Below are 113,814 nucleotides of genomic sequence, written 5' to 3' on the forward strand. Positions count from 1 at the left end.
CGTCGAACACCAGGTCGGCGTCTACCGGCATGCCCCGCTTGAAGCCAAACGACTCAACTAAAAACGCCGTACCCGGCTCGGGTTGGTTGAGCAGGCGCAGCTTGATCGAATCGCGAAGCTGGTAAAGGTTGAGGTTGGTGGTATCGATCTTCAGGTCGGCAAGGTCGGCAATCGGCCCGAGCATATCGCTCTCGACCCGAATGGCTTCGGCCAGCGAGCGATTGGCGTTGGTCAGTGGGTGACGCCGGCGCGTTTCGGAGAAGCGCTTGAGCAGGGTGTCTTCGTCAGCGTCCAGGTACAGCACATCGCACTGGATGTGCCGTGCGCGGGCATCCTCGAGCAGCTCGGGGAAGCGTGACAGATGGCCTGGCAGGTTGCGCGCATCAATCGAGACGGCAACCTTGGGCTGCATCAGCTCGGTATTGATCAACGCGTTTTCAGCCAGCTGCGGCAGCAACCCGGCGGGCAGGTTGTCGATGCAGTAGAAGCCATTGTCTTCCAGCACGGCAAGTGCAGTGCTCTTGCCGGAGCCAGAGCGGCCGCTGACGATGATCAGGCGCATGCTCAGCTCCCGTTTTGCACGTCCAGGACGACCTGGTACAAGGCCTTGTTGTCTCTCGCAGCGCGCAGACGCTTACGCACATCTTCGCGATCGAGCATGCTGGCAATCTGGCGCAACAGCTCAAGGTGAGCATCGGTGGCAGCTTCGGGCACCAGCAGGACGAACAGCAGGTCCACGGGGGCGCCATCGATGGCGTCGAAATCGATTGGATGATCCAGGTGGAGCAGGGCGCTGACCGGATTGGCGCAGCCTTTGAGGCGGCAGTGCGGAATGGCGATGCCATTGCCGAACCCGGTGGAGCCCAGTTTTTCGCGGGCGATCAGCTTCTCGAAGACTTCTTGCTGGTCGAGCTCGCTGACTTCGCTGGCTACGACCTTGGCGATTTCTTCGAGGGCGCGTTTCTTACTGCTGACGCCCGGCACGTTCACCAGGGAACGGCCGGGGGTCAGGATGGTTTCAAGTCGGATCATGGATGAGGGGGATCAGCGAGCAGCTGCACCTTGCAGGAGACTTTGCTGTTTTTCCTTGTGTTTTTTCAGTTGGCGGTCGAGCTTGTCAGCCAAATTGTCGATGGCTGCATACATGTCTAGATCTTCGGCATTGGCAACCACTTCGCCGCCCGGAATCTGCAGAGTCGCTTCGATCTTCTGCTGCAGTTTCTCGACTTTCATGATCACCGTAACGTTGGTGATCTTGTCAAAGTGCCCTGCGAGTCTCTTCAGCTTCTGCTCGACGTAGTCGCGCAGTGGTGGGGTTACTTCTACATGGTGTCCACTGATGTTGACTTGCATACAGCTTCTCCTTTGTTGCCCGTGCATAAAGAGGCAGGTCTTGCACCTGCCACAAAAACGCTGTGGCACATCCCGGGGCTACATCAGTCGCTTGCGTTCACTCGACGGTGCTATGCCGAGCGACTCGCGGTACTTGGCGACGGTGCGACGGGCTACCTGGATGCCTTGTGCCTCCAGTAAACCAGCGATCTTGCTGTCACTCAATGGCTTTTTCTGATTTTCCGCTGCAACCAGTTTCTTGATGATCGCGCGGATCGCCGTGGACGAGCATTCACCGCCTTCGGAGGTGCTGACGTGGCTCGAGAAAAAGTATTTCAACTCAAAGATGCCACGCGGAGTGTGCATGTACTTCTGGGTGGTGACGCGGGAGATGGTCGACTCATGCATGCCCACTGCTTCGGCGATGTCATGCAGCACCAACGGTTTCATCGCCTCGTCGCCGTACTCGAGAAAATCGCGCTGGTGCTCGACGATCTGCGTGGCGACCTTCATCAAGGTCTCGTTGCGGCTCTGCAGGCTCTTGATGAACCAGCGCGCTTCCTGCAACTGGTTGCGCATGAAGGTGTTGTCGGCGCTGGTATCGGCGCGGCGGACAAAGCCTGCATATTGCGGGTTGACCCGCAGGCGCGGCATGGCCTCCTGGTTCAGCTCGACCAGCCAGCGGTCGGTGTCCTTGCGCACGATCACGTCAGGCACCACGTACTCCGGCTCGCTCGACTCGATCTGCGAACCAGGCCGCGGATTGAGGCTCTGCACCAGCTCGATGACCTGCCGCAGCTCGTCTTCCTTGAGCTTCATACGGCGCATCAGCTGGCTGTAGTCGCGGCTGCCGAGCATATCGATGAAGTCGCTGACCAGGCGCTTGGCCTCGGTCAACCAAAGCGTATTGGCCGGCAACTGACGCAGCTGCAGCAGCAGGCACTCGCCCAGGTTGCGTGCGGCAACGCCGGCGGGTTCGAACTGTTGAATACGGTGCAGCACGGCCTCGACTTCATCGAGCTCTATGTCTAGCTCCGGGTCAAAGCCTGCGCAGATTTCTTCGAGGGTGTCTTCCAGATAGCCTTGCTGGTTGATGCTGTCGATCAGCGTTACTGCAATCAGGCGATCGGTATCGGACATCGGCGCCAGGTTCAGTTGCCACAGCAAGTGGCTTTGCAGGCTCTCGCCAGCAGAGGTGCGGGTGGTGAAGTCCCACTCGTCATCGTCGTTGCTGGGCAGGCTGCTGGCGCTGGTCTGGTAGACATCTTCCCAGGCGGTGTCGACCGGTAGTTCGTTGGGAATGCGCTCGTTCCAGTCGCCTTCTTCAAGGTTCTGACTGGCGGCGCTGCCTTCCTGCAGGCTGCCATCCTGAAAACCGCTGTCCTGGAAGCTGTTCTCCAGGTTTTCGGCGCTTGGCTTGCTTTCGGCACTGTCGGCCAGCGGGTCGCTGTTGTCGAAGTCTTCGCCGTCTTCCTGGCGTTCGAGCATCGGGTTGGATTCCAGCGCTTCCTGAATTTCCTGTTGGAGGTCCAGGGTCGAGAGCTGAAGCAGACGAATGGCCTGTTGCAACTGCGGGGTCATCGTCAGTTGCTGGCCCATTTTTAGGACGAGCGATGGTTTCATAGCTTGGGCTTAATACCTTGTCCGCCGGCGCATCTGCGCCATCCACTACACGAAGGGCGCCGCGGCGCCAATTTCAAGCAAGTTATATGCCTTAATTTGTAGCGTTTGCCTAGAGCACTGTAACACTTAAGCTGTTTTAGCTTGCTGCTGCCAGTGCCCAGGCAAGGGCCTCAGAGCCGGAACTCGTGGCCCAGGTAGACTTCCTTGACCAGATCGTTGGCCAGAATGGTCTCGGCATCGCCTTCGGCGATCAGTTGACCATCGTTGACGATGTAGGCTGTCTCACAGATATCCAGCGTCTCGCGGACGTTGTGGTCGGTGATCAGCACACCGATACCCTTGGCCTTGAGGTGATGAATGATCTGCTTGATGTCACCTACCGAGATCGGGTCGACGCCAGCGAACGGTTCATCCAGCAGAATGAACTTGGGTGCGGTGGCCAGGGCGCGGGCAATCTCGACACGGCGGCGTTCGCCACCGGAAAGGCTCATGCCGAGGTTGTCGCGGATGTGGCTGATATGGAATTCCTGCAGCAGGCTTTCCAGCTCCTTGCGACGGCCGTCACGGTCGAGTTCCTTGCGCGTTTCGAGGATCGCCATGATGTTGTCGGCAACCGACAGCTTGCGGAAAATCGACGCTTCCTGCGGCAGGTAGCCAATCCCGGCACGGGCGCGGCCGTGCATGGGTTGGTGGCTGACGTCATTGTTGTCGATCAGCACGCGGCCCTGATCGGCCTGAACCAGGCCGACGATCATGTAGAAGCAGGTGGTCTTGCCGGCACCGTTGGGGCCGAGCAAGCCGACGATCTGGCCGCTGTCGATCGACAGGCTGACGTCGCGAACCACCTGGCGGCCCTTGTAGCTCTTGGCCAGATGCTGGGCTTTGAGAGTCGCCATTTACTCGGCCTTCTTCTTCGGCTGGATCACCATGTCGATGCGCGGACGCTTGGTCGTGGCGGCGCCACCGGCATTGCCTGCGGTTGCGACCTGCGACTTGGTGTTGTAGACGATCTTCTCGCCTTCGGTGGTGTTGCTTTCATTCTCGACCTTGGCGCGGTCGGTCAGAATCACCGTGTCTTTTTGCGCCTGGTATTGAATCGTCACGGCCCAGCCTTTCATCTTGTCGGGCTTGGCGGCATCCTGCTGTTGCTCGAAGTAGGCCAGGTTGCCCACCGAAGTCACCACGTCGATGTCGCCATTGGCGGCACGGGTCATGGTCACGGTGTTGCCTTTGATCATCATCGAACCTTGGGTGATGATCACGTCGCCGCGGTAGGTAGCTACGCCTTGTTTGTCATCCAGGTGAGCGTCGTCGGCCTGGATACGAATTGGCTGGTCACGATCGTTCGGCAGGGCCAAGGCGCTCGCGCTTCCCAGTGCTGCGCTCAGGCTGAGCAAAAAAGGGAGGGTTTTAACGAGCCTCATACTGTCCTCTTACGTTGGACAGCAGGTCCATCCTGCCGTCTTTCAAATACGCTTTCATGCCAACGCCGGTGGTGGTGCCGCCGGCGCCGTCGATTCTAACGGCTTGCTCGGTCTGCGCATATTGCTTCTGCGGGAACACCGTCATGCGCGTGCTGGTAATGATGGTTTCGCGTTGTTTTTCGTCGGTGCGAGCAACCCGTACCTTGTCGATCAGCTCGACCTCGGTGCCATCCGGGTTGACCTCGGCACGCACGCTCTGGACATGCCAGGGATACGCGGTGCCGCGATACATGTGCAGGTCTGGCGTGGTCAGCAGTGTGACTTCGCTGGCCTTGAGGTGCTCGACCTTGTCGGCGGTCATTTCATATTGCATCTTGCCGTCAGGCAAGAACTGCACGCTGTGGGCATTGATCGCATAGTAGTCGATGGCGCTTTCGTCGACCTGGGCCTGTGGCTTGTCGAGGAAGCTCTCTGGGCTGACGTTCCAGTAGCCGACCGCTACCAGCAGGGCAGCGATCAGCCCCAGCAGCGCGATGTTTTTAGCTTTTTTGCTGAACATGTGCGGCCTTACAGGTAGTTGGCGTTGGCAGCGTCCAGGGTACCCTGGGCCTGCATGATCAGTTCACAGAACTCGCGGGCAGCACCTTCGCCGCCGCGGGCCTGGGTTACCCCGTGGGCGTTCTGGCGGACGAACACGGCAGCATTGGCTACGGCCATGCCCAGGCCGACCCGGCGAATCACTGGCAGGTCGGGCAGGTCGTCGCCCAGGTAGGCGACCTGCTCATAGCTTAGGCCCAGTTCAGCGAGCAGGCCGTCCAGAACCACCAGTTTATCCTCGCGGCCCTGAAACAGGTGCGGGATGCCGAGGTTCTTCGCCCGACGCTCGACCACCGGGGTCTTGCGCCCGCTGATGATTGCCGTGGTCACACCCGAGGCCATGAGCATCTTGATGCCCTGGCCGTCGAGGGTGTTGAAGGTCTTGAATTCGCTGCCGTCTTCAAGGAAGTAAAGGCGGCCGTCGGTGAGCACACCGTCGACGTCGAAAACGGCCAGCTTGATGGCTTTGCCGCGTTGCAGGATGTCTTCGCTCATGGCATCTCCGTTCATCACATGACTCCGGCGCGGAGCAGGTCGTGCATGTTCAGCGCGCCGGTCGGGCGATCGTGCTGATCGACCACGACGAGGGCGCCGATCTTGTGGTCTTCCATGATCTTCAAGGCTTCAGCGGCGAGCATCTCGGCGCGGGCAGTCTTGCCGTGCACGGTCATCACCTCATCGATCAGGGTGGTGTGTACATCGATATTGCGGTCCAGGCTGCGGCGCAGGTCGCCGTCAGTGAACACGCCAGCCAGGGTACCGTCGTTTTCCAGCACGACGGTCATGCCCAAACCTTTACGGGACATTTCCAGCAGCGCTTCCTTGAGCAGGGTGCCACGTCGCACCTGCGGCAGCTCGTCGCCCGAGTGCATGACGTTTTCGACCTTGAGCAGCAAACGTCGGCCAAGGGCGCCGCCGGGGTGCGAGAAGGCGAAATCCTCGGCCGAGAAGCCGCGGGCCTCAAGCAGGGCGATCGCGAGGGCGTCGCCGAGCACCAGCGCTGTGGTGGTCGAGGAAGTTGGTGCCAGGTTCAGCGGGCAGGCTTCCTGCGCCACGCGCGCATCGAGGTTGGCCTCGGCCGCTTGCGCCAGCTGTGAATCGGGGTTGCCGGTGAGGCTGATCAGCTGAATGCCAAGGCGCTTGATCAATGGCAGCAGGGTAACGATCTCGGCAGTGCTGCCGGAGTTGGACAGCGCCAGGATCACGTCATCACGGGTGATCATGCCCATGTCACCGTGGCTGGCTTCGGCCGGATGGACAAAAAATGACGGCGTACCGGTACTGGCCAGGGTCGCCGCGATCTTGTTGCCGATATGCCCGGACTTGCCCATGCCAACCACGACCACACGGCCTTTGCTGGCCAGAATCAGTTCGCAGGCCTTGACGAAATTGTCGTCGATACGCGGCAACAGGCCCTCAACAGCCTCGAGTTCCAGGCGCAAAGTGCGCTGGGCAGATTGGATCAGCTCGCTGGATTGGCTCATGTCGAAAAGCAATGCCTGATGAAAAGGCGCCGATTATAGCCGCAATGTGCGAAAGGCTCATCACTGGATTGTCATAAGCCTGCCGCAGCCGCCTGTCATTCGCCTGAATGACGCTGCGATAGCCTTGGGGCGGGCTCGCCTGCGGTGCTATAGTTCGCCGCTGATTCGGCCCGGGTGGGGCGTGTGTGCCTTCACGATGAGGGCAGGCGTCCATTGGACGAGGCTGTATTGCAAGGAGTCTAGATGAGTGTGGATAGCGCCTACGCGGTCGAGTTGAAGGGGGTTACCTTCAAGCGCGGTTCGCGCAGCATTTTCAGTAATGTCGACATCCGCATTCCGCGCGGAAAGGTCACTGGCATCATGGGGCCATCGGGGTGCGGCAAGACCACCCTGTTGCGCCTGATGGGCGCCCAGCTGCGCCCCGCCAGCGGCGAAGTGTGGGTGGCCGGGCAGAATTTGCCGACGCTGTCGCGCAGTGATCTGTTCGATGCACGCAAGCAGATGGGCGTGCTGTTTCAGAGCGGTGCATTGTTCACCGACCTCGATGTGTTCGAGAACGTTGCCTTCCCGCTGCGGGTGCACACCGAGCTGTCGGAAGAGATGATCCGCGACATCGTCCTGATGAAACTGCAGGCCGTTGGCCTGCGCGGCGCCATCGACCTGATGCCCGACGAACTCTCCGGCGGCATGAAGCGGCGGGTGGCGTTGGCGCGGGCAATTGCCCTGGACCCGCAGATTCTCATGTACGACGAGCCATTCGTCGGCCAGGATCCTATCGCGATGGGTGTTCTGGTGCGTTTGATCCGTCTGCTCAACGATGCCCTTGGCATTACCAGTATCGTCGTGTCGCACGACCTGGCGGAAACCGCGAGCATCGCCGACTACATCTACGTAGTGGGTGATGGCCAGGTGCTGGGTCAGGGCACTCCGGACGAGCTGATGGGCTCGGACAATCCGCGCATCCGCCAATTCATGAAGGGCGATCCGGACGGACCGGTACCTTTCCATTTTCCTGCGCCTGACTACCGCGCCGATCTGCTGGGGACGCGTTGATGCGCCGAAGATCCTTACTTGAACGCGTACGCCTGCTCGGTCGCTCGGCCATCGATGTAGTGGCAGTACTGGGTCGTTCGTGCCTGTTCCTGGGCCATGCCCTGGTCGGCCGGAGCGGGCTTGGCGGTGGCTTCCAGCTGCTGGTCAAGCAGCTTTATTCAGTCGGCGTGCTGTCGCTGGCGATCATTGTCGTCTCCGGCATGTTCATCGGCATGGTGCTGGCCCTGCAGGGCTACAGCATCCTCACCAAATACGGCTCCGAGCAAGCGGTCGGGCAGATGGTTGCTCTGACGCTGTTGCGCGAACTCGGCCCGGTCGTCACTGCGCTGCTGTTTGCCGGTCGCGCCGGCTCTGCGCTGACTGCCGAAATCGGCAACATGAAGTCGACCGAGCAGTTGTCGAGCCTGGAAATGATCGGCGTCGACCCACTCAAGTACATCGTTGCACCGCGGCTGTGGGCCGGCTTCATTTCGCTGCCGCTGCTGGCGCTGATGTTCAGCGTGGTGGGCATCTGGGGTGGCTCGTGGGTGGCAGTCGACTGGCTGGGTGTCTACGAAGGTTCGTTCTGGGCCAACATGCAGAACAGTGTTTCATTCACCGATGACGTGCTCAACGGCCTGGTCAAAAGCCTGGTGTTTGCCTTCGTCGTGACCTGGATTGCCGTTTTCCAGGGGTATGACTGTGAGCCCACTTCAGAGGGGATCAGCCGTGCCACCACCAAGACCGTGGTCTATGCCTCGTTGGCAGTGCTGGGTCTGGACTTTATTCTGACCGCCTTGATGTTTGGAGATTTCTGATGCAAAACCGCACCCTGGAAATCGGTGTCGGCCTGTTCCTCCTGGCCGGGATCCTGGCGTTGCTGCTGCTGGCCCTGCGTGTCAGCGGGCTGTCGGCCAGCCCGACCAGCGATACCTATAAAGTTTACGCGTACTTCGACAATATCGCCGGTTTGACGGTCAGAGCTAAAGTGACCATGGCCGGTGTGACCATCGGCAAGGTCACGGCCATCGATCTGGATCGCGATTCCTACACCGGTCGGGTCACGCTGCAGCTGGACAAGAACGTCGATAATCTGCCGGTCGACTCCACTGCATCGATCCTGACCGCCGGGTTGCTCGGCGAGAAGTACATCGGTATCAGCGTGGGTGGTGAGGATCAGGTGCTCAAAGATGACAGCACCATCCATGACACCCAGTCTGCCCTGGTACTGGAAGATCTGATTGGCAAGTTCCTGCTCAATACCGTTGGCAAAGAACCGAAAGAAGCCAACCCAGCTAATTAAGGAGTTTCCATGATCTCGATCCTGCGACGCGGTTTGCTGGTCCTGCTGGCGGCTTTCCCCCTGCTGACCACCGCTGCACCTGGGCAAACCGCCCGAGAAGTGATTCAGACCACTACCGATCAGTTGCTCAGCGACCTCAAGGCCAACAAGCAGCAATACAAGGCTGACCCGCAGGCGTTCTACGATGCTCTCAACAGCAACCTCGGCCCGGTGGTCGACGCTGATGGCATCTCCAAGAGCATCATGACCGTCAAGTATTCGCGCAAGGCCACGCCTGCGCAGATGCAGCGCTTCCAGGAGAACTTCAAGCGCAGCTTGATGCAGTTCTATGGCAATGCCTTGCTCGAGTACAACAACCAGGGCATCACCCTCGACCCTGCCAAGGGCGATGAAGGTGACCGCACCAGCGTGGGCATGAAGGTCACTGGTACCAATGGTTCGATTTACCCGGTGCAATACACCATGGTCAAACTGGATGGCGAGTGGAAGGTGCGTAACGTCATCGTCAACGGCATCAACATAGGCAAGCTGTTCCGTGACCAGTTCGCCGACGCCATGTCGCGCAATGGCAACGACCTGGACAAGACCATCGACGGCTGGGCAGGTGAAGTGGCCAAGGCCAAGCAAACCGCCGACAGTTCGCCGGAGAAGGCAGTCAAATGAGTGAAACCAGCGTAAGCATGGCCGAGCCGGGCGTGCTGCGTCTGGCCGGCGTGCTGGACTTTCGCACCGGCCCCGCCCTGCGCAAGCAGGGCAAGGCACTGATTGCCGCCTGTGGTGAGCAGCAGGTAATGCTGGACTGCTCGGCGGTGGTCAAGTCGAGCAGTGTCGGCTTGTCGTTACTGCTGGCGTTCATGCGTGATGCGCAGGCCGCAGGCAAGTCCTGGGCACTGCGTGGCATGCCTGAGGACATGCGTGAAATCGCCGAGGTCTATGACCTCGACGAAGTGTTGGCGGGCTGATTGCCCGGCAAGGTGAAAAGGCCCCTCGGTCAGCGAGCCCATTGATGGGCTTCGCAGGCGAGGGGCTTTTTTGTATGATGGCCGACCCGCGCGCACAGGGCGCCGATTGAGGTTGAGCATGCAGGCCGTAGAAGTTAAGAGCTTCCTTGAAGCGAAATTGCCCGGAACCCGGGTCGAAGTTGAAGGCGAAGGCTGCAACTTCCAGTTGAACGTGATCAGCGACGAGCTGGCGGGGCAGAGCCCGGTAAAGCGTCAACAGGCGATCTATGCTCACCTGAATCCGTGGATTGCCGATGGCAGTATCCACGCGGTAACCATGAAATTTTTCAGCAGCGCAGCCTGGGCTGAGCGCACCTGAGCCAACTTGGCGGCGAGATCCTAATGGACAAACTGATTATTACTGGCGGCCCTCGTCTCGATGGCGAGATCCGCATTTCCGGGGCAAAGAACGCTGCCCTGCCGATCCTTGCAGCAACGCTGCTGTGCGATGGTCCAGTGACCGTCGGCAACCTGCCGCACCTGCACGACATCACCACCATGATCGAGCTGTTCGGGCGCATGGGCATCGAGCCTGTGATCGACGAGAAGCTGGCAGTCGAAATCGATCCGCGTGCAATCAAGACACTGGTTGCGCCGTACGAGCTGGTCAAGACCATGCGCGCCTCGATTCTGGTACTGGGGCCGATGGTTGCCCGCTTCGGCGAGGCTGAAGTTGCCCTGCCTGGCGGTTGCGCGATCGGTTCGCGTCCGGTTGACCTGCACATCCGCGGCCTGGAGGCCATGGGTGCAAAAATTGAAGTCGAAGGCGGCTACATCAAGGCCAAGGCGCCTGAAGGCGGCCTGCGCGGTGCGCACTTCTTCTTCGACACGGTGAGCGTGACCGGCACCGAAAACATCATGATGGCTGCTGCTCTGGCCCGCGGCCGCAGCGTTCTGCAGAACGCCGCACGCGAACCGGAAGTGGTCGACCTGGCCAACTTCCTGATCGCCATGGGTGCCAACGTCCAGGGCGCGGGCACCGACACCATCACCATCGATGGCGTCGAGCGTCTGCACTCGGCCCACTACCGGGTCATGCCTGACCGTATCGAAACCGGCACCTACCTGGTGGCGGCTGCCGTCACTGGCGGTCGGGTCAAGGTCAAGGACACCGATCCGACCATCCTTGAAGCAGTCCTCGAGAAGCTCAAGGAAGCCGGCGCCGATATCACCACCGGCGAAGACTGGATCGAGCTGAACATGCACGGCAAGCGGCCCAAAGCCGTCAACCTGCGCACCGCTCCGTATCCGGCGTTCCCGACCGACATGCAGGCGCAGTTCATCTCGCTCAACGCCATTGCCGAAGGCACTGGAGCAGTGATCGAGACGATCTTCGAAAACCGCTTCATGCATGTTTACGAAATGCACCGCATGGGCGCGCACATCCAGGTCGAAGGCAACACTGCCATCGTTACCGGGGTCAAGACCCTCAAGGGCGCGCCAGTGATGGCCACCGACCTGCGTGCCTCGGCGAGCCTGGTGTTGTCGGCTCTGGTTGCCGAGGGCGACACCTTGATCGATCGCATCTACCACATCGACCGTGGTTACGAGTGCATCGAAGAGAAGCTGCAAATGCTCGGCGCGAAGATCCGCCGCGTACCGGGCTAACCTGCCCAGGCGCATGGACGCGCCAACGAATTCAATGCAGCCGGGCTTTGCTCCCGGCTGCTGTAGCCGCTTAAGGACCGACGTTTGCCATGTTGACCATCGCGCTATCCAAAGGCCGCATTCTCGACGATACCCTGCCGTTGCTGGCCGAAGCCGGTATCGTGCCCACCGAGAACCCGGACAAGAGCCGCAAGCTGATCATCCCCACGACTCAGGATGACGTGCGCCTGCTGATCGTGCGCGCCACCGACGTGCCGACCTATGTCGAGCATGGGGCGGCCGACCTCGGTGTGGCTGGCAAGGACGTGCTCATGGAGTACGGCGGCCAGGGCCTGTATGAGCCGCTGGACCTGCAGATCGCCTGCTGCAAGCTGATGACCGCCGGTGTTGTCGGCGCACCCGAGCCTAAGGGCCGTCTGCGTGTGGCCACCAAGTTCGTCAATGTTGCCAAGCGTTACTATGCCGAACAGGGCCGTCAGGTCGACATCATCAAGCTGTACGGCTCGATGGAGCTGGCGCCGCTGATCAACCTCGCCGACAAGATCATCGACGTGGTCGACACCGGCAATACCCTGCGTGCCAACGGCCTCGAGCCGCAAGAGCTGATCGCCATGGTCAGCTCGCGTCTGGTAGTGAACAAGGCTTCGATGAAGATGCAGCATGCGCGCATCCAGAGCCTGATCGACACCCTGCGCCAAGCGGTCGAGTCGCGACACCGCGGTTGACTCCTGCGCACGACCTTCGCTGTCGTGCCCGTCTATCCGCGCCATAGCCAATTTTCTCAGGTGCCCGCGCGGATCGACTGGTAGCCTAGGGCGCCTGAGCATTCGCTACTATTCGAGGCCCTCGCCATGACCGTGTCCACTGCAATTGCCCGTCTCAACGCCGCTGATCCGGATTTCGCCCGACATCTGGATCATCTGCTGAGCTGGGAGAGTGTGTCCGATGACGCGGTCAACCAGCGCGTGCTCGACATCATCAAAGCCGTCCGTGAGCGCGGTGATGCCGCCTTGGTCGAGTTCACCCAGCGTTTCGATGGCGTGCAGGCGACCTCCATTAACGATCTGATTCTTGACCGTGCCCGGCTGGAGCTTGCGCTTACGCGGATTACCGCGAGCCAGCGTGAAGCCCTGGAAAAAGCTGCCGAGCGCGTGCGCAGCTACCACCAGCGGCAGAAGCAGGATTCCTGGCAGTACACCGAAGCCGACGGCACCGTGCTTGGCCAGAAGGTCACGCCACTGGACCGCGCTGGCTTGTACGTTCCCGGCGGCAAAGCGTCCTATCCGTCGTCGGTGTTGATGAACGCGATTCCGGCCAAGGTTGCCGGTGTTGGCGAAGTAGTCATGGTGGTGCCGACGCCGCGTGGCGAGCTCAACGAGCTGGTGCTCGCGGCGGCCTGCATCGCTGGGGTTGACCGGGTGTTCACGGTCGGCGGCGCTCAGGCCGTGGCTGCGCTTGCCTACGGTACCGAGAGCGTGCCGCAGGTCGACAAGATCGTCGGCCCGGGCAATATCTATGTGGCCACCGCCAAGCGCCATGTGTTCGGTCAGGTCGGCATCGACATGATCGCCGGCCCGTCGGAAATCCTGGTGGTCTGCGACGGCCAGACTGATCCGGACTGGATCGCCATGGACCTGTTCTCCCAGGCCGAGCACGATGAAGATGCCCAGGCCATTCTGGTCAGCCCGGATGCGGAGTTTCTGGATCGGGTGGCGGCCAGTATCGACAAACTGATGCCGACCCTGGAGCGCGCCGAGATCATCGAAAAGTCGATCAATGGCCGTGGTGCACTGATCCACGTGCGCGACATGCAGCAGGCCATCGAAGTGGCCAACCGGATTGCTCCGGAGCACCTTGAACTGTCGGTTGCCGACCCGCAGGCCTGGCTGCCGCAGATCCGCCACGCCGGTGCGATCTTCATGGGCCGCCACACCAGCGAGGCGCTGGGCGATTACTGCGCAGGCCCCAACCACGTCCTGCCAACCTCCGGCACCGCGCGCTTCTCGTCGCCGTTGGGCGTGTATGACTTCCAGAAGCGCTCGTCGATCATCTTCTGTTCCGAGCAGGGCGCTTCCGAGCTCGGCCACACCGCATCGGTGCTGGCCCGTGGCGAATCGCTGACGGCCCACGCCCGCAGCGCCGAATACCGTATCCGCACCACTGCCGAGGGCAACTGAACATGAGTCGATTCTGGAGCCCATTCGTCAAGGACCTGGTGCCTTACGTACCCGGCGAGCAGCCCAAGCTGACCCGCCTGATCAAGCTCAACACCAATGAAAACCCCTATGGCCCGTCGCCCAAGGCGCTGGAGGCCATGCGTGGGGAGCTGAACGACAACCTGCGGCTGTACCCGGACCCTAACAGTGACCGGCTCAAGCAGGCCGTGGCCGAGTATTACGGTGTGAGCAGCGGCCAGGTGTTTGTCGGCAATGGCTCGGACGAGGTGCTTGCGCACATTTTCCATGGCCTGTTCCAGCACGGCGCGCCGCTGCTGTTCCCTGATGTGAGCTACAGCTTCTATCCGGTGTACTGCGGTCTGTACGGCATTGCGTTCGAGCAGATCGCCCTGGACGAGCAGTTCCAGATCCGCGTCGAAGATTATGCCAAGCCCAACGGCGGCATCATCTTCCCCAACCCGAACGCGCCTACGGGCTGCCTGTTGGCGCTGGAGGCGATCGAGCAGTTGCTGCAGGCCAACCCTGACTCGGTGGTGGTGGTAGACGAAGCCTACATCGACTTCGGCGGCCAGACGGCGATCAGCCTGGTCGACCGTTACGACAACCTGCTGGTCACCCAGACCTTGTCCAAGTCGCGCTCGCTGGCCGGCCTGCGGGTAGGCTTGGCGGTGGGCCACCCGGACCTGATCGATGCGCTGGAGCGGATCAAGAACAGCTTCAACTCCTATCCGCTCGACCGCATGGCGATCGTCGGCGCCGCGGTAGCGTTCGAGGACCGCGAGTACTTCAACGAGACCTGTCGCCAGGTCATCGACAGCCGCGAGGCCTTGGTCGCGCAGCTGCAGGCCAAGGGTTTCGAGGTGCTGCCGTCAGCGGCCAACTTCATCTTTGCCCGCCACCCGCAGCACGACGCTGCCGAGCTTGCGGCGCGCCTGCGCGAGCAAGGGGTGATCGTGCGTCACTTCAAACAAGCGCGAGTTGCCCAGTTCCTGCGCATCACCATCGGTACGCCGCAGATGAACCAGGCGCTGGTCGATGCCTTGGGCTGAGTAAGCCAGGCGGCCCGGCCCTCACTTGCGAGGGCCGGCTTTGCTCATCGGACTTGATGACGATCGCCAACAGCAACAGCGTCAGTACCACCAGCCCGATGACGATACCCATGGCTATGTGGTTACGCATTCACGTTCAGCCCTGTAAAAAAGCGCTACAGCCTCCCAAAGCCGCACCGCAGCCGCAACTGACAAAAATGCCAAGTGGCGGCAGGCCAGCTTTCAGTTACAATCCGATAATTCGTAGGATGATTGGTTGAGTTGGCTGCGGCATGGGAAATGAACTGATCAAGCGTTCGCTGGTGGAGCTGGCGGTCGAGCAGTTGCGCCGGCGGATCGTCGAGGGCAGTTGGAAAGTAGGTGAGCGCCTGCCGACCGAGCCAGAGCTGGCCGCCGAGCTCGGCATCAGCCGCAATACCGTACGCGAGGCCATGCGCGTGCTTGCTTTCAGCGGTCTGGTCGAAGTCCGCCAGGGTGATGGCAGCTACCTGCGTACCGCGCAGGATCCGCTCCACGCGATACAGGCCATGGCCCGCTGCACGCCCGAACAGGCGCGCGAGACCCGCCACATTCTCGAGGCTGAAGCGATTGGTCTGGCAGCCCTGCGGCGCACCGAGCAGGACCTGCTGGAGCTGCGCGCAGCCCTTGCCGGCAGCGCCGAGCACTATCACGCCGACCTCGATACCTATGTGCACTGCGATCTGCTGTTCCACCAGCGCCTGGTCGATGCCGCGCACAACCCTGCCTTGAGCGAGCTGTACCGATACTTCTCCGGTGTCGTGGCCGCTGCCCTGGAACGCAACATGAGCGCGCTGCCGCGCTGCCAGGCGGTGTTCGATCTGCACGGAGAGATTCTCGATGCGGTTGAACAACGCGATCCGGAACGGGCCAAGCGTCTGTGCCGGGCCCTTATCGAATCCTGACTGCGAGACCATCATGGCTGACCAACTGACCCGCTCTGCGCCTGTGCGTGAGACCGAACTGGATGAACTGCTGATCGATGCCGAGGCCGATGACGAACAGGTGCAACAGCAGCCGCCAGCCATTCACCGGCCCTGGCTGTTGCTGCTGGGGCTGGTGCTGGTTGCGCTGAACCTGCGGCCGGCCCTGTCGAGCATGGCGCCAGTGCTCGGCCAGGTTGCCGAGAGCCTGGGCTTGAGTGCTGCGCAATCGGGCCTGCTGACGACCTTGCCGGTGCTGTGCCTGGGTTTGTTTGCGCCACTGGCGCCGTTGCTGGCACGCCGCTTCGGCAGTGAGCGGGTGGTATTGGGCATTCTCTTCACGTTGGCCCTGGGGATTGTCCTGCGCAGTACGTTCGGCGCGACCGGAGTATTTCTCGGCAGCCTGCTGGCGGGGGCGAGTATCGGCGTCATTGGCGTGCTCTTGCCCGGTATCGTCAAGCGCGACTTTCCCAAGCATGCCGGGACTTTGACCGGTGTCTACACCATGGCCTTGTGCCTGGGTGCAGCGCTGGCCGCTGGCGCCACCGTTCCGCTGAGCCACGCCCTGGGCGACAGCTGGTCGCTCGGCCTGGGCTTCTGGATGCTGCCGGCGCTGCTGGCGATGCTGGTGTGGTTGCCGCAGGCGAAGCAGCGGCATGCCGGGCACAAGGTCGCTTATCGCGTGCGTGGCCTGTGGCGTGACCCGCTGGCGTGGCAAGTGACGCTGTACATGGGCTTGCAGTCGTCGCTGGCGTATATCGTGTTTGGCTGGCTGCCGTCGATTCTGATCGGCCGTGGCCTGAGCCCCACCGAAGCAGGGCTGGTGTTGTCCGGTTCGGTCATCGTGCAGCTGATCAGCGCGCTGAGTGCGCCGTGGCTGGCGACCCGCGGCAAGGATCAGCGGCTGGCGATTGTGCTGGTCATGCTGGTAACACTGGTGGGTTTGTTTGGCTGCTTGTACGCGCCGTTGGGCGGGCTGTGGGGCTGGGCGGTGTTGCTTGGGCTGGGGCAGGGCGGCACTTTCGCCCTGGCGCTGACCCTGATCGTGCTGCGCTCCAAAGATGCCCACGTGGCCGCCAATCTGTCGAGCATGGCTCAAGGCGTCGGTTACACCCTGGCGTCGATGGGACCCTTTGCCGTTGGTGTGGTGCATGATCTGACGGGCGGCTGGGCTGCCTTGGGGTGGATCTTTGCCGTGATCGGTGGCGGTGCCATCCTGTTTGGCCTCAAGGCCGGCCGGGCGCTGCATGTACAGGTGACCTGTGAGCGTATCCAAGGCTGAGCAGGGCCTGGCATTCACCTGGCAAATGAGCGTGGCAATCCTTGGCGTCTGGCTTTATCGTGCCGCTGTTGACCCGGACCATGGATGCCACGCATGAGCGACACCTCACACGCCCTGATTACCCGCTTCTACCAGGCGTTCCAGCGCCTGGATGCCGAGGCCATGATCGCCTGTTACAGCGCGGACATCGTCTTCACTGACCCGGTCTTCGGTACTTTGCGCGGTCAGGAGGCGGGCGCCATGTGGCGCATGCTCACCTCGCGCGCGCAAGACTTCAGCCTGACCTTCGATCAAGTGCGTGGCGAGCCAGGCGGCGCCAGCGCGCATTGGGTGGCAACCTATCTGTTCAGCCAGACCGGGCGTACCGTGATCAACGATATCCGCGCACGGTTCGTGATCGAGGACGGTCTGATCACCGAGCACCATGACAACTTCGACTTGTGGCGCTGGTCGCGCCAGGCATTGGGCATGCCTGGCGTGCTGCTGGGTTGGACGCCGCTGCTGCAGAACAAGGTGCGTCAGCAAGCGCGCAAGGGCTTGCAGGCGTTTAACCGAGCCCGTTGAGCTGGTCTAGTCTGCACCAACCGCCTGTTCCTACGGGGGACTCGGCCTTATCCCACGCTGCGACGATCACCTCGTTCCACGGAAACGACAGCGTTGCGGCGAAGATTTTCTTGGACATGATGAAGCCCCGTTGATGTGGGCTCATCAAGCTAATGCCGGGCAGGAGCAAAGTCGTGAGTGAACAAGTTCCGCCTCTGGCGGAAAAACCCTGGTACGTATACCTGGTGCGCGCGCTGAATGGCTCGCTGTACTGCGGTATAAGTGATGATCCGCAGCGCCGCTTCAAGGTGCACCAGCAGGGGCGTGGTGCGCGCTATTTCAAGACCAGCCCGGCGCAGGCGCTGGTCTATGTCGAAGCCTGGCCAGACCGCTCCGAGGCTTTGCGTCAGGAGCGGCTGGTGAAGAAGCTGCGCAAGTCGGCCAAGGAAGCCTTGGTCGCGTCCTGGTCTGGTTTTACTCAGCCCGACGCTTGAGCTGATCGATCAGCTGGGTTGGCAGGCCCTTGATGATCAAAGTGCCGGCTTCTTCGTCATACTCCACTTTTGACCCGAGCAAGTGCGCCTCGAAGCTGATCGACAAGCCTTCGGCACGGCCGGTGAAACGGCGGAACTGGTTCAGTGTGCGTTTATCCGCCGGGATCTCTGGCGACAGGCCGTAGTCCTTGTTGCGGATGTGATCGTAGAACGCCTTGGGCCGCTCTTCGTCGATCAAGCTGGAGAGCTCTTCAAGGCCGACCGGCTCGCCCATCTTGGTCTGGCTGGTGGCGTAGTCGACAAGGGTCTGGGTCTTCTCGCGCGCGGACTCTTCCGGCAGGTCTTCGCTCTCGACGAAATCACTGAAGGCCTTGAGCAGAGTGCGCGTTTCGCCGGGACCGTCGACGCCTTCCTGGCAGCCGATGAAGTCGCGGAAATACTCCGAGACCTTCTTGCCGTTCTTGCCCTTGATGAACGAGATGTACTGTTTGGAATTGAGGTTGTTCTTCCACTCCGACAGGTTGATCCGTGCGGCCAGGTGCAACTGCCCCAGGTCCAGGTGGCGCGAGGGCGTTACGTCGAGCTCGGCGTTCACGGCCACGCCGTCACTGTGGTGCAGCAGGGCAATCGCCAGGTACTCGGTCATGCCTTGCTGGTAATGGGCGAACAGCACGTGGCCGCCGGTGGAGAGGTTGGACTCTTCCATCAGCTTTTGCAGGTGCTCGACGGCGGTGCGACTGAAGGCGGTAAAGCCTTGCTCGTCGTTCAGGTACTGCTTGAGCCAGCCACTGAACGGGTAGGCACCGGACTCACCATGGAAGAAACCCCAGGCCTTGCCCTGCTTGGCGTTGTAGTTGTCGTTGAGGTCGGCCAGGAGGTTTTCGATGGCATCCGATGCAGCCAGCTCGTTATCCCGTGCGTGGAGCACGGCGGGGCTGCCATCGGGCTTCTTGTCAATCAGGTGGACGATGCAATGACGGATAGGCATGGAAAATCTCGGCAGTAGCTGGAGCGCGGTTTGCGAGTACTCGCGGGGCGCTGGGCAAAGTGGCTAAGTTTAACCCAGACCACCAGTGATGCAGTGGCCAGAAGTTGGCGCAAATAGCGGTTGCTGGTTTTTTGCTCAATTTTTGCCGATTTATGTGAAAAGCCCCGAATTAGCTGCATTAAATCGGCCTCGACAGCGGATATTTATCCAGTCCTGTGGTACTTTTCGCGGTCTTGCGCTGCATCAATGGCGCATCGCTGGCAGATCACTTGCGTTATGTCGAACCAAACGCCGATTTGTGTATCTACATACGCAATTGGCGCGGCCCGCCGGAATTACCGGGCTGGCCCGATACCGACGTAGCATGCTGCATAACCTCTGAATTTTTTAGGGAAGGAACACCACCATGGCATTGACCAAAGACCAACTGATTGCCGACATCGCCGAAGCAATCGACGCGCCAAAAACCACCGCTCGTAACGCCCTGGAGCAACTTGGCCAGATCGTTGCCGACCAACTGGAAAACGGCGCCGAAATCACTCTGCCAGGCATCGGCAAGCTGAAAGTCTCGGAGCGTCCTGCCCGTACCGGCCGCAACCCTTCGACTGGCGCTGCCATCGAAATCGCTGCCAAGAAAGTCGTCAAGTTCGTACCTGCGAAAGTGCTGACCGACGCCGTCAACAAGTAATTGTCGACGCTTGGATAAACCGCGCCCGGCTTGCCGGGCGCGGTTTTTTTACGCCTGCGATTTGCCCTGGCGCTGCGCATGCCAGGCTTTGCGCGCAGCTGCGTCGTGGAAGCTCCAGGCAACCACGCGGCTCTGTTTCTGCCCTTGGCCCATTGCCAGCGTCTGTACTGCTACGGCGCCAGCCTTTTTCAGTGCGGCTTCGATCACCGGCAGGTTACCCGCCTTGGACACCAGGCTGGTGAACCACAGCACCTGCGGCGCGCAGGCGACGCTCTCGCTGATCAGCTGGCTGACGAAGCGGATTTCGCCGCCTTCACACCACAGCTCATTGTTTTGCCCGCCGAAGTTCAACACCGGCAGCTTGCGCTTGGGGTCTTGCTTGCCGAGGTTTTTCCATTTGCGCTGGCTGCCACGGGTAGCCTCGTCGCGCGAGCTGTGGAAGGGTGGGTTGCTCAGCGTCACATCGAAGCGCTCGTCGGGCTGTAGCAGGCCGCCGAAGATGTGCTTGCTGTTGCTTTGCTGGCGCAGGGCAACGACCTTATGGAGGCCATTGGCCTGCACAATGGCCTTGGCCGAAGCAAGCGCCACAGGGTCGATATCGGAGCCGAGGAAGCTCCAGCGGTAGTCGCTGTGGCCGAGCAGGGGATAGATGCAATTGGCGCCGACGCCGATGTCCAGCGCGCGCACCTGAGGGCCGCGGGGGATTTCACCGCCGTTATCGGCAGCCAGCAGATCGGCGAGGACGTGCAGGTAATCGGCGCGGCCAGGGATCGGCGGGCACAAGTAGTCGGCCGGAATATCCCAGTGCTGGATGCCGTACTGTGCCTTGAGCAGGGCGCGGTTGAACACGCGCACGGCTTCGGGGTTGGCAAAGTCGATGCTGGGGTTGCCGTAGGGGTTGGTGATAGTGAAACGGGCCAGATCGGGGTGGGCCTTGATCAGGGCGGGAAAGTCGTAGCGGCCTTGGTGGCGGTTTCTCGGGTGCAGGGTGGGTTTTTCGGTCATGGTCGGATCCGGTGTTGCAAGCCTTGGGGCTGCTCTGCAGCCCTTTCGCGACACAAGGCCGCTCCTACAGTAACCGCGTCAGTCTAGGTGAACGCGGTCGGTGTAGGAGCGGCCTTGTGTCGCGAAACGAGGGCAAAGCCCTCGCCGCTCAGGTCAGCAATGTCGAGTTACAGCGCTGCAATCCGCGCATGCTGCTCGGTAAAGTTGGCCAGTGCCTGTTCGGCTTCGGCCAGCTTGGCGCGTTCCTTGTCGATCACCGCAGGCGGTGCCTTGTCGACAAAGGCAGCATTCGACAGCTTGCCGCCGACGCGCTGGACTTCGCCCTGCAGACGCTGGATTTCCTTGTTCAGGCGCGCCAGCTCGGCATCCTTGTCGATCAGCCCTGCCATTGGCACCAGCACCTGCAGATCACCCACCAGTGCAGTCGCCGACAGCGGCGCTTCGTCGGCTTCACCGAGCACGGTGAACGACTCGACCTTTGCCAGCTTCTTCAGCAATGGTTCGTTTTCCTGCAGGCGGCGCTGGTCTTCGGCGCCGGCGTTCTTGAGGAACAGCGGCAGCGGTTTGCCCGGGCCGATGTTCATCTCGGCGCGGATGTTGCGCAGGCCGTTCATCAGCTGTTGCAGCCATTCGATATCGCCTTCGGCAACGGTATCGATACGGCTCTCGTTGGCCACCGGCCACGGTTGCAGCATGATCGTCTTGCCGCTGACGCCGGCCAGCGGCGCGATGCGCTGCCAGATCTCTTCGGTGATGAAGGGCATGAACGGATGCGCCAGGCGCAGTGCCACTTCAAGTACCCGCACCAGCGTGCGACGCGTGCCACGGGCGCGCTCGATCGGGGCGTTTTCGTCCCACAGGACCGGCTTGGATAGCTCCAGGTACCAGTCGCAATACTGGTTCCAGATGAACTCGTAGAGCGCCTGGCTGGCCAGGTCGAAGCGGAACTGCTCCAGCTGACGGGTCACTTCGGCTTCGGTGCGCTGCAGCTGCGAGATGATCCAGCGATCAGCCAGCGACAGCTCGTAGGCTTCGCCGTTCTGGCCGCAGTCTTCGCCCTTGTCCAGCACATAGCGCGCGGCGTTCCAGATCTTGTTGCAGAAGTTGCGATAGCCTTCGACGCGGCCCATGTCGAACTTGATGTCGCGACCGGTCGACGCCAGCGAGCAGAAGGTGAAGCGCAAGGCATCGGTGCCGTAGCTGGCGATGCCTTCCGGGAACTCGGCCTTGGTCTGCTTGGCGATCTTCTCGGCAAGTTTTGGCTGCATCATGCCGCTGGTGCGTTTTTCCAGCAGGGCATCGAGGGTGATACCGTCGACGATGTCCAGCGGGTCAAGCACGTTGCCCTTGGACTTGGACATCTTCTGGCCTTGGCCATCACGCACCAGGCCGTGCACATAGACGGTCTTGAACGGTACCTGCGGGGTGCCGTCCTCGTTCTTCACCAGGTGCATGGTCAGCATGATCATCCGGGCAACCCAGAAGAAGATGATGTCGAAACCGGTGACCAGCACGTCGGTGGAGTGGAATTTCTTCAGGAACTCGGTTTGCTCTGGCCAGCCGAGAGTGGAGAAGGTCCACAGCCCCGAGCTGAACCAGGTATCCAGCACGTCGTCGTCCTGACGCAGTACCACGTCGCTGCCCAGCTGATGCTTGGCGCGGACTTCGGCTTCGTTGCGGCCAACGTAGACCTGGCCGGCTTCGTCGTACCAGGCCGGGATGCGGTGGCCCCACCACAGCTGACGGCTGATGCACCAGTCCTGGATGTCGCGCATCCACGAGAAGTACATGTTTTCGTACTGCTTGGGCACGAACTGGATACGGCCGTCTTCAACGGCAGCAATCGCAGGCTCGGCCAGCGGCTTGGTCGACACGTACCACTGGTCGGTCAGCCACGGCTCGATGATGGTCCCGGAACGGTCGCCCTTGGGCACCTTCAGGGCGTGGTCATCGACGCTGACCAGCAAGCCCTGGGCATCCAGGTCGGCAACCATCTGCTTGCGCGCGACAAAGCGGTCGAGGCCGGCGTACTGCGCAGGCAGGCTGGTGTCGAGCTGCTCGTTGAGGCTGCCGTCGAGGTTGAACGCCTGGGCGTTGGCCAGCACCAGCGCATTCTTGTCGAAGATGTTCAGTAGCGGCAGGTTGTGACGCTTGCCGACTTCATAGTCGTTGAAGTCGTGGGCCGGGGTGATCTTCACGCAGCCGGTGCCGAACTCGGGATCGCAGTAGTCGTCGGCGATGATCGGGATAAGACGCCCGACCAGCGGCAGTTTGACGAACTTGCCGATCAGCGCCTGATAGCGCTCGTCGTTCGGGTTGACCGCCACCGCCGCGTCACCCAGCAGGGTTTCCGGGCGAGTGGTGGCGACTACCAGGTAGTCCTTGCCATCAGCGGTGGTGGCGCCATCGGCCAGCGGGTAGCGCAGGTTCCACAGGTGGCCCTTCTCGTCGTGGTTTTCCACTTCAAGGTCGGAGATTGCCGTGTGCAGCTTGGTGTCCCAGTTGACCAGGCGCTTGCCGCGGTAGATCAGGCCGTCTTCATGCAGACGCACGAAGGCTTCCTTGACCGCATCGGACAAGCCGTCATCCATGGTGAAGCGCTCGCGGCTCCAGTCGACCGACGAGCCCAGACGGCGGATCTGCCGGCTGATGTTGCCGCCGGACTGTTCCTTCCATTCCCAGACCTTGTCGAGGAACTGTTCGCGGCCCAGATCGTGGCGGCTCTGGCCTTTGGCCTCGAGCTGACGCTCTACCAGCATCTGCGTGGCGATACCGGCGTGGTCGGTGCCCGGCTGCCACAGGGTGTCGCGACCCTGCATGCGGCGGAAGCGGATCAGGGCATCCATGATCGCGTTGTTGAAACCATGGCCCATGTGCAGGCTGCCGGTCACGTTTGGCGGCGGGATCATGATGGTGTAGGACTCGCCTGCACCTTGTGGGGCGAAGTAGTTCTCGGACTCCCAGGTGTTGTACCAGGAAGTTTCAATGGCGTGCGGCTGGTAGGTCTTATCCATGCGCGGCGGGACCCTTAGGCATTAATTCGGGAAAGCCGAGCAGTATAACGGAGCGGCTGGTTGCACGCGACAGGCGCCTGATTCGATCGCAGCGAGCGCTGCGTGCAGACTTCGCCAGCCGCCGCTACGCGGCACTGCGGGCTGTGCGGTTATTCGGGGCGCTTGAGCAGACGCTCCATGCGGGCATCGAGGCGGCGCTTGATTTCGGTCTCGATGTGCGGGGTGTAGTCGTTGATGACGTCCTGCATGATCAACTGCGCGGCAGCACGCAGCTCGGCGTCCAGCCGCAGCAAGGTGTCCTGGCGGCGCGCCTGGGCAGCGTCGTCGTCCTCGGCTTCGATTTCGGCCACGGGCGTCGGCGCATGGTTGCCTTGCGGCTCGTCGAGCACCAGCGGGATTTGCTCGACGGTATCGGTCAGCAGCGGCGGTTGCAGGTTGTCGTCGCCCAGCAGCACCCGAATCGACTCGAGATCATCCAGCAGGTGGGCGGAGGTAGGCAGAGAAGAAGGCTTGTCCATCGTCGTTAAAGTCGCTGTAGGCGGTGATTGTGCAGAGCATAGCCCTGTTCCCGGTAGAAACGGAACCGTTCTCGGGCCGCCTCGCGAATCGCTGGCGCCTCGACGACGATTTCCGCTACACGCTGGAAGTTGCCGACAAAGCCTGGCACTTCGCCGCCAAGGTTGATCAGCAGGTCGGCATGGCTGCCGGCATCGTTGCCCAGGCCCAGCACCACCACGGCGTTGGCATCGACCTCGGCCAGGTCGTGGGGCACGAAGGCTTCGCCTTTGAACTGCCACAGGCGTTGGTCGAGCTGAGCGCGCTGGTCGGCATCCTCGCAATGCAGGTACACCCGATGGCCCAGCCGCCAGGCTTTCTCGCACAGCTTGCAGGCAAAATCCAACCGCGCGTCGAGGGCGTCGGTAGGCAGCACATAGAAGTCTACTTGGCTCATGATTCAGTCCGTTGGCGGCAGCCCCTGCGGGCTGCCGCCGTGCCCGGTCAGGCGTTGGCGCGGTCGAGCAGATACTGGGTCAGCATCGGCACCGGGCGGCCAGTGGCGCCCTTGTCCTTGCCGCCGCTGATCCAGGCGGTGCCGGCGATGTCCAGGTGGGCCCAGTTGTAGGCCTTGGCAAAGCGCGACAGGAAGCAGGCAGCGGTGATGGTGCCGGCCTTTGGCCCGCCGATGTTGGCGATGTCGGCGAACGGGCTGTCGAGCTGCTCCTGATACTCATCGAACAGTGGCAGCTGCCAGGCGCGGTCGTCGGCGCGCTTGCCGGCGTCCAACAGTTGCCCGAGCAGTTCGTCGTTGTTGCCGAGCATGCCGGTGGTGTGGCTGCCTAGAGCGACGATGCAGGCGCCGGTGAGGGTGGCGATGTCGATCACCGCCTGCGGCTTGAAGCGCTCGGCGTAGGTCAGGGCGTCACACAGCACCAGACGGCCTTCGGCGTCGGTGTTGAGGATTTCGACGGTTTGCCCGCTCATGGTGGTGACGATGTCGCCCGGGCGAGTGGCATTGCCGCTCGGCATGTTCTCGGCACAGGCGAGGATGCACACCAGGTTGATCGGCAGCTTCAGTTCAAGCACGGCGCGCAGGGTGCCGAACACGCTGGCGGCGCCGCACATGTCGTACTTCATTTCATCCATGCCGGCGCCCGGCTTGAGGCTGATGCCGCCGGTGTCGAAGGTGATGCCTTTACCGACCAGAACGTAGGGTTTTTCGCTTTTTTTGCCGCCCTGGTACTGCATGACGATCAAGCGTGGCGGCTGCTCGCTGCCCTGGCCGACCGCATAGAAGGCACCCATGCCCAGTTCTTTGATTTTTTTCTCGTCGAACACTTCGACCTTGAGGCCCTTGTGCGTCTTGCCCAGCTCCTTGGCCTGTTCAGCCAGGAACACCGGGTGGCACAGGTTAGGCGGCAGGTTGCCGAGGTCGCGCGTGAAGGCCATGCCGCTGGCAATCGCGGTAGCGTGCTGCACGGCGCGTTCGACTTCGGCCAAGCCAGCCTTGTCGGCCAGCAGGGTAATTTTCTTCAGGGCGCGCGGCTCGGCTTTCTGGCTCTTGAAGCGGTCGAACACGTACTCGCCATCGAGCAGGCTTTCAGCCAGCAGGCGGTATTTGCCGTAATGACCTTCGCGGCCAGTGATGGCGATATCGTCCAGCGCCAGTACGGCATCGCTGCCACCGAGGTTTTTCAGCACGCCGGCGACAGCGCTGGCCAGCTTGCGCCAGCTGCGGTCGCCAAGGTCATCCTTGCCGCTGCCGACCAGCAGCACGCGCTCGGCCTTCAAGCCGGCCAGACCGTGCAGAAGCAGGGTCTGGCCCGGCTTGCCGGCCAGGTCGCCGCGCTTGAGCACGGCGCTGATGGCGCCGTTGCTGGCTTCGTCGACAGCCTTGGCGATTTCACCGAGCTTGCGCCCTTCGCCAACGGCCAGTACCAAAGTGGCGGTTTTCACCGATGCAGCAGCTACGCTCTTTACAACCAGTTCCATGTACGGGTCCCCGAATGGTCAGTCAGATAGCGCATGGGCTTTTGTCAGCCCTGGATACGCTCGATGCGAGCCTGGCCGCGTACTCGCGTGCCAGCAGGAAAGCTGCCAGTTTGAGCCTCGCGCAAGCGTGCTGACAACCCCGATGTCTGCGCTGATGCGTAGCCAAGTGACAGGCGAGGGCAATCACAGGATAATGCGCGCACTTTACATGGAGGTTCGCCCCTGGCGAACCGGCATTGGTCTTGGCTGTCTGAAGCCATTGTTTGGCGTCCGCCCCTGACAACCCAGGAGTGTCTGGTTTGATCGTCTTTCGTTATTTGTCCCGCGAGGTCCTGCTGACCTTGAGCGCCGTCAGCGCTGTGCTGCTGGTGATCATCATGAGCGGGCGTTTCATCAAATACCTGGCGCAGGCCGCACAGGGGGTTCTTGACCCGAGCGTGCTGTTCCTGATCATGGGCTTCCGGCTGCCGGGTTTCCTGCAGTTGATCCTGCCATTGGGGCTGTTCCTGGGTATCTTGCTGGCTTATGGCCGGCTGTACCTGGAAAGCGAAATGACCGTGCTGTCTGCCACCGGCATGAGCCAGCAGCGTCTGCTCGCCATGACCTTGGCACCGGCTGCGCTGGTGGCACTGCTGGTGGCCTGGCTGAGCCTGAGCCTGGCCCCGCAGGGCGTCGCGCAGGTGCAGCAGATCATCTCTCAGCAGGATGCGCTGACCGAGTTCGATACCTTGGTGCCTGGGCGTTTCCAGACCTTGCGTGACGGCTCGCGGGTGACCTACACCGAGCAACTGTCGGACGACCGCGTCAACCTCAGTGGCGTGTTCATCTCCGAGAAGCGCTTCAATCAGGACAAGACCAAGGACCGCGCGCCTTCGGTGCTGGTGGCTGAAAAGGGCCACCAGGAAGTACAGGCCGACGGCAACCGCTACCTGGTGCTGGAAAACGGCTATCGCTACGACGGTAACCCCGGCCAGGCCGATTACCGCGCGATCAAGTACGACACCTATGGCGTATTGCTGCCCAAGCCTGAGGTCAGCGAAGAAGTCACCGAGCGTGAAGCCATCCCGACTTCCGAGCTGTTCGGCCAGACGGGCCTGCGTGAGCGCGCCGAGCTGCAGTGGCGCTTGTCGCTGCCGCTGCTGGTATTCATCGTGACCCTGATGGCGGTGCCGCTGTCGCGGGTCAACCCACGCCAAGGGCGCTTCCTCAAACTGTTGCCGGCGATTCTTCTCTACATGGCTTACCTGACAATGCTGATTTCCGTACGCGGCGCCCTCGAGAAGGGCAAGCTGCCAATGGCCCTGGGCATGTGGTGGGTGCACGGGTTGTTCCTGCTCATCGGCCTGGGCCTGATGTACTGGGAACCGATGCGTCTGAAACAGGCTGCACGGCGCGCGGAGGTGACCCGTGGCCAAGCTTGATCGTTATATCGGCATGAGCGTGCTGGTGGCCATTCTGGCGGTCCTCGGCATCATTCTCGGGCTGGCTTCGCTGTTTGCCTTCATCGATGAGATGGGTGACCTGAGCGACACCTACAGCGTGCTCGACGCCAGTTACTTCGTGTTACTGACCGCGCCGCGGCGGCTATACGAGATGCTGCCGATGGCGGCCTTGATCGGCTGCCTGATCGGTCTTGGCAGCCTGGCCAGCAGCAGCGAGCTGACCATCATGCGTGCGGCGGGCGTGTCCATCGGGCGCATCGTCTGGGCAGTGATGAAACCGATGCTGGTACTGATGCTGGTTGGTCTGTTGATCGGCGAATACATCGCGCCGGTGACGGAGAACAAGGGGCAGGCCGAGCGGTCGCTTGCTCAGGGTGGCGGTGAGGCGCAGAGCTCCAAGCGCGGTATGTGGCACCGGCAGGGTGATGAGTATGTGCACATCAACTCGGTGCAGCCCAATGGCTTGTTGTTGGGTGTGACCCGTTATCGCTTTGATGCCGAGCGCAAGATCATCACCTCGAGCTTTGCTCGTCGTGCTACCTACAGCACTGATCATTGGCAGCTGAATGACGTCACTACTACGCACTTCCGCGGGGATCACACTGAGGTGATCAAGGCGCCGGAAGAGCGTTGGGATGTGTCGGTTACGCCTGAGCTGCTCAATACCGTGGTGTTGGCGCCTGAGTCGCTGTCGATTACCGGGTTGTGGGATTACATCCATTACCTGGCTGATCAGGGGCTGAACAATGCGCGTTACTGGTTGGCGTTCTGGGGCAAGGTGTTGCAACCGGTGGTGACGGCGGCGCTGGTGTTGATGGCGATCTCGTTTATCTTTGGGCCGTTGCGGTCGGTGACCTTGGGGCAACGGGTGTTTACCGGTGTGCTGGTTGGGTTTACCTTCAAGATTGCTCAGGATTTGCTGGGGCCTTCTAGTCAGGTGTTTGGCTTCCCGCCGTTGTTGGCGGTGCTGTTGCCGGCTGGTATTTGTGCGTTGGCTGGGGTTTGGTTACTGCGTCGGGCTGGGTGATCTGGCTGGGATGTGGGAATGTGAGCTTATGCGGCTTTTTTGGTGGCTGATCGGGCCCCTTTCGCCTTTACGGCGAGTTACTTTTTTGGCAAACGCCCCAAAAACGTAACCAAAAAAGGGCTTGGCTCCACATCCGGCCCCTTCGCTGCGCTGCGGGGTTCCCTCGCTCCGGTCTTGCTCCCGGGAGGACCGCGCTGTACGGCCCATCCTGGGCCGCAGCGCTTGCCGGCCATCCATGGCCGGCACCTCCCTTCGCAAGACCTGCGCTCGGCCTCCTGAGTCGCCGGTGGATCAAGATCAAAAGCAGATCAAGATCAAGATCAAGATCAAGGGCACGCCTCGCTACGCTGGCGCAGAGCGTGAGTGGCGTGGCTGCTATGTTTTCAACGGCCCAGAATCACTTCTTTTGCTTTGGCACCCTCACGAGTTCCGTCTGCGAATAGATGTCATGCCAGCCGCGTTTGCGTTTGTCGAACAATGCCCAGACAAAGCCCAGACCCAGGCACAGCCACGACGCAATCGACACGACAAAACGCAACAGCGCCTGCCACAGGCTGATGGCGCTGCCGTCGGGGTTCTGTACGCGTACGCCCCATACTTGCATGCCCAGAGTCTGGCCGCCGTGGGTCCAGAATTTGGCGAAGAAACCGAACAGCGCGAACAGCAGCACCGTCGACAGCAGCGGGTCGCCATCCAGCGCGCCGGCGTCGGTGAGGGTGCGCATGCGGTCCTGGCCAATGATCGACATCTGGATCAGCTTGTACGCCCCGGCGGTGACGATCAGCAGTGCCGTGCACAGCAGGAAGTCGTAGAACATCGCCGCCAGTCGGCGCCCGAGGCCGGCGGGTGGGAACTCGCCTTGGGGGTGCAGGGTGTGCTTAGGCATGCAGGCAACTCGTCAGGCCAAAAGCGCATTCTATGAAATTGCAGGCGTAAAAAAGCCCCCGCAGGTCAATGCGGGGGCTTTTTTATATCAGTTGTCAGGCGATTACTTGCACTTCATCAGCTTGCAGGCCTTTTTGCCCCTGAGTTGCCACGAAGCTGACCTTCTGGCCTTCTTTCAAGGTCTTGAAGCCGTCGCCCTGGATTGCGCGAAAGTGCACGAACAAGTCCGCGCCGCTTTCCGGGGTGATGAAGCCGTAACCTTTTTCATCGTTGAACCATTTGACGGTACCGTTCTGACGCTGAGCCATTGTCTTGTTTCCCATGAATCTTCTAGAGGGTGATAACCGCGCACTGCTGTTGCAGGCAGTCGGCAAAATTACGCTGTAGTGCAGGAAACCAAGCGTCGTCGAACGGGTTGTAGCGGACCGCGGCTACTGGCCCAAGTCACGATCAATTGCGACCCATGCAAACACAGTGGGCTGAATGTACGCCAACTTTTGCGACCATGACAAGCCCTCGCATAGCACCCACCAAGAGGATCTCGGGCGCACTGTTCAATAGTGCTCCAGATACCATGGCGCCTGGGCTGGCGCCATTTTCAAAAGGTTATCGAACAGGTTCGAAATCGAATAAGCAGGCCGGCTTAGCCGCGGTAGTAACGTGGCGCAACGAAAGGCATCTTGCTGACTTTCAATGGCACGTTCTTACCCCGCACTACCGCACTCAGGGGAGTGTCGAGTGCGGTGTGGGCGAGATCGACGTAGCCCATCGCAAGCGGTGCTCCCAGGGTCGGACCGAAGCCGCCGCTGCAGACCTTGCCGACTACCTTGCCTGAGGCATCGACAATCTCGGCGCCCTCACGCACCGGAGTCCGTTCCTGCGGCAGCAAACCGACCCGTTTACGCGCCACGCCCTGGTGCTGCTGGGCGAAGATCTGCTCGGCACCGGGGAAGCCACCGGCACGTTCGCCGTCGGCGCGGCGTACCTTGGATATGGCCCAGAGCAGGCTGGCCTCGATCGGTGTGGTCGCGCTATCCATGTCATGCCCATACAGGCACAGGCCGGCTTCCAGGCGCAGCGAGTCCCGCGCGCCAAGGCCGATGGCCTGCACTTCAGGCTCTTGCAGCAGGCGCCGGGCCAGCAGCTCTGCACCTTCGGCCGGTACCGAAATCTCGTAACCATCTTCGCCGGTGTAACCCGAGCGGCTGACGTAGCAGTCCAGACCGAGCAACTTGACTGCACGGAACTGCATGAAGGTCATGCTCGCCACCTCTGGCGCCAGGCGCGCCAGCACCGTTGCTGCGGCCGGGCCTTGCAGGGCCAGGAGCGCACGCTCGGTAAACAGCGGCTGGATCTCGCACTGGCCTTCGAGGTGTTGGCGCAGGTGCGCCAGGTCCTGCTCCTTGCAGGCAGCATTGACCACCAGCAGCAACTCATCGTTGCCCAGGTTAGCCACCATCAAGTCATCCAGAATGCCGCCAGCGTCGTTGGTGAACATCGCATAACGCTGCATGCCGACTGGTAGGTCGATGATGTCGACCGGTACCAGGGTTTCCAGCGCCTGCGCCGCAGCGCTGCCGCTGAGGCGGATCTGGCCCATGTGCGAGACGTCGAACAAACCGGCCTGGGCGCGGGTGTGCTGGTGTTCCTTGAGCACGCCGAGCGGGTACTGCACCGGCATGTCATAACCGGCGAACGGCACCATGCGCGCGCCCAGTTCCAGGTGCAGCGCGTGCAGCGGGGTCTTGTGCAGCTGTACTTCGGACATCGGTGACTCCTTGAGAGTGGTTCAGATCAACATTCGATGATGTTGACGGCCAGACCGCCGCGGGCGGTCTCCTTGTATTTGCTTTTCATGTCGGCGCCGGTCTGGCGCATGGTGCGGATCACCTTGTCGAGCGAGACGAAGTGCTGGCCATCGCCGCGCAAGGCCATGCGCACAGCATTGATCGCCTTGACCGAGCCCATCGCGTTGCGCTCGATGCACGGCACCTGGACCAGCCCGCCAATCGGGTCGCAGGTCAGCCCGAGGTTGTGCTCCATGCCGATTTCGGCGGCGTTCTCGACTTGCTGGGCAGTGCCGCCCATGACCTCGCACAGCGCCCCGGCAGCCATCGAACAGGCTACGCCGACCTCGCCCTGACAGCCGACTTCGGCGCCGGAAATCGACGCGTTTTCCTTGTACAGAATGCCGATCGCTGCGGCGGTCAGCAGGAACCGCACCACGCCGTCCTCGTTGGCACCGGGCACAAAGCGCATGTAGTAGTGCAGCACGGCCGGGATGATCCCGGCGGCACCGTTGGTGGGCGCGGTGACCACGCGCCCGCCGTTGGCGTTTTCTTCGTTGACCGCCAGTGCATACAGGTTGACCCAGTCGAGCACTGACAAGGCATCGCGCAGGCTGGCTTCCGGGTGCTGGCTGAGCTGACGGTATAGCGCCGCCGCACGGCGTTTGACCTTGAGTCCTCCAGGCAGGATGCCTTCGTGCTGGCAGCCGGCAGTGACGCAGTCCTGCATGACCTGCCAGATCCGCAGCAGGCCGTCCCGGGTTTCCTGTTCCGGTCGCCAGGCCGCTTCGTTGGCCAGCATCACCTGGCTGAACGAAAGCTGCTGCGCGCTGCAATGGGCAAGCAACTGTTTGCCGGTGGTGAACGGGTAGGCCAGGACGGTGCGGTCTTCGACGATGCGGTCGTGCCCGGCCGCTTCTTCATCGACCACGAAGCCGCCGCCAACCGAGTAATACTCGCGGCTGCGCAACTGCAAACCGGCCTCGTCGAAGGCGCGAAAGATCATGCCGTTGGGGTGATAGTCGAGCGGCTTGCGGATCATCGCCAGGTGCTGCTTTTCGTTGAAGGCGATTTCGTGCTCACCGAGCAGGCACAGCCGGCCACTGCTGCGAATAGCCTGCAGACGCGGGGCGATGCTGTCGGTATCGACGCTGTCGGGCTGGGCGCCTTCAAGGCCGAGCAACACCGCCTTGTCGCTGCCGTGGCCCTTGCCGGTGGCACCGAGCGAGCCATACAGCTCGGCCTTGACGCTGGTCGTCTGGCTCAGCAGGCCGTCGCGGCGCAGGCCTTCGGCGAAGCGCGCGGCCGCGCGCATCGGCCCAACCGTGTGTGAGCTGGAGGGGCCGATGCCAATTTTGAACAGGTCGAACACGCTCAGGGACATGGATTGCTCCTCGGAACAGGCCTGGCTGCCGGGTGCGCCCGCCTCCAGTGGAGGCGGGCGAGGCGGCTATCAGACGTCCTGATAGCTCTCGATCGACGGGCAGGCGCAGATCAGGTTGCGATCACCAAACACGTTGTCGACCCGACCCACTGGCGGCCAGTACTTGGCTTCTACCAGGCTTGGCAGCGGGTACACCGCCTGCTCGCGGCTGTAGCCGTGGGCCCATTCACCGACCAGCTCGGCGGCGGTGTGCGGGGCGTTCTTCAGCGGGTTGTCATCCTTGTCCAGGTAGCCGTTTTCGACGGCGCGGATCTCTTCGCGAATCTTGATCATGGCATCGCAGAAGCGGTCCAGTTCTTCCCGCGATTCACTTTCGGTCGGCTCGATCATCAACGTGCCGGCCACCGGGAACGACATGGTCGGGGCGTGGAAGCCGTAGTCGATCAGGCGCTTGGCCACGTCATCGACGCTGATGCCGCTGCTGTCCTTGAGCGGGCGCAGGTCAAGAATGCACTCGTGCGCCACCAGGCCATTGCTGCCGGTGTACAACACAGGATAGTGCTCTTCCAGGCGGCGGGCGATGTAGTTGGCGTTGAGGATGGCCATTTGCGAGGCGCGGGTCAGGCCAGCGCCACCCATCATGCGGATGTACATCCAGGTGATCGGCAGGATGCTGGCGCTGCCGAACGGCGCGGCGCAGACCGCACCGGTGGTGTTTTCCAGCGCGGCGTGGCCGGGCAGGAACGGCGCCAGGTGTGACTTGACGCCGATCGGGCCGACGCCCGGGCCGCCACCGCCGTGGGGGATGCAGAAGGTCTTGTGCAGGTTCAGGTGCGAGACGTCGCCACCGAACTTGCCCGGCGCGCACAGGCCGACCATGGCGTTCATGTTGGCGCCGTCGATGTACACCTGGCCGCCGTTGTCATGGATGATCGCGCAGATTTCGCCGATGGCTTCCTCGAACACGCCATGGGTGGACGGGTAGGTGATCATGATCGCTGCCAGCTGCTCGCGGTGCTCGACGGCCTTGGCGCGCAGGTCGGCGATGTCGACGTTGCCGCGTGCATCGCAGGCGGTCACTACCACACGCATACCCGCCATGTGCGCGGTAGCCGGGTTGGTGCCGTGTGCCGACGACGGGATCAGGCAGATATTGCGGTGCGCGTCACCACGGCTGCGGTGGTAGGCACGGATCGCCAGCAAGCCGGCGTACTCGCCCTGGGAGCCGGCGTTGGGTTGCAGCGACACCGCGTCATAGCCGGTGGCAGCACAGAGCATCGCCTCCAGCTCGTTGGTCATCTGCAGGTAGCCCTGACTTTGCTCGGCGGGGGCGAACGGGTGCAGGTTGCCGAATTCGGCCCAGGTTACCGGGATCATTTCGCTGGCGGCGTTGAGCTTCATGGTGCAGGAGCCCAGCGGGATCATGCTGCGGTCCAGCGCCAGGTCCTTGTCGGCCAGCTTGCGCAGGTAGCGCATCAGCTCGGTTTCGCTGTGGTAGCGGTTGAACACCGGGTGTTCGAGGATCGCCGACTGCCGACGCAGCGCTGCTGGCAGGCGAGACTCATCGGCCGCAGCCAGGGCGGCGAAGTCAGGCAGCGACTGCTCGCCGGCAAATAGCTGCCAGAGCGCTTCGACGTCAGCCTGGGTGCTGGTTTCATCAAGCGACAGGCCCAGTTGCTCGGCGTCGATCTGGCGCAGGTTGATGCGCTGCTCGCGGGCCTTTTGGTGCAGGGCGGCGGTGGTTGCGCCGGTGGCCAGGGTCAGCGTGTCGAAATACGCCTGGGTCTGCAGGGTGACGCCCAGTTGCTGCAGGCCAGCGGCGAGAATTGCGGTGAGCGCGTGAGTACGCTCGGCGATGCGCTTGAGGCCGGCCGGGCCGTGGTAAACGGCATACATGCCGGCGATGTTGGCCAGCAGGACCTGCGCGGTGCAGATGTTGCTGGTGGCCTTCTCGCGGCGGATATGTTGCTCGCGGGTCTGCATGGCCAGGCGCAGGGCGGTCTTGCCGAAGCGGTCGATCGACACGCCGACCAGGCGGCCTGGCATATCGCGTTTGAATGCATCGCGGGTGGCGAAGTAGGCCGCATGCGGGCCGCCGAAGCCCAGGGGGACGCCGAAGCGCTGCGCGCTGCCGATGGCCACGTCGGCTTCAAATTCACCGGGTGGGGTCAGCAAGGTCAGCGCCAGCAGGTCAGCGGCCACCGCGACCAGGGCGTTGCCGGCGTGCAGGCGCTGGACCAGTTCGCGGTAGTCGAACACATCGCCATTGCTGGCCGGGTATTGCAGCAGCGCGCCGAAGAAGCGGCTGGTGTCATCCAGTGTGCGCTCGTCACCGATCACCACTTCGATGCCCAACGGCTCGGCACGGGTGCGCAGCACGTCGAGGGTCTGCGGGTGGCAATGCTGCGAAGCGAAGAAGCTGTGGCTGGCCTTGTTTTTCGACAGACGCTTGCAGAAGGTCATGGCTTCGGCGGCGGCGGTGGCTTCGTCGAGCAGCGAGGCGTTGGCGATCGGCAGTCCGGTCAGGTCACTGATCATGGTCTGGAAGTTCAGCAGGGCTTCCAGGCGGCCTTGGGAGATCTCTGGCTGGTAAGGCGTGTAGGCGGTGTACCAGGCCGGGTTTTCCAGCAGGTTGCGCAGGATCGGGGCAGGCGTGTGGGTGTTGTAGTAGCCCTGGCCGATCAGGCTTTTGAACAGCTGGTTCTTGCCAGCGATGGCTTTCAGCGCGGCAAGCGCCTCGGCTTCACTCTGGCCGTCGCTGCTGCCGAGCACACTGGTGCCCTTGATGCTGTCGGGGATCACCGCGGCGCTCATGGCGTCGAGGCTGTCAAAACCCAACTTGGCGAGCATGCTCTGCTCGTCAGCGGTGCGCGGGCCGATATGGCGGGCGATGAATTCGTTGGCAGTGCCGAGGTTACTGGTCATGGTCGGTCCTCAAGCGTCAGCGTTGGCTTTGATCAGGCGGTCGTAGGCATCCTGGTCAAGCAGTTTAGCCACGGCGTCGGCATCGGCCGGCTGGAAGCGGAAAAACCAGCCTGCGCCCAACGGGTCTTCGTTGACCAGTTCAGGGTTGTCAGCCAGTTGCTGATTGACCTCGAGCACTTCACCGGTCAGTGGCATGTACACGCCACTGGCGGCTTTCACTGATTCCACGGTGGAGGCTTCTGCGCCTTGCTCGTAGTGCTGCAGCTCAGGCAGTTGCACGTACACCACGTCACCCAAGGCGTTCTGGGCAAAGGCGGTGATGCCTACGGTGACGCTGCCGTCGGCTTCGCTGCGCAGCCATTCGTGATCTTCAGTGAAACGCAATTCGCTCATGGGGATTCCTCAAGGAAACAGGGCGTTGGCGCGGTCTTCCGCGCTCTTGGGTTGAGGATTGGTTAGCAATAACGTTGCCAATTGAAGAATATTCAATAAATTCAATGACTTGTCTTTATTTCTGGCTAATTGTTGGCAGATATTGGAATGATTTCGATACGGGCGGGGTGGGGTAGAAATGCTTAGAGGTATCAAACCCTTGCATATGTGGTGCTTCGGCATGGTGGAACGTATTCGATACGGTGTGTTGAAATCGATACGGTGGCGTTTGGAAAGGGGCCGCTTTGCGGCCCTTCGCGGGTGAACCCGCTCCTACAGGGTTTTGCAGCGCAGTCCAATCTGTGGAAGCGGGTTCACCCGCGAAGGCCCGCAGAGCGGCCCGGATGTGGCAGGTGTAAGCCTTGATACGGGTCCATCCGGTATTTGCAGGTGGAGCGTGGCCAAAAAAAAGGCGCCCAGAAGGGCGCCAAAAGATCCACCTTTACCAAAGGAGCGCTTGGCTACTCAAGGTGAATGGGTACAACTTGCGGTATTACAGGATCGACAACGGGTATTCGATTATCAGGCGAACTTCATCCAGGTCCGATTCAAAGGCGGTAGCGCGGGTGTTGGCCTGGCGCATGCGCACTGACAAGTCCTTGGCCGGGCCCGCCTGCACCACGTACTTGACCTCGATGTTGCGCTCCCAGCGTTTCTGCTCGGTGAGCGGGTCGCCGTTGCTGTCAGTACGCAGGTAGAAGCGGTTGGCGTTGCTGTAGTCCGCGCCGCTACCACGGGCATAACGGGTCATGAACGACAGCCCGGGGATCCCATAGCTGGCCATGTCCAGGTCGTAGCGCAGCATCCATGAGCGCTCTTTCGGCGAGTTGAAATCGCTGTACTGGATCGAGTTGTCGACAAAGATCGAATCCGACTGGCGCAGGTAATCGAAATCGTCGTCGCCGTTGTTGCGCTGGTGTGACAGGGCCAACGTATGCGCGCCAAATTGAACGCCTACTTTGGCGCTCCAGATGTTGTTGTTGAATTCGCCCAGGCGCTGTTTGCCTTGATCGACAGCCTTGTAGTAATTGGCACCGCCGATCAACGCCAATTGATCGCTCAACGGATAATTCAGGCTGATGCCGGTGTAGTACTGATTCCACACGTCTTTCAACTGACTGGCATAGGCGCTGACACTGATGGTGTCGTTGACCTGGTAATCACCGCCGCCGTAGCCGATCCACGGTGAGTCCACTGCGCCGCCGTAGAACGTGACGAAGCTGTCATTGAGGTCGCTGGAGACCGGCTGGCTCATTGCATGCAGGCGGCCACCTTGCACGGTCAGGCCATCGATGCTGGTGTTCTCGACGGTGACGCCACGAAAACTCTCTGGCAGCAGCCGCGAATCGCCGGCAGCCACCACTGGCGTCGACGGGAACACATCACCGACTCTGACCGTGGTGTCGAACAGGCGCACCTTGGCCGCAGCGCCGAGTTTGCTGTACTCATCGCGGGCCTCGCCATTGCTGGCGACAGGCAGGATGTCGAAGGAGCTGCGGCCGCCGTTGCGCCCGTCGCCGGTGTCGAGCTTCAGCCCGAGCATGGCAAAGGCGTCGATACCGAAGCCGACTGTACCTTGGGTGAAGCCGGAACTGAAACGGCTGATGATCGCGTGGGCCCAGGCCTCGGAGTAGCCGTTGGTATTGCCCTTGCCGCTGTTGTAAGTGGGCGCTGCCGCGCTGCGATCATCCCGATTGAAATAGAAGTTGCGGTTGAGGACGGTCAGGCTACTGCCTTCGATAAAACCTTCGGCTTGGTCAGCAGCGTTAGCCGAAACTGCATAAGTTGCCGATAACGCGGAACTTGCCGCTACACACAGCGCTAGTTTGACATTCATCCAGAGCTCCCCTGATACGGCAGTTTTTATTAGTGTGCCAATGGCTGTTTTTATGAAATCTGCCTCGGCGGCGCAGGGATATTTGCGCTGGATATATCGTTGCAGTCAGAAGATAACGGCAGGGTAATCCGATCATTACAATTTGGTCATTTGCCTGTTGCCCGACCACGTCAACGGGACGCGCTGGAAAGTTACGCCGCATTCACTTCCTTGCAAAATTGTAATGTTGCCGCCACCGCGCTGATAGCTGCCGTTCATTAGCGTGCCTGCACTTGATTCAACAGGGCTTGGCGGCGGCCGCAGGGTGCTTGCCAGGTTTCAGTGAAATGTGTGCAGAGGACCCTTACCGTGCCCCGGTTCAACCGTTCCACCTTGATCAGCAAGCCAGCCTGGGCGTGCCGGCTGCTGGCTGTCTGCGCGCTGATCGGCGCCGGCCTGCCCGCGCCGGCACTGGCCCAGGGCCTGAGTTTGACCCAGGCCCTGGCCCAGGCCATGGCGGCCAACCCGCAGTTGGCAGCTGCCCGCCAGGAAATCGGCATCGCTCAAGGTGCGCGTGACCAGGCTGGGGTCATGCCCAACCCTGAGCTGTCTTACGAGGTTGAAGACACTGACCGCAACAGCAGCACGACCACGGTCACGCTCAGCCAGGCGCTGGAGCTGGGTGGCAAGCGTGGTGCGCGCATCGAAGCTGCCAGCTACGGCCAGAGCGTCGCCCAGCTGGAGCTGGCGCGTCAGGTCAACAGCCTGCGCGCCGATGTTGTAGAGGCCTTTCATGCCGCGCTGCGCGCGCAGGTCGGGGTCGATCTGGCGCGCCAGTCGCAGCAGCTCGGCGAACGCGGCCTGAAGGTTGTCGATGGCCGGGTGCGGGCGGGCAAGTCGTCGCCGGTCGAGGCGACCCGCGCCCAGGTCGAGCTGGCCGAAGCGCGCCTGCAGTTGCGCCGTGCTGAAACCGAACAGGCCATGGCTTACCAGAACCTGGCCCTGATCAGCGGCAGCGCCACTGCCGATGTTCAGCGGCTGGATGCGCCGAGCCTGTCGCCTGGCTTGCCGCCATCCTCCGTCGACCTGCTGGCCCGGCTCGAGCAGACCGCCGAGATGCGCCATGCGCTTGCCGTGATCGACCAGAGCGATGCCGCGCTTGGCTCGGAAAAGGCCCTGCGCGTGCCCAACCTCACCGTCAGTGTCGGCAGCCAATACGACCGCACCGTGCGCGAGCGGGTCAACGTGGTCGGCCTGTCGATGCCGTTGCCGCTGTTCGATCGCAACCAGGGCAACGTGCTCTCGGCGGCGCGGCGCGCCGATCAGGCGCGCGACCAACGCAACGCGGTCGAGCAGCGGCTGCGCAGTGAAACCCAGACCGCGCTGCTGCAATGGACCCGCGCAATGCACGAGGTCGAGACCTACGAGCAGACCATCCTACCGGCAGCCCAGCAGGCGCTCGACAGCGCCACGCGCGGTTTCGAAATGGGCAAGTTCGGCTTTATCGAAGTGCTCGATGCCCAGCGCACCTTGATCACCGCACGCGGCCAGTACCTCGACTCGCTGGGCGCCGCCAGTGCTGCCCGGGCGCAAGTGGAACGGATCTACGGCGACCTTGATGGTGCCGTTGCCGCGCGTTGAGCGGCCAGACGCTTTATTCGGTACCTGGCGGCTGAGCCCGTCACTGCCCACGATCAGCAGGAGTAGCAATGAACAACACACGCAAGATCGCCCTCGCGGTTGCCGCCGTGGCCGCCCTCGGCCTGGGCAGCCTGCTCTGGAGCTCGAATGCCGAGCAGCACGCCGATGCCCATGGCAAGGATGACGATCATGGCCATGCCGAGACGCAGGCGACGCCAGCCAAAAACTCAGGTGAGGATGATCACGACCACCAGGAAGGCGCTGAAGACGAGCACGCCGAAGCAGGCCATGGAGAAGAGGAGGGCAAGCTGACCCTCAGTGCCGAGCAGATCAAGGCTGCGGGCATCGTCCTCGCCCCTGCAGGGCCACGCCAGCTCGGCACCGTGGTGAGCTTCCCGGGTGAAATCCGCTTCGACGAAGACCGCACCGCGCACGTGGTACCGCGGGTGCCTGGCGTGGTCGAAAGCGTGCAGGCCAATCTCGGCCAGGCGGTGCGCAAGGGCCAGGTGCTGGCGGTGATCGCCAGCCAGCAGATCTCCGACCTGCGCAGCGAACAGCAGGCCGCCCAGCGCCGACTGGAGCTTGCCCGGCTGACCTTCACCCGCGAACAACAGTTGTGGCAGGACAAGATTTCTGCCGAGCAGGACTACCTGCAGGCGCGCCAGGCCCTGCAAGAGGCTGAGATTGCCCAGGCCAATGCCCGCCAGAAAATCGCCGCAATCGGCTCTGCCATCGGGGCCGCCGGCGGCAACCGCTACGAACTGCGAGCACCGTTCGATGCAGTGGTGGTGGAGAAGCACCTGAGCGTCGGCGAAGTGGTCAGCGAGGCCACCAACGCGTTCATTCTGTCTGACCTCAGCCAGGTCTGGGCGACGTTTGCGGTGCCGCCCAGTGACTTGAACAAGGTCACCACCGGCCGCGCGGTCAAGGTGTCCTCGCCAGACATGAATGCCGAAGTCGACGGCAAGGTCGGCTATGTCGGCAGCCTGCTCGGTGAGCAGAACCGCGCGGCGACCGTGCGCGTCACCCTGACCAATCCCGAGGGCGCCTGGCGCCCGGGCCTGTTCGTGAATATCGCGGTCACGGCGCAGTCGGCCCAGGTCGCCGTGGCCGTGCCCGAGTCGGCCGTGCAAACCCTCGAAGCACAGCCTGCGGTATTCGTGCGCAGCGTCGACGGCTTCGAGGCGCACCCGGTCAGCCTTGGTCGGCGTGACGGCGGTTATGTGGAAATCACCACGGGCCTGCAGGCCGGTGTCGAGGTCGCTGCCAGTGGCAGTTTCACGCTCAAGTCGGAGCTGGGCAAGGCCACTGCCGAGCACAGCCACTGATGCGCCGCGAAAGGAAGATTGCCCATGTTTGAACGTCTTATCAGATTCGCCATCGAGCAGCGTATCGTGGTCATGATCTCGGTGCTGATCATGGCTGCGGTCGGGGTCTACAGCTACCAGAAGCTGCCCATCGATGCGGTCCCGGACATCACCAACGTCCAGGTCCAGATCAACACTGCCGCGCCAGGCTACTCACCGCTGGAAACCGAGCAGCGCATTACCTTTGCCGTGGAAACGGCCATGGCCGGCCTGCCGGGGCTGCTGCAGACCCGCTCGCTGTCGCGCTCGGGCCTGTCGCAGGTCACGGTGATTTTCAAGGACGGCACCGACATCTTCTTCGCCCGGCAGCTGGTCAACGAGCGTCTGCAGGTGGCCAAGGCGCAATTGCCGCAAGGCGTCGAGGCGATCATGGGCCCGGTATCGACCGGGCTCGGCGAGATTTTCCTGTGGACCGTCGAGACCGAGCCTGGCGCGTTGAAGGAAGACGGTACGCCCTACACCCCGACCGACCTGCGGGTGATCCAGGACTGGATCATCAAGCCGCAGTTGCGCAACGTGCCCGGGGTTGCCGAAATCAACACCATTGGCGGCTACGCCAAGCAGTATCAAATTGCGCCCGATCCCAAGCGCCTGGCTGCCTACAAACTGACCTTGAATGATTTGCTGACTGCCCTGGAAAGCAACAATGGCAACGTTGGCGCCGGCTACATCGAGCGCAGTGGCGAGCAATTGCTGATCCGCGCACCTGGCCAGGTGGGCACTGTCGATGACATCGCCAACATCGTCATCAGCAGCGTTGGCGGCGCGCCGATCCGCGTCAGCAATGTCGCCGAAGTCAGCATCGGCAAGGAACTGCGCTCCGGCGCTGCCACCGAGAACGGCCGTGAGGTGGTGCTCGGCACCGTGTTCATGCTGATCAACGAGAACAGCCGCAGCGTGTCGCAAGCGGTTGCCAGCAAGCTCGCCGAGATCAACCGCACGCTGCCCAAGGGCGTGGTGGCGGTCACCGTCTATGACCGCACCAATCTGGTCGAAAAAGCCATTGCCACGGTCAAGAAGAACCTGATCGAAGGGGCGATCCTGGTCATCGTGATTCTGTTCCTGTTCCTCGGCAATATCCGCGCGGCGTTGATCACGGCGATGGTGATCCCGCTGTCGATGCTGTTCACCTTCACCGGCATGTTCAACAACAAGGTCAGCGCCAACCTGATGAGCCTGGGCGCGCTGGACTTCGGCATCATTGTCGACGGCGCGGTGGTGATCGTGGAAAACGCCATCCGGCGTCTGGCCCATGCCCAGCACAAGCACGGGCGCATGCTGAGCAAGACCGAGCGTTTCCATGAGGTGTTCGCGGCGGCCCGTGAGGCGCGCCGGCCGTTGATCTTCGGCCAGCTGATCATCATGGTGGTGTACCTGCCGATCTTCGCCCTCACCGGGGTCGAGGGCAAGATGTTCCACCCGATGGCCTTCACCGTGGTGCTGGCGCTGCTCGGCGCGATGATCCTGTCGGTGACGTTCGTGCCTGCCGCGATTGCCATGTTCGTCACCGGCAAGGTCAAGGAAGAGGAAGGCGTGGTCATGCGCACCGCGCGCCAGGGTTACCAGCCGGTGCTGCGCTGGGTGCTGGAGCATCGCCGGTTTGCCTTCGCCGGGGCGTTCATCGTGGTACTGCTCAGCGGCGTGCTGGCGACGCGCATGGGCAGCGAGTTCATCCCCAGCCTGAGCGAGGGCGATCTGGCCTTGCAGGCGTTGCGTGTGCCGGGCACCAGCCTGACCCAGTCGGTCGACATGCAGCAGCGTCTGGAAAAAGCCATCATCGAGCAGGTCCCAGAGGTGGAACGGATATTTGCCCGTACCGGCACCGCCGAGATCGCCTCCGACCCGATGCCGCCGAACATCTCCGATGCCTACATCATGCTCAAGCCGCAGAGTCAGTGGCCCGACCCGAGCCTGTCGCGGGAGGCATTGATCGCCCAGGTGCAGAAGGCAGCCGCCAGCGTGCCGGGCAGCAACTATGAGCTGTCGCAGCCGATTCAGTTGCGTTTCAACGAGCTGATCTCCGGTGTGCGCAGTGATGTTGCGGTAAAGGTCTTCGGCGATGACATGGATGTGCTCAACCGCACTGCGGCCAAGATCGCCACGGCGTTGCAGGGCGTGCCGGGTGCGTCCGAGGTCAAGGTCGAACAGACCACCGGCTTGCCGGTACTGACCATCAATATCGACCGCGACAAGGCTGCACGTTACGGCCTGAGCATGGGCGCTGTGCAGGACGCCATCGCCATCGCGGTAGGTGGCCGTGAGGCTGGCACCTTGTATGAAGGCGACCGCCGTTTCGACATGGTGGTGCGCCTCTCGGAGACCTTGCGCACCGACGTTGCCGGGCTGTCCAGCCTGTTGATTCCGGTGCCGGCAAGCGCCGCCAGCGGGGCCCAGCAGATTGGCTTCATCGCCCTGTCGCAGGTGGCCAGCCTGGACCTGCAGTTGGGGCCCAACCAGATCAGCCGCGAGAACGGCAAGCGCCTGGTGGTGGTCAGCGCCAACGTGCGCGGGCGTGACCTTGGCTCGTTCGTCGCGCAGGCCAGCGAGACCCTGGCCAGCACGGTCGCCATCCCGGCAGGTTACTGGACCAGCTGGGGCGGCCAGTTCGAGCAGTTGCAGTCGGCGGCCAAGCGCTTGCAGATCGTGGTGCCGGTGGCCTTGCTGTTGGTCATGACCTTGCTGTTCCTGATGTTCAACAACCTCAAGGACGGCTTGCTGGTGTTCACCGGGATTCCCTTTGCCCTGACCGGCGGGGTGGTGGCGCTGTGGCTGCGTGATATCCCGCTGTCGATTTCGGCTGGGGTGGGCTTTATTGCCTTGTCCGGGGTCGCGGTGCTCAACGGGCTGGTAATGATCGCGTTTATCCGTGGCCTGCGCGAGGAGGGTCGCAGTGTCAGGCTGGCCGTGGATGAAGGTGCGCTGACCCGGTTGCGACCGGTGTTGATGACGGCGTTGGTGGCGTCGCTCGGCTTCATCCCGATGGCCTTGGCCACCGGCACCGGCGCTGAGGTGCAACGGCCGCTGGCGACCGTGGTGATTGGCGGGATTCTGTCGTCTACGGCGTTGACGCTGCTGGTGTTGCCGGCGCTGTATCACTGGGTGCATCGGCGTGATGATGAGGTAGAGCAGGCTTGAAGTAGTTGCCCAAGAAAAAACCCACAATGCAGATTGTGGGTTTTTTTATTGAAGATTGAATAGAGCGGGGCCGCTGCGCGGCCTTCGCGGGTGAACCCGCTCCCACAGGGTTGTGAGTTAACTTATCAACCTGTGGGAGCGGGTTCACCGGGACGCCGGACCGCCGCGAAGGGTCGCGCAGCGGCCCCGTTATTGGTATGACAACTTACTTACTTTCAGTGCGCGGCTGTTTCTGCTGTTGCGCAACTTTTTGTTTGTCATCCTGCTGCAACGACTTGCTATCCCAAAGTCGTGCCTGTTCAGTCCGAAAATCCTTATTGAATTGCTTGGCGCGCTCATGCCCGCCTTCAGCATATGCGGTGCCGGTCATTCCAATCAGCAGGCTGGCCATGGCCATGCACTTCAGCAGTTTCATAATTAACCTCGCTATCGTCAACCTGCCGGGAGCGGCGGTTTCTCTCGCATGCAGGTTAACCAGGCGAAGTTAACGCGAGGGTGAGTGGGCCATTACAGTTTGGTTAGGTTGGCGCACTCATAACGGCACCGAGTAATCGGCGCGCTAAAGATTACGGTAGCGTTAGTCGAATTCAATTTTTGAACGTTCATTGCCTGACCATTCGTCTTGTTTTGATAAAAATAGGGCACGATCTCTAACCGTTTTTCTCCCAATAGGTAGATGACGCGGTTCTGCGGTATCGCCCGACTACAGCAAAGGCTAGGAGAAAAATGTATGCACAACCCCGCCGATAAACAACACCAGCAACAAACACCGAGCAAGTCCGCCGGAGAAGCCGAGCGCGACAACGATGCACTCCGGCCAGACGGCTCGACGGGCACCGAGCATGATTCGACCGCGCAGAAAACTGCACGTCAGGAAGACCAGCAGCGCAAGTAAAAATGAAAAAGCGGCGCGCATCTCTCGGGATGCGCGCCGCTTTTTTTGCGGGGTTTACAGGATGGGCTTACCGCCGGTCACGCCATAGCGCGAACCGGAAATGTAGCTGGCCTCATCCGAGCCCAGCAGCACGTAGATCGGGGCGACTTCGATCGGCTGGCCAGGGCGGCCCATCGGCGTTTGCGTACCGAATTCGCTGACCTCTTCGACCGGCATGGTCGCCGGGATCAATGGTGTCCAGATCGGGCCAGGTGCGACGCTGTTGACGCGAATGCCCTTGCTTCCAAGCATCTGCGCCAACCCGGCGGTGAAGTTGGCGATCGCACCTTTGGTCGTCGCGTACGGCAGCAGTGTCGGCTTGGGCGAATCGGAGTTGATCGAGCTGGTGTTGATGATCGAACTGCCCTTGGCCATCGACGGCAGCGCTCTCTGGCAGATGCGGAACATGGCAGTGATGTTCACATCGAAGGTCATCACCCACTCGTCATCGGTGATGTCTTCGAGGTTTTCGTGGGACATCTGGAACGCGGCATTGTTGATCAGGATGTCGATGCGGCCAAACTTCTCCACCGTCTTGTCGACAATTTCGTAGCACACCGCCTTGTGCGCCAGATCGCCTGGCAGCAGCAGGCACTGGCGGCCAGCCTGTTCGACCCAACGGGCAGTTTCCTGGGCGTCTTCGTGTTCATTCAGATAAGCGATGGCAACGTCGGCGCCTTCACGGGCATAGGCAATCGCCACGGCGCGGCCGATGCCGCTGTCGCCGCCAGTGATCAGGGCAATCTTGCCCTGCAGGCGGCCATTGCCTTTGTAGCTGTGTTCGCCGCAATCGGGGAGCGGTTGCATCTTCTGCTGCTCGCCGGGTACGTCCTGCGGTTGTGCCGGAAACGGTGGCGTAGGGTAATCGCGCATGGTCGGTACTCCTGTTGAGATGAAAGGCTCCTGTTATTGGAAGGAGCTCATCCGCGGGAGTTGGAGTGCATGCGCGGTCAACGCGACCAGTGGTCAAGCCTCAGGGTTTGGCGGGGATCCCGTACTTGCGCAGACGCTGAGCAATCGCAGTATGTGAGGTATTCAGCCGTGCTGCCAGCTGCCGGGTCGAGGGATAGCTGGGGTACAGGCGCTGCAACAGCTCACGCTCGAAATCGCCAACTGCCTGCTCAAGGCTGGCCACCTCGGTGTCCTGGCCTCGGCGCACCGCGGTGCCGGCGATGTCCAGGTCGCCAATGTCGACCAGGTCGCTGTCGCAGATGGCCGCAGCGCGGAAGATCACGTTCTGCAATTGGCGCACGTTGCCCGGCCACGGGTTGGCCAGCAACGCTGCATGGGTGCCTGGGGCGAGCTGGCAGGTCGGGCGCTGGATCTGCGTGCAGGCCTGCTGCATGAAATAGTGCGCCAGCAGCAGAATGTCCTGGCCGCGCTCGCGCAGCGGCGGCACTTGCAGGTTGAGCACGTTGAGGCGGTAGAACAGGTCCTCGCGAAAGCTGCCCTCGCTGACCATGCGTTCGAGGTCACGGTGGGTGGCGCTGATGATGCGTACATCGACCTTGACCTCGCGATCGCCACCGACCCGGCGAAAGCTGCCGTCGTTGAGAAAACGCAGCAGCTTGGCCTGCAGGTACGGCGACATCTCGCCGATTTCGTCGAGAAACACCGTACCCTGGTTGGCCAGCTCCATCAGCCCCGGCTTGCCACCGCGCTGCGCGCCGGTAAACGCGCCCGGGGCATAGCCGAACAGTTCGCTCTCGGCCAGGCTCTCGGGCAATGCGGCGCAGTTGAGAGCCAGAAACGGCGCGCCCTGACGGCTGCTCAGGGCATGGCTGGCGCGGGCCACCAGCTCCTTGCCGGTGCCGGTTTCGCCATGCACCAGTAACGGCGCATCCAGCGCCGCCACACGCAGGGCACGGGCCTTGAGGGTGCGAATGGCTGGCGAGTCGCCGAGCAGCGCATCGAAGCCTTCGGCGTGATCATGGTGCAGCGCCGACAAGCGCTCCCCCATACGCTTGGGCGGGTACAGCGTCAGCAGGCCGCCGGCATGGGTGATCGGCGTGGCATCCAGGAGCAGGCTGTGGCCGTCGAACTGCATCTCGCGCATCGGCAGGTGGAAGTTGTTGTCCAGCAGCGCCTGCAGCAGCGCCGGGTCCTTGAACAGCTCGCCAACCGAGCGCCCAGCCGACTCGCGCCCGCACAGGGCGATCAGCGCCGGGTTGGCCAGCAACACCTTGCCGGCGCTGTCGACGGCCAGCACCGGGTCGCTCATGGCTGCCAGCAAGGCATCCAGCTGCAGGTGTCGGCGCTGGCCGGGGAGGATGTCGACCACTTCCACCGATTGCACGCCGTGCACTTCCAGCAGGGCATCGTGCAGTTCTTCGAGCACCGCCGGGCTGAGGGTCGGGGCGTCGATGTAGACGTTTGGCGGGACCATCTCCACGGCGTCCAGGTTGAGATGGCGGGCACCGAGCAGGGCCAGGACTTCCTGGGTGATGCCGACGCGGTCGATGAAGCTGACGTGAATGCGCATGGGGAGCGTACAAGGCTGTGGCCGCAGAGGCGCTCAGTATGCCGCGCCCGCCTCAGGCTTCAAGCCTTGTGCATCAACAAAACTGCCGGCGGTACTGTCGCCGTAGAGGCTATTCCAGATGCTCAGGCTTGACGCAGTCGCCGGATTTGACCGCGAGCTTCTGGCGGATGTCTTCAAACATCAGGTCATAGATTTTGTGCGACGAGCCCATGCTCTCGAATTTTTTCGGCTGCGGCATGTAGCTCTGGGCCTTGCGCGTGGCGATGCTGAGAAAGCTCGGCAGGACCTGATCCTTGGCCAGAAAGAACGTTTCCTCAACCGGCTTGCCTTCGATGCTGCCGTGCATACGAAACTGGATGCCGGCGCCGTCCTTGGGGTCCGTGGCCACTTCGTAGTTGATGTTGAGGTCGTAGCTGTGATCCTGGTTGTGCAGCGCCATGCGCTCGATATGCACGTGACCTGGCTCGAACTTGGCCATGATAGCTCCTCGCAAAGGTGTGAAAACGGCGGGCGACCGGCACCCGCCAACTGCAATCAACGGTAGCTTATTCCAGGCTTGGCGGTGGATACCCGAGTGCCGGCGGTGCCTTTGACGATCTCTTCGATGTCGGCCAGCGAGCCAATCACCGCGACCTTGCCGGTGTTGCGGGCGAAGTCGCAGGCAGCCTGCACCTTGGGTCCCATCGAGCCTGCGGCAAAGCCAAGCCGCTCCAGTTCATCCGGGTGAGCCTGGGCAATCGCCTTCTGCGTGGGCTTGTTGAAGTCGACATACGCGGCGTCGACGTCAGTGGCGATGACCAGCAGATCAGCGTCCAGCTGTTCAGCCAGCAGGGCCGAACACAGGTCCTTGTCGATCACCGCTTCGATGCCTTTGAGCTTGCGGTTTTCATCGTACATGGTGGGGATGCCGCCGCCACCGGCACAGATCACGATGCTGCGTTTTTCCAGCAACCATTTGATCGGACGGATTTCGAAGATGCGCTTGGGTTTCGGGCTGGCGACTACCCGGCGGTATTTATCGCCGTCAGGCTTGACCACCCAGCCCTTGTCCTTGGCCAGACGCTCGGCGTCCTCCTTGCTGTAGACCGGGCCGATGAACTTGGTCGGATCCTTGAAGGCCGGGTCGTTGGCGTCGACTTCGACCTGGGTGAGCAGAGTGGCGAACGGCACTTCGAAGTCGAGCAGGTTGCCCAGCTCCTGTTCGATCATGTAGCCGATCATGCCTTCGGTTTCAGCGCCAAGCACGTCCAATGGGTAGGCTTCGTCCGGCTTGTAGGCCTGGGCCTGCAGCGACAGCAAACCGACCTGCGGACCGTTGCCGTGGGCGATGACCAGTTCATTGCCGGGGTGGATCTTGGCGATCTGTTCGGTGGCGGTGCGGATGTTGCTTCGCTGATTGTCAGCGGTCAGAGGCTCGCCTCGGCGGAGCAGGGCGTTGCCGCCCAGTGCAACAACGATACGCATGGTGAAGTGTCCTTTGGCAGAGAGGAGCAGACGGCGTGGCCGCTGCGAGTGAACCTGCTGACAAGCAGCAATTCACCCAGCAGCGGCCACGCCAGCCCAGCGAGTCGGTCAGAGATCGGCCAGGGTCGAGACCAGGATCGCCTTGATCGTGTGCATGCGGTTTTCCGCCTGCTCGAAGGCAATGCAGGCCGGCGACTCGAACACGTCGTCGGTCACTTCGATACCGTTGGCCAGGTGCGGGTACTGCTCGGCGATCTGCTTGCCGACCTTGGTGTCGGAGTTGTGGAACGCCGGCAGGCAGTGCATGAACTTGGCCCGCGGGTTGCCGGTGGCCTTCATCAGCTCGGCGTTGACCTGATACGGCAGCAGTTGCTGAATGCGTTCGCCCCAGGCTTCGACTGGCTCGCCCATCGATACCCAGACGTCGGTATGGACGAAATCGACGCCTTTGACCGCCGCTTTCGGGTCTTCGGTGAGGGTGATGCGCGCGCCGCTTTCTTCGGCGTATTTGTGGCAGCGTTCGACCAGATCATCGTGCGGCCACAGCGCCTTGGGCGCGGCAATGCGCACGTCCATGCCGAGTTTGGCGCCGATCAGCAGCAGCGAGTTGCCCATGTTGTTGCGGGCGTCGCCCAGGTAGGCGTAGCTGATGTCGTGGATCGGCTTGTCGCTGTTTTCGCGCATGGTCAGCACGTCGGCGATCATCTGGGTAGGGTGGTATTCATCGGTCAGGCCGTTGAACACCGGTACCCCGGCAAACTTGGCCAGCTCCTCAACGATCTCCTGCTTGAAGCCGCGGTACTCGATGGCGTCGTACATGCGCCCGAGCACCCGTGCGGTGTCCTTCATGCTTTCCTTGTGACCGATCTGCGACGAATTGGGGTCGATGTAGGTGACGTTGGCGCCTTGGTCGTAGGCGGCCACTTCGAACGCGCAGCGGGTACGGGTCGAGGTCTTTTCGAAGATCAGGGCAATGTTGTTGCCCTTCAGGTGCTGCTGCTCGGTGCCGGTGTACTTGGCGCGCTTGAGGTCGCGGGACAGGTCGAGCAGGTAGCGCAGCTCGCGCGTGGTGTGATGTTCCAGGCTGAGCAGGTTGCGGTTGTGGATGTTGAACGCCATGACAGTTCTCCTTGGATTCGGTGAGGTACCCGGCCGGCGCCTGGTGAGCGCGGCCGGGGTGCTGGCTATTTCAGTAATCGATAGGGTCGCGGATGATCGGGCAGGTCATGCAGTGGCCGCCGCCACGGCCACGGCCGAGTTCGCCGGCACTGATGGTGATGACCTCGACCCCGGCCTTGCGCAGCAGGGTATTGGTATAGGTATTGCGGTCGTAGCCGATGACCACGCCAGGCTCGAGCGCGACCACGTTGTTGCCGTCATCCCACTGCTCGCGCTCGGCGGCAAAGGCGTTACCGCCGGTTTCCACCACGCGCAGCTCTTTCAGGTTGAGCGACTCGGCGACCACTTCGATGAAGCTCTTGTGCTCGCGGCGCACGTCCAGGCCATACGGCTTGCTGCTGTCCTGACGGATCACGAACGGCACGATCTCTTTGACTACTTCCGGGAAGACCGTGACCAGGTCGCGGTCGCAGAAGCTGAACACGGTGTCCAGGTGCATCGCCGCGCGCGATTTGGGCAGGCCGGCGACCACTACTTTTTCTACCGCGCCCTTGGCGAACAGCGACTGCGCCAGTTGGCCGATGGCCTGGCGCGAAGTGCGCTCACCCATGCCGATCAAGACCACGCCATTGCCGATCGGCATCACGTCGCCGCCTTCCAGGGTGGCCTTGCCGTGGTCCTGGTCAGGGTCGCCGTACCAGATTTCGAACTCGGCGTTGGTGAACTGTGGGTGGAATTTGTAGATGGCGGTGGTCAGCAGGGTTTCCTGACGGCGCGCTGGCCAGTACATCGGGTTCAGCGTGACGCCGCCGTAGATCCAGCAGGTGGTGTCGCGGGTGAACTGGGTGTTGGGCAGCGGGTCGAGGAGGAAGCTGGAGTGACCGAGGTAGTCGCGGTACATCTTGATCACGCTGGCGCCTTCGCTTTCAGGCAGGTCTTCGCCGGCCACGCCGCCAATCAGAAACTCAGCCAGACGGCGCGGCTCCATGCCTTCGAGCCAGCTGCGCACTTCGTTGGTCAGGCCCAGGCCGACGGTGTCGGCGGTGATCTTGCGGTCGAGGATCCACTTCAGAGCTTCAGGGATCTGCACGGTCTCGGTCAGCAGGTTGTGCATTTCCAGCACTTCGATGCCGCGCTCGCGCATCTTGGTAACGAAGTCGAAGTGGTCGCGCTTGGCCTGGTTGACCCAGATCACATCGTCGAACAGCAGGTCGTCGCAGTTGCTTGGGGTCAGCCGCTGGTGTGCCAGGCCTGGGGAGCAGACCATCACTTTGCGCAGTTTGCCGGCTTCGGAATGGACGCCGTACTTGAGGTTTTCGGTGGACATGGTGATTGCCTCCATGATGCAGATTCGGTGATTAAAGGGTCAGGAAACCGTCATACAGGCCGTAGGCCGCCACCAGCGCGCCGACGACTACTGCGGCGAAGATCAGCTTCTCCATGCTGGTGAAGATCGGTTGCCCCAGTTCACGCTTGGCCTTGGCGAACAGGATCGCCCCAGGCGCATACAGCAGCGCCGACAGCAGCAGGTACTTCATGCCGCCGGCATACAGCAGCCAGATCGCGTAGAGCAGGGCGATGGCGCCGATCAGCAGGTCCTTGCGCCGCTCACCGGGTGCTTGTTCGTAGGTTTCGCCGCGCAGCGCCATGAGAAAGCCGTAGGCCGCTGACCACAGGTAGGGCACCAGGATCATCGAGGTGGCGAGGTAGATCAGTGACAGGTAGGTGCTGGCCGAGAACAGGGTGATGATCAGGAACACCTGCACCATCGCGTTTGTCAGCCAAAGGGCGTTGGTCGGGACATGGTTGGCGTTTTCGCGGCGCAGGAACTCCGGCATGGTGTGGTCCTTGGCCGCCGCGAACATGATCTCGGCGCACAGCAGCACCCACGACAGCAACGCCCCGAGCAGCGAGATGATCAGGCCGACGCTGATCAGCACCGCGCCCCAGTGGCCGACCACATGCTCAAGCACTGCCGCCATCGACGGGTTCTGCAGCTTGGCCAGTTCCGGTTGGGTCATCACGCCCATCGACAGCACGTTGATCAGCACCAGGAACAGCAGCACGGTGATAAAGCCGATTACCGTGGCCTTGCCGACGTCGGCGCGTTTTTCTGCGCGGGAGGAGAAGATGCTCGCGCCCTCGATGCCGATGAACACCCACACGGTGACCAGCATCATGTTGCGCACCTGGTTCATCACGCTGCCCAGGTCCGGCGAGCCGACCGCCCAGATGTCGGCGGTGATCACGTCGAGCTTGAACGCGAACAGGCAGATCAGCGCGAACAAGGCCAGCGGCACCACCTTGGCGATGGTCGTCACCAGGTTGATGAAGGCGGCTTCCTTGATCCCGCGCAGCACCAGAAAATGCACGGCCCAGAGCAGGATCGAGGCGCCGATCACCGCCGCCGGCGTGTTGCCTTCGCCAAATACCGGGAAGAAATAACCGAGCGTGCTGAACAACAGCACGAAGTAACCGACGTTGCCCAGCCAGGCACTGATCCAGTAACCCCAGGCTGAGGAAAAGCCCATGTAGTCACCAAATCCAGCCTTGGCGTAGGCATACACGCCACCGTCCAGATCGGGCTTGCGATTGGCCAGGGTCTGGAATACGAACGCCAGGGTCAACATGCCTACTGCGGTAATTGCCCAGCCAATCAATACCGCGCCAACACCGGCACTGGCGGCCATGTTTTGCGGCAGGGAAAATATCCCGCCACCAATCATCGAGCCGACCACAAGTGCGACCAGTGCGCCGAGTTTAAGTTTTTCGGGAGAATCAGACATTTAACGACTCCGTACCAGGAGAAAGTTGACGTCATGGTAAACCTGACGCCGCCGGCATTCGCTGATGTAGATCAGTTCATGGCAACGTAAGGCCTGGGCCAGACGTGTCTCCTGGAGTGTGCCGACCGCTCTGCTGCAGGCCTTTGCACCGGCAACTCCATGTCTAGGTAGAGTAAACACTCTGTTCTGCCTGCGATGTTTCAAACTAGCCGCTTTTACTGGATAGGCAAATTTTCAGCGTAAATTAAAATTATTACTGCAGAGGCTATAGTTGCCCGGCAGCCTCTCACTGGCGCACAGGATCGCCTATAGACAGTGTTGCTATTAGTGCTATAGCGTTTAAGGGTGACAGCGCATATACAGCGCTATTTATATGGGCTCAAAAGTTTTGCGTGCAGATGACATCAACCAACGGTGGGCGCCCAATGAGCGAGCCTGGAAATAAACTGCGACTCGGTGCATTGATTGCGCTGGTAGTGGGTTCGATGATTGGTGGCGGAATCTTTTCGCTGCCGCAGAACATGGCCGCCCGCGCCGACGCCGGCGCTGTGTTGATCGGCTGGGGCATCACCGCCGTAGGCATGCTGGCGCTGGCGTTCGTGTTCCAGACCCTGGCCAACCGCAAACCCGAACTCGACTCGGGGGTGTATGCCTACGCCAAGGCCGGCTTTGGCGACTACATGGGTTTCTCTTCGGCGTGGGGCTACTGGATCAGCGCCTGGCTGGGCAACGTCGGCTACTTCGTACTGCTGTTCAGCACCCTGGGGTTTTATTTCCCGATGTTCGGCGAGGGCAATACGCCGGTGGCGATCGGCTGCGCCTCGGTGTTGCTCTGGTGCGTGCACTTTGTGGTGCTGCGTGGGATCAAGGAAGCCGCGTTCATCAACCTGATCACTACCGTGGCCAAGGTAGTGCCACTGCTGATTTTCATCGTGATTGCCGCCGTGGCGTTTCGTGCCGAAGTCTTCACCCGCGACCTCTGGGGCGCGAGCAACCCGCAGTTCGGCAGCGTCATGGAGCAGGTCCGCAACATGATGCTGGTGACCGTGTTCGTGTTTATCGGCATCGAGGGCGCGAGCGTGTACTCGGCGCGGGCCCAGCGCCGTTCAGACGTGGGCAAGGCGACCGTGATCGGCTTTCTCGGCGTGCTCGCCTTGCTGGTGCTGGTCAACGTGCTGTCGCTTGGGGTGATGACCCAGCCGGAGCTGGCGGGGTTGCAGAACCCGTCGCTGGCAGCGGTGCTGGAGCATATCGTCGGCCCATGGGGCGCGCTGCTGATCAGCCTTGGCCTGGCGGTGTCACTGCTGGGCGCGCTGCTGTCGTGGGCACTGTTGTGTGCAGAGATCCTCTACGCCACGGCCAAGGACAAGACCATGCCGCGTTTTCTCACCGTCGAGAACGCCAATCACGTGCCGGCCAACGCGCTGTGGCTGACCAACTGCATGATCCAGGGCTTTTTGCTGATCACGCTGTTTTCGGCAGGCACCTACACCAGCCTGATCTATCTGGCGTCGTCGATGATTCTGGTGCCGTACCTGTGGTCGGCGGCCTATGCGGTGCTGCTGGCGCTGCGCGGTGAAGGCTATGCCGAGCAAGCCGGGCTGCGCCGCAAGGACCTGGTGGTGGCCGGCCTGGCGCTGGTCTACGCGATCTGGCTGTTGTACGCCGGCGGGCTCAAGTACCTGCTGCTGTCGGCGTTGCTGTATGCGCCAGGGGTGATTCTGTTTGCAAGGGCCAAGCACGAGCAGGGCCAGGCGCTCTTCACCGGCTGGGAAAAGCTGATTTTCGCTGCGGTGCTGGCAGGTGCAGGCGTGGCCGCGTATGCGCTGTACGCGGGGTTGTTGACGCTCTAGCTCAGCCGGCGTTGCAGTTGGAGGCTGCGGGCTGAACGCGCTCCGGGCGTGACCAGATCCACAGGTTGCCCAGGCTCATGCCGGCGATGGCCAGAAACACCGGCCAACGGTGCTCGAGAAAGGTCAGCATCAGGCAGGCGCAAATCAGCATGCTCACGGTGGCGCTGATTTTCGCCCGGCGCTGGATCACCCGGCCGTTGCGCCAGTTGTGCAGGATCGGCCCGAACAGCCGATGGTTCTCCAGCCAGGCGCTCAGCCGCGGCGAGCTGCGCGTCGCGGCCCAGGCTGCAAGCAGAATGAACTCGGTGGTCGGCAGGCCCGGAATGACAATCGCCACCAAGCCGATCCCCAGGCTCACATAAGCCAGGATCGCGTACAGCAGGCGGGTCAGTTTCGAGCGGGCAAGTTGGGTCATGGTCTCACTGCAAAAACGGCCGGCCACCACCGCGGTGACCGGGTAAAGCGTATCAGGCCGGCGCGACTTCTGCCGCGTAGGCATGCTTGAGCAACTCGGTGAAGCGCTCGAAGGCGGCGACTGCAGCACGCTCGGCGGCTGCGTCTTCTTCAGCCGACAGCTCCAGGCCGTCGAGGATGCGCGTGAACTGTTTCCAGCCTTCGGCACGGCCACCGGCCGGCTCACCCAGGTGACGTGCGCCAAAGCTGTCGGACAGCTCCAGTGCCACTGCACGCTTGATCAAAAAAGCGGCGCCCAGTTTGGAGCCTTCGGAGACGAAGATCCAGCCCAGTGCCTCGCCCAGGCTCGGCGCCTGCAACGCGCCAGCCACGGGCGCCGGCACTGCGGTATCGAGATCGGCCAGGTCCAGGCGAGCCTGATCGGCGCGGCAGCGTGCGGCCAGGTCGGGCACGATAGCGATCAGTTGTGGGTCGTTGTACAGCGCCTGCAGCTCGGACTGAAACAGGTACTGGGCGACCACGAAGCGGGCAAAGTTGTCACGGTTGGCAAACGGCGCGTGGGCTTTGACCAGTGCGTCGAGCTCGGTGTGTGGGGCGTTGGTCGCTTGATTCAGGCGTTGCGAGCGCAGCAGCGGGCGCTCGGCGTTGGCGGCGTTGGTCATGGTGGATCCTTGGAAAAAGGGCGGTCTGTTACGAGACGAACAAGCGGGCTGAACACAGTAAAAATTCATGCTCAATAGTCCTGGCAGCGCAGGTCCATGTAGGAGCGGCCTCGTGTCGCGAAAGGCGCGCGTAGCGGGCCCAGGATCTGCGCAGCACCACAGAATGCCGGGGCCGCTACGCGACCCTTTCGCGACACAAGGCCGCTCCTACAGGGAACGCGGCGCCCGCCAGATATCAGTTTCGCCGGGGCATCGCGCTGGCGCAGGTCAGATATCCCAGATGACGTTCACGGCAAAATTGCGCCCGGGCATGGTCAGGCGGTCGAGGTTGGCCGGCTGGGTCACCGCCGCTTCGCCCTGGCCGTCGTAGCCACGCACCGAATCCCACTGCCAGTACTTCTTGTTGGTCAGGTTGTACAGCCCGGCGTTGACGGTGACGTCGTCGGTGACTTTGTAGAAACCGCTCAAGTCGAGCACGCCGTAGCCCGGGCTGCGGAACTGGGTGCTGGCGCCGTCCGGGGCGAAGAAGGCGCTGTCGTCGACGCGGGTCTTGCGTTTGACCAAAGTCCAGCTGAGCAGGGCGCCATAGTCGGCCTGGTCATAACCGAGACCAAACACGCCGGTCAGCGGGTTGACGCTGTTGATCGGCTGGCCATTGTCATCGTTGCGACCGTTGGCATAGGCAATCGAGGTCTGGCCATACAGGCCCTGCGGTGCGCCAAAGTGGTCGAGGTTCAAGCGGCCTTTGAACTCGGCGCCCTTGATGGTGGCGTGCTTGATGTTGCTGGCCTGGAAGGTGGTGCCGAGGTTGGCCGACTGCACGGCGTCTTCGTTGATGAAATCCCGGTACTTGTTGTAGAACACCGCGACATCGAAGTTACCTGCGGCAAAGTTGCCGCGCAGGCCGGTTTCATAGCTCTTGCTTTTTTCCGGCTCCAGGCCCGGATTGCCCTCTACCCGGTAGCCCACAATCGGGTTGTCGAAGCGCCCGTACATCGACTTGGCCGTCGGCGTGCGGAAGCCTTCGGCGTACTGGCCGTACCAGGTGTAGTTGTCGTCAAAGGCGTAGGTCACGCCCAGCTTGGGCGACAGGCGATGCCACTTCTTGTCCGAGTCGTCGATTGCAGTCGGAGCAACGCCGGTGCCCTGAATACCACGCAGGAAGGCGTCGGTCATCTCCGGTCGCATGCGCGTGTAGTCGTAGCGCGCGCCGGGCAGGAAGGTCCAGCTGTTCCAGCGGATTTCGTCCTGGGCGAACAGGCTGTAGGTGTCGACGGTCGGGTCGGGGAAGTCGCTGACCAGCACTTGGCCATCGCTGGCTTGGCCTACTGCCGTGCAGCTGCCGCCGACGTTCAGGCAGGTGCCGCTGCCGCTGCGCGTACCGGTGACTTCTTCGTGCTTGAGGGTGGTGCCGTAGGTCAGCAGATGGTCGGTCTGGCCGATGCTGAAGGACTTGTCCAACTGCCCGTCGAATACCCACTGGCGGTCCTTGTAGGTGGTCTTGCGATCACGCGCTACCTGGCGGCCCGAGGCGACATACAGCTCTTCGGTGCGCTGGTCGGTCTTGGCGATCTGGTAGTTCAGGCTCCACTTGGCGCGGTCGGCGAACAGGCTGTCGAGGCCGAATTCGTGATTGATGCCAAAGCGCTCGCGGGTAACCGTGTCATTGCCCTGGCGCTCGCGGTACGAGTTCATCGGGCCACGCCCTGGAATGAATGGCCCGCCCACGGCACTGAGGATGTTCTGGTCGCGATCATCCTTGTAGTTTTCGTAGGTAAAGCCCAGCCGCGCATCGTCGGCGTAGTTCCAGCCGGCCTTGGCCAGCACGTTGGTGGTGCGCACGTCTTCCGGGTTGGCCGCGGTGCGATCGAGGCCGGTGCCGTTGTGCTCGCCATAGGACTCGGTCTCATGGCCGTTACGCTGGCTCAGGTGCAGCAGGCCATCGACGTCGCCCTGGCGGCCGGCGATGGTGGCCGAGGTCAGCCAGCTTTCGTCAGCCGAGCTGTAGCCGGTCTTCAAGCGTGCGCCGAAGTCCTTGCCCGGTTTGATGATGTCGTCCGCGTCGAGGGTGAAGTAGCTGACCGCGCCACCGATGGCGTTGCTGCCGTACAGCACCGAAGCCGGGCCACGCAGTATCTCTACGCGCTTGACGATTTCCGGGTCGACATAATTGCGTTGGGTCTGCGCGTAGGGGCCGTAGAAGAAACTGTCGGGGATCGACACTCCGTCGATCTGGGTCAGGATCCGTTCACCGTCGATGCCGCGGATGTTGTAGCCGTTGAGGCCGCTGCGCTGGCCGGTGCCGCCAACCGAAACACCCGGCTCGTAACGCACCAATTGCTGGATATCGTTGACGTTCTGTCGATCCAGCTGCTCGCGGGACTGCACAGTGACGGTGCTCGGTACCTGGCTGACATCCTGGGCGCTGCGGGTGGCGCTGACGGTCAGTTGCTGCAGGGCAATCACACTGCTGGCCGACTGGCGTTCAAGCACCACGTTGCCGTTACCGATCTTGCGGTAGCTCAGCCCGGTGCCTTGCAGCAAACGCTGCAGCGCAGGCTCGGCTGGCAGCGAGCCCTGGACGCCGGGCGATGAGATACCCTCGGCGACCTCGGCGCTGAAGCCGACCTGCCAGCCGGTAACCTGGCTGAAGGCGTTGATGGCCGCAACCAGCGGTTGTTGGCTGATGCTGAAGCGGTAATCGCCCATGCGCGGGCTGCTGGCCTGGGCCGGCTCTGCGGCCAGGGCCGGCAGGCTGACGGCGCCACTGGCGATCAGGGCCAAGGTCAGCAGAGACAGCTGCCCCAGGCGGCGGGGTGACGGGCGGAGTTGAGCTGTGGACATCGAAAGCGCTCCCAGACGCGCGAACTGTTATAGGTGATGCTTGTTCTTGTTTAAAAACAAGAATCAGTTGCATTGGCTATAACGAGACGTGTTGTGGGTAGCGATCGCGTAAAAATAATTCAGGCGGCAGTCAGCGATTCAGTTGAGGATCACCAGCGCCGGGTATTCATGCAGCCTGGCTGAGGTGATCTGGGCCAGCGCGCGCAAGGTTTCCAGCGGTTGGTCGAGGCGGTAGTTACCAGTCACGGCAACCTGCTCGAGCGCGCCGTTGCGGCTGATGATCCAGCCCGGATAGTAACGGCGCACCTCGGCCAGCACTTCGCTCAGCGGGCAGTTCTCGAACACCAGGCGGCCCTCGACCCAGGCCAGATCCTGGCGCATATCGGGGCGGCTGGGCTGGCCAAAACCCTGCGGGCCAACGCTGATGCTGTCACCGGCGCGCAGGCGAATGTGCTGATCACTGGCAGCGTGCAGGTCAACATCGCCGCGCTGCACGCGGACCTGCGCCTGGCCATCCAGGTAGCGCACGGCAAAGTCGGTGTCGCGGACCTGCGCACGCATCGGCCCGGCCTGCACCTCAAGCGCCTGCTCACCGGCACGGCTTACCTGAAAATACGCCTCGCCTTGCAGCAGGCGGGCCACTGGCTGGCCGTCGCGCACATCGCTGGCAAACGCCGAGTCGGTGTTGAGCAGGACCTTGGTGCCGTCGTCTAGCTGCAGCCGCTGGCGCTCGCCGACCACGGTCAGGTGATCGGCCTGCAGGCGCACCGGCAGGTTGCCGAAGGTGAACAGGCCGACCAGCAGCACGGCTGCGCTGGCCAGTGGCTTCCAGTGGCGGCGCAGGCGAGCCGCTGGGGTTTTGCGCTGGGCCTGATGCATCTGCCCGGCGGCCTGACGCAGGGGCACACCGTTCCACACCGCTTCGGCCTCGACATAGGCCTCGGCGTTTTCCGGCGCAGCGCTCAGCCAGACCTCGAAGGCTGCGGTGTCTGCTGCGCTGGCGCATTGCAGGCGCAGCAGCCAGTCCAGTGCCTCGTCCATGGCACGCGCGCGGGCATCGGGCCCGGCAGGTGTCGGGCGTGGGCTGGGGCTGTCGGTCACGAAGGGTCCTTGCTTGGGGGATTTTGCCGAATGATCGGGGCTGCAACGGGCCAAGGCAAGCGCTTTACCGATCCTGGCGGGCCAGCGGTCGGCTTACTTGAGCCGCTCGGCCACACCCATGCAGATGGCCATGATCAGTTTCAGTTCCTTTTGCACCGTGCTCGCCGAAACCTGCAACTGCTCGGCAATCTCCAGGTAGCTGGCGCCGTGCAGGCGGCTGAGGATGAAGATGCGCTGCTGGCGCGTGCTCAGTTGGCCAAGGCTGACACTCAGGTGCTTGAGCAACTGCTCGGCGTGGGCTGCGTCCTCGCTGCTGCTGGTGGGGGCGGCGACGTTGTGCAGGACTTGCTCGGGTACATCCTCGACCAGCGTGCGCGCTTGTACGCGGCGGGCGCGCAGGTGATCCAGGGCCAGGTTGCGGGCAGTCTGGAACACGAACGGCTCAAGGTGTTCGACCGGCCGTTCGCCGAGGGCGCGGGTTACCCGCAGGTAGGTTTCCTGGAGCAGGTCTTCAGCGGTACTGGGGTTGCCCACCATGCCTTGCAGCGTGCGCAGCAGGCTGAGGCGTTGGGTTAGGAAGACGATATTGAAGCGTGACTGACTCACGGGGCGACCTGGCCGATACGGAGGTTAATGATAATGCTTATCATCACCTGTATTGGTCAAGCGTTAAAACTGATCCCTTGCGAGGCGTATGTCCGGCCCGAGCAGGCAGCGCAATGTCTGCGCTGCTGCTGGGCGAGCCAGCTTACTGCGCGTTGTGCAGCGCCAGGCAGTTGTCGAGCATGCGGTTGGAGAAGCCCCACTCGTTGTCATACCAGGCCAGCACCTTGAGCATGCGACCGTTGCTGCGGGTGTGGTTGGCATCGAAGATCGACGACAGAGGGTTGTGGTTGAAGTCGCATGACACCAGCGGCAGGGCGTTGTAACCCAGGACCCGCGAATGGCGGCTGGCTTCGAGGAACAGCTGGTTGACCTGCTCGGCGCTGGCTTCGCGCTTGAGGTTGACGGTCAGGTCCACCAGCGACACATTGATCACCGGCACGCGCACGGCCATGCCGGTCAGCTTGCCCGCCAGTTCCGGCAGCACCAGGCCGACCGCTTCGGCGGCGCCGGTCTTGCTCGGGATCATCGACTGGGTGGCCGAACGCGCCCGGTATGGGTCGCTGTGGTACACGTCGGTCAGGACCTGATCGTTGGTGTAGGCGTGAATGGTAGTCATCAAACCCTGCTCGATGCCGAACTCGCGGTGCAGCACCTGGGCAATCGGCGCCAGGCAGTTGGTGGTGCAGGAGGCGCTGGAGATGATCTGGTGCGAGGCACGCAGCACATCATGGTTGACCCCGTAGACGATGGTGGCGTCAACGCCCTTGCCCGGCGCCGAAATGATCACCTTGCCGGCGCCGGCGCTCAAATGTGCTGCAGCCTTGGCGCGGTCGGTGAACAGCCCGGTGCATTCGAACACGACGTCGATGGCTTCGGCCTTCCACGGCAGCTCGGCCGGATTACGGATGGCGCTGACCGCGATGCGGTCGCCGTTGACGGTCAGGCTTTCATGATCGGCCTCGACCTGTGCATCGAAAATGCCGTGGACGCTGTCGTACTTGAGCAGGTGGGCGTTCATCGCGCTGTCGCCCAGATCGTTGATGGCGACGACCTGCAGGTCTTGCCGGTAGCCTTGGGTATACAGTGCGCGCAGGACGTTGCGCCCGATACGGCCGAATCCGTTGATGGCGATGCGTAGGGTCATGGTAATACCTCTGGCAGTCGGGTGAAGGCTGTGGCACAAGGCCTGTTGCCGTGGAGCACGCATTCACTGAAACGATTTTGTTATTGGAATTACAAGATTATGCGTTATGGGATAGAAAACAAGCCCTTTTGATGGCAGTATTTTGTGTAAACATACAACGAGTGGTCGGGCGAGCTACTTCCACGTTGCACCAGGCAGGTTTCACTTGAGCCTAGGTCGCAATCGGGGGGAGGGGAAATCCCGCTTCAGATCACCCTTACCGTCAGCCTGGAGTTCAGTACATGCACCCGCGCATCCTAGAGGTCACCCAACGGCTGATCGAACGTAGCCGTCCTACCCGTGAACGTTATCTGCAACTGATTCGCGGTGCGGCCAGTGACGGCCCGATGCGCGCCAGCCTGCAGTGCGCCAACTTCGCCCACGGCGTGGCTGGCTGCGGTAGCGAAGACAAACACAGCCTGCGCATGATGAATGCCGCCAACGTGGCAATTGTTTCGGCTTATAACGACATGCTTTCGGCGCATCAGCCGTACCAGCATTTCCCCGAGCAGATCAAACAGGCGCTGCGCGAGATCGGCTCGGTCGGCCAGTTTGCCGGCGGTGTGCCGGCCATGTGCGATGGCGTCACCCAGGGTGAGCCGGGCATGGAGCTGGCCATCGCCAGCCGCGAAGTGATCGCGATGTCCACCGCGATTGCCCTGTCGCACAACATGTTCGACGCCGCCTTGATGCTCGGCATCTGCGACAAGATCGTCCCTGGCCTGATGATGGGCGCGTTGCGCTTCGGCCATCTGCCGACCATCTTCGTCCCTGGCGGACCAATGCCGTCGGGCATTTCCAACAAGCAGAAGGCCGATGTGCGCCAGCGCTATGCCGAAGGCAAGGCCAGCCGCGAAGAGCTGCTCGAGTCGGAAATGAACTCCTACCACAGCCCCGGCACCTGCACTTTCTATGGCACCGCCAACACCAACCAGCTGGTGATGGAAGTGATGGGCCTGCACCTGCCCGGCGCCTCTTTCGTCAATCCTTACACGCCGTTGCGTGACGCCCTCACCGCCGAAGCTGCGCAGCAGGTTACGCGCATGACCAAAGCCAGCGGCAGCTTCATGCCGCTGGGCGAAATCGTCGATGAAAAGGCTCTGGTCAACTCGATCGTCGCCCTGCATGCCACCGGCGGCTCGACCAACCACACCCTGCACATCCCGGCGATTGCCCAGGCTGCCGGCATCCAGTTGACCTGGCAGGACATGGCTGACCTGTCCGAGGTCGTGCCAACCCTGTCCAACGTCTACCCCAACGGCAAAGCCGACATCAACCACTTCCAGGCCGCCGGCGGCATGTCGTTTCTGATTCGCGAGCTGCTCGATGCCGGGCTGCTGCACGACGACGTCAACACCGTGGCCGGACATGGCCTGCGCCGCTACACCCAGGAGCCGTTCCTTGAGGATGGCCGACTGGTCTGGCGCGAAGGCCCGTTGCAAAGCCTGGACGAGAACATCCTGCGCCCGGCTTCGCGGCCATTCTCCAGCGAGGGCGGCCTGCGGGTGATGGAAGGCAACCTCGGCCGCGGCGTGATGAAAGTCTCCGCCGTGGCGCCCGAGCACCGCGTGGTCGAAGCGCCGGCGCGAGTGTTCGAAGATCAGCAGGCATTGGCCGATGCGTTCAAGGCCGGTGAGCTGGAGCGCGATTTCGTCGCGGTGATGCGCTTCCAGGGCCCGCGCTGCAACGGCATGCCCGAGCTGCACAAGATGACGCCGTTTCTCGGCGTGCTGCAGGATCGCGGCTTCAAGGTCGCGCTGGTCACCGATGGGCGTATGTCAGGCGCCTCGGGCAAGATCCCGGCGGCGATCCACGTCTGCCCGGAAGCGTTCGACGGCGGCCCGCTGGCACGTGTGCGCGATGGTGATATGGTGCGCGTTGATGGTGTCGAAGGCACCTTGCGGGTGATGGTCTCGGCCGAAGAGCTGGCCAGCCGCGATCTGCCGCCTGCACCCCAGGGCAATGACCTGGGCTGCGGGCGCGAACTGTTTGGTTTCATGCGCATGGCGTTCAGTTCAGCGGAACAGGGCGCCAGCGCCTTTACCTCTGGCCTGGAGAATCTCAAGTGAATGAGTTGCTGGTTGGCGACATCGGTGGCACCAACGCACGTTTTGCCCTTTGGCGCGACAACCAGCTGCACGCCGTGCGGGTGTTGCCGACGGCTGACTACACCAGCCTGGAGCAGGCGATCCAGGCGTACCTGCAGGAGCAGGGCATCGCACGCGGTGAGCTTGCGGCGGTATGTCTGGCGGTTGCCGGGCCGGTGGATGGCGATGAGTTCCAGTTCACCAACAACCACTGGCGGCTGAGCCGACGGGCGTTCTGCGACATGCTTCAGGTCAAGCAGCTGCTGTTGCTCAACGACTTCTCGGCGATGGCGCTGGGCATGACCCGTTTGCTGCCTGGTGAATTCCAGGCGGTATGCGCCGGTAACGCCGACCCAGCCCGTCCGGCGCTGGTGATCGGCCCTGGCACCGGGCTGGGCGTCGGCAGCTTGTTGCACCTCAACCAGCAACAGTGGATGGCGGTGCCAGGCGAGGGCGGCCATGTCGACCTGCCCGTCGGTAACGCGCGTGAAGCCGCGATCCATCAGCAGATCCAAAGCCAGATTGGTCATGTCAGTGCCGAAACCGTACTCAGCGGCGGCGGCCTGGTGCGCTTGTATCAGGCGATGTGCGCGCTGGATGGTGTTCAGCCAGTTCACCTGAGCCCAGCTGAAGTCACCGAGGCTGCGCTGGCTGGTGAGCCGCAGGCATTGGCCGTGATCGAACAGTTCTGCTGCTTCCTTGGCCGGGTTGCCGGCAACAACGTACTCACCCTCGGCGCGCGCGGCGGGGTGTATATCGTCGGTGGCGTGATCCCGCGGTTTGCCGAGCTGTTCCTGCGCAGCGGTTTTGCTGCCAGCTTTGCCGACAAGGGCTGCATGAGCGGCTATTTTGCCGGGATCCCGGTATGGTTGGTCACCGCTGAGTTTTCTGGCCTGTTGGGTGCCGGTGTGGCGCTGCAGCAAGCGATGGCTCGTTAGATTTCTTGGGGCCGCCGCGCTGCCCTTCGCGGGTGAACCCGCTCCCACAAGGACCGCGCCGTTCTCAAGCGCAGCTCATAACCCTGTGGGAGCGGGTTCACCCGCGAAGGGCCGCAGAGCGGGCCCAACAACACGGAAGAACTTCAGTGAGCACTGCCCCCCGATCGATCCTGATGGTCGATGACGACCATGACATCCGCGAACTGCTGCAGACCTACTTGAGCCGCTCCGGCTTTCAGGTGCGCGCCGAGGCCGATGGCCAGGGTTTTCGCCAGGCGCTGGACAGCACGACGTGTGACCTGGTGATTCTCGACGTGATGCTGCCCGACGAAGACGGCTTCAGCCTATGCCGTTGGGTGCGCCAGCACCCGCGCCAGTCGCGGGTGCCGATCATCATGCTCACCGCCAGTTCCGACGAGGCCGATCGGGTCATCGGCCTGGAGCTGGGCGCCGATGACTACCTCGGCAAACCGTTCAGCCCACGGGAGTTGCAAGCACGGATCAAGGCCTTGCTGCGCCGTGCTGAGTTTGGCCAGGTAGCGCCCGCCAGTGCCGTGCTGGCGTTTGACGAATGGCAGCTGGATACCGTCAGCCATCGACTGTTCCACCGCGACGGTGAAGAGGTGATTCTGTCGGGCGCCGACTTTGCTTTGCTCAAGCTGTTTCTCGACCACCCGCAGCAGATCCTCGATCGCGACACCATCGGCAATGCTACCCGTGGCCGCGAGCCGATGCCGCTCGACCGTATCGTCGACATGGCCGTCAGCCGCCTGCGTTCACGCTTGCGCGATACCGACAAACCGCCACGGCTGATCCGCACCGTGCGCGGCAGTGGCTACCTGCTGGCGGCACATGTCAACCGCAGCCACTGAGCGCCGCTGGCGCCTGCTGCCGCGCTCGCTGCTGGGGCGCATGCTGCTGTTGACCCTGCTGGTGGTATTGCTGGCGCAGGGCCTGTCGAGCTTGATCTGGGTGGCGCAGTTGCGCGCCAGCCAGTTGCAGGGCCTGCGCGCCAGCGCGCAGAGCCTGGCCCACTCGATGAGCGCCAGTGTCAGTTACTTCCGCTCGTTGCCGGTGGCCTATCGGCCAATGGTCCTCGACCAATTGCGCAGCATGGGCGGCACGCGCTTTTTCGTATCGCTCAACGACAAGCCGCTGGACATGGCCACGCTGCCGATCACTCCGCGCAAGCAGGCAGTCATCGACGTGTTCCAGCAAGTGCTGCACGAGCGCCTCGGCCAGCAGGTGGAAGTTTCGGTCGAGTTCGTCAGCCCCGATCAGCTGCGCATCTTCAACAGCGGCCTCAAGCTCGATGAATTGCCGCGCTCGTGGGCGCATTATTCGCTGACCCTGGAACCGCTCAACCCACCGGTGCTGGTCAACCAGATCCGCCTGGCCGAAGGCGAGTGGCTGTACATCGCCTCGCTGCTGCCGGAGCCCTACACCAGCCTTGAGGCCGAGCGCCTGCCGCGTCAGCAGATCGGCTTCATTGCCCTGACCACGGCCATGTTGCTGCTGTTCATCGGCCTGTTGGTGCACTGGCAAAGTCGACCGTTGAAGCGTCTGGCCCGCGCGGCCCGCGATCTGTCGCTGGGCGCCGATGTGGTGCCGGTGACCGAGGGGGGCGGCAGCGAAGTGGTCGAGGTAGGTCGCGCCTTCAACAGTATGCGCGAGCGCATCAGCCGTTACCTGACCGAGCGCAGCCAGCTATTCAGCGCGATCTCGCACGACTTGCGCACGCCGATCACGCGCCTGCGCCTGCGCGTCGAGCTGCTTGAAGACGAACGCCTGCAAGCGCAGTTCAGCCGTGATTTGGACGAGCTGGAGCTGTTGGTCAAAGGCGCACTGCAGTGCGTCAAAGACACGGATATCCACGAGAACATCGAGCCGATCGATCTCAACCAGCTGCTGGAAATTCTCGCTGAACCGTACCTGCGTGACGGCCGGATCACCGTCGAGGGGCGGGCGTTGGCGCCGTATCCGGGCAAGGCGTTGGCCCTGCGCCGCTGCATCGGCAACCTGGTCGACAACGCGATCAAGTACGGCGAGCGCGCGCACCTGCGCATCATCGATGGCCCGGAGGGCTTTGTGCTGCAGGTCGATGACCACGGCCCGGGTGTGCCGCAGCAGCAAATGGAGCAGGTGTTCGAGCCGCATTTTCGTCTGGCCGGGCAGCAGCAAGGCTATGGCCTGGGCCTGGGCATCGCGCGCAATATTGCCCACAGTCATGGCGGTGAAGTCAGTTTGCTCAACCTGCGCGAGGGCGGCCTGCGGGTGACCCTGTGCCTGCCGCGCAGCGCCGAGTGAGCAACGCTTGGTCACCAGCCAGTGACAGCAATGGCGGCCTTTGTGACCTATTGGCCGTAGCACTCTGGCTAGACTTGGCCGCCACGACAGGCGCCGTGCCTGTTCTCGACAAGGACGCAGCAGGCCGATGAATCATGCTCAATCGCCGTTGATCGACGGGCCGCACAGTGCCTGGCTGGATGCCGAAGGGCAGCGTTTGCTGGCCTTCGCCAGAGCCTCACAGCTGGAACTCGGCTTCGGCAACCTCGACAGCTACGGCCACCTCGCCGCCGACGCAATTGCCGACACCATTACCACCGCGCGGATGACCCACAGCTTCGCCTTGGCGCATCTACAAGGCAGGCCCGGTTGTCTGGAACTGGTTGAGCTCGGCATCGCCGCCTTGGCCGGCACGCTGCGCGATGTCGAGCACGGCGGCTGGTACGCCAGCGCCGCCCCCGCTGGCGACAGCATCAAAGCCGCTTACCTGCACGCCTTCGTTGCCCTCGCTGCAAGTTCTGCGCAGGTGGCCGGCAGCGCTGCTGCGCCGGCCTTGCTGGCGCAAGCCATCGAGATCATCGAGGCGCATTTCTGGAGTGAAAGCGAGGGTGCCCTGCGCGAAAGCTTCAGTCGCGATTGGCAGCAGCAGGAGGCCTATCGCGGGGCCAACAGCAACATGCATGGCACCGAAGCGTTTTTGGCCCTTGCCGACGTGACTGGCGAGCAGATCTGGTTGCAGCGTGCGCTGCGCATCGTCGAGCGGGTGATCCACGGCCATGCGCGTGCCAATGGCTTCAATGTGATCGAGCACTTCGACCTGCACTGGCAGCCGCTCACCGATTACAACAGCGACAACCACGCCGATGGCTATCGACCCTACGGCGTTACTCCCGGCCACGGCTTCGAGTGGGCGCGGCTGCTGCTGCACCTTGAAGCTGCGCTGCAATTGGCCGATCTAGCGACACCCGACTGGCTACTGGCCGACGCACGCGGCCTGTTTGCCAGCGCCTGTCAGCACGCCTGGCACGCCGACGGTGCCCCCGGAATCGTCTACACCCTCGACTGGCAACAACGCCCGGTAGTACGCCAGCGCCTGCACTGGGTGCATGCCGAAGCCAGCGCCGCTGCCGCTGCGTTGTGGCAGCGCACGGGGGAGGCGCAATACCAGTGCTGGTACGGGCGTTTCTGGGCGTTCATCCAGGCCCATCTGATTGATAACGACGCCGGCAGCTGGCACCACGAACTGAGCCCGGACAACCTCCCCAGTGCGACGATATGGGCGGGCAAACCGGACCTCTATCACGCTTATCAGGCCGTGCTGTTGCCCACCCTGGCTCTGGCGCCAAGCCTTGCCACGGGCCTCGCGCGGCGAATGTAACCAACTGATGACAATCGCGCAGCGCTTCGTTACCTGAGGCGCCTTGCCGGGTTATTACACTCCTGTGCAATGCAAGCGACAGTCTTGCCCTGCATAACAACAAGAAAGGTATTGCGATGAACTCCACTCTGCGTCTCGCCGCCGCGATTTCCCTCGCCTCCCTGCTGCCCCTGAGCGCGTCTGCCGCCGATGCCAAAGGCTCGGTCGAAGTAGTGCACTGGTGGACCTCTGGTGGCGAAAAGGCTGCTGTCGATGTACTCAAGGCTCAAATCGAAAAAGACGGCTTCATCTGGAAAGATGGCGCTGTTGCCGGCGGCGGCGGTGCCACCGCAATGACCGTACTGAAGAGCCGAGCCGTGGCCGGCAACCCGCCAGGCGTGGCCCAGATCAAGGGCCCGGACATTCAGGAGTGGGCCTCCACCGGCCTGCTCGACAGTGACGTGCTCAAGGACGTGGCCAAAGAGCAGAACTGGGACGGCCTGCTGGAGACGAAAGTCGCCGACACCGTCAAGTACGAGGGCGACTATGTCGCTGTGCCGGTCAACATCCACCGCGTCAACTGGCTGTGGATCAACCCCGAAGTATTCAACAAGGCCGGCATCGACAAGGCGCCGACCACCCTCGACGAGTTCTACGCCGCAGCCGCAAAACTCAAGGCAGCCGGCTTCATTCCGCTCGCCCACGGCGGCCAGCCATGGCAGGACAGCACCGTATTCGAAGCGGTGGTGCTGTCGGTAATGGGCGCGGACGGTTACAAGCAGGCGCTGGTTGATCTTGACCAAAAGGTGCTGACCGGACCGGGCATGGTCAAGGCGCTGACCGAGCTCAAGCGCGTCGCTACCTACATGGACGCTGACGGCAAAGGCCAGGACTGGAACCTGGAAGCCGCCAAGGTCATCAACGGCAAGGCCGGCATGCAGGTTATGGGCGACTGGGCCAAGAGCGAGTGGACCCTGGCCAACAAGGTCGCCGGCAAGGATTATCAGTGCGTGCCGTTCCCGGGTACCGACAAGGCCTTCACCTACAACATCGACTCGCTGGTGGTGTTCAAGCAGAAGGACGCCGGCACTTCGGCTGGCCAGCAGGACATCGCCAAAGTGGTGATGAGCCAGGACTTCCAGAAGCTGTTCAGCAGCAACAAGGGCTCGATCCCGGTACGTAAGGACATGCTGGTCGACATGGCCAAGCATGGCTTCGATGCCTGCGCGCAGACCTCGGCCAAGGACTTCCTTGCCGACGCCCAGACCGGCGGCCTGCAACCAAGCATGGCGCACAACATGGCGACCAACCTGGCAGTGCAGGGCGCGTTCTTCGATGTGGTCACCAACTACATCAACGACCCCAAGGCCGACCCGGCCGATGCCGCGAAAAAGCTCGGCGCGGCGATCAAGTCCGCCCAGTAACGGCTGGTCCGGCGCAGCCGTCCTTGCGGCGGCTGCACGCCACCCTCAGTTAACGTTCTGTACTGACAGGTATCGCTGCCATGACTACTGCGACCGCGCAACTGCGGGCCTCACCCCTGGACGCCGTGCAGCGCTGGTTACCTAAACTGGTACTGGCGCCGACCATGGTCATCATCCTGGTGGGCTTCTACGGTTATATCCTGTGGACCTTTGTCCTCTCGTTCACCACCTCGACCTTTTTGCCCAATTACAAATGGGCAGGGCTGGCGCAATACGCACGCCTGCTCGACAACGACCGCTGGTGGGTGGCGAGCAAGAACCTGCTGGTGTTCGGCAGCCTGTTCATCGGCATCAGCCTGGTCATCGGAGTACTGCTGGCGATCCTGCTGGACCAGCGTATCCGCCGCGAAGGGTTTATCCGCACCATCTACCTGTACCCGATGGCGCTGTCGATGATCGTCACCGGCACCGCCTGGAAGTGGCTGCTCAACCCGGGCATGGGCCTGGACAAGCTGATGCGCGACTGGGGCTGGGAAGGCTTTCGCCTGGACTGGCTGATCGACCCCGACCGGGTCGTGTACTGCCTGGTGATCGCTGCCGTTTGGCAAGCCTCCGGGTTCATCATGGCAATGTTTCTGGCCGGCCTGCGCGGGGTCGATCAGTCGATCATGCGCGCGGCGCAGATCGACGGTGCGAGCTTGCCGCGGATCTATTGGCAGGTGGTTCTGCCCAGCCTGCGCCCGGTATTTTTCAGTGCGGTGATGATCCTCTCGCACATCGCTATCAAGAGCTTTGACCTGGTGGCGGCGATGACCGCTGGCGGCCCGGGTTACTCGTCCGACCTGCCGGCCATGTTCATGTACTCGTTCACCTTCAGCCGTGGCCAGATGGGCATGGGTTCGGCCAGCGCGATTCTCATGCTGGGCGCGATCCTGGCGATTCTGGTGCCTTACTTGTACTCGGAGCTGAGGAACAAACGCCATGACTAGCCGCCTCGACAAACCGGCCATCAGCCTCAGTCGGCTGGCCATTCATGCGGTATTGCTGTTGGCCGTGCTGCTGTACCTGGTGCCGCTGGTGGTGATGCTGCTGACCAGCTTCAAGACCCCGGAAGACATCGGCAGCGGCAACCTGCTCAGTTGGCCGGCGGTGGTCACCAGCATCGGCTGGGCCAAGGCCTGGGCCACGGTCAGTGGCTATTTCTGGAACTCGATCATGATCACCGTACCGGCGGTGCTGATCTCTACCGCGCTCGGCGCACTCAATGGCTACGTGCTGGCGATGTGGCGTTTCCGTGGCTCGCAGGTGTTCTTCGGCCTGCTGCTGTTTGGCTGCTTCCTGCCGTTCCAGACCGTGCTGCTGCCAGCCTCGTTCACCCTTGGCAAGCTCGGCCTGGCCAACACCACCGCTGGCCTGGTGCTGGTGCATGTGGTGTATGGCCTGGCGTTCACCACGCTGTTTTTCCGCAACTACTACGTGACCATCCCCGATGCGTTGGTAAAGGCGGCGCGGCTGGATGGTGCCGGGTTTTTCACCATCTTCGGGCGGATCATTCTGCCGATGTCGACGCCGATCATCATGGTCTGCCTGATCTGGCAGTTCACCCAGATCTGGAACGATTTTCTGTTCGGCGTGGTGTTCTCCAGCGGCGATTCGCAACCGATCACCGTGGCCCTCAACAACCTGGTCAACACCAGCACTGGGGCCAAGGAATACAACGTCGACATGGCCGCGGCAATGATCGCCGGCCTGCCAACCCTGCTGGTCTATGTGGTCGCAGGCAAGTATTTCGTGCGCGGCCTGAGCGCCGGCGCAGTCAAGGGGTAAGTCATGGCCACACTCGAACTTCGCAACGTCAACAAGACCTACGGCACTGGTGTGCCAGACACACTGAAAGACATCCAGCTGGCGATCAAGGACGGTGAGTTTCTGATCCTGGTCGGCCCTTCCGGCTGCGGCAAGTCGACCTTGATGAACTGCATCGCTGGCCTGGAGAGCATCAGCGGCGGGGCGATCCTGATCGATGGCGACGACGTCAGCGGCATGAGCCCGAAGGATCGCGACATCGCCATGGTGTTCCAGTCGTACGCGCTGTATCCGACCATGAGCGTGCGCGACAACATCGCCTTCGGTCTGAAGATCCGCAAGCTGCCCCAGGCAGCCATCGACGAAGAAGTGGCGCGGGTAGCCAAGCTGCTGCAGATCGAACACCTGCTCACGCGCAAGCCGGGCCAGCTCTCCGGCGGCCAGCAGCAGCGCGTGGCGATGGGTCGGGCGCTGGCACGGCGGCCGAAGATCTACCTGTTCGACGAGCCGCTGTCCAACCTCGACGCCAAGCTGCGGGTTGAGATGCGCACCGAAATCAAGCTGATGCACCAACGGCTGAAAACCACCACGGTGTACGTCACTCATGACCAGATCGAGGCGATGACCCTGGGCGACAAGGTGGCGGTGATGAAGGACGGCATCATCCAGCAGTTCGGCACCCCGCAGCAGATCTACAACGACCCGGCCAACCAGTTTGTCGCCAGCTTCATTGGCTCGCCGCCGATGAACTTCGTGCCGGTGCGCCTGCGCGAGCAGGGCGGCCGTGTGCTGGCGCTGCTCGACAGTGGCCAGGCGCGCTGCGAGCTGGCGCTGGGCGCGGCCAGCCAAGGCTTCGATGGCCGTGAGGTGATTCTCGGCATTCGTCCCGAGCAGATCAGCCTCGGTGCAGGGGAGGGCGACGGCCTGTCGCTGTTGCGCGCCGAAGTCCAGATCACCGAGCCGACCGGGCCGGACCTGCTGGTCTTCGTCACCGTCAACCAGACCAAGCTGTGCTGCCGGCTGGCGCCGGATATCAGCTGCCAGGTCGGCGACACCCTCAACCTGCAGCTGGACCCGGCACGGGTGCTGCTGTTCGACGCGCAAACCGGTGAGCGCCTGCACCTGGCTCGCCACGCCGCACCCTTGCAAGACAACGTTGCCCACATCGCGGGCCGTTGATTGAACCCTTCATAACAAGAAAAGAGGACGCACAGGGATGGAACATCGCAATCGCATCAGCACGTTGGGTTCGCTGGCCTTGCTGGCCGTGGTCGGCAGCAGCAGCGTACAGGCCGCCGAGGCCTTCTCCAGCGAATCGAAATGGATGAGTGGCGACTGGGGCGGCACCCGCACCGAGCTGCTCGACAAGGGCTACGACTTCACCCTCGACTACGTCGGTGAGGTCGCCGGCAACCTCAATGGCGGTTACAACGACGACAAGACTGCGCGCTACAGCGACCAGTTCGCCCTCGGCATGCACCTGGACCTGGAGAAAATCCTCGGCTGGCACGATACCGAGTTCAAGCTGGCGGTCACCGAGCGCAGCGGCCGCAACCTGTCCAACGACCGCATCAGCGACCCGCGCGCCGGTCAGTTCAGTTCGGTGCAGGAAGTCTGGGGCCGCGGCCAGACCTGGCGGCTGACCCAGATGTGGATCAAGCAGAAGTATTTCGATGGCGCGCTGGACGTCAAATTCGGCCGCTACGGCCCGGGCGAGGACTTCAACAGCTTCCCTTGCGACTTCCAGAACCTGGCGTTCTGCGGCTCGCAGGTGGGTAACTGGGTTGGCGGCATCTGGTACAACTGGCCCGTTAGCCAGTGGGCATTGCGGGTCAAGTACAACATCACCCCTGAAGTATTCGTGCAGGTCGGTGCGTTCGAGCAGAACCCGTCCAACCTCGAAACCGGCAACGGCTTCAAGCTCAGCGGCAGTGGCACCAAAGGCGCGATCATTCCGGTCGAGGCGGTCTGGCAGCCCAGGGTCAATGGCCTGCCGGGCGAATACCGCCTGGGTTATTACTACAGCACGGCCTCGGCCGATGACGTCTACAAGGATGTCAATGGCAACGCCCAGGGCATCAGCGGCGTCGGCTTCAAGTCGCACTCGAGCAAGCACGGCTGGTGGGTGGTGGCCCAGCAGCAAGTCACTGCACATGCCGGTGACGTCAACCGCGGCCTGAGCCTGTTCGCCAACTTCACCGTGCACGACAAGGCCACCAACGTGGTCGACAACTATCAGCAAGTCGGCATGGTCTACAAAGGCGCTTTCGATTCACGGCCCAAGGATGACATCGGCTTCGGCATCGCCCGGATCCACGTCAACGATGACGTGAAAAAGCGCGCCGAGCAGCTCAACGCACAGAGCGGTATCAGTGATTACAACGACATGGGCTTTGTGCCGCTGCAGCGCACCGAGTACAACGCCGAGCTGTACTACGGCTTCCACGTCACCAACTGGCTGACCGTGCGGCCCAACCTGCAGTACATCAAAAGCCCAGGCGGGGTTGATGAAGTCGACAACGCGCTGGTCGCAGGGCTGAAGATTCAGTCGTCATTCTGAGGCTAAATGTTGTAAATTTACGCCATCGTAGCGACCGCACTGCGGTCGCTTGTCGCCCAGCCGTTGTCACGCAGGCTGTTTCAGCAGTGCGTGGCGACGCGTTTGGCCGGCAACCGCGGCCCTAATGACAACAAGAGTTACCAGCCATGCCCGAACATCCGCTCCACTGCTTGTTCACCCCGCAGCGGCCCAGGCCCGTCTTCGAGTGGGAGCGTCATCAACAGCGCGATGTCCTTGTCATCGATCACCCGCACTGCCAGGCGGTGTTCAGCCGTCAGGGTGCGCAATTGCTGCACTTTCAGCCGAGCGGCGAACGGCCGTGGTTGTGGTGCGCCGAGCAATGGCCGCAAGTTGGCGCGATCCGCGGGGGAGTGCCGGTGTGCTGGCCCTGGTACGGGCGCCACCCCAGCGAAGACCTGTGGCCTACCCATGGTTGGGCCCGGCTACTGGACTGGAAGCTGCTGAGCAGCACATCCGACGATGACGGTGTGACCCTGGTGTGGCAGTTGCAGCTGTGTGAGTGGCAGGTCGACCTGCACGCGCGGCTCGGCAAGAACATGGAGCTCAAGCTCAGCACCGTGCATCAGGACAGCGAAACCTGCCAATTGAGTCATGCTCTGCTGGCTTACTGGCGTATTAGTGACGTTGCCAAGATAGCGCTATCTGGGCTCGAAAACATTGAAGGTTATGACCAGCTCAGCCGGCAGAGCTGCCGGCAGAAGGGCGCCTTGAAGGTCGGTGGCGGGTGTCAGCGAGTGTATCCAGGCACCTCATCGGTGCAGTTGCACGACCCGACCTGGGACCGCGAGCTGTGCATCGATACCGGCGACAGCGACGACACCGTGGTCTGGCACCCCGGCAGCCGTCCGCTGATGGGCGTCAGTGGCCGCGAGAGTCAGCGCTTCGTCTGTGTCGAAGCCGCCAGCGGCAGCACCGCTGGCCTGAGCCTGGCGCCGGGCGAGCAGGCGCACCTGAGCCTGCAGGCGCACCGGCTCAATTGAGCTCGTCGTCCTCGATTGGGTAGCGGCTGGCGTTGAGGCTCTCTTTGATCTTGCGCAGGTGCGGCTGGAAGTCGACGCCGCGGCGCAGGGTCATGCCGGTGGCCAGTACGTCGAGCACGGTCAGTTGGATGATCCGCGAAGTCATCGGCATGTAGATGTCGGTGTCCTCCGGCAGCGGGATATGCAGGCTCATGCTGCAGGCGTTGGCCAGCGGCGAGCCGGCGGCGGTCAGGCCGAGCACCGAGGCGCCGTTTTCGCGAGCGACGCGGGCAACCTCGACCAGCTCACGGGTGCGTCCGGTGTAGGAGATGATCACGAACAGGTCGCCGGTGTGTGCTACCGAGGCGAGCATGCGCTGCATCAGCACGTCGGCGTGGGCCGACACGGCCAGGTTGAAGCGGAAGAACTTGTGCTGGGCGTCCAGTGCCACCGGGGCCGAGGCACCGAGGCCGAAGAAGTGGATCTGGCGGGCCTGGATCATCATGTCGACGGCGCGGCTGACCTGCTGCGGGTCGAGTTGCTGGCAGGCACTGTCGAGCGAGGCGATGGCGCTGCCGAAGATCTTCTGGGTGTAGGCGGCCGGATCATCATCAGCCTCGACCGCACGGCTGACGTAGGCGGCGCCGCTGGCCAGGCTCTGCGCCAGCTGCAGCTTGAGTTCCGGGTAGCCGCTGACGCCGAACGAGCGGCAGAAGCGGTTGACGGTCGGCTCGCTGACCTTGGCCGCCTGGGCCAGTGCGGCGATGCTGAAACGGGTGGCCTGTTGCGGGTTGAGCAGGATGACTTCGGCGACTTTGCGTTCGGCCTTGTTCAGCTCATCGAGGCGTCCCTGGATCTGTTCCAAGAGGTTGCGCACGCGGTCCATGGTATGTCCTTGGGTCGAGAAGACAGCCGGCTGGCGTTACAGCAGGCTTTTTGCAGGGTTGTCTATCGTACTGTCGGTAGGGGTTGATCTACCACTTGTCTGTAACACTTGTCGGCAATGTTGTGGTTTTTACTACATTACCTCTTGAAAAGTGCGGTTGAAAACGATATTCCTAGCTCAACTTTAGGAAAGAACCAACATCATGGCTGCGATCAGTGTTGAACCTTGCACCTTTGCCTTGTTTGGCGCCTTGGGCGACCTGGCACTGCGCAAGCTGTTCCCCGCGCTTTATCAGCTCGACCGTGCCGGCCTCCTGCACGCCGATTCGCGCTTGCTGGCGCTGGCCCGCGAGGCCGGTGACAGCCAGCAGCACCTAGCCAACATCGAAGCGCACCTGCGCCGGTTTGTGCCCGATGCCGATATTGAAGCGGCTACGCTTGGACGCTTTTTGGCCCGGCTGAGCTACCTGCATCTGGATTTCCTCCAACCCGAGGGCTATCAGACCCTGGCTGAACAGGCCGCCCCAGGCGTGCCGCTGATCGCCTACTTTGCCACCCCGGCGGCGGTGTACGGCGCAATTTGCGAGAACCTCGACAAGGTCGGCCTGGTCGAGCGCACCCGGGTGGTGCTGGAAAAGCCCATCGGGCACGATCTTGAGTCATCGCGGCGGGTCAACGACGCGGTGGCGCGGTTCTTCCCCGAGAGCCGGGTCTATCGCATCGACCACTATCTGGGCAAGGAGACGGTGCAGAACCTGATCGCCCTGCGCTTCGCCAACAGCCTGTTCGAGACTCAGTGGAACCAGAATTCGATTTCCCATGTGGAGATCACCGTGGCCGAAAAGGTCGGTATCGAAGGCCGTTGGGGCTACTTCGACAAGGCCGGCCAGCTACGCGACATGATCCAGAACCATTTGCTGCAGCTGCTCTGCCTGATTGCCATGGACCCGCCCAGCGACCTCTCGGCCGACAGTATCCGCGACGAGAAGGTCAAGGTGCTCAAGGCCCTGGCGCCGATCACTGGCGAGGCCCTCAGCACCGCCGTGGTCCGCGGCCAGTACATCGCCGGTTACAGCGATGGCAAGCCAGTGCCGGGCTACCTCGAAGAAGACAATGCCAACGCCCAGAGCGACACCGAAACCTTCGTCGCCCTGCGTGCCGATATCCGCAACTGGCGTTGGTCGGGGGTGCCGTTCTACCTGCGCACCGGCAAGCGTATGCCCGGCAAGCTGTCGCAGATCGTCATCCACTTCAAGGAAACCCCGCACTATATCTTCGCTCCGGAACAGCGCTTGCAGATCGGCAACAAGCTGATCATCCGCCTGCAGCCGGACGAAGGTATTTCGCTGCGGGTGATGACCAAGGAGCAGGGCCTGGACAAGGGCATGCAACTGCGCAGCGGCCCGCTGCAACTGAATTTTTCCGACACCTGGCGCAGTGCGCGGATTCCGGATGCCTACGAGCGCTTGCTGCTGGAAGTGATGCGCGGCAACCAGAACCTGTTCGTGCGCAAGGACGAAATCGAATATGCCTGGAAGTGGTGCGATCAGCTGATCGCTGGCTGGAAAAACGCCGGCGACGCGCCCAAGCCCTATGCGGCCGGTTCCTGGGGGCCGATGAGCTCGATTGCACTGATCACACGTGATGGGAGGTCATGGTATGGCGATATCTGAACTGCAACTGCCAAGCGTCGTCACGACGCACCAACTGGCTGATGCCAAGGCGTTGGCTGCACGCCTGGCGGCGGATGTCGCCGAGCGTCTGCGCCAAGCCATTGCCAACAAAGGCCGGGCTTGCCTGGTGTTGTCTGGCGGGCGTAGCCCGGTGCCGTTTCTCGACCAGCTGGCCAGCGCCGAGCTGGACTGGGCCAAGGTCACCGTCAGCCTCGCCGACGAGCGCTGGGTGCCGGTCGAGCATGCCGACAGCAATGCTGGCCTGTTGGCCCGGCACCTGTTCAAAGGCCCGGCGGCCAAGGCCCGTTTCATCGGCCTGTATCAAAACGCCGGCAACCTTGAGGTCGCCGCCGAGCAGGCCGATCAAGCCCTCGCCGAGTTGCCGCCGATCGACGTACTGGTGCTGGGCATGGGTGACGATGGCCATACCGCCTCGCTGTTCCCGGCCAGCCCGTTGTTGCGTCAGGGCCTGGCCAAGGTCGGCGAGCAGCGAGTGTTGCCGATGCTTGCGCCCAGCGTCCCGCATCAGCGCCTGAGCATGACCCGCGCCTTGCTGGCCAGCGCTGCCTTTACTGCTTTGTCTGTGCAGGGGGCCGGCAAGCTGGCGACCCTGCGCGCCGCGCTGGCGGGCGATGACCCCAGCGAAATGCCGATTCGCGCCTTTCTTCACGACCCCCTGAGCATCTACTGGTGCCCATGAGCCAAGGATCCACTGTCATGACCACCCTTGAACGCCCCCAGCCTTTGCTGTCGATGGCCGAAAAAACCGCGCGGATCGATGTGATCTGCGCCGCTGCACGGATCCTGCCGGTGATTACCATCGCCCGTGAGCAGGACATCCTGCCGCTGGCCGATGCGCTGGCCGCTGGCGGCATTCGCACGCTGGAAGTAACCCTGCGCTCGCAGCATGGCTTGAAGGCCATTGAAGTGCTGCGCGAGCAGCGCCCGGAACTGTGCATCGGCGCCGGCACTGTGCTCGATCGCGGTATGTTCACTGCTGTCCAGGCCGCAGGCGCGCAGTTTGTGGTGACCCCGGGGATCACTGCCGACATTCTCGCTGCCGGTGTAGAGAGTGACATTCCGCTGTTGCCAGGCATCAGCACGCCGTCGGAGATCATGCAGGGCTACGCCCTCGGTTACCGCCGCTTCAAGCTGTTCCCGGCCGAAATCAGCGGTGGCGTGGCAGCGATCAAGGCCTTTGGCGGGCCGTTTGGCGATATCCGCTTCTGCCCAACCGGCGGCGTCAATCCAGGCAATGTGCGCAACTACATGGCGCTGAACAACGTGATGTGCGTGGGTGGCACCTGGATGCTTGACAGCAGCTGGATCAAGAACGGCGACTGGAACCGCATTACCGAATGCAGCGCCGAGGCGCTGGCATTGTTCGACTGATTGAATTCGTTGTGTGCTGCACGGCTTATGGGGCGCTTGGTCAGCGCCCCTTTTTTTTGGGCCGAACGACTCTGTGTAGGAGCGGCCTTGCGTCGCGAAAGGCGCGCGTAGCGTGCCCTCATTTTCAGCTTCGCCGCAGATATCCCCGGGCCCGCTTTGCGGGCCTTTCGCGACACAAGGCCGCTCCTACAGGCGGATTGGTCAGGCCAGGCGGAAGCGGCTGACCAGTTGCTGCTGGTGATCGGCCAGGCGCGCCAGTTCCTGGCTGGTGACGGCGGTCTGCTGGGCGCCGGCGCTGACCTGGATGACCAGGTCGTTGATCTCGTTGACGTTGCGGCTGATGTCTTCCGAGACCGCACTCTGCTCTTCAGCGGCCGAGGCGATCTGGATAGTGCGGTCGTTGATGGTGGCCACGCCTTCGGCGATATTGCCGAGCAATTCGCCGGCCCGACCGATACGTTCGGCGCCTGACTGCGCCTTGCTCAGGGTCTCCAGCATCGAGGCGTTGGCGCGGTCCGAGCCTGCCTGCAGGTTGCTGATCATCTGCTGGATATTGCCGGTCGACTCCTGAGTGCGCTGAGCCAGCGTGCGCACCTCCGAGGCGACGACAGCAAAGCCACGGCCATGGTCGCCGGCGCGGGCGGCCTCGATGGCGGCGTTGAGGGCGAGCAGGTTGGTTTGCTCGGCGATGCCGCGAATCACGTCCAGCACCGAGGTGATGGCGTCGCTTTCGTCCTTAAGCTCATCGATGATGGTGGCGGTCTGCTGGGCCTGGCTGGACAACTCGCGGATCAGCGTGATGGTGGTTTCGATCTCTTCGCGGCCCACCACGGTGCTGCCATGGATCTGCTGGGAGAGGTTGGCTGCATCGCTGGTGCTCTGGGCCACATCGCGCACGGTGGCGCTCATTTCATTGATCGCGGTAGCGACCAGTTCGGTGCTCTGGCGTTGCTGTTCGACGCTGCGGCTGGTTTGCAGGGTGACGGCCGACGACTCTTCGGCAGCCGTGGCCACCTGAGCAGTCGCGCTGCCGATCTCCTGGACGATCTCGGTGATCTCCTGGGCCATGCGGTTGAGGTTGGTGGCGATCTGGCCGAATTCGTCCTGGCTGCGATAGTGGGTGCGTGCGGTCAGATCGCGGCCGGCCAGGGCATTCAGGGTGGCGTTGATGTCATGCACCGCCCGGCCCATGCTGCGGATGATCAGTGATGCCAGCAGCGCCACGCAGAGCAGCGCCAGCGCTGCACCAATAGCGGTCAGCCAGAGCGCGCGGGCGGCGCCGCTGCGGGCCTGCTCGGCAAGTTGGCCGACGGTCTGCGCCAGGCTGGTTTCGACTTCGCTCATTTGGTCGATGCGTTGGGTCGCAAGTTCAAACCAGGCTTCAGGCTTGGTATTCAGAGGCTGGCCCAGCGGTACGTCGAAACCCAGTTTCTGCAGTTTTGCCACTTCCAGCGCTGCCGGGCTTTGCAAAGCGTTCTGGTATTGGCTCAATACGCCGGCGGGTGCCTTGCGCATAAAGCCTTCGCTATAAGCGGTGAATTCACCCAGGTTACGGCTAAAGCGCGATAACAATGCCGCATCGAAGTGATCCTGATTGAATGCCAGGCCGAGGATAACGCGCTCACGGCCCGCGCGCTCCTTGAGTTCGATAAATTGATTGAGCGCGCTGAGCGCTTGTACCACGGCAGTATCGGTGACGCGGTTTTCCAATGAATGGGTATAGCCGATCAGCTGTTGAATAAGTTCGGTATAACGCAGACTGGATTGCGTGCTGTCGATGCTCAAACCGTCGACCTGGCCACGCAGCGCTGAAAGTTGCTCGAGGCTGCTTAGTGTCTGGCTCAACTCAGCGGATTTTTCCGGCAGGTTGCGCAGTGTTTCCAGTGCAGCGCTGCTGTCCTGGCGAAACTGACCAAGGCGATCGCCCATGTTCTTGCCCTGGCTACCGATGAACACGCCGCTGGCGCCACGCTCGCGTTGCAGGCGGGTGATCAGCTGGCTGATCGACTGGGCGGTGCCGCTGGCGCTGACGGTGGCCTGCATGTCCCGCAGGGTGCGCAGGTTGTCGTTCAGAAACAGGCCGGCTAGCACCAGAAAGCCGAACAGGGGGAACAGCAATATCAACAACAGTTTTTGGCGTAGCGGTGCGTTGGTCAACATTGGCTTTGGCCTCGATATACTTGTGAGCAGAAGTAAATATGGCGAGTGCCGAAGCTGTTGTTGTCATTGGTGGCACGCAGCCACTATGTTAAATGTTTAATCAAATAAAGCGAAGGTAATAAGCGACGTATTTCGTCGGAGAATTTGCTGCCCAACTTTAGTGCAATAAACAAAGTGTTGATCCATGTCAGTGCATGTTCAATTAGTTGTCGCGTCACAGTAAATAGCTGGACGTTTAGCACTGCCAGGGTATGCGCGCGGGCGGTGTTTCCAGACAAATTCAGAAGCGGCCCCGGACGGGGCCGCCAGGTGGCGGGGTGTTACTGCGCTGCTTTGGTCAGCAGCGCAGAGAACGCACGCTTGGCATCTTCGACGGCGTCGGCGATTTCCTGCGCGGCTTTGGTCGACTCGGCGCGGTAGGTGGCGGTCAGGCCTTTCATTTCGCTTTGGAAGTCCAGGGTAGCCTGGGCCAGGGCGCGCACCGATTCCACCCTCAGGGTCGAGCCATAGCTGGCTTTGACTGCTGCTTCCAGTTGCTTGCCGCCCGACTCGCCCAAGGTTTCCAGGCCCTTGTTGATGCCGTCGGTGGTGGCGTTCAGGGTGTGGGTGGCTTCGGCCATGCCCTTGTTGGCAGTGAACGACACGGCCAGGCTGGTGAGGACCACTTCGTTGGTGGCAAAGAACGACACCATGCGCTGGTACTGGCGCTCCTTGACCACATGCACCTGGCTGATGCGGGCAAACACCATCTCGGCGGTGTTGTAGCCCACGCGCAGATCATCGGCGATGTCCTTGATGATCTGGTAGCGCTTGTCTTCGTCCTGCAACGCCCGAACTGCCTCGTCGCGGCTCAGTTCCAGCGCGGCGCGGCGGGCAGGTTCTGCACCTTCGGCGGCCGTTACGCTGACGTTGGCTGCGTCCAGTGCCTCGGTGCGCTGCTGCAGTGCCTTGGCGGCCAGGGTGAGCACTTCCTGTGCGTCCACTTCGGCGGTTTTCATCGCCAGGCGGAAGTCCGTGTACGACTCCAGAATCTGGCTTTCGCGGCTGATCTGGTCGCTGGCGGCTGCGCTGACGTCCAGGTAGTGCTTGCGGATGTCCTCGAAGCGGCTCGGGATCGAGCCACGGACCATGTGCATCCAGCCCATCTTCAGCCGCTCGAGGGTGTCGAGGCGACCGTCGTCCATCCACGACGCCATGGCGGCGGCATCTTCACGAATCGAGGTGAAGCTGTCGGTGACGTTCATGTAGCGGTCGGAGATGTCCATGCCGGCGATCTGTTCACGCACGGTCTGGTTGAACAGGGTGGCCTGCTGCAACACTGCAGCGATGCCGGTGATGCGCTGGTTGTCATAGTGCGCGACCTTGTTCAGCAGCATCAGTACCGGTGCAGGTTGCGCTGGCTGGCCGAAGGAAATGCCAAGTTTGCGCAGGCCTTCGAGGGCGCGTTCGAGGTATTGGCTCATGGGAGTCCTTGCATGAGTAGGGGTCTGAATGGGATAGCCTAGAAACTGTCGGTGGTGCGGAATCCGCCGCCACCGGAACTGCGCGAGGTGCTGAAGCCGCTGCCGCTGCTGCTGGAGCGGCCGGCAAAGCCTCCGGAGGAGTACGAGTTCGAGATGTACGAAGATTTACGAGAGTACTGCGTCTCGTAGTCGCGGCCCTCATCGAGTATTTCTTCAACCGCCTCCTGATCCAGCGCGCCGCGCATGTATTCGCCGAGAATGTGCTTGATTGGCTGATCCAGCGTGTACTCGCATTCATCGTCCAGGAAGTCCTGGTCGCGCAGGCCGTGCTCGAGGGCCTTGGCGCGTTCGTAGTAGTGGCGTCGATCCGCTACCCGGTCCTGCAGGCTTTTCTGGCCTTGTCGGAACGCATTCAGGCGCCCGTGCAGCAGTTGCAGCTCGCTCACCAACACGTCGTCACGAGGGTCCGGCGTTTGTGCGGCGGCGGCGATCAGCTCGGCCATTGGGCGCGCCTTGAGCCGCTCGGTGATGGTCTGGCGGATGCCCGTCAGGTAGGGGTCGCGCTGTTCGGCGAATTCGATCAACTGCGCCTGCAGGGACGTGGCGCGGGCCTTGGATTCGCTCAGCAGAGTGCTCAGCGCCTGCTCCTCGGTCTGCAGTTTTGGCATGCCGAGCTTTTCGCAGGCTTGCTCCAGGTGCGGTTGATACTGCGCCTGCAGTTGCTCGCGTATCGCGCTGCGGGCCTGGCGCGCGCTTTCGTTGCGCGCCTGCATGGTCAGCAGGATCTGCTCGTTGGCTTGGTTGCGCTGAAAGTCGACGCACCTGGCCAGGTAGTTGTCGAGCGGGCGCTGCAGTGGCTTGGGGCGGTAGCGGTCGGTGCCGTAGTCGCGCGCTTTGAGGTAACTGTACAGCCGGCTGCCGGCGTAGCCTTGCAACTTGGTCTCGCACTCATCGCGAATCTCTTCGTAGCTGCTGTGGCCGCCTTGTTCGGCCTGCTGGGCGGCCTCAAGCTGCGTGAGCAACAGGCGCGCCTCAGGATTCTGTTCAAGCTGCTCCTGCACCTGCTTTTCGAGCTGGGCGATATCCTGGCGCAGCGCATCGTGTTTGGGCAGCGTATTGCCGATGACTTGCTCAGCCTGCTTCAAGGCCTGAACCAGTGCGGTCTGGGCCTGCTCGCGTTGTTCCAGCTGCTGGCGGGTGCGTGCATCCAGTGCGGCGGTGTCGTGCAATTGCAGGCTGGCGATGTCGCCCAGCTTCGAGGCTATCTGGTGTTCGAGCTGGGCCTCGTGCTCGGACCCTGCATATAGCGCCTGTTCGGCCTCGCGCAGTCGCTGTTCGGCCCGGTGTGAGTTGTCTTCGAGGGCGCGCGCGAGTTCGCTCGGGGTCATGGTTACCACTCCAGGATCATTTGAAGGGGAATGGTGCCCTTAGGGAAGTAAGGCACCAGACTGTTGACGGGTTTTATGCCCATCATCAGGTCGCTGATATGGCCGTCGTCGAGCTTGTCCTCGCGCACTTTGAGGTAGCTGTCATAGCCGACGCGCACGGCGAACAGTTTGCTCCAGCGGGTCTCACCGGTTTCTATGCTGGTCACCTCCATCAGCGCCGGCTTGCCAGCGACGTCGAGCGGCTCGACCACCAAGTACCAGGCCTTGCCGCGCGTGCTGTTGCTGCTGCAGCCAGCCGCCTCGTAGCAGCGTTCGACCCCAGACTTGACCCCAGGGCGATCAACTATTTGGATAGTCAGCGGCTGGGCAGCGTAATCGAGGTAATACTTGAGCGAATCGAGGTTGCTGTTGGCTGCCTTCAGGCGTCCCGCAGCGATGTTCTCGCTGGCTTTCTCGCTCCATCTGAAGATCCGCTGGCGGTCGCTGGCGGGCAGCGCCGTGGCGTTGAGCCGGGTAAGCAGTCGCTGCTGATAGTCCTGGCTTGCGCTGACATTGAGCGCACTGAGATTCTCGCGCTGCTCCATCAGGGCGTTGCCGCCGAGGATCAGCAGGCCAAACAGCAGTAGGGTGAAGGCCCAGGTTAGCAGCAACCGCCGTGCCATGATCAGGCGCACCAGCAGGCGTTGCTTGCGACTCAGGGGCGGTGCTTCAAACATCAGCCTGCTCGAGAAGAACTGGTGCACACCTTGTTCGATCTGGGCGTCGTTAAAGCGGATGCCGTTGTTCTTGTAGTAGGTACGGATGCGCTCGGCCACATCGGTGCGGCGTTGCGGCAGGTCGAGGTGCTCCTGGATTTCCATCTCGCGATGGCGAAGCTGGTCGACAATTGCCATTGCCGCCATCTGATCGCTTAGCGAGACACTCATCGGTAGCAGTCCTGCAGCTGGCTCATGGGGGTCCTTGCATGAGTGGGAAAAGGCTGCAGCATTATATCCAGTCTTCGCGGCAAAATGATGGCCCCGGCAATAAAACCCAAGCGCACAAAAAAGCCCGCATCGCTGCGGGCTTTTGCACAGGCCGTGGCCTTAGGCGGCTTGCGCCTGTTCCTGGCTCAGTGAGCGGTTCAGGGCACTGAACAGCGCCTTGAAGCTTGCAGTAGTGATGTTTTCATCGATACCTACACCATGCACCGGGCGGCCACCGGCAACGCGCAGCTCGATGTAGGCGGCAGCCTTGGCGTTGGTGCCGGCACCGATGGCATGCTCGTTGTAGTCCATGATTTCTACCGCAACCGGCATGCAGGCCGCCAGCGCTTCCAGCGCGCCGTTGCCCTTGCCGTGCCAGTGCAGGTTGGTTTCGCCTTCACCGGCTACTTCCACTTCGACCTTGCTGCTGCCGTTTTCTTCCTGCAGGCGGTGGCTGACCAGGGCGTACGGGGCGTTGGCCTGGAGGTACTCCTTGTGCAGCAGCTTGTAGATCTGCTGGGCGGTCATTTCCAGGCCCAGGCGATCGGTTTCACCTTGTACGACCTGGCTGAACTCGATCTGCATGCGGCGTGGCAGGCTGATGCCGTACTCCTGCTCGAGCAGGTAGGTGATGCCGCCTTTGCCCGACTGGCTGTTGACGCGGATCACCGCCTCGTAGCTGCGGCCAATGTCGGCCGGGTCGATCGGCAAGTACGGCACTTCCCACAGCTCGCCTTCCTGCTGCTTGCTGAAACCTTTGCGAATGGCGTCCTGGTGCGAGCCGGAGAACGCAGTGTGAACCAGGTCGCCGACGTACGGGTGACGCGGGTGCACTGGCAGCTGGTTGCACTCCTCGACGACCTTGCGCACGCCGTCGATGTCGGAGAAGTCCAGCTGTGGGTCGATACCCTGGGTGTAGAGGTTCAGTGCCAGGGTCACCAGGTCGACGTTGCCGGTGCGCTCGCCGTTGCCGAACAGGCAGCCTTCGGCGCGGTCGGCACCGGCCATCAGGCCCAGCTCGGTGGCAGCAATGCCAGTGCCACGGTCGTTGTGGCAGTGCAGGCTGATGATCACGCTGTCGCGGCGATTGACGTTGCGGCAGAACCACTCGATCTGGTCGGCGTAGATATTCGGCGTGGCCACTTCAACGGTAGCTGGCAGGTTGAAGATGATCTTGTGCTCAGGCGTCGGGTTCCACACCTCGGTCACGGCGTCGCAGACTTCCTTGGCGAACTCCAGTTCGGTGGCGCTGAAGGTCTCTGGCGAGTACTGGAAGGTCCAGTGCGTCTCGGGCTGCTGCGCTGCGTATTTGACGAACAGCTTGGCGGCGTTGACGGCGATGTCCTTGACGCCTTGCTTGTCCTGGTTGAAGACAATGCGGCGGAACGACGGGCTGGTGGCGTTGTACAGGTGGACAATGGCCTTTTTCGCCCCACGCAGCGACTCGAAGGTGCGTGCGATCAGGTCTTCGCGGGCCTGGGTCAGTACCTGGATGGTGGTGTCATCCGGGATGTGGCCGCCTTCGATCAAGGTGCGCACGAAGTCGAAATCAGTCTGCGAGGCAGACGGGAACGACGCTTCGATTTCTTTCACGCCAACCTGCACCAGCGTCTTCCAGAAACGCAGCTTCTTCTCCGCGTCCATCGGCTCGATCAGCGACTGGTTGCCATCACGCAGGTCCGAGCTGCACCAGATCGGCGCTTCGGTGATGGTCTTGGATGGCCAGGTGCGGTCGGGCAAATCGATGGTGGGGAAGGCGCGATACTTCTTCGACGGGTCTTTGAGCATGGTCATGCGAATAATCCTTTTGGGTGCGGCCGAGATCGGGCCTGCCGGACGATAACGAGATGAATAGGCGAGGCGACGCGATTCACCCTGGTAGTCGGGCACTGACCAGGCAGAGGCTGCGGTGTTGGCGGAGCAAAATGAGGGTGCTAGAGGTTTTCATGGCTTCAACCCTAACCACAGCGGTGAGGGTTGGCAAGCCTTGAAAAAAAATTGAGATAAATGTTCAAGAATGTGCAGTTGGCGAGATTGAATCGCCGCGATCAAATTCAGAACCCGATTAAATTGCGCAGTCTATTTCATCAGCGCAAGAGCTTTCCGGTGGCAGGGAAGCTCTTGCCTGGCCTGCGCTCAGGGTTGGAATGCGCCGATGAAAATCGCCGGATCAACCCGCGCATCGTTCAGGCTGACGTTCCAGTGCATGTGCGGGCCGGTGGCGCGACCGGTCGCGCCGACCCGGCCAACCACGTCGCCACGGCGCAGCTGCTGGCCATTCTTCACATCGATTTTCGACATGTGGCAGAACATGCTGATAAAGCCCTGGCCGTGGTCGACGAACACGGTCTGGCCATTGAAGAAGTAGTTACCGATCAGGATCACCGTACCGTTGGCCGGGGTCTTGATCGGCGTCCCGGCGGGTACGGCAAAGTCCAGCCCGGCATGCGGATTGCGCTCTTCACCGTTGAAGAAGCGGCGCACGCCAAACTTGCTAGACAGCGGCCCGTTGACCGGTTTGTCGAGGATCAGGTTGCTCGGCAGGGCCGGGCTGAAGCTGCGGTAGGCCTTGATCTGCTCGGCCAGCTCGCGGTCGATGCGCTTGAGGTCGGCCGGGTCTGGGTTGACCTGGCGCTTGTTCTTCAGGGTGATGTGCTGCTCGGGGTACTTCTTGCTGCCGACGGTGAACGGCAGGCTGCGGTTGCCCTGGCTGAGGGTGGCAGTGCCGGGTTTCTGTGTCAGCGGGATGCCGACGATCGCCAGCCAGTTGTCCTGCTCCTTGACCACCAGCACCGGCTTGCCGTCAAAGCGCGCTTGTGGGGCGTTGGCAGCAGGGCCCAGGTCGACCACGGCGACGCCGCCCGGCACTGGCTTGTTGAGGGTGCGGGTGATGTAGCTGGCCTGGGCCGCAGTGGTCAGCAGCAGCAAAGACAGGGCAAGCAGCGGGGCGAGCAAACGGGGCATGTGTCAATCCAATAGCGAAAGGGTGACCGGAGTCTGGTGGTTGTCTTCGACCCGCACCTGCAGCTCACCTTCGTTGAGGCGAGCGGTCAGGCGTTGACCGTTGCGCGTCTGCGCCGCGCTGCGGATGGCCTGGCCGCGCTCATCCAGGAGGATGCTGTAGCCACGCGCCAGGGTCGCCAGCGGGCTGACCACCTGCAAGGTCTGCAACTGGGCCTGGAAGCGTTGGCGGCGGTCCTTGAGGGTTTCGCGCATGGCTCGTGGCAGGCGCTCGGCGAGGCTGTCCAGGCGCTGGCCGAGCAACTTCAGCGTGCGCCCCGGGTGCTGCGCGGCCAGGCGCGTGTCGAGGCGGCCGAGGCGCTCCTGACGTGCGCGCATGTTCAGCGCAAAGGCGCGGCGCAGGCGCATGTCCAGATCGTCCAGACGCTGCGCCTGTTGGCGCAGGCGTTCGCCGGGATGTCGCAGGCGGCGGGCCAGGCCTTCGACGCGCAGGCGGTCATGGCTCAGGCGGTTCTGCATCCGTAGCAACAGCCGCCGTTGCAGGCTCTCAAGGCGCAGCTGCAAACCGCTGCTGTCCGGGGCCAGCAGCTCGGCGGCAGCGGACGGCGTGGGTGCACGTACGTCGGCGACGAAGTCACTGATCGAAACGTCGGTTTCATGGCCTACAGCGCTGACGATGGGCGTCACGCAGGCGGCAATCGCACGCGCTACCGCTTCTTCGTTGAAGCACCAGAGGTCTTCCAGCGAACCGCCGCCACGGGCCAGGATCAGGGCATCAAAGCCACGGCTGTCGGCCAGGCGCAGGGCGCGCACGATCTGGTTGATCGCCTCGCGGCCCTGCACGGCAGTCGGGATCAGGTTCAGCTCGACCTGCGGCGCGCGCCGGCCAAACACGCTGATGATGTCGCGGATCACCGCGCCGGTCGGCGAGGTGATGATACCGATGCGTTGTGGGTGCGCCGGTAGTGGCTGCTTGCGCTCGGTGCTGAACAGCCCTTCGGCGCTGAGTTTCTCTTTCAGCGCTTCGAAGGCCAGGCGCAGGGCGCCGTCACCAGCCGGTTCGACCGTATCGAGGATCAGCTGATAGTCGCCACGCCCCTCGAACAGCGAGACCTTGCCGCGCACGCGCACTGCCAGGCCATCGCGCAGTGCCTGACGCACGCGCGTGGCGTTCTGCCGGAACAGCGCACAGCGCACCTGCGCGCCGCTGTCCTTGAGGGTGAAGTAGATGTGGCCAGAGGCGGGCCGGGCCAGGTTGGAAATCTCGCCCTCAACCCAGACGTTGCGGAACACGTCCTCGAGCAGCACGCGGGCGCGGCCGTTGAGTTGGCTGACGGTGAGGACCTCGCGGTCGAGGCCGAGTCGTTCGAAAGGGTCTTTGATCATGTTCGGCATCATAAAGGACAAGGCCAGCTTGTGCATCGCCCTCTGCACCGAGCATGCGCTGGAATGCTACCTTTGCGCATTGCCCAGGGAGGGACTTGCATGCTCGCTCAATTGCCGTTTACCGGCCTCGACTGGCTACCCGTGCTGCTCGCGGTCAGCGCGGCTTACATCGTGTTCGGCATTGCCGGCTTTGGTACGGCGTTGATTGCAGCGCCGGTGTTGATTCATTTCATGCCGCTGTCCAAGGTGGTGCCGCTGCTGGTGCTGCTCGACTTCATCGCGGCGTTCGGTAACTTGCTGCCGTCGCGCAAGGACGTCGCCCGCGCCGAGTTGCTGCGGCTGCTGCCGTTCATGGCCATCGGTTGCATTTTGGGCGTGGTGTTTTTGTTGCAGCTGAAATCAGACCTGCTGTTGCTGCTGATGGGCGTGTTTGTTACGGCCTATGCCATTTATGGCCTGGCGATCAAAACCCGGCCGACACGTCTGAATCCGCTCTGGGCGGTGCCCATGGGAACCGTCGGCGGGCTGTTCGGCGCCATGTTCGGCAGTGGTGGTTTCCTTTATGCGATCTACCTGAATGCACGGCTGGATTCCAAGGATGAGGCCCGCGCGACCCAGTGCGCCCTGATCAGCTGCAGCACCATCGTGCGCCTGTCGTTGTTCGTTATCGCCGGGGTGTATGCCGACATAAGCCTGCTGTTGCTGGCGGCGTGCTTGCTGCCAGTGATGTTTCTGGGCACCTGGATTGGCCGTCGGTTGAGCTTCAAACTCTCCCGCGAAGCCTTCGTGCGGCTGGTGACCTGGCTGGTACTGGCCAGCGGTGTGGCCTTGATTGTTCGCTACCTGACGAGCTGAGCAGGGGGTAGAATTGGCCGATTATTGAAGTCCCAGGCCTGCCTTGTTCATGAACACCCAGAGCATCATTGTCCCCAAACTGTCCACCGTCCCGGTGCACGAAGCCCGCGCGCGGGCGATCCTGCGCTGGCTGGTCAGGGAGAAAATCGTCGAGGAGCAGTTGAGCACCTGTGGGCGCAGCGGCAACCGCATGGCCTACGCGCTGGCGCCAGGCGCGCGCAAGATCGCCCTGCGGCCTGAGCTGCTGCCGTTCGATCAGCCGGTCAACGGCCTGGAAGTGATGCTCAAGCGCTGCATCTATACGCCGACCGAAGGCTTTCTTGAAGAAGCCGGCTGCCCGGAGTGCCGGCGCGAAGTCGGCGAGCCGCTGTTCGACAGCCTGGAGGAGTGGATGCCGGGGGTGAGCGACAACTTCACCTGCCCGCTGTGCGCCTTCGAAGACGATATCAATGGCTTTCTATTCCTGCAGCCATGTGCCTTTTCCAACCTGGGGTTCATCTTCAACAACTGGGGCGAGGCCGGTTTTACCTCGACCTTCCTCGCCGCGTTTGCCGACTGGCTCGACCATCCGGTAGCCGTGGTGCAGGTAAAACTGCCACAGGCCTGACCGAAGGCCCTTATTTTGCATTGAGTGGCGCGCCGTGGATGAGTATAATGGCGCGCTTCCAATTTTCCCGCCCGGGAGCCCCCGCGATGCTGCGTATCAGCCAAGAAGCACTGACCTTCGACGACATTCTCCTTGTACCTGGTTATTCCGAGGTACTGCCCAATGAAGTCAGTCTCAAGACCCGTTTGACCCGTGGCATCGAGCTGAACATTCCGCTGGTATCCGCTGCCATGGACACCGTTACCGAAGCCCGCCTGGCCATCGCCATGGCGCAGGAAGGCGGTATCGGCATCATCCACAAGAACATGACCATCGAACAACAGGCCAGCGAAGTGCGCAAGGTCAAGAAGTTCGAGGCTGGCGTGGTCAAGGACCCGATCACCATCGAAGCCGACGCCACCGTGCGTGACCTGTTCGACCTGACCCGCCTGAACAACATCTCTGGTGTTCCGGTGCTGGCCAATGGCGACCTGGTCGGTATCGTCACTTCCCGTGACGTGCGCTTCGAGACCCGTCTGGACGCCAAGGTGCGTGATGTGATGACGCCAAAAGAGCGTCTGGTCACCGTCCGCGAAGGCGCCGACAAGAACGAAGTCCGCGAGCTGCTGCACAAGCACCGCCTGGAAAAAGTTTTGATCGTAGACGGCAACTTCAGCCTCAAGGGCATGATGACCGTCAAGGACATCGAAAAGGCCAAGGCCTACCCGCTGGCGAGCAAGGACGACCAGGGTCGTCTGCGCGTCGGCGCTGCGGTCGGCACCGGCAAGGACACCGGCGAGCGCGTTGCTGCGCTGGTTGCTGCCGGCGTTGACGTGGTGGTGGTCGACACCGCCCACGGTCACTCCAAAGGCGTGATCGACCGCGTTCGCTGGGTCAAGGAAACCTATCCACACGTGCAGGTGATCGGCGGCAACATCGCCACTGGTGCTGCCGCCAAGGCCCTGGCTGACGCCGGCGCTGACGCAGTCAAGGTCGGTATCGGCCCAGGCTCGATCTGCACCACGCGTATCGTCGCTGGTGTCGGCGTGCCGCAGATCAGCGCTATCGCCAACGTTGCCGCGGCCCTCGAAGGCACCGGCGTACCACTGATCGCCGACGGCGGCATCCGCTTCTCCGGTGACCTGTCCAAGGCTATCGTCGCTGGCGCCTCATGCGTGATGATGGGGTCGATGTTTGCCGGTACTGAAGAAGCACCAGGCGAAGTCGAGCTGTTCCAGGGTCGTTCCTATAAGGCTTACCGCGGCATGGGTTCGCTCGGTGCAATGGCTCAGGCGCAAGGTTCGTCCGACCGTTACTTCCAGGATTCCTCGGCCGGCGCCGAGAAGCTGGTCCCGGAAGGCATCGAAGGCCGCGTACCGTACAAGGGCGCACTGGCTGCAATCATTCACCAGCTGATGGGCGGTCTGCGTTCGTCCATGGGCTACACCGGCAGTGCCACCATCGAAGAGATGCGCACCAAGCCGGAGTTTGTACGCATCACCGGTGCCGGCATGGCCGAGTCCCACGTGCATGACGTGCAGATCACCAAGGAAGCGCCAAACTACCGCGTAGGCTGAGGCTTCCAGCATCATTAGCAAGCGGGGCTGTTACGACAGCCCCGTGTTGTTTCCGATTTCCACTGACGAGATTGAGTCATGGCCCTCGACATTCACGCTCACCGCATCCTGATCCTCGACTTCGGTTCCCAGTACACCCAGCTGATCGCCCGCCGAGTGCGCGAGATCGGTGTCTACTGCGAGCTGCACCCGTTCGACATGGACGATGAAGCGATCCGCGAATTCAACCCGCGCGGCATCATCCTCGCTGGCGGCCCAGAGTCGGTCCACGAAGCCAACAGCCCGCGTGCACCGCAAGCGGTGTTCGACCTCAACGTACCAGTGCTGGGCATCTGCTACGGCATGCAGACCATGGCCGAGCAGATGGGCGGCAAGGTTGAAGGCTCCGAGCTGCGCGAATTCGGCTACGCCCGCGTCGACGTGGTCGGCAAGAGCCGCCTGCTCGACGGCATCGAAGACCATGTAGACGCCGACGGCGTATTCGGTCTCGATGTCTGGATGAGCCACGGTGACAAGGTCACCCGCATGCCAGAGAACTTCCACGTTCTGGCCAGCACCCCAAGCTGCCCGATCGCCGGCATGTTCGACGACAGCCGCGGCTACTACGGCGTGCAGTTCCACCCTGAAGTGACCCACACCAAGCAGGGCGGACGCATCCTGTCGCGCTTCATCCTCGACATCTGCGGCTGCGAAGCGCTGTGGACCTCGTCCAACATCGTTGAAGATGCCATCGCTCAGGTTCGCGCCCAGGTCGGCACTGCCAACGTTCTGCTCGGCCTGTCCGGCGGCGTCGACTCGTCGGTGGTTGCTGCGCTGCTGCACCGCGCCATTGGCGACCAGCTGACCTGCGTATTCGTCGACAACGGTCTGCTGCGCCTGCACGAAGGTGAGCAAGTGATGGCCATGTTCGCCGAGAACATGGGCGTCAAGGTGATCCGCGCCAACGCCGAAGCTCAGTTCCTGGGCAACCTGGAAGGCGAAGCCGACCCGGAGAAAAAACGCAAAATCATCGGCCGCACCTTCATCGACGTGTTCGATGCCGAAGCCAGCAAACTGGAAAACATCCAGTTCCTCGCCCAAGGTACCATCTACCCCGACGTGATTGAGTCGGCTGGCGCCAAGAGCGGCAAGGCCCACGTGATCAAGTCGCACCACAACGTCGGCGGCCTGCCAGAGGAAATGAACCTCAAGCTGGTCGAGCCACTGCGTGAGCTGTTCAAGGACGAAGTGCGCAAACTCGGCCTGGAACTCGGCCTGCCGTACGACATGGTCTACCGCCACCCGTTCCCAGGCCCGGGCCTGGGCGTACGTATCCTTGGTGAAGTGAAAAAGGAATACGCCGACATCCTCCGTCGCGCTGACCACATCTTCATCGAAGAACTGCGCAAAGCCGACTGGTATCACAAGACCAGCCAGGCCTTCGTAGTGTTCCAGCCGGTCAAGTCGGTTGGTGTGGTCGGTGACGGCCGTCGCTACGCCTGGGTCGTGGCCCTGCGCGCCGTCGAGACCGTGGACTTCATGACCGCACGTTGGGCACACCTGCCTTACGAGCTGCTGGAAACGGTCAGCGGGCGGATCATCAACGAGATCGAAGGCATCTCGCGCGTTACTTATGACGTGTCGAGCAAGCCGCCGGCGACGATTGAGTGGGAATGATCTGCTAGCGCAGCGATTGAGAAACCGGCTTAGGCCGGTTTTTCTCTATCTGCGGGCGGTAAGCGAGGGCTACGAAGCAGCCCTGGCGTCCTCAAGTCAACCACAGCCTGAAACGACAAAGCCCGCATTCGCGGGCTTTGTCGTTTCAGGCGCAGACCTCTATCAGAAGTCGTAACGCACGTTTGCGGTGAAGGTATCCGCGTCGAACCCACTGCTGGTCAGGTAGCTGTAGTTACCGCCCACGCTCCACGCGCCGACGCGGTAGTTGGCGCCCAGGCCCAGCTCGTAGCTATCACGCGCAGGTGTCGCACCGGTGGTGGTGAACGGCGTACCGCCGAGGACGAAGGTGGAAGTGGTGGCGGTCTTGTCGCCGATGAAGTCGTGCCAGGCCATCAGCTTGGCTTCTGGTTCCAGCGTGCCCACACCTACATCAAAGGCTGCTGCCAGGCGAGCGCCGAGGCCCATTTCGCCGATTTCGTAGCGTTGGCTGCCGACGTTGAGGGCGGCCGAGCTGCCTTTTTCACGGTACGAATCAATCGACACGTTGGCATAGCGTGCACCGACCTGAGGTTCCAGCAGCCATTGCTTGTCGAGCTGGAAGGTGTAGCCAGCCAGGGCGTTGACGCCGAAGATGTCACTGTCGAAGCTGGCCTTGGCGCGGGTGCCGGCAATGTAGCGTTTGGACTCGTTGTCGTTCCAGCCATACATCAGCGAGGTGTCGACGAAGAAGTTGTCGTGGGTCCAGTTGCCGTACAAGGTCAGTGCATGGCCTTCGACATCGGTTTTGCTGCCCAGGTCGGATTTGACGTCGCTGGTCAGGTAGCTGTAGGCCAGGCCCACGGTGGTGTCGGCGTTGAGCTTGCCGTCGGCACCCACGGCGATGCCGTTGGTGTTGGCGTCGTAGCCGTCGATACCGTGGCGGCGGTCCTGGTTGGCATCGCTGGTCAGCGCTTGCAGCCATACGCCTTGCTCGGCCAGCACGTCACCGGAGGACAGGCCGCTACGCGCCTTGCTGGCACGGCGGTTGATGGCACCGGCGACCAGGTTCTGGCTGTTGGTGGCGGCGTGGATTGCGCCACCGCTGACGTCTGGGGTCAGGGTTTCGGCCAGTTTGGCCAGCTCTTCACTGGTGGCGGCGTTGGCGAAACGCTGGAACACCGGGTCGCTTTCGTCCAGTTGGCCCATGACGGTGTTCTTGAACGGCTTGATGGCGTTCACTGCGTTGCGCGAACCACGCGCTTCCAGCAGGTTTTCCGTGATCACCTCATCGCTGCGGGTGGCAACCAGAGCTTTCACATCCTGGCCTTCGATGCCGAAGTTCTTCACTTCAAGCAGCGCCGAGGAGGAGACCACCGAGAGGTTCTCTGGGTCCTCCCAAGTGCCGGAGTTGAGCAGGGTGTAGCGGGTGCCCTGGGCCGAAGTGCGGAAGTCGTCGGAGCGCGCCTGCAGTTCGATCTGGCTGCCGGCGGAGAAGAAGGTATTGCCGGTGACAGTCAGGATCGGCCTGTTCGGCAGGGTGTCGTTGTCCAGCAGCAGGCGCAGGCGGGCGGTGTCGCTGTCCATGTCGAGGTCGCCGTCAATCGTCGTCTGCGGGCGCAGCAGGGTCAGGCGGCCGCCGTCGATATCGACGAAGCCGGCGCGGATGGTCGAGCCATCGAACATCGCCTCGCCTTGCACCAGCACGCCACTCAAGCCCAGTACATCACCCTTTACCTGGCCGCCTTGCCAGTAAAAATACGATGGAGCGGCACCGTCATTGGCCTTGATTGCAGCCTCGCCGCCTTCGATCAGGCCAGCTGTCTGGGTGATGGCGAAGGTATCGAAACCGGCAGCGGGATCCAGGCCGACGAAGTGAATGCCAAAGCCTTCGCCCGAGATGGTCCCGCTATTATTGACGTCGGTCTTGAAGACGTCGTTGATCTGGCCAGTGAACTGAGCATGGTCGATCTCGATACCGGCCGAGTCGAGGCCGCGCGCGGTAATGATGCCGGTGTTGTTGATGCGTGCCTGAGTCGAGGTGATCATCATGCCGTTGGCGTTTTCACCCGTGACGCTGATGTTGCCGCTGTTGTTCACTTCACCGGCGATGACCGCTCCGTACAGATCCAAGCCCATCGCGCCGGGGCCGTCCACCGTGATGTTGCCCTGGTTTACCACGTCACCAGCGACGGTGGAACTCAGGGTCATGGAGACACCGCCCGCGTAGTCGGTCAGGCTCTTGGTTGTCAGGTTGATATTGCCCTGATTGACCAGATTGCCACCCAGGGTCACATCTTGCAGGTATACACCCGCGCCCGTCGACGTTCCGGTGAAAGTGGCGTTGCCAAAGGTCTCATCGATGCTGATGAATTGGCCGGTGCTCAGGTCGTAATTGACGTCGGCCACGGGAACGGCATTGGCTGCGGTAGTCGTGGTAGCCGCAATGGCGAGCGCGAGCAATGAGCGACGCATAGGAGAAATGTTCAAGGCAGTATCCTTACAGGGCAGAAACTGACATGGGAGGACCTACGCGTCAGCGTCTGTTTCAGGCATCCCTGCCAGCTTGTCAGTGAAGTGCTGAGTCAAGCGCGAGCGAATTTACACCAAACCATTAGAATGATTCATCCTTGATCGGGTTTTTTAAGGGGAAAAATCCAAGAAATGCGACCAGCTAGCTATTTTCTAGAGAAATACAGGATTAATCAGCAATAACCGGAACTTTGCTGTTCGTGAGATGGTCAACAGTAGTCTTTTTTTGCCAAGCCTCATTTTTCAGCGGAGTTTCAAGCCACTCAGACCATGCCGCTTCCCAGCCCTGGTCATGGCTGGCGCCGTAAATGCGGACTGTGTGGGACAGTGGGGAATCAAGCGCTTGTTGGTATTTGTCAGCCAGAGTCGCTGGAATGATCTGGTCCGCTGTTCCAACCAGATGCCGCTGTGGAACAGAGGCGAGCTGAGACCGGTAGTCCAGTGGCTCCAGCGAGCCGTCGAGTGGCGACAGGTTTTTCATTGCGGCCCACAAGCGCGGGCTGAGATTGCCAGCCAGTGTCTGCACCTGGGTCACATCAGTCCGCTGGGCTGCCAACAGCAAGGCAAGCGCGGCGCCACCTGAATACCCCACCAGTTCGAATTCCTGGTTGCCATAGCGCTGTTTCAATTGGTCCAGCGCCTGGCTGAGGCGAGTGACCACGTCCTGAGAAAACCGTTTGTTGGTCCACAGTTCTGGGCGGCACGCCGCGCTCATGACGAACTGGCAAGGGCGTGCCAGGTAGGCGTTTGGTGCCGGGTCGGCCAGCGCCAGCCGGGCCACCAACAGATTGTGCGGGCTCGGATCCAGGCTGGGTTGGCTGGCCGTGGCCCAGGCATGGCCGTCGCCTTCGAGGTAGACGCGCAGGCGAGTCTGGTTGCCTGCAGTGTGCGGTGTCAGTACCAGCAGCGGGAAGGCGCGTCCCGGCAGCACCTCAACCTGGCGACCCTGTGCGTCAGCCAGGTGCTGCAACGCCTCGCGTGGCGATTGGCAGGCCACAAGCAGCGCGCTTATGACCACTAGCCAGGCTTTACCGAGGTAGACCAGTGCCTGAGAGTAGGGGGCGTATCTATTGCTCATCGGTTGTGGATTACCATGGCTGATATTTAATAGCTCGCCGGCTTCCAGATCGAGGTGGCCTCTGCCGTAGCCAAGATATTGATACTTCTATGGTTGCTTGGAGTGGCAGTCTGGCTCGGTTGGTGCAAGTTGCGCGACGTCTACCGATACTACAGAGCCAGATGATCCCTGGCACGCCAACACGCCCCGCTCAGGATGAAATAAACAGCCCGCCACGGCCTTCAGGCTTGCTGGGAACGGTCGATAGCCTGACGATGCGCCCGCCGCGGCGATCGCAGCTCGTTCTCCCCGTGCAGGTCCGTATATGAACTGGTTCCACGACGCCAAGATTTCAACCAAGTTGTATGTTGCATTCGCGCTATGCGCTTCCATCACGTTGATCGTTGGGATTATCGGTAGCCAGGGAATTGGCTCGTTGTCTACAAACTTGCAGTTGGTCTTCAGCAACAACCTGGTGTCGGTGGCCAAGACCGCAGAGGCGCGGTCCGATGCCATTGCCCAAAACCGCGATTTGTATCGTCTGCTGGCAGCTTCCATCGCAGGCAGCGACGCCGCTGAGCGCAGCGCCATTGTTGCTTCCATGAATGAAAACCGCCAAACCAGCGAGCGCGCCTTCGCCGTTTACCGCGCCACACCGCTGGCGGATGACGAGCGTGCCGCGGGCGATCGTATGGAAAAGGACTGGCCAGCGTATCAGGCCATCATTGAGCGTGTGGCGGCGACCATCGAGCGTGGTGATCTGGCCGCAGCCAAGCAGCTGATGGCTGGAGAAATGCACCAGGCGTATCGCACCGTGATGGACGAGATGGAGATCATGGTCAAGTCCAACAACCGGCAGATCGGTGAAGGTGCACAGGATGCTCGCGACAGCGAGGCTGCTGCCAAGCTCAACCTCTACCTTGGCATCGGTGCCTCCTTCATCACTGCGCTGCTGCTGGGTATTTTCATCAGCCGGGTGATCAGTGCGCCGATCGCATTGGCGGTTGGCAACGCGCAGCGAATTGCCGGTGGCGATCTGAGCAAAACCATTGAAAGCGGCCATCGTGACGAAGGCGGCCAGTTGCTCGCGGCGTTAGGCGCGATGCAAAGCGGGCTCAAGGGCACTATCCAGCAGATTGCCAGTGCGGCAGATCAACTGGCCTCGGCGGCCGAAGAGCTCAACGCGGTGACCGAAGAGAGCAGCCGCGGCCTGGTCCGTCAAAATGACGAAATCCAGCTGGCGGCTACCGCCGTCACCGAAATGAGCGCTGCGGTTGACGAAGTGGCGCGCAACGCCACATCGACCTCCGAGGCTTCCCGCCACACCAGCAATGAAGCAGCCAGCGGCCGCGATCAGGCGCGTGAGGCGGTCAAGGCGATCACCAGTGTGAATGCCGAGATCGGCCAGTCGACCGTGATTGTCGATGAGTTGGCGGGCAGCGTGCGCGATATCGCCAAAGTCCTCGACGTCATCCGTGGTATCGCCGAGCAGACCAACTTGCTCGCACTCAACGCGGCCATCGAGGCGGCGCGGGCAGGTGAGCAGGGCCGCGGTTTTGCTGTGGTGGCCGACGAAGTCAGAGCCCTGGCCGCGCGCACCCAAGCCTCCACCGGCGAGATCGAAGCGATGATCGCCAGCGTGCAATCGCGCGCCGACGACGCGGTCAAGGCCATGGGCAACAGCCGTACCCTGGCCAGCAATACCCAGGAATTGGCCAAAGCCACTGGCGAATCGCTTGAGCGCATTGCTCAGAACATCGCTGGCATCAACGATCGCAACATGCTGATCGCCACCGCATCCGAAGAGCAGGCCAACGTCGCGCGGGAAGTGGATCGTAACCTGGTCAACATTCAGGATCTTTCCACCCAGACCGCAGCAGGCGCCAACCAGACCAGCGCATCCAGTCAGGAGCTGTCGCGCCTTGCGGTATCGTTCAATCAGCTGGTCAGCACCTTCAAGCTGTAAGCCGCGAACATAGGGCTTGAGCCTTGCCAGTCACTTGCATGGAGGCATGCAGGTGACTGGCAAGCGCTTGTCGGCCGCGTTTTCAATTAAGCTTGAGCCGCCACTCCCTACCGGAACCCTCGCAATGACGCTGACAATCCGCCCTGCCGAGCGCGCCGATGCTGCGCTGATCCTGCGTTTTATCACTGAACTGGCGATCTATGAAAAGGCCGAACACGAGGTCAAGACCGACGTCGCCGGGATCGCGAGCAGCCTGTTCGGCGAGCACAGTACGACCCATGGCCTGATCTGCGAGCTGGACGGCGAGCCGATTGGTTTTGCCGTGTATTTCTTCAATTACTCGACCTGGCTGGGCAAGCACGGCTTGTATCTGGAGGACCTGTACGTGTCGCCGCAACAGCGTGGTGCAGGCGCGGGTAAAGCATTGCTGCGCCATCTGGCGAAGATGGCAGTGGCACGCGGGTGCGGACGCTTTGAATGGTCGGTGCTGGATTGGAATACCCCTGCGATCGAATTCTACGAAGCCATTGGCGCCAAGGCGCAGGATGAGTGGATTGGCTATCGCTTGAGCGGGGAGGCGTTGGTCGCGTTTGCTACCGGCTGATCAGGCGCTACGCGCTTTTTGTAGGAGCGGCCTTGTGTCGCGAAAGGGCCGCGTAGCGGCCCCAAGATTTGTGCAGCACCGCAAATCGCCGGGCCCGCTTCGCGCGCCTTTCGCGACACAAGGCCGCTCCTACAGAAAGCGCAAAACTTGTTGTGGATTGTTATGTTATAACAACCGTAGAATCGCTCCTCGTCTTTGGCTGTGGGTCACCAGCGTTGTCCCACTTGTGCTTGATCAGGAGTTGTAATGAGAACCGCCCCGCTATCACTTGCCGCGCTGACCGCGCTGGTCATGACCGACCTTCATGCCAATCAAACCGGTAGCTCGATCATCACCCTGGGCGAGATCAAGGTCTCGCAGGCAGCCGGCACGGCGCTGCGCACCGAGAATGTGCTGACCTCGGTCGATGTGCTGGGCGGCGATCAGGTCGAAGACAAGAACGTGATGAACAGCTGGCAGTTGCTCGGGCAGATGCCGGGCATCCAGTTGACTGAGACAGGGCAGGGCGCCGAGTCGGGCAAGGCGACTTTCCGCGCCTTCAACGGTGAGGGTTACATCAACGGCATCAAGATGCTCATCGATGGCATCCCGAGCAACGTCAACAGCGGCAACCAGCGCTTTGTCGACATGGTTTTCCCGCTCGACATCAGCTACATCGAAGTGGTCCGCGGTACCAACGACCCGCGCTACGGCCTGCACAACATCGGCGGCAACATCAACTACGTCACCCGCCAGGGTGGCAACTACATCGACAGCCGAGTCACTTACGGCAGTTTCGATACCCGTGAAGTACAGCTGGCGATCGGCCATGAAGCGGGTAACTTCGCCCAGAACTACATTCTGGCCAAGCAGGACTCGGACGGCTTTCGCGACAACAGCAACTCCAATAAATACGCCCTCGGCGGCAAATGGTTCGTTACTGATGACGCGCAGACCCTGCGCGTTGGCCTGATCGCCCGGCTGTATCACCACCAGGCCGAGGAGAGCGGGTTTCTCACCCGCGATGAGCTGCGCGCCAGCCGCACCCAGTCGCCCGCCAAGAACGCCAACGACGGCGACGACCGCGACATGAAGCAGCTGAGCCTGCACATGGACTGGCAACTCAGCGATCAATTGAGCATGAGCAACAAGCTCTATTACAACAGTTACAACGATGATCGCACCATCACCTTCACTGACTACCCGCTGGGCAACGCCCCGCGCCAGCGCCGCATGTGGGACGAGCAGCAGACCGGCCTGCTGAGCACGCTGACCTGGCGCGCCAACGACCTGTTGACCCTGGACGGCGGTATTAACGTAGAAGAGCAGGACAACACTTATCGCCGGCAACGCTACAGCTTTGGCGTGCCGACCGATTTCGATGCAGCCCCCGCGCGCATTCAGGACGACGACCACTACACCTTGCGCAACCTCGGTGGCTATGTGCAGGCGATCATCCAGCCGATCGAGTCACTGAAGATCATCCCGGCCATGCGTGTCGACAAGTTCGACGGCAATACCACCACCCTCGGCGGCCAGAAGGCCTCGTTGCAGGACTACGGCTGGATCCAGCAGCCGAAGTTGAGCGTGGTCTACAGCGTCAGCGAAAGCGTCGACGTCTACGCCAACTGGGGCCGCACGTTCCAGATTCTTACCGGTAGCAGTTTCCCGGCCTACTTGAGTGCCGGCCAGGCCAGCTATGACCCGTCGATCAATACCGGCAAAGAACTGGGGGTCAAGTTCCGCCCGTTCGACGGCGCTGAGGCGCGCGCTTCCGTGTGGCAGCAGGATGCTACCGATGAAGTGGCCAACATGCCGGCCACCGGCACCTCGGTGGGGCTTGGTGAAACCCGTCGGCGCGGCATCGACCTGCAGCTCAACGCGCAATTGAACGAACAGTGGACGTTGTGGGGCTCGCACTCGATTCAGGAGGCCAAGGTGGTCAAGGCCTTCGCCGCCACTGGCGAGTCGCTGGCGGGCAAGGAGGTGTTTTCGACGCCGCGTTACATCAGCAACCTCGGCGCCGACTACCAGTACAACGATGACTGGCGCTTTGGCCTGCAGGCCCGCGCCCAGGGCGACTACTACATCGATGCGCAGAATCAGCAAGGCAAGTACGGTGGCTTTGCCGTGCTGGATGCCAGCGTGCGCTACCGTATCTCCAGCGCGACCAGTGTCGACCTGCAACTGAAGAACCTTACTGATCGCGAGTACGAATACGTCTGGTACGACAACTTCTTCTGGGGCGGCGACGATCAGCCGATGTTTTCGCCAGCACCGGGCCGCTCGGCGTTTGTCTCGCTCAACATGAAGTTGTAAAGCCTGACCAGCTGGGGTTCGAAGGTTAAGACCATCAACACTTCACTTAATCTTTCGCATTTGCAGGTGTATCGTATTCGCCCTTCATTGCCCGCCCCGTGCTGGCAGACTGATCGCGTATAACGAGGTACCTGCACCGATGTCCTTTACCCGTCGACAAATGCTCAAGGGCCTGACTGGCCTGGTCGTGGTTGGCCTGGGCGCTGGAGGCGCAGCGCGCTACTGGCTGGGCAAGGTCGAGGACGACAACGCCGGACATGACTACGAGCTGATCGCCGCGCCGCTTGAAGTCGAGCTGGTAGCGGGCTTCAAGACCGAGGCCTGGGCCTTTGGCCCATCGGCGCCGGGCACCGAGCTGCGGGTCCGCCAGGGCACCTGGCTGCGGGTGCGCTTCATCAACCACCTGCCGGTCGAAACCACCATCCATTGGCACGGTATCCGCCTGCCGCTGGAAATGGACGGCGTGCCCTATGTCTCGCAACTGCCGGTCAAGCCCGGCGAGTACTTCGACTACAAGTTCCGCGTGCCGGACGCCGGCAGCTACTGGTATCACCCGCACGTGAGCAGCTCCGAGGAGCTTGGTCGGGGCCTGGTCGGCCCACTGATCGTCGAAGAGCGCGAGCCCACCGGCTTCAAGCATGAGCGCACGCTGAGCCTGAAAAACTGGCACGTCGACGAGCAGGGCGGGTGGCTGCCGTTCAGCATCCCCCGTGAAGCTGCGCGCAATGGCACCGCTGGGCGCTTGATCACCATCAACGGCCAGGCCGATTCGGTCACCGAGCTGCCGGCCGGGCAGGTCGTGCGCGTGCGCCTGCTCAACCTCGACAATACCTGGACCTACCGCATCAACCTGCGTGGCAACTGCGAGGCGATGATCTACGCCCTCGATGGCAACCCGGTCACGCCGCGGCCATTGGACGATGACTATTGGCTGGGCCCTGGCATGCGCATCTGCCTGGCGATCCGCATCCCTGAAGCCGGCGAGGAGATCTCCCTGCGCGACGGCTTTGTGCGCCTCGGCACCCTGCGCTCGGTTGCCAGCAGCGACGCCCCCGGTGAATGGCCGCCGGCATTACCGGCCAACCCGATCGCCGAACCAGACCTGGCCAACGCCGAGAAGATCAACTTCAATTTCGAGTGGGTCGGCAAGGTTTCGGTCGACACCGACAGCGGCCGCCCGCCAAGCCTGTGGCAGATCAACGGCAAGGCCTGGGACATTACCGACAAGACCTGCGCCGACCGCCCGATCGCCACATTGGAAAAGGGCAAGAGCTACATCTTCGAGCTGAAGAACATGACCCAGTACCAGCACCCGATTCACTTGCATGGCATGAGCTTCAAGGTGCTCAGCTCCAACCGGCACAAAATCACCGAGCCGTGGTTCACCGATACCTACCTGCTGGGCAAGAACGAGCGCGCCCAGGTGGCCCTGGTGGCTGATAACCCGGGCACCTGGATGTTCCATTGCCACGTCATCGACCACATGGAAACCGGCCTGATGGCCGCGATTGCGGTGGTCTGATGCGCGCGCAGATTATCGATCGCAGCCGTGATCAGGCCTTTATGCAGATGGCCCTGGAGCTGGCTGCGCAAGGTGCGGCATTGGGCGAGGTGCCGGTTGGCGCGGTGCTGGTGCAGGGTGGCGAAGTGATCGGCAGCGGCTTCAACCGACCGATCACCGACAGCGACCCCAGCGCCCACGCCGAGATGGTCGCCATTCGCGCTGCAGCGCAGGCGGCCAGCAACTACCGGCTGCCCGGCAGCACGCTGTACGTGACCCTGGAGCCGTGCAGTATGTGCGCAGGTTTGATCGTTCATTCGCGGGTGGCGCGGGTGGTGTATGGGGCGCTGGAACCGAAAGCGGGGATCGTGCAGAGCCAGGGGCAGTTCTTTACCCAGGGCTTTCTCAACCATCGGGTGCTGTTCGAAGGTGGGGTGCTGGCGCAGGAATGCGGGCAGATACTCAGCGATTTCTTCAAGGCGCGGCGGGCAAAAGCCTCGAGCTGAGCCGGTTACATCGGCGGTGACTGTTCCGCTGGCTTGTCCTTGTTGACCCCTGGCACATGCAGGTTGCCTTCGGCGACCTGGCCTTCGAGCTGCGGCTGGGTCACCCAGGTCAGGATGTCGTAGTAGCGGCGGATGTTGGCGACAAAATGCACCGGCTCGCCGCCGCGGGCGTAGCCATAGCGGGTCTTGCTGTACCACTGCTTCTGCGACAGGCGCGGCAGCATCTTCTTTACGTCCAACCATTTGTTCGGGTTCAGGCCTTCGCGCTTGGCCAGGGTGCGGGCGTCTTCCAGGTGGCCGCTGCCGACGTTGTAGCCGGCCAGGGCGAACCAGGTACGGTCCGGCTCCTTGATGCTGTCGTCGAGCTGTTCCTTGACCAGCATGAAGTACTTGGCGCCGCCGGTGATGCTCTGCTTGGCATCCAGCCGGTTGGACACGCCCATCGCCTGCGCGGTGCGCTGGGTCAGCATCATCAGCCCGCGCACGCCGGTCTTGGAGGTCACCTCAGGCTGCCACATCGACTCCTGATAGCCGATTGCCGCAAGCAGGCGCCAATCGACCTGCTCGACCTTGGCCGAGGCCTTGAAGTGCTTTTCATACTTGGGCAGGCGCTGCTGCAAATGCTGGGCGAAGGTGTAGGCGCCGACGTAACCGAGGACGTCGACGTGGCCGTAGTAACGATCCTTGAGGCGCTGCAGGGTGCCGTTCTTTTGCGCTTTGTCAAGGAACTCGTTGACCTCGTTGAGCAGGCTGTTGTCTTCGCCCGCGGCGACTGCCCAGCGCTGATCACGACTGTCGCCCAGGTCAAAGGCAACCCGTACATTGGGGAAGTACACCTGGTTCATCGCCAGCTCGTTGGAGTCGACCAGGGTCAGGTCGATCTGGCCTTCATCGACCATGCGCAGCAGGTCGACTACTTCAACGGCGTCGGATTCTTCGTATTCCAGGGTCGGGAACTGTTTTTTCAGCGCTGCCAGCTGCTCTGCATGGCTGCTGCCCTTGAGCACCATGATCTTCTTGCCGATCAGGCCCTTGGCCTGGGTCGGCCGCGAACGCCCATTGCGGTAGATGACCTGCGGGGTGACTTCGAGGTACGGATGCGAGAATTTTGCCTGGATGTTGCGCTTTTCGCTGCTGACCAGGCCCGCCGCTGCCAGCACCGGGCCGGACGGTTTGCCCAGTTGATCGAACATTTCGTCGATATTGTCGGCGGTTTCGATCTCCAGCTTCACCCCCAGGTCATCGGCAAAACGCTTGACCAGCTCGTATTCGAAGCCGGTTTCCCCGTTGCGGTCCTGGAAGTAAGTGGCCGGGCTGTTGCGGGTAATCACGCGCAGCACGCCGTCTTCCTTGACGCGCTCGAGGGTGCTGGGTTTTTCAACACAGGCACCGAGCATCAGGAAGAGGCCGGTTGCGAAGAGCCATTGGGCGCAACGCTTGCGCAAAGCAGTGGGGGCGAACATAGCTTGCAGTATACGCAAAGGGCCGCAACTGCCATATCTCGACAACGCTGGGCAGGTCTGCTAGCAGATTGGCCAGGGATTTGTTGATGGCCGAGCAAAATCGGTAAAAAGCCCCGACTTTTCTGACCCCGGAGTCCGGTTCAGCCGCCCGGCAGCATTGCCTTGCAGCGGGTGCCCAATCGCGCGAATTACGCTAGAATGCACGGCCTCTAAGCACACCCCTTCCTGAGGCTGTCCCGACGATGTTGATCCTGCGCGGCGCTCCTGCCCTTTCTGCCTTTCGCCACGGTAAGCTACTCGAGCAACTGAGCCAGAAAGTCCCCGCTGTTACCGGCTTGTATGCCGAATTCGCCCACTTCGCCGACGTCGATGGTGAATTGACCGCCGACCAGCAGCAAGTGTTGGCCCGTCTGCTCAAGTACGGGCCGAGCGTGCCGGTACAAGAGCCGACTGGCCGCCTGTTCCTGGTAGTGCCGCGCCTGGGCACGATTTCGCCCTGGGCCAGCAAGGCCAGCGACATCGCCCACAACTGCGGCCTGCAGAGCATTCAGCGCCTGGAGCGCGGCATTGCCTTCTACGTGGCCGGCGACCTCAGCGAGGCCGACGCGCAAGAAGTTGCCGCCGCGCTGCATGACCGCATGACTCAGCGCGTGCTGACCCAACTGGAGCAGGCAGGCGATCTGTTCAGCCATGCCCAGCCCAAGCCGATGACCTCGGTCGACGTGCTTGGCGGTGGCCGTGCAGCTCTGGCGCAGGCCAACATCGACCTCGGTCTGGCCCTGGCCGAAGACGAGATCGATTACCTGGTCAACGCCTTCCAGGGCCTCAAGCGCAACCCGAACGACATCGAACTGATGATGTTCGCCCAGGCCAACTCCGAGCATTGCCGACACAAGATCTTCAATGCCACCTGGGACATCGACGGCCAGGCGCAGGACAAGAGCCTGTTCGGCATGATCAAGAACACCTACCAGATGCACAGCGAAGGCGTGTTGTCGGCTTACAAGGACAACGCCTCGGTGATCGTCGGCAGCGTGGCCGGGCGCTTCTTCCCGAACCCTGAAACCCGCCAATACGGCGCGGTGCAGGAGCCGGTGCACATCCTCATGAAGGTCGAGACGCACAACCACCCGACCGCCATTTCGCCATTCTCCGGCGCGTCCACCGGTTCTGGTGGCGAGATCCGTGACGAAGGCGCGACCGGTCGCGGCGCCAAGCCCAAGGCTGGCCTGACCGGCTTTACCGTGTCCAACCTGCGGATCCCAGGCTTCGAACAGCCGTGGGAGAAGCCATACGGCAAGCCAGAGCGCATCGTCAACGCCCTCGACATCATGGTCGAAGGCCCGCTCGGCGGCGCCGCGTTCAACAACGAATTCGGCCGTCCGGCCCTGACCGGCTATTTCCGTACCTTCGAGCAGTCGATCCAGACCCCGCACGGCGAAGAAGTGCGCGGCTACCACAAGCCGATCATGCTGGCCGGCGGCCTGGGCAACATCCGTGAAGATCACGTGCAAAAGGCCGAGATCACCGTGGGCGCCAAGCTGATCGTGCTCGGCGGCCCAGCCATGCTGATCGGCCTGGGTGGCGGCGCGGCGTCGTCGGTTGCCACCGGCGCCAGCTCGGCTGACCTCGACTTCGCTTCCGTTCAACGGGAAAACCCGGAAATGGAGCGCCGTTGCCAGGAAGTCATCGACCGCTGCTGGCAGCTGGGCGACGACAACCCGATCGCCTTCATCCATGACGTCGGCGCGGGCGGCATTTCCAACGCCTTCCCGGAACTGGTCAACGACGGTGGTCGTGGTGGCCGCTTCGAACTGCGCAACGTGCCCAACGACGAGCCGGGCATGGCCCCGCACGAAATCTGGAGCAACGAATCGCAAGAGCGTTACGTGATGGCGGTCGATGCAGCCAACTTCGAGCGTTTCAAGGCCATCTGCGAACGTGAGCGCTGCCCGTTTGCGGTGGTCGGCGAAGCTACTGCCGAACCGCACCTGACCGTTACTGACAGCCACTTCGGCAACACCCCGGTCGACATGCCGCTCGACGTCCTGCTCGGCAAGCCGCCGCGCATGCACCGTTCGGTCACTCGCGAAGAAGAGCTTGGCGATGAGTTCGACCCAAGCACGCTGGACCTGGCCGACTCGGTCGAGCGCGTGCTGCACCACCCGGCGGTGGCCAGCAAGAGCTTCCTGATCACCATCGGCGACCGCACCATCACCGGCCTGGTTGCCCGCGACCAGATGGTCGGCCCATGGCAGGTTCCGGTAGCGGATTGCGCCGTGACCGCGACCAGCTTCGACGTTTACACCGGCGAAGCCATGGCGATGGGCGAGCGTACCCCGCTGGCCCTGCTGGATGCTCCGGCCTCCGGCCGCATGGCGGTCGGCGAGGCGCTGACCAACCTGGCTGCCGCACGCATCGAAAAGCTGTCCGACATCAAACTGTCGGCCAACTGGATGTCGGCTGCCGGCCACCCGGGTGAAGATGCCCGCCTGTTCGACGCCGTCCGTGCCGTCGGTATGGAACTGTGCCCTGAGCTGGGTCTGACCATTCCAGTGGGCAAGGACTCCATGTCGATGAAGACCCAGTGGAGCGAGCAGGGCGCGCAAAAAAGCGTGACCTCGCCGATGTCGCTGATCATCAGCGGCTTCGCCCCGGTGGTCGACGTACGCCAGACCCTGACCCCGCAACTGCGCATGGACAAGGGCGAAACCGACCTGATCCTGATCGACCTGGGCCGCGGCAAAAACCGCATGGGCGCGTCGATCCTGGCGCAGACCCACGGCAAGCTGGCTGCGCAAGCGCCGGACGTCGACGACGCTGAAGACCTCAAGGCCTTCTTCGCCGTGATCCAGGGCCTCAACGCCGATGGTCACCTGCTGGCCTACCACGACCGTTCCGACGGCGGCCTGCTGACCACCGTGCTGGAAATGGCCTTCGCCGGCCATTGCGGTCTGGACCTTGAACTCGACACCCTGACCAGCAAGCGCGAAAAAGTCGCGGCGATTCTCTTCAACGAAGAGCTCGGCGCGGTCATCCAGGTTCGCCAGGATGCCACCCCGGACGTGCTGGCGCAGTTCAGCGCTGCTGGCCTGGGCGAGGATTGCGTGGCCGTGATCGGTCAGCCGATCAACAACAGCGAAGTGCTGATCAAGCTCGCCGGCGAAGCGGTATTCACCGGTGATCGCGGCCAGTTGCAGCGCGAGTGGGCCAAGACCAGCTATCAGATCCAGCGCCTGCGCGACAACGCCGACTGCGCTGATCAGGAATACGCCGGCCTGCTGGTTGAAGACAACCCAGGCCTGAGCGTCAAGCTTGGTTTCGACGTCAACCATGACATCGCGGCGCCGTACATCAAAAAAGGCATCCGCCCGCAAGTGGCAGTCCTGCGTGAGCAGGGCGTCAACGGCCAGGTCGAGATGGCTGCGGCGTTCGACCGTGCCGGCTTCAACGCCGTCGACGTGCACATGAGCGATATCCTCGCCGGTCGTGTTGACCTGGAAGCGTTCAAAGGCCTGGTTGCCTGCGGCGGCTTCTCTTACGGTGACGTGCTCGGTGCCGGTGAGGGCTGGGCCAAGTCGGCGCTGTTCAACAGCCGCGCGCGGGATGCCTTCCAGGCATTCTTCGAGCGTGACGACAGCTTCACCCTGGGTGTGTGCAACGGTTGCCAGATGATGTCCAACCTGCACGAGCTGATCCCGGGCAGCGAGCTGTGGCCGCACTTCGTGCGTAACCGCTCCGAGCAGTTCGAAGCCCGTGTGGCGATGGTCGAGGTGCAGAAGTCCAACTCGATCTTCCTGCAGGGCATGGCCGGTTCGCATATGCCGATCGCCATCGCCCACGGTGAAGGCCACGCCGAGTTCGCCGACCCGGCCGCGCTGCTTGCAGCCGACCAGTCTGGCTGCGTGGCGCTGCGCTTTGTCGACAACCACGGCAAGGTCACCGAAGCCTACCCGGCCAACCCGAACGGCTCACCGCGTGGTATCACCGGTCTCACCAGCCGCGATGGCCGCGTGACGATCATGATGCCGCACCCTGAGCGGGTGTTCCGCGCAGTGCAGAACTCGTGGCGTCCAGACGACTGGCAGGAAGATGCGGCGTGGATGCGCATGTTCCGCAACGCGCGGGTGTGGGTGAACTAAGCGGTGTACAAGCTCGCCTTCTTCGTCCCGGCCAGCCATGTCGAAGTGGTCAAGGCCGCCGTGTTTGCCGCCGGTGGCGGCCGTATCGGTGGCTATGAGCACTGCGCCTGGCAGACCCTTGGCCAAGGCCAGTTCCGGCCGATGGCCGGCAGCCAGCCGTTTCTCGGGCAGGCTGGCGAGGTCGAGCAGGTCGAGGAGTGGAAGGTCGAGCTGGTGGTGGCCGACGAGCTGATTCAGCAGGTTGTCACTGCCTTGAAGCACAGCCACCCGTACGAAACGCCTGCTTATGAGGTTTGGCCGTTGGCTGACTTCTGAGCTGTTGTTGTCGCACCGTTACACGCGAAAAGCCCCGGCAGGCCACTGCCGGGGCTTTTCAATTTACAGTGACACGCTGCTGCACGTGCCTCAGTCGCCACTGCGCCTCGTGGGCAGCGAAGTGCAGGCCAACAGCCCGACTTCAAACAGGACCCACATCGGCACCGCCAGCATCGTCTGTGAGAACACATCCGGCGGCGTCAGGATCATCCCCACCACAAAGCAGCCGACGATCACGTAGGGCCGACTCTTGCGCAGCGTCGCCACATCGGTCAAACCGGCCCAGACCACGATGAAGGTCGCCACCGGGATCTCGAACGCCAGGCCAAACGCCAGGAACAGCGCCATGATGAAATCCAGATACAGGCTGATGTCGGTCATCATCGCCACGCCATCAGGCGTCACGCTGGCGAAAAAGCCGAACATCATCGGAAATACCAGAAAGAACGCGAAGGCCATGCCGCTGTAGAACAGGACGATGCTCGACAGCAGCAGTGGCAGGGCGATGCGCCGCTCGCGCTGGTACATGCCGGGCGCTATGAAGCCCCAGGCCTGATGCAGCAGCAACGGCATGGCCACGAACAACGCGCACATCGCGGTCAGCTTGAACGGCGTCAGAAACGGCGAGGTGACGCTGGTGGCAATCATGCTGGTGCCTTCCGGCAGGTACCGGCGCAGCGGCTCGGAAATCAGCGTGTACAGCGTCTGCGCAAACGGGAACAGCGCGGCGAACAGCAGGCCGATCATCAGCAGGGCGCGCAGCAGGCGTTTGCGCAGTTCGCGCAGATGCTCGGTGATCGGCATGCGAGGCTGCTCAGGCACAGCAATGCTCATGATGCATTCTCCTTGGCGATGACCGGCGCAGCGGCGTCATTGGCCGGCTGCGTGTCGAGGCGGATACCCTGGCGCAGGTCCTGTTCCAGGCGTTGCAGCGGCGCGCTGTCCAGTGCCGGCAGGTCGATCTCGCGTTCGACCTGGGTGCGCAGCGTGTGCATCGCGCGACGGGCCTGGCCCAGCACGCGGCCGACCGCGCGCGCCGCCACCGGCAGGCGCTCGGGGCCGAGCACCAGCAGGGCGACGATGCCGACCAGCATCAGCTCGGTGAAGCCGATCTCGAACATCAGGCCTGACGGTCCGTGTGCGCCTGCGGCACGCTCTGCCCGTTCAGCGTTGGCGCCTGCTCGGCCTGAACATTGGCAGCGTTGTTGGCATCGGTATCGCCGCCTATGGATTTGCGAAAGCCCTGGATCGCCTCGCCGACATCGCTGCCCAGGCCCTTGAGGCGCTTGGTGCCAAACAGCAGAAACACGATCAACAGCACGATCACCAGTTGCCAGATTCCAATACCACCCATTTCAGCGCACTCCTGTAAGGCCATGAAAAGAGAAGCAATCCTGCCTGTCCTAGATGACGCCTGGATGACGGTGGAACGGCTGCCATCTGCCTGCAACACGCACGGTGTTGACTGGCGGCTTTCGGTGATGAAAAGGCAGGCGGCAATGGGCGGTAAGCAACAGCAGGGCGCGGCACTGTTGATGGTCATGGTGGCGCTGGCGATGCTGGCTGCGGGCTTGACCTGGCTGGTCGAAGGTGGCCGTCGTCAGGTCGATGAAGTGCGCCTGCTGCAGCAGCGGGTGCAGGCGCGGGCGATGCAACAGGCCGGTCTGGCCTATGCCAAACAAGCCCTGCGCGATCCCGCTTGGCGGCTCAGCCCGCTGTTCTGGCAGGCCCTGCGCGGGCAGCCACTGAATTACGATTTTGCCGGCGGTACGGCGCAGTTGCGGGTACGCGATCAGCACACCTGCTTCAACGTCAATGCCCTGCTTGGCAACGACGCCGAGCGCGCCGAGCGCCAACTGCGCTACTTGCTGGGCGACAACATGGCGGCCGAACGGCTGGTGCACGGCCTGGCGGACTGGCTCGACAGTGACAGCGATGCCCGCCTGCAAGGCGCCGAAAGTGCCCAGTACCTGCGCCAGCAGCCACCGCGGCTGGCGGCCAATCAGCCGATGCTCGACAGCAGCGAGCTGAACCTGCTGCTGGAGCCGGACGCGACCCGCCAGCGCCGCTATCCGATGTTGTGTGCGATCGCGCAGACCAGTGGCTGGCGCTTGAACGCCAACGCCTTGGGCCTGGAACACCTGGAGCTGCTCGATGCGTTGTATGAAGGCAAGTATCCGCGTTCACTGCTCAGCCGCATTGTCAGTGGCCGGCCTGCGACCGGTTATGCCGATGCAGCGGATCTGCGCCAGGCGCTGGGTGCGGTCGATGATGAAACGTTCGAGCGCTTGAGTGAGGGCTTGCTGCTCAACAGCGGCCATTACCTGTTGCAGCTGTCGTTCGAGGAAGAGGGGCTGAGCTTGCGCAGTCAGTTGCAGGTCGAGGCTCTGGGTGTGGTGCAGTGGCATGCGCGGGTGCCGGCGCAGCAGGTGCGCGTCAGGGCGCGCGAACCGTTGTTGTGAGCCCACAATCGAGAACGCCCCGGTCGCAGTGCCAGGGCGGCGCTGCAACCGGGGCGTTGATCAGGTTTGATCAGGCAGTGCCGATCTCGCCGCCATCATTACGCTGAATGACTACCGTCGAAGCTCGCGGGCGCACCGTGGCACCTGCCGGAGTGGCGTCGGTAGCGACGTCGTTGTACGGCCAGTTGCCCGGATGCTGGATGTTGACGAACATCGACTTGTTGTCTGGGGCAAAGGCAATCCCGGTCACTTCACAGCCGTTCGGGCCGACGAAGAAACGGCGCAGGGCCGACTGGTTCTGCGCGTTCACCGGGACCTGCTTGCCGGCAGCATCGACCAGATCGGTCGGGATCACCGCCAGCAGCTGGTCGTTGGTGTAGTCGGTGAGGGTCGACTCGCCGTTGTCGGTTTCGATCCAGAGCACGCCGCGGCTGTCGAAGCTCATGCCATCGGGGCTGGCGAACTGGTTCAGTTCGGTCAAGCCGGAGCGGTTGATATCGGCAGTGCCGGCAGCGTTGGCGCCAAACACGAAGATGTCCCAGTTGAAGCTCAACTGGTCGTCGCTGTCGTGCCAGCGGATCACGTGGCCATGACGGTTCGGCCCGCGTGGGTTGGCAGCATCGACCTTGTCCGCAGTGCGCGCGCTGTTGTTGGTGAGGGTCAGGTAGACGTCACCGTTGACCGGGTGTACCGCGGTCCACTCGGGGCGGTCCATCGGCGTTGCACCAACGGCATCGGCGGCGCCGCGGGTATTGATGATGATCCCCGGCAGGTCACCGAACAGCGCGCCCAGGGTGCTGCCGCCGGTGGTGGCGGTGGCCACGTCGAGCAGCAGCCAGTTGCCGCTGCCGTCGGCATTGAAGCGAGCTACGTACAGCTTGCCTTGGTCCATGTACTTGGCACCGGTAGCCAGGCGGTCGGCCGGGGTGGCGTCCGCCGGGTCCCAGACCGCGTCGGAGACGAACTTGTACAGGTATTCGTTGTTGGAGTCGTCGCCGGTGTACCAGACCAACGGCTTGCCCGCGACCGGCAGGCCCGGGCAGCAGCCCTCGTGGCGGAAGCGGCCCAATGCGGTGCGCTTCACTGCCAGGGTGCTGGCGTTGTACGGGTCGATCTCGACGATGTAGCCGTAGGTGCTGGCTTCGTTGCGGTAGTCGTCAGTGGCGCTGGCGCCGCTTGGGGTGATGTTGAAACGGCCGAACTCATCGTCCACTTCGCTGGCATCACCGGCACAGGTTTCCCA

The 113,814-nt window shown here is 62.4% G+C and carries 99 protein-coding genes and 1 pseudogene (2 of these 100 running past the window's edge); 48 read left to right on the plus strand and 52 right to left on the minus strand.

Going from position 1 to position 113,814, the window contains the following annotated elements:
- From rapZ to ACIOAU_RS00560, 9 genes are all read right to left on the minus strand, one after another.
- Positions 1–562, minus strand: partial view of an RNase adapter RapZ gene (gene rapZ / locus ACIOAU_RS00520; RefSeq protein ID WP_101316852.1) — the 5' portion only. Its footprint begins 293 nt before the window's first position; 562 of the gene's 855 nt are visible here — the first part of the coding sequence; the start codon lies at positions 560–562; the stop codon falls past the left edge of the window.
- Positions 563–564: 2 nt separating this feature from the next.
- On the minus strand, positions 565–1,032 hold the full coding sequence (gene ptsN, locus ACIOAU_RS00525) for a PTS IIA-like nitrogen regulatory protein PtsN (protein WP_101316854.1): 468 nt from the start codon (positions 1,030–1,032) through the stop codon (positions 565–567).
- A 12-nt stretch (positions 1,033–1,044) separates the two neighbouring features.
- On the minus strand, positions 1,045–1,353 hold the full coding sequence (gene hpf, locus ACIOAU_RS00530) for a ribosome hibernation-promoting factor, HPF/YfiA family (RefSeq protein ID WP_101316856.1): 309 nt from the start codon (positions 1,351–1,353) through the stop codon (positions 1,045–1,047).
- Between the two features lie 78 nt (positions 1,354–1,431).
- A complete protein-coding gene (locus ACIOAU_RS00535) occupies positions 1,432–2,955 on the minus strand; it encodes an RNA polymerase factor sigma-54 (protein WP_401179322.1) in 1,524 nt (507 codons plus the stop codon).
- A gap of 170 nt (positions 2,956–3,125) precedes the next feature.
- Positions 3,126–3,851: an LPS export ABC transporter ATP-binding protein gene (gene lptB, locus ACIOAU_RS00540; protein ID WP_101316860.1), complete on the minus strand. Its 726-nt coding sequence runs from the start codon at positions 3,849–3,851 to the stop codon at positions 3,126–3,128.
- Positions 3,852–4,379, minus strand: coding sequence for a lipopolysaccharide transport periplasmic protein LptA (gene lptA, locus ACIOAU_RS00545; protein WP_101316862.1), 528 nt, complete (start codon positions 4,377–4,379; stop codon positions 3,852–3,854).
- Positions 4,366–4,938 carry an LPS export ABC transporter periplasmic protein LptC gene (lptC, locus tag ACIOAU_RS00550; protein ID WP_103436181.1) on the minus strand — a complete coding sequence of 191 codons (573 nt, stop codon included), beginning with the start codon at positions 4,936–4,938 and terminating at the stop codon, positions 4,366–4,368. The genes lptA and lptC overlap by 14 nt, the downstream gene beginning before the upstream one ends.
- Positions 4,939–4,946: 8 nt before the next feature.
- Positions 4,947–5,471 carry an HAD family hydrolase gene (locus tag ACIOAU_RS00555; RefSeq protein ID WP_101322952.1) on the minus strand — a complete coding sequence of 175 codons (525 nt, stop codon included), beginning with the start codon at positions 5,469–5,471 and terminating at the stop codon, positions 4,947–4,949.
- A 14-nt stretch (positions 5,472–5,485) separates the two neighbouring features.
- Entirely contained in the window at positions 5,486–6,460 is a 975-nt protein-coding gene (locus ACIOAU_RS00560) for an SIS domain-containing protein (RefSeq protein ID WP_401179328.1), read from the minus strand.
- 243 nt (positions 6,461–6,703) lie between these two features.
- On the opposite strand from ACIOAU_RS00560, the gene ACIOAU_RS00565 reads away from it, so the two are divergent.
- The 14 genes from ACIOAU_RS00565 to ACIOAU_RS00630 all read left to right on the plus strand — a co-directional run bounded on the left by ACIOAU_RS00565 (position 6,704) and on the right by ACIOAU_RS00630 (position 17,890).
- Positions 6,704–7,513: an ATP-binding cassette domain-containing protein gene (locus ACIOAU_RS00565; protein ID WP_101316869.1), complete on the plus strand. Its 810-nt coding sequence runs from the start codon at positions 6,704–6,706 to the stop codon at positions 7,511–7,513.
- Positions 7,513–8,310, plus strand: coding sequence for a lipid asymmetry maintenance ABC transporter permease subunit MlaE (gene mlaE / locus ACIOAU_RS00570; RefSeq protein WP_340612963.1), 798 nt, complete (start codon positions 7,513–7,515; stop codon positions 8,308–8,310). Before ACIOAU_RS00565 ends, mlaE begins: the two co-directional genes overlap by 1 nt.
- Entirely contained in the window at positions 8,310–8,795 is a 486-nt protein-coding gene (gene mlaD / locus ACIOAU_RS00575; protein WP_101316874.1) for an outer membrane lipid asymmetry maintenance protein MlaD, read from the plus strand. Before mlaE ends, mlaD begins: the two co-directional genes overlap by 1 nt.
- A 9-nt stretch (positions 8,796–8,804) precedes the next feature.
- The gene (locus ACIOAU_RS00580) at positions 8,805–9,458 is read left to right on the plus strand and encodes a phospholipid-binding protein MlaC (RefSeq protein WP_101316876.1); all 654 of its coding nucleotides are present in this window, start codon (positions 8,805–8,807) and stop codon (positions 9,456–9,458) included.
- Positions 9,455–9,757 (plus strand): lipid asymmetry maintenance protein MlaB, encoded by a 303-nt coding sequence (locus ACIOAU_RS00585; RefSeq protein ID WP_401179334.1) that lies wholly within the window; start codon positions 9,455–9,457, stop codon positions 9,755–9,757. The genes ACIOAU_RS00580 and ACIOAU_RS00585 overlap by 4 nt, the downstream gene beginning before the upstream one ends.
- 118 nt (positions 9,758–9,875) lie before the next feature.
- Positions 9,876–10,115: a BolA family protein gene (locus ACIOAU_RS00590; protein ID WP_101316880.1), complete on the plus strand. Its 240-nt coding sequence runs from the start codon at positions 9,876–9,878 to the stop codon at positions 10,113–10,115.
- A 23-nt stretch (positions 10,116–10,138) separates the two neighbouring features.
- The gene (gene murA, locus ACIOAU_RS00595) at positions 10,139–11,404 is read left to right on the plus strand and encodes a UDP-N-acetylglucosamine 1-carboxyvinyltransferase (protein WP_101316882.1); all 1,266 of its coding nucleotides are present in this window, start codon (positions 10,139–10,141) and stop codon (positions 11,402–11,404) included.
- Positions 11,405–11,493: 89 nt separating this feature from the next.
- Entirely contained in the window at positions 11,494–12,129 is a 636-nt protein-coding gene (hisG, locus tag ACIOAU_RS00600) for an ATP phosphoribosyltransferase (RefSeq protein WP_101316884.1), read from the plus strand.
- 126 nt (positions 12,130–12,255) lie between these two features.
- A complete protein-coding gene (gene hisD / locus ACIOAU_RS00605; protein WP_101316886.1) occupies positions 12,256–13,581 on the plus strand; it encodes a histidinol dehydrogenase in 1,326 nt (441 codons plus the stop codon).
- 2 nt (positions 13,582–13,583) lie between these two features.
- Positions 13,584–14,630, plus strand: coding sequence for a histidinol-phosphate transaminase (hisC, locus tag ACIOAU_RS00610; RefSeq protein ID WP_101316888.1), 1,047 nt, complete (start codon positions 13,584–13,586; stop codon positions 14,628–14,630).
- 272 nt (positions 14,631–14,902) lie between these two features.
- The gene (locus ACIOAU_RS00615) at positions 14,903–15,553 is read left to right on the plus strand and encodes a FadR/GntR family transcriptional regulator (RefSeq protein ID WP_101316890.1); all 651 of its coding nucleotides are present in this window, start codon (positions 14,903–14,905) and stop codon (positions 15,551–15,553) included.
- A gap of 13 nt (positions 15,554–15,566) precedes the next feature.
- Positions 15,567–16,853 (plus strand): MFS transporter, encoded by a 1,287-nt coding sequence (locus ACIOAU_RS00620; protein ID WP_101316892.1) that lies wholly within the window; start codon positions 15,567–15,569, stop codon positions 16,851–16,853.
- A 93-nt stretch (positions 16,854–16,946) separates the two neighbouring features.
- On the plus strand, positions 16,947–17,417 hold the full coding sequence (locus ACIOAU_RS00625) for a nuclear transport factor 2 family protein (protein WP_401179342.1): 471 nt from the start codon (positions 16,947–16,949) through the stop codon (positions 17,415–17,417).
- A gap of 173 nt (positions 17,418–17,590) precedes the next feature.
- Positions 17,591–17,890 (plus strand): GIY-YIG nuclease family protein, encoded by a 300-nt coding sequence (locus tag ACIOAU_RS00630; protein ID WP_259075721.1) that lies wholly within the window; start codon positions 17,591–17,593, stop codon positions 17,888–17,890.
- On the opposite strand, the gene yejK is transcribed toward ACIOAU_RS00630, so the two are convergent.
- Positions 17,871–18,878: a nucleoid-associated protein YejK gene (yejK, locus tag ACIOAU_RS00635; RefSeq protein ID WP_101316898.1), complete on the minus strand. Its 1,008-nt coding sequence runs from the start codon at positions 18,876–18,878 to the stop codon at positions 17,871–17,873. The two genes, ACIOAU_RS00630 and yejK, sit on opposite strands and share 20 nt — an antisense overlap.
- Before the next feature lie 406 nt (positions 18,879–19,284).
- Between yejK and ACIOAU_RS00640 the strand changes: the two genes are divergently transcribed.
- Positions 19,285–19,566 carry an HU family DNA-binding protein gene (locus ACIOAU_RS00640; protein WP_029613585.1) on the plus strand — a complete coding sequence of 94 codons (282 nt, stop codon included), beginning with the start codon at positions 19,285–19,287 and terminating at the stop codon, positions 19,564–19,566.
- A 48-nt stretch (positions 19,567–19,614) separates the two neighbouring features.
- Here ACIOAU_RS00640 and rlmF read toward each other — a convergent pair whose 3' ends face one another.
- The 5 genes from rlmF to ACIOAU_RS00665 form a co-directional block, all read right to left on the minus strand.
- Positions 19,615–20,571 carry a 23S rRNA (adenine(1618)-N(6))-methyltransferase RlmF gene (gene rlmF / locus ACIOAU_RS00645; protein WP_401179347.1) on the minus strand — a complete coding sequence of 319 codons (957 nt, stop codon included), beginning with the start codon at positions 20,569–20,571 and terminating at the stop codon, positions 19,615–19,617.
- A 167-nt stretch (positions 20,572–20,738) separates the two neighbouring features.
- Positions 20,739–23,585, minus strand: a complete 2,847-nt coding sequence (locus tag ACIOAU_RS00650) for a valine--tRNA ligase (RefSeq protein ID WP_150570831.1) — start codon at positions 23,583–23,585, stop codon at positions 20,739–20,741.
- A gap of 149 nt (positions 23,586–23,734) precedes the next feature.
- A complete protein-coding gene (locus ACIOAU_RS00655) occupies positions 23,735–24,103 on the minus strand; it encodes a DNA polymerase III subunit chi (protein WP_101316904.1) in 369 nt (122 codons plus the stop codon).
- A 5-nt stretch (positions 24,104–24,108) separates the two neighbouring features.
- Positions 24,109–24,537 carry a DNA polymerase III subunit chi gene (locus ACIOAU_RS00660; protein ID WP_101316906.1) on the minus strand — a complete coding sequence of 143 codons (429 nt, stop codon included), beginning with the start codon at positions 24,535–24,537 and terminating at the stop codon, positions 24,109–24,111.
- A 47-nt stretch (positions 24,538–24,584) separates the two neighbouring features.
- Positions 24,585–26,075 carry a leucyl aminopeptidase gene (locus ACIOAU_RS00665; protein ID WP_181089287.1) on the minus strand — a complete coding sequence of 497 codons (1,491 nt, stop codon included), beginning with the start codon at positions 26,073–26,075 and terminating at the stop codon, positions 24,585–24,587.
- A 299-nt stretch (positions 26,076–26,374) separates the two neighbouring features.
- On the opposite strand from ACIOAU_RS00665, the gene lptF reads away from it, so the two are divergent.
- Together lptF and lptG are read left to right on the plus strand one after the other, a co-directional pair.
- Positions 26,375–27,496 (plus strand): LPS export ABC transporter permease LptF, encoded by a 1,122-nt coding sequence (gene lptF / locus ACIOAU_RS00670; RefSeq protein WP_101316910.1) that lies wholly within the window; start codon positions 26,375–26,377, stop codon positions 27,494–27,496.
- Entirely contained in the window at positions 27,483–28,544 is a 1,062-nt protein-coding gene (gene lptG, locus ACIOAU_RS00675) for an LPS export ABC transporter permease LptG (RefSeq protein ID WP_101316912.1), read from the plus strand. Before lptF ends, lptG begins: the two co-directional genes overlap by 14 nt.
- A gap of 397 nt (positions 28,545–28,941) precedes the next feature.
- Here the strand turns inward: lptG and ACIOAU_RS00680 are convergent, their stop codons facing one another.
- From ACIOAU_RS00680 to ACIOAU_RS00710, 7 genes are all read right to left on the minus strand, one after another.
- The gene (locus tag ACIOAU_RS00680) at positions 28,942–29,430 is read right to left on the minus strand and encodes an RDD family protein (RefSeq protein WP_101316914.1); all 489 of its coding nucleotides are present in this window, start codon (positions 29,428–29,430) and stop codon (positions 28,942–28,944) included.
- A 94-nt stretch (positions 29,431–29,524) separates the two neighbouring features.
- A complete protein-coding gene (locus ACIOAU_RS00685; RefSeq protein ID WP_101316916.1) occupies positions 29,525–29,737 on the minus strand; it encodes a cold-shock protein in 213 nt (70 codons plus the stop codon).
- Between the two features lie 335 nt (positions 29,738–30,072).
- Positions 30,073–31,197: a glycine cleavage system aminomethyltransferase GcvT gene (gcvT, locus tag ACIOAU_RS00690; protein WP_150572055.1), complete on the minus strand. Its 1,125-nt coding sequence runs from the start codon at positions 31,195–31,197 to the stop codon at positions 30,073–30,075.
- Between the two features lie 26 nt (positions 31,198–31,223).
- A complete protein-coding gene (locus tag ACIOAU_RS00695; RefSeq protein ID WP_101316921.1) occupies positions 31,224–32,600 on the minus strand; it encodes an L-serine ammonia-lyase in 1,377 nt (458 codons plus the stop codon).
- Between the two features lie 69 nt (positions 32,601–32,669).
- Positions 32,670–35,525: an aminomethyl-transferring glycine dehydrogenase gene (gene gcvP, locus ACIOAU_RS00700; protein WP_150572053.1), complete on the minus strand. Its 2,856-nt coding sequence runs from the start codon at positions 35,523–35,525 to the stop codon at positions 32,670–32,672.
- A gap of 9 nt (positions 35,526–35,534) precedes the next feature.
- Positions 35,535–35,918: a glycine cleavage system protein GcvH gene (gene gcvH, locus ACIOAU_RS00705; protein ID WP_101316925.1), complete on the minus strand. Its 384-nt coding sequence runs from the start codon at positions 35,916–35,918 to the stop codon at positions 35,535–35,537.
- 532 nt (positions 35,919–36,450) lie between these two features.
- Positions 36,451–37,794, minus strand: a complete 1,344-nt coding sequence (locus tag ACIOAU_RS00710; protein ID WP_220633153.1) for an OprD family porin — start codon at positions 37,792–37,794, stop codon at positions 36,451–36,453.
- A gap of 348 nt (positions 37,795–38,142) precedes the next feature.
- Between ACIOAU_RS00710 and ACIOAU_RS00715 the strand changes: the two genes are divergently transcribed.
- The 3 genes from ACIOAU_RS00715 (at position 38,143) to ACIOAU_RS00725 (ending at position 43,916) form a co-directional block, all read left to right on the plus strand.
- Positions 38,143–39,414, plus strand: coding sequence for a TolC family protein (locus ACIOAU_RS00715; protein ID WP_259075705.1), 1,272 nt, complete (start codon positions 38,143–38,145; stop codon positions 39,412–39,414).
- Between the two features lie 68 nt (positions 39,415–39,482).
- The gene (locus ACIOAU_RS00720; RefSeq protein WP_150571078.1) at positions 39,483–40,742 is read left to right on the plus strand and encodes an efflux RND transporter periplasmic adaptor subunit; all 1,260 of its coding nucleotides are present in this window, start codon (positions 39,483–39,485) and stop codon (positions 40,740–40,742) included.
- Between the two features lie 24 nt (positions 40,743–40,766).
- The gene (locus ACIOAU_RS00725) at positions 40,767–43,916 is read left to right on the plus strand and encodes an efflux RND transporter permease subunit (RefSeq protein ID WP_401179360.1); all 3,150 of its coding nucleotides are present in this window, start codon (positions 40,767–40,769) and stop codon (positions 43,914–43,916) included.
- A 205-nt stretch (positions 43,917–44,121) separates the two neighbouring features.
- Here ACIOAU_RS00725 and ACIOAU_RS00730 read toward each other — a convergent pair whose 3' ends face one another.
- Positions 44,122–44,331 carry a hypothetical protein gene (locus ACIOAU_RS00730; RefSeq protein ID WP_101316932.1) on the minus strand — a complete coding sequence of 70 codons (210 nt, stop codon included), beginning with the start codon at positions 44,329–44,331 and terminating at the stop codon, positions 44,122–44,124.
- Between the two features lie 315 nt (positions 44,332–44,646).
- Between ACIOAU_RS00730 and ACIOAU_RS00735 the strand changes: the two genes are divergently transcribed.
- The gene (locus tag ACIOAU_RS00735) at positions 44,647–44,811 is read left to right on the plus strand and encodes a hypothetical protein (RefSeq protein ID WP_178080748.1); all 165 of its coding nucleotides are present in this window, start codon (positions 44,647–44,649) and stop codon (positions 44,809–44,811) included.
- Between the two features lie 54 nt (positions 44,812–44,865).
- On the opposite strand, the gene ACIOAU_RS00740 is transcribed toward ACIOAU_RS00735, so the two are convergent.
- From ACIOAU_RS00740 to arcD (ACIOAU_RS00770), 7 genes are all read right to left on the minus strand, one after another.
- Positions 44,866–45,723, minus strand: coding sequence for an SDR family oxidoreductase (locus ACIOAU_RS00740; protein WP_401179364.1), 858 nt, complete (start codon positions 45,721–45,723; stop codon positions 44,866–44,868).
- A gap of 100 nt (positions 45,724–45,823) precedes the next feature.
- On the minus strand, positions 45,824–47,332 hold the full coding sequence (locus tag ACIOAU_RS00745) for a sigma-54-dependent transcriptional regulator (protein ID WP_101316936.1): 1,509 nt from the start codon (positions 47,330–47,332) through the stop codon (positions 45,824–45,826).
- A gap of 109 nt (positions 47,333–47,441) precedes the next feature.
- On the minus strand, positions 47,442–47,810 hold the full coding sequence (locus ACIOAU_RS00750; RefSeq protein ID WP_103436212.1) for a DUF5064 family protein: 369 nt from the start codon (positions 47,808–47,810) through the stop codon (positions 47,442–47,444).
- A gap of 56 nt (positions 47,811–47,866) precedes the next feature.
- A complete protein-coding gene (gene arcC, locus ACIOAU_RS00755) occupies positions 47,867–48,796 on the minus strand; it encodes a carbamate kinase (RefSeq protein ID WP_401179369.1) in 930 nt (309 codons plus the stop codon).
- 108 nt (positions 48,797–48,904) lie between these two features.
- Positions 48,905–49,915, minus strand: a complete 1,011-nt coding sequence (locus ACIOAU_RS00760; RefSeq protein WP_101316942.1) for an ornithine carbamoyltransferase — start codon at positions 49,913–49,915, stop codon at positions 48,905–48,907.
- Between the two features lie 70 nt (positions 49,916–49,985).
- Positions 49,986–51,242 carry an arginine deiminase gene (gene arcA, locus ACIOAU_RS00765; RefSeq protein ID WP_150572047.1) on the minus strand — a complete coding sequence of 419 codons (1,257 nt, stop codon included), beginning with the start codon at positions 51,240–51,242 and terminating at the stop codon, positions 49,986–49,988.
- 31 nt (positions 51,243–51,273) lie between these two features.
- Positions 51,274–52,701, minus strand: a complete 1,428-nt coding sequence (gene arcD, locus ACIOAU_RS00770) for an arginine-ornithine antiporter (RefSeq protein ID WP_101316946.1) — start codon at positions 52,699–52,701, stop codon at positions 51,274–51,276.
- Between the two features lie 425 nt (positions 52,702–53,126).
- On the opposite strand from arcD (ACIOAU_RS00770), the gene arcD (ACIOAU_RS00775) reads away from it, so the two are divergent.
- The gene (arcD, locus tag ACIOAU_RS00775) at positions 53,127–54,554 is read left to right on the plus strand and encodes an arginine-ornithine antiporter (RefSeq protein ID WP_401179374.1); all 1,428 of its coding nucleotides are present in this window, start codon (positions 53,127–53,129) and stop codon (positions 54,552–54,554) included.
- A gap of 1 nt (position 54,555) precedes the next feature.
- Here the strand turns inward: arcD (ACIOAU_RS00775) and ACIOAU_RS00780 are convergent, their stop codons facing one another.
- The 6 genes from ACIOAU_RS00780 to gap all read right to left on the minus strand — a co-directional run bounded on the left by ACIOAU_RS00780 (position 54,556) and on the right by gap (position 61,325).
- Complete coding sequence (locus ACIOAU_RS00780) at positions 54,556–54,969, minus strand: YbaN family protein (RefSeq protein ID WP_103436217.1); 414 nt, start codon at positions 54,967–54,969, stop codon at positions 54,556–54,558.
- Between the two features lie 52 nt (positions 54,970–55,021).
- Positions 55,022–55,630: a biliverdin-producing heme oxygenase gene (locus tag ACIOAU_RS00785; protein WP_150572044.1), complete on the minus strand. Its 609-nt coding sequence runs from the start codon at positions 55,628–55,630 to the stop codon at positions 55,022–55,024.
- 267 nt (positions 55,631–55,897) lie between these two features.
- On the minus strand, positions 55,898–58,474 hold the full coding sequence (locus tag ACIOAU_RS00790) for a TonB-dependent receptor (RefSeq protein ID WP_401179378.1): 2,577 nt from the start codon (positions 58,472–58,474) through the stop codon (positions 55,898–55,900).
- Positions 58,475–58,612: 138 nt separating this feature from the next.
- The gene (locus ACIOAU_RS00795; RefSeq protein ID WP_401179381.1) at positions 58,613–59,575 is read right to left on the minus strand and encodes a FecR family protein; all 963 of its coding nucleotides are present in this window, start codon (positions 59,573–59,575) and stop codon (positions 58,613–58,615) included.
- Positions 59,576–59,668: 93 nt separating this feature from the next.
- The gene (locus tag ACIOAU_RS00800; RefSeq protein ID WP_101316956.1) at positions 59,669–60,181 is read right to left on the minus strand and encodes an RNA polymerase sigma factor; all 513 of its coding nucleotides are present in this window, start codon (positions 60,179–60,181) and stop codon (positions 59,669–59,671) included.
- Between the two features lie 142 nt (positions 60,182–60,323).
- On the minus strand, positions 60,324–61,325 hold the full coding sequence (gene gap, locus ACIOAU_RS00805) for a type I glyceraldehyde-3-phosphate dehydrogenase (RefSeq protein ID WP_101316958.1): 1,002 nt from the start codon (positions 61,323–61,325) through the stop codon (positions 60,324–60,326).
- A gap of 281 nt (positions 61,326–61,606) precedes the next feature.
- On the opposite strand from gap, the gene edd reads away from it, so the two are divergent.
- From edd to ACIOAU_RS00860, 11 genes are all read left to right on the plus strand, one after another.
- A complete protein-coding gene (gene edd / locus ACIOAU_RS00810; protein WP_101316961.1) occupies positions 61,607–63,433 on the plus strand; it encodes a phosphogluconate dehydratase in 1,827 nt (608 codons plus the stop codon).
- On the plus strand, positions 63,430–64,389 hold the full coding sequence (locus tag ACIOAU_RS00815; RefSeq protein WP_220633165.1) for a glucokinase: 960 nt from the start codon (positions 63,430–63,432) through the stop codon (positions 64,387–64,389). The genes edd and ACIOAU_RS00815 overlap by 4 nt, the downstream gene beginning before the upstream one ends.
- Positions 64,390–64,535: 146 nt before the next feature.
- Positions 64,536–65,261, plus strand: a complete 726-nt coding sequence (locus tag ACIOAU_RS00820) for a response regulator (protein ID WP_101316965.1) — start codon at positions 64,536–64,538, stop codon at positions 65,259–65,261.
- Complete coding sequence (locus ACIOAU_RS00825) at positions 65,242–66,696, plus strand: ATP-binding protein (protein WP_103436225.1); 1,455 nt, start codon at positions 65,242–65,244, stop codon at positions 66,694–66,696. Before ACIOAU_RS00820 ends, ACIOAU_RS00825 begins: the two co-directional genes overlap by 20 nt.
- A 127-nt stretch (positions 66,697–66,823) precedes the next feature.
- A complete protein-coding gene (locus tag ACIOAU_RS00830) occupies positions 66,824–68,053 on the plus strand; it encodes an AGE family epimerase/isomerase (RefSeq protein ID WP_150571066.1) in 1,230 nt (409 codons plus the stop codon).
- 116 nt (positions 68,054–68,169) lie between these two features.
- On the plus strand, positions 68,170–69,456 hold the full coding sequence (locus ACIOAU_RS00835; protein ID WP_401179389.1) for an ABC transporter substrate-binding protein: 1,287 nt from the start codon (positions 68,170–68,172) through the stop codon (positions 69,454–69,456).
- A gap of 80 nt (positions 69,457–69,536) precedes the next feature.
- Positions 69,537–70,445: a carbohydrate ABC transporter permease gene (locus ACIOAU_RS00840; RefSeq protein WP_401179392.1), complete on the plus strand. Its 909-nt coding sequence runs from the start codon at positions 69,537–69,539 to the stop codon at positions 70,443–70,445.
- The gene (locus tag ACIOAU_RS00845; protein WP_401179395.1) at positions 70,438–71,283 is read left to right on the plus strand and encodes a carbohydrate ABC transporter permease; all 846 of its coding nucleotides are present in this window, start codon (positions 70,438–70,440) and stop codon (positions 71,281–71,283) included. The genes ACIOAU_RS00840 and ACIOAU_RS00845 overlap by 8 nt, the downstream gene beginning before the upstream one ends.
- A 3-nt stretch (positions 71,284–71,286) precedes the next feature.
- On the plus strand, positions 71,287–72,441 hold the full coding sequence (locus ACIOAU_RS00850) for an ABC transporter ATP-binding protein (protein ID WP_150571064.1): 1,155 nt from the start codon (positions 71,287–71,289) through the stop codon (positions 72,439–72,441).
- Positions 72,442–72,478: 37 nt separating this feature from the next.
- Positions 72,479–73,822 carry a carbohydrate porin gene (locus ACIOAU_RS00855; RefSeq protein WP_150571063.1) on the plus strand — a complete coding sequence of 448 codons (1,344 nt, stop codon included), beginning with the start codon at positions 72,479–72,481 and terminating at the stop codon, positions 73,820–73,822.
- 146 nt (positions 73,823–73,968) lie between these two features.
- The gene (locus ACIOAU_RS00860; RefSeq protein WP_150573734.1) at positions 73,969–74,823 is read left to right on the plus strand and encodes a D-hexose-6-phosphate mutarotase; all 855 of its coding nucleotides are present in this window, start codon (positions 73,969–73,971) and stop codon (positions 74,821–74,823) included.
- Here the strand turns inward: ACIOAU_RS00860 and hexR are convergent.
- The gene (gene hexR, locus ACIOAU_RS00865) at positions 74,816–75,679 is read right to left on the minus strand and encodes a DNA-binding transcriptional regulator HexR (RefSeq protein ID WP_178080816.1); all 864 of its coding nucleotides are present in this window, start codon (positions 75,677–75,679) and stop codon (positions 74,816–74,818) included. The two genes, ACIOAU_RS00860 and hexR, sit on opposite strands and share 8 nt — an antisense overlap.
- A gap of 211 nt (positions 75,680–75,890) precedes the next feature.
- On the opposite strand from hexR, the gene zwf reads away from it, so the two are divergent.
- From zwf to ACIOAU_RS00880, 3 genes are read left to right on the plus strand one after another with little or no spacing between them, the layout of a single operon-like run.
- A complete protein-coding gene (gene zwf / locus ACIOAU_RS00870) occupies positions 75,891–77,360 on the plus strand; it encodes a glucose-6-phosphate dehydrogenase (protein ID WP_401179400.1) in 1,470 nt (489 codons plus the stop codon).
- Positions 77,347–78,060 (plus strand): 6-phosphogluconolactonase, encoded by a 714-nt coding sequence (gene pgl, locus ACIOAU_RS00875; protein ID WP_401179403.1) that lies wholly within the window; start codon positions 77,347–77,349, stop codon positions 78,058–78,060. Before zwf ends, pgl begins: the two co-directional genes overlap by 14 nt.
- Before the next feature lie 17 nt (positions 78,061–78,077).
- Entirely contained in the window at positions 78,078–78,752 is a 675-nt protein-coding gene (locus tag ACIOAU_RS00880; protein WP_188035479.1) for a bifunctional 4-hydroxy-2-oxoglutarate aldolase/2-dehydro-3-deoxy-phosphogluconate aldolase, read from the plus strand.
- 201 nt (positions 78,753–78,953) lie between these two features.
- Here the strand turns inward: ACIOAU_RS00880 and ACIOAU_RS00885 are convergent, their stop codons facing one another.
- The 8 genes and pseudogenes from ACIOAU_RS00885 to xseA all read right to left on the minus strand — a co-directional run bounded on the left by ACIOAU_RS00885 (position 78,954) and on the right by xseA (position 89,075).
- Positions 78,954–79,820: a methyl-accepting chemotaxis protein gene (locus tag ACIOAU_RS00885; RefSeq protein ID WP_401180136.1), complete on the minus strand. Its 867-nt coding sequence runs from the start codon at positions 79,818–79,820 to the stop codon at positions 78,954–78,956.
- Positions 79,815–80,912: pseudogene (locus ACIOAU_RS00890) on the minus strand (nitrate- and nitrite sensing domain-containing protein); the annotation flags it as partial. The gene ACIOAU_RS00885 and the pseudogene ACIOAU_RS00890, both read right to left, overlap by 6 nt.
- Positions 80,913–81,232: 320 nt before the next feature.
- A complete protein-coding gene (locus tag ACIOAU_RS00895) occupies positions 81,233–82,375 on the minus strand; it encodes a merozoite surface protein 3b (protein WP_401179407.1) in 1,143 nt (380 codons plus the stop codon).
- Between the two features lie 38 nt (positions 82,376–82,413).
- Complete coding sequence (locus ACIOAU_RS00900; protein WP_401179410.1) at positions 82,414–83,763, minus strand: hypothetical protein; 1,350 nt, start codon at positions 83,761–83,763, stop codon at positions 82,414–82,416.
- Positions 83,764–83,765: 2 nt separating this feature from the next.
- Positions 83,766–84,689 (minus strand): DUF6384 family protein, encoded by a 924-nt coding sequence (locus ACIOAU_RS00905; protein WP_188035482.1) that lies wholly within the window; start codon positions 84,687–84,689, stop codon positions 83,766–83,768.
- 159 nt (positions 84,690–84,848) lie between these two features.
- Complete coding sequence (gene leuA / locus ACIOAU_RS00910; RefSeq protein ID WP_101317000.1) at positions 84,849–86,522, minus strand: 2-isopropylmalate synthase; 1,674 nt, start codon at positions 86,520–86,522, stop codon at positions 84,849–84,851.
- Positions 86,523–86,864: 342 nt separating this feature from the next.
- On the minus strand, positions 86,865–87,692 hold the full coding sequence (locus ACIOAU_RS00915) for a M23 family metallopeptidase (protein WP_150571055.1): 828 nt from the start codon (positions 87,690–87,692) through the stop codon (positions 86,865–86,867).
- 3 nt (positions 87,693–87,695) lie between these two features.
- A complete protein-coding gene (gene xseA, locus ACIOAU_RS00920; RefSeq protein ID WP_150571054.1) occupies positions 87,696–89,075 on the minus strand; it encodes an exodeoxyribonuclease VII large subunit in 1,380 nt (459 codons plus the stop codon).
- Between the two features lie 99 nt (positions 89,076–89,174).
- On the opposite strand from xseA, the gene ACIOAU_RS00925 reads away from it, so the two are divergent.
- The 4 genes from ACIOAU_RS00925 (at position 89,175) to guaA (ending at position 93,749) form a co-directional block, all read left to right on the plus strand.
- Positions 89,175–89,930 (plus strand): sulfite exporter TauE/SafE family protein, encoded by a 756-nt coding sequence (locus ACIOAU_RS00925; RefSeq protein ID WP_101317004.1) that lies wholly within the window; start codon positions 89,175–89,177, stop codon positions 89,928–89,930.
- A gap of 49 nt (positions 89,931–89,979) precedes the next feature.
- Positions 89,980–90,537 (plus strand): sugar ABC transporter ATPase, encoded by a 558-nt coding sequence (locus ACIOAU_RS00930; RefSeq protein WP_101317006.1) that lies wholly within the window; start codon positions 89,980–89,982, stop codon positions 90,535–90,537.
- A gap of 86 nt (positions 90,538–90,623) precedes the next feature.
- Positions 90,624–92,093 (plus strand): IMP dehydrogenase, encoded by a 1,470-nt coding sequence (guaB, locus tag ACIOAU_RS00935; RefSeq protein WP_101317008.1) that lies wholly within the window; start codon positions 90,624–90,626, stop codon positions 92,091–92,093.
- 78 nt (positions 92,094–92,171) lie between these two features.
- The gene (guaA, locus tag ACIOAU_RS00940) at positions 92,172–93,749 is read left to right on the plus strand and encodes a glutamine-hydrolyzing GMP synthase (RefSeq protein WP_103436237.1); all 1,578 of its coding nucleotides are present in this window, start codon (positions 92,172–92,174) and stop codon (positions 93,747–93,749) included.
- A gap of 162 nt (positions 93,750–93,911) precedes the next feature.
- Here the strand turns inward: guaA and ACIOAU_RS00945 are convergent, their stop codons facing one another.
- Together ACIOAU_RS00945 and ACIOAU_RS00950 are read right to left on the minus strand one after the other, a co-directional pair.
- On the minus strand, positions 93,912–96,215 hold the full coding sequence (locus ACIOAU_RS00945; RefSeq protein ID WP_188035487.1) for an autotransporter outer membrane beta-barrel domain-containing protein: 2,304 nt from the start codon (positions 96,213–96,215) through the stop codon (positions 93,912–93,914).
- A 211-nt stretch (positions 96,216–96,426) separates the two neighbouring features.
- The gene (locus tag ACIOAU_RS00950) at positions 96,427–97,335 is read right to left on the minus strand and encodes a dienelactone hydrolase family protein (RefSeq protein WP_401179418.1); all 909 of its coding nucleotides are present in this window, start codon (positions 97,333–97,335) and stop codon (positions 96,427–96,429) included.
- Positions 97,336–97,639: 304 nt separating this feature from the next.
- Here ACIOAU_RS00950 and ACIOAU_RS00955 point away from each other — a divergent pair, with 304 nt between their 5' ends.
- The 5 genes from ACIOAU_RS00955 (at position 97,640) to tadA (ending at position 104,189) form a co-directional block, all read left to right on the plus strand.
- On the plus strand, positions 97,640–99,280 hold the full coding sequence (locus ACIOAU_RS00955; RefSeq protein WP_150573589.1) for a methyl-accepting chemotaxis protein: 1,641 nt from the start codon (positions 97,640–97,642) through the stop codon (positions 99,278–99,280).
- 124 nt (positions 99,281–99,404) lie between these two features.
- On the plus strand, positions 99,405–99,884 hold the full coding sequence (locus tag ACIOAU_RS00960) for a GNAT family N-acetyltransferase (RefSeq protein WP_401179422.1): 480 nt from the start codon (positions 99,405–99,407) through the stop codon (positions 99,882–99,884).
- Positions 99,885–100,130: 246 nt separating this feature from the next.
- Positions 100,131–102,182, plus strand: coding sequence for a TonB-dependent receptor (locus tag ACIOAU_RS00965; RefSeq protein ID WP_401179425.1), 2,052 nt, complete (start codon positions 100,131–100,133; stop codon positions 102,180–102,182).
- 139 nt (positions 102,183–102,321) lie between these two features.
- The gene (locus ACIOAU_RS00970) at positions 102,322–103,704 is read left to right on the plus strand and encodes a multicopper oxidase family protein (protein ID WP_101317023.1); all 1,383 of its coding nucleotides are present in this window, start codon (positions 102,322–102,324) and stop codon (positions 103,702–103,704) included.
- Positions 103,704–104,189, plus strand: a complete 486-nt coding sequence (gene tadA / locus ACIOAU_RS00975) for a tRNA adenosine(34) deaminase TadA (protein ID WP_101317025.1) — start codon at positions 103,704–103,706, stop codon at positions 104,187–104,189. The genes ACIOAU_RS00970 and tadA overlap by 1 nt, the downstream gene beginning before the upstream one ends.
- 5 nt (positions 104,190–104,194) lie before the next feature.
- Here the strand turns inward: tadA and mltF are convergent, their stop codons facing one another.
- Complete coding sequence (gene mltF / locus ACIOAU_RS00980; protein ID WP_101317027.1) at positions 104,195–105,652, minus strand: membrane-bound lytic murein transglycosylase MltF; 1,458 nt, start codon at positions 105,650–105,652, stop codon at positions 104,195–104,197.
- Positions 105,653–105,894: 242 nt separating this feature from the next.
- Between mltF and purL the strand changes: the two genes are divergently transcribed.
- Both purL and cutA read left to right on the plus strand, forming a co-directional pair.
- Positions 105,895–109,794, plus strand: a complete 3,900-nt coding sequence (gene purL / locus ACIOAU_RS00985) for a phosphoribosylformylglycinamidine synthase (protein ID WP_188035492.1) — start codon at positions 105,895–105,897, stop codon at positions 109,792–109,794.
- Positions 109,795–109,797: 3 nt separating this feature from the next.
- Positions 109,798–110,109, plus strand: a complete 312-nt coding sequence (cutA, locus tag ACIOAU_RS00990) for a YqfO family protein (RefSeq protein WP_103436248.1) — start codon at positions 109,798–109,800, stop codon at positions 110,107–110,109.
- 90 nt (positions 110,110–110,199) lie between these two features.
- On the opposite strand, the gene tatC is transcribed toward cutA, so the two are convergent.
- Genes tatC through tatA form a run of 3 tightly spaced genes read right to left on the minus strand, consistent with a single transcriptional unit; the run spans position 110,200 to position 111,463 of the window.
- Positions 110,200–110,943, minus strand: coding sequence for a twin-arginine translocase subunit TatC (tatC, locus tag ACIOAU_RS00995; protein WP_150571047.1), 744 nt, complete (start codon positions 110,941–110,943; stop codon positions 110,200–110,202).
- Positions 110,940–111,230 carry a Sec-independent protein translocase protein TatB gene (gene tatB, locus ACIOAU_RS01000; protein WP_101317037.1) on the minus strand — a complete coding sequence of 97 codons (291 nt, stop codon included), beginning with the start codon at positions 111,228–111,230 and terminating at the stop codon, positions 110,940–110,942. Before tatB ends, tatC begins: the two co-directional genes overlap by 4 nt.
- Positions 111,230–111,463 (minus strand): twin-arginine translocase TatA/TatE family subunit, encoded by a 234-nt coding sequence (gene tatA, locus ACIOAU_RS01005; protein WP_401179433.1) that lies wholly within the window; start codon positions 111,461–111,463, stop codon positions 111,230–111,232. Before tatA ends, tatB begins: the two co-directional genes overlap by 1 nt.
- Positions 111,464–111,608: 145 nt before the next feature.
- Here tatA and gspK point away from each other — a divergent pair, with 145 nt between their 5' ends.
- The gene (gspK, locus tag ACIOAU_RS01010) at positions 111,609–112,571 is read left to right on the plus strand and encodes a type II secretion system minor pseudopilin GspK (RefSeq protein ID WP_101317041.1); all 963 of its coding nucleotides are present in this window, start codon (positions 111,609–111,611) and stop codon (positions 112,569–112,571) included.
- Positions 112,572–112,641: 70 nt separating this feature from the next.
- Here gspK and ACIOAU_RS01015 read toward each other — a convergent pair whose 3' ends face one another.
- Positions 112,642–113,814: the 3' portion of a PhoX family phosphatase gene (locus ACIOAU_RS01015; RefSeq protein ID WP_259075651.1), read on the minus strand. 873 nt of this gene lie beyond the right edge of the window; 1,173 of the gene's 2,046 nt are visible here — the last part of the coding sequence; its start codon lies beyond the right edge, outside the window; its stop codon occupies positions 112,642–112,644.

Source organism: Pseudomonas sp. NPDC088322, assembly GCF_044740745.1.
Taxonomy (GTDB): Bacteria; Pseudomonadota; Gammaproteobacteria; order Pseudomonadales; family Pseudomonadaceae; genus Aquipseudomonas; species Aquipseudomonas shirazensis.

What these genes read in the sequence shown, in the direction of transcription:
- ACIOAU_RS00680 (WP_101316914.1), bottom strand. Translation starts at nt 29,430, where the DNA reads ATGCCTAAGCACACCCTGCACCCCCAAGGCGAGTTCCCACCCGCCGGC.
- leuA (WP_101317000.1), bottom strand. Translation starts at nt 86,522, where the DNA reads ATGACCATGCTCAAAGACCCGTCGAAGAAGTATCGCGCCTTCCCCACC.
- ACIOAU_RS00560 (WP_401179328.1), bottom strand. Translation starts at nt 6,460, where the DNA reads ATGAGCCAATCCAGCGAGCTGATCCAATCTGCCCAGCGCACTTTGCGC.
- hisG (WP_101316884.1), top strand. Translation starts at nt 11,494, where the DNA reads ATGTTGACCATCGCGCTATCCAAAGGCCGCATTCTCGACGATACCCTG.
- gspK (WP_101317041.1), top strand. Translation starts at nt 111,609, where the DNA reads ATGGGCGGTAAGCAACAGCAGGGCGCGGCACTGTTGATGGTCATGGTG.
- ACIOAU_RS00695 (WP_101316921.1), bottom strand. Translation starts at nt 32,600, where the DNA reads ATGTCCCTGAGCGTGTTCGACCTGTTCAAAATTGGCATCGGCCCCTCC.
- ACIOAU_RS00620 (WP_101316892.1), top strand. Translation starts at nt 15,567, where the DNA reads ATGGCTGACCAACTGACCCGCTCTGCGCCTGTGCGTGAGACCGAACTG.
- ACIOAU_RS00840 (WP_401179392.1), top strand. Translation starts at nt 69,537, where the DNA reads ATGACTACTGCGACCGCGCAACTGCGGGCCTCACCCCTGGACGCCGTG.
- ACIOAU_RS00655 (WP_101316904.1), bottom strand. Translation starts at nt 24,103, where the DNA reads ATGGACAAGCCTTCTTCTCTGCCTACCTCCGCCCACCTGCTGGATGAT.
- hisC (WP_101316888.1), top strand. Translation starts at nt 13,584, where the DNA reads ATGAGTCGATTCTGGAGCCCATTCGTCAAGGACCTGGTGCCTTACGTA.
- tatB (WP_101317037.1), bottom strand. Translation starts at nt 111,230, where the DNA reads ATGTTCGAGATCGGCTTCACCGAGCTGATGCTGGTCGGCATCGTCGCC.
- ACIOAU_RS00720 (WP_150571078.1), top strand. Translation starts at nt 39,483, where the DNA reads ATGAACAACACACGCAAGATCGCCCTCGCGGTTGCCGCCGTGGCCGCC.
- ACIOAU_RS00850 (WP_150571064.1), top strand. Translation starts at nt 71,287, where the DNA reads ATGGCCACACTCGAACTTCGCAACGTCAACAAGACCTACGGCACTGGT.
- ACIOAU_RS00825 (WP_103436225.1), top strand. Translation starts at nt 65,242, where the DNA reads ATGTCAACCGCAGCCACTGAGCGCCGCTGGCGCCTGCTGCCGCGCTCG.
- ACIOAU_RS00845 (WP_401179395.1), top strand. Translation starts at nt 70,438, where the DNA reads ATGACTAGCCGCCTCGACAAACCGGCCATCAGCCTCAGTCGGCTGGCC.
- tatA (WP_401179433.1), bottom strand. Translation starts at nt 111,463, where the DNA reads ATGGGTGGTATTGGAATCTGGCAACTGGTGATCGTGCTGTTGATCGTG.
- ACIOAU_RS00615 (WP_101316890.1), top strand. Translation starts at nt 14,903, where the DNA reads ATGGGAAATGAACTGATCAAGCGTTCGCTGGTGGAGCTGGCGGTCGAG.
- ACIOAU_RS00760 (WP_101316942.1), bottom strand. Translation starts at nt 49,915, where the DNA reads ATGGCGTTCAACATCCACAACCGCAACCTGCTCAGCCTGGAACATCAC.
- ACIOAU_RS00970 (WP_101317023.1), top strand. Translation starts at nt 102,322, where the DNA reads ATGTCCTTTACCCGTCGACAAATGCTCAAGGGCCTGACTGGCCTGGTC.
- ACIOAU_RS00915 (WP_150571055.1), bottom strand. Translation starts at nt 87,692, where the DNA reads ATGCCCCGTTTGCTCGCCCCGCTGCTTGCCCTGTCTTTGCTGCTGCTG.
- mlaE (WP_340612963.1), top strand. Translation starts at nt 7,513, where the DNA reads ATGCGCCGAAGATCCTTACTTGAACGCGTACGCCTGCTCGGTCGCTCG.
- ACIOAU_RS00740 (WP_401179364.1), bottom strand. Translation starts at nt 45,723, where the DNA reads ATGCGCGATTACCCTACGCCACCGTTTCCGGCACAACCGCAGGACGTA.
- ACIOAU_RS00955 (WP_150573589.1), top strand. Translation starts at nt 97,640, where the DNA reads ATGAACTGGTTCCACGACGCCAAGATTTCAACCAAGTTGTATGTTGCA.
- ACIOAU_RS00965 (WP_401179425.1), top strand. Translation starts at nt 100,131, where the DNA reads ATGAGAACCGCCCCGCTATCACTTGCCGCGCTGACCGCGCTGGTCATG.
- ACIOAU_RS00625 (WP_401179342.1), top strand. Translation starts at nt 16,947, where the DNA reads ATGAGCGACACCTCACACGCCCTGATTACCCGCTTCTACCAGGCGTTC.
- ACIOAU_RS00650 (WP_150570831.1), bottom strand. Translation starts at nt 23,585, where the DNA reads ATGGATAAGACCTACCAGCCGCACGCCATTGAAACTTCCTGGTACAAC.
- arcA (WP_150572047.1), bottom strand. Translation starts at nt 51,242, where the DNA reads ATGTCCACCGAAAACCTCAAGTACGGCGTCCATTCCGAAGCCGGCAAA.
- hpf (WP_101316856.1), bottom strand. Translation starts at nt 1,353, where the DNA reads ATGCAAGTCAACATCAGTGGACACCATGTAGAAGTAACCCCACCACTG.
- xseA (WP_150571054.1), bottom strand. Translation starts at nt 89,075, where the DNA reads ATGATCAAAGACCCTTTCGAACGACTCGGCCTCGACCGCGAGGTCCTC.
- ACIOAU_RS00835 (WP_401179389.1), top strand. Translation starts at nt 68,170, where the DNA reads ATGAACTCCACTCTGCGTCTCGCCGCCGCGATTTCCCTCGCCTCCCTG.
- arcD (WP_401179374.1), top strand. Translation starts at nt 53,127, where the DNA reads ATGAGCGAGCCTGGAAATAAACTGCGACTCGGTGCATTGATTGCGCTG.
- lptB (WP_101316860.1), bottom strand. Translation starts at nt 3,851, where the DNA reads ATGGCGACTCTCAAAGCCCAGCATCTGGCCAAGAGCTACAAGGGCCGC.
- ACIOAU_RS00780 (WP_103436217.1), bottom strand. Translation starts at nt 54,969, where the DNA reads ATGACCCAACTTGCCCGCTCGAAACTGACCCGCCTGCTGTACGCGATC.
- tadA (WP_101317025.1), top strand. Translation starts at nt 103,704, where the DNA reads ATGCGCGCGCAGATTATCGATCGCAGCCGTGATCAGGCCTTTATGCAG.
- ACIOAU_RS00585 (WP_401179334.1), top strand. Translation starts at nt 9,455, where the DNA reads ATGAGTGAAACCAGCGTAAGCATGGCCGAGCCGGGCGTGCTGCGTCTG.
- ACIOAU_RS00710 (WP_220633153.1), bottom strand. Translation starts at nt 37,794, where the DNA reads ATGAATGTCAAACTAGCGCTGTGTGTAGCGGCAAGTTCCGCGTTATCG.
- ACIOAU_RS00665 (WP_181089287.1), bottom strand. Translation starts at nt 26,075, where the DNA reads ATGGAACTGGTTGTAAAGAGCGTAGCTGCTGCATCGGTGAAAACCGCC.
- rlmF (WP_401179347.1), bottom strand. Translation starts at nt 20,571, where the DNA reads ATGACCGAAAAACCCACCCTGCACCCGAGAAACCGCCACCAAGGCCGC.
- hisD (WP_101316886.1), top strand. Translation starts at nt 12,256, where the DNA reads ATGACCGTGTCCACTGCAATTGCCCGTCTCAACGCCGCTGATCCGGAT.
- ACIOAU_RS00685 (WP_101316916.1), bottom strand. Translation starts at nt 29,737, where the DNA reads ATGGCTCAGCGTCAGAACGGTACCGTCAAATGGTTCAACGATGAAAAA.
- ACIOAU_RS00885 (WP_401180136.1), bottom strand. Translation starts at nt 79,820, where the DNA reads ATGGCCCAGGAGATCACCGAGATCGTCCAGGAGATCGGCAGCGCGACT.
- ACIOAU_RS00960 (WP_401179422.1), top strand. Translation starts at nt 99,405, where the DNA reads ATGACGCTGACAATCCGCCCTGCCGAGCGCGCCGATGCTGCGCTGATC.
- tatC (WP_150571047.1), bottom strand. Translation starts at nt 110,943, where the DNA reads ATGAGCATTGCTGTGCCTGAGCAGCCTCGCATGCCGATCACCGAGCAT.
- gcvH (WP_101316925.1), bottom strand. Translation starts at nt 35,918, where the DNA reads ATGAGCGAATTGCGTTTCACTGAAGATCACGAATGGCTGCGCAGCGAA.
- ACIOAU_RS00785 (WP_150572044.1), bottom strand. Translation starts at nt 55,630, where the DNA reads ATGACCAACGCCGCCAACGCCGAGCGCCCGCTGCTGCGCTCGCAACGC.
- edd (WP_101316961.1), top strand. Translation starts at nt 61,607, where the DNA reads ATGCACCCGCGCATCCTAGAGGTCACCCAACGGCTGATCGAACGTAGC.
- ACIOAU_RS00880 (WP_188035479.1), top strand. Translation starts at nt 78,078, where the DNA reads ATGACCACCCTTGAACGCCCCCAGCCTTTGCTGTCGATGGCCGAAAAA.
- guaB (WP_101317008.1), top strand. Translation starts at nt 90,624, where the DNA reads ATGCTGCGTATCAGCCAAGAAGCACTGACCTTCGACGACATTCTCCTT.
- lptC (WP_103436181.1), bottom strand. Translation starts at nt 4,938, where the DNA reads ATGTTCAGCAAAAAAGCTAAAAACATCGCGCTGCTGGGGCTGATCGCT.
- ACIOAU_RS00900 (WP_401179410.1), bottom strand. Translation starts at nt 83,763, where the DNA reads ATGACCCCGAGCGAACTCGCGCGCGCCCTCGAAGACAACTCACACCGG.
- ACIOAU_RS00860 (WP_150573734.1), top strand. Translation starts at nt 73,969, where the DNA reads ATGCCCGAACATCCGCTCCACTGCTTGTTCACCCCGCAGCGGCCCAGG.
- pgl (WP_401179403.1), top strand. Translation starts at nt 77,347, where the DNA reads ATGGCGATATCTGAACTGCAACTGCCAAGCGTCGTCACGACGCACCAA.
- ACIOAU_RS00580 (WP_101316876.1), top strand. Translation starts at nt 8,805, where the DNA reads ATGATCTCGATCCTGCGACGCGGTTTGCTGGTCCTGCTGGCGGCTTTC.
- gcvP (WP_150572053.1), bottom strand. Translation starts at nt 35,525, where the DNA reads ATGACCAGTAACCTCGGCACTGCCAACGAATTCATCGCCCGCCATATC.
- lptA (WP_101316862.1), bottom strand. Translation starts at nt 4,379, where the DNA reads ATGAGGCTCGTTAAAACCCTCCCTTTTTTGCTCAGCCTGAGCGCAGCA.
- ACIOAU_RS00930 (WP_101317006.1), top strand. Translation starts at nt 89,980, where the DNA reads ATGAACACCCAGAGCATCATTGTCCCCAAACTGTCCACCGTCCCGGTG.
- gap (WP_101316958.1), bottom strand. Translation starts at nt 61,325, where the DNA reads ATGACCCTACGCATCGCCATCAACGGATTCGGCCGTATCGGGCGCAAC.
- ACIOAU_RS00790 (WP_401179378.1), bottom strand. Translation starts at nt 58,474, where the DNA reads ATGTCCACAGCTCAACTCCGCCCGTCACCCCGCCGCCTGGGGCAGCTG.
- ACIOAU_RS00735 (WP_178080748.1), top strand. Translation starts at nt 44,647, where the DNA reads ATGCACAACCCCGCCGATAAACAACACCAGCAACAAACACCGAGCAAG.
- mlaD (WP_101316874.1), top strand. Translation starts at nt 8,310, where the DNA reads ATGCAAAACCGCACCCTGGAAATCGGTGTCGGCCTGTTCCTCCTGGCC.
- ACIOAU_RS00590 (WP_101316880.1), top strand. Translation starts at nt 9,876, where the DNA reads ATGCAGGCCGTAGAAGTTAAGAGCTTCCTTGAAGCGAAATTGCCCGGA.
- ptsN (WP_101316854.1), bottom strand. Translation starts at nt 1,032, where the DNA reads ATGATCCGACTTGAAACCATCCTGACCCCCGGCCGTTCCCTGGTGAAC.
- ACIOAU_RS00855 (WP_150571063.1), top strand. Translation starts at nt 72,479, where the DNA reads ATGGAACATCGCAATCGCATCAGCACGTTGGGTTCGCTGGCCTTGCTG.
- zwf (WP_401179400.1), top strand. Translation starts at nt 75,891, where the DNA reads ATGGCTGCGATCAGTGTTGAACCTTGCACCTTTGCCTTGTTTGGCGCC.
- guaA (WP_103436237.1), top strand. Translation starts at nt 92,172, where the DNA reads ATGGCCCTCGACATTCACGCTCACCGCATCCTGATCCTCGACTTCGGT.
- ACIOAU_RS00640 (WP_029613585.1), top strand. Translation starts at nt 19,285, where the DNA reads ATGGCATTGACCAAAGACCAACTGATTGCCGACATCGCCGAAGCAATC.
- arcD (WP_101316946.1), bottom strand. Translation starts at nt 52,701, where the DNA reads ATGTCTGATTCTCCCGAAAAACTTAAACTCGGCGCACTGGTCGCACTT.
- ACIOAU_RS00535 (WP_401179322.1), bottom strand. Translation starts at nt 2,955, where the DNA reads ATGAAACCATCGCTCGTCCTAAAAATGGGCCAGCAACTGACGATGACC.
- murA (WP_101316882.1), top strand. Translation starts at nt 10,139, where the DNA reads ATGGACAAACTGATTATTACTGGCGGCCCTCGTCTCGATGGCGAGATC.
- gcvT (WP_150572055.1), bottom strand. Translation starts at nt 31,197, where the DNA reads ATGTCCGAAGTACAGCTGCACAAGACCCCGCTGCACGCGCTGCACCTG.
- ACIOAU_RS00565 (WP_101316869.1), top strand. Translation starts at nt 6,704, where the DNA reads ATGAGTGTGGATAGCGCCTACGCGGTCGAGTTGAAGGGGGTTACCTTC.
- ACIOAU_RS00925 (WP_101317004.1), top strand. Translation starts at nt 89,175, where the DNA reads ATGCTCGCTCAATTGCCGTTTACCGGCCTCGACTGGCTACCCGTGCTG.
- ACIOAU_RS00555 (WP_101322952.1), bottom strand. Translation starts at nt 5,471, where the DNA reads ATGAGCGAAGACATCCTGCAACGCGGCAAAGCCATCAAGCTGGCCGTT.
- ACIOAU_RS00725 (WP_401179360.1), top strand. Translation starts at nt 40,767, where the DNA reads ATGTTTGAACGTCTTATCAGATTCGCCATCGAGCAGCGTATCGTGGTC.
- mltF (WP_101317027.1), bottom strand. Translation starts at nt 105,652, where the DNA reads ATGTTCGCCCCCACTGCTTTGCGCAAGCGTTGCGCCCAATGGCTCTTC.
- ACIOAU_RS00895 (WP_401179407.1), bottom strand. Translation starts at nt 82,375, where the DNA reads ATGAGCCAATACCTCGAACGCGCCCTCGAAGGCCTGCGCAAACTTGGC.
- ACIOAU_RS00830 (WP_150571066.1), top strand. Translation starts at nt 66,824, where the DNA reads ATGAATCATGCTCAATCGCCGTTGATCGACGGGCCGCACAGTGCCTGG.
- ACIOAU_RS00950 (WP_401179418.1), bottom strand. Translation starts at nt 97,335, where the DNA reads ATGAGCAATAGATACGCCCCCTACTCTCAGGCACTGGTCTACCTCGGT.
- yejK (WP_101316898.1), bottom strand. Translation starts at nt 18,878, where the DNA reads ATGCCTATCCGTCATTGCATCGTCCACCTGATTGACAAGAAGCCCGAT.
- ACIOAU_RS00730 (WP_101316932.1), bottom strand. Translation starts at nt 44,331, where the DNA reads ATGAAACTGCTGAAGTGCATGGCCATGGCCAGCCTGCTGATTGGAATG.
- purL (WP_188035492.1), top strand. Translation starts at nt 105,895, where the DNA reads ATGTTGATCCTGCGCGGCGCTCCTGCCCTTTCTGCCTTTCGCCACGGT.
- ACIOAU_RS00660 (WP_101316906.1), bottom strand. Translation starts at nt 24,537, where the DNA reads ATGAGCCAAGTAGACTTCTATGTGCTGCCTACCGACGCCCTCGACGCG.
- arcC (WP_401179369.1), bottom strand. Translation starts at nt 48,796, where the DNA reads ATGCGTATCGTTGTTGCACTGGGCGGCAACGCCCTGCTCCGCCGAGGC.
- ACIOAU_RS00905 (WP_188035482.1), bottom strand. Translation starts at nt 84,689, where the DNA reads ATGAGTGTCTCGCTAAGCGATCAGATGGCGGCAATGGCAATTGTCGAC.
- ACIOAU_RS00750 (WP_103436212.1), bottom strand. Translation starts at nt 47,810, where the DNA reads ATGGCCAAGTTCGAGCCAGGTCACGTGCATATCGAGCGCATGGCGCTG.
- ACIOAU_RS00745 (WP_101316936.1), bottom strand. Translation starts at nt 47,332, where the DNA reads ATGCGCATTCACGTCAGCTTCATCGACCGCGTCGGCATCACCCAGGAA.